Source organism: Paraburkholderia sp. SARCC-3016 (assembly GCF_031119615.1).
Lineage (GTDB): Bacteria > Pseudomonadota > Gammaproteobacteria > Burkholderiales > Burkholderiaceae > Paraburkholderia.
Genome location: NZ_JAVHZD010000023.1, coordinates 1 through 113006, shown reverse-complemented (window position 1 = coordinate 113006; position 113006 = coordinate 1). Strand labels below are relative to the sequence as shown.

General features: G+C 63.8%; 109 protein-coding genes, 1 tRNA gene, 1 pseudogene and 1 riboswitch (1 of these 112 running past the window's edge). Of the genes and pseudogenes, 67 read left to right on the top strand and 44 right to left on the bottom strand.

Annotated features, from left to right (window positions below; translation table 11 throughout):
* Positions 1–651, top strand: the 3' portion of a protein-coding gene (msrQ, locus tag QYH69_RS22895) for a protein-methionine-sulfoxide reductase heme-binding subunit MsrQ (protein WP_308834046.1). It extends 96 nt beyond the left edge of the window; 651 of the gene's 747 nt are visible here — the last part of the coding sequence; its start codon lies beyond the left edge, outside the window; it ends in the stop codon at positions 649–651.
* A 44-nt stretch (positions 652–695) separates the two neighbouring features.
* Here msrQ and lysA read toward each other — a convergent pair whose 3' ends face one another.
* Positions 696–1958: a diaminopimelate decarboxylase gene (lysA, locus tag QYH69_RS22890; protein WP_308834045.1), complete on the bottom strand. Its 1263-nt coding sequence runs from the start codon at positions 1956–1958 to the stop codon at positions 696–698.
* Between the two features lie 44 nt (positions 1959–2002).
* A complete protein-coding gene (locus tag QYH69_RS22885; protein WP_308834044.1) occupies positions 2003–2326 on the bottom strand; it encodes a lipoprotein in 324 nt (107 codons plus the stop codon).
* A gap of 36 nt (positions 2327–2362) precedes the next feature.
* Between QYH69_RS22885 and cyaY the strand changes: the two genes are divergently transcribed.
* Positions 2363–2680 (top strand): iron donor protein CyaY, encoded by a 318-nt coding sequence (cyaY, locus tag QYH69_RS22880; protein ID WP_308834043.1) that lies wholly within the window; start codon positions 2363–2365, stop codon positions 2678–2680.
* 184 nt (positions 2681–2864) lie between these two features.
* Here the strand turns inward: cyaY and QYH69_RS22875 are convergent, their stop codons facing one another.
* A complete protein-coding gene (locus QYH69_RS22875; protein WP_308834042.1) occupies positions 2865–5267 on the bottom strand; it encodes a penicillin-binding protein 1A in 2403 nt (800 codons plus the stop codon).
* Between the two features lie 258 nt (positions 5268–5525).
* Between QYH69_RS22875 and QYH69_RS22870 the strand changes: the two genes are divergently transcribed.
* The 7 genes from QYH69_RS22870 (at position 5526) to QYH69_RS22840 (ending at position 12943) form a co-directional block, all read left to right on the top strand.
* Positions 5526–6539 (top strand): pilus assembly protein PilM, encoded by a 1014-nt coding sequence (locus QYH69_RS22870; RefSeq protein ID WP_308834041.1) that lies wholly within the window; start codon positions 5526–5528, stop codon positions 6537–6539.
* On the top strand, positions 6536–7234 hold the full coding sequence (locus QYH69_RS22865; RefSeq protein WP_308834040.1) for a PilN domain-containing protein: 699 nt from the start codon (positions 6536–6538) through the stop codon (positions 7232–7234). The genes QYH69_RS22870 and QYH69_RS22865 overlap by 4 nt, the downstream gene beginning before the upstream one ends.
* A complete protein-coding gene (locus QYH69_RS22860; protein ID WP_308834039.1) occupies positions 7231–8190 on the top strand; it encodes a hypothetical protein in 960 nt (319 codons plus the stop codon). The genes QYH69_RS22865 and QYH69_RS22860 overlap by 4 nt, the downstream gene beginning before the upstream one ends.
* Positions 8187–9839, top strand: a complete 1653-nt coding sequence (locus tag QYH69_RS22855; protein WP_308834038.1) for a type IV pilus secretin PilQ — start codon at positions 8187–8189, stop codon at positions 9837–9839. The genes QYH69_RS22860 and QYH69_RS22855 overlap by 4 nt, the downstream gene beginning before the upstream one ends.
* 96 nt (positions 9840–9935) lie before the next feature.
* On the top strand, positions 9936–10487 hold the full coding sequence (locus QYH69_RS22850; protein ID WP_308834037.1) for a shikimate kinase: 552 nt from the start codon (positions 9936–9938) through the stop codon (positions 10485–10487).
* 20 nt (positions 10488–10507) lie between these two features.
* Positions 10508–11584 carry a 3-dehydroquinate synthase gene (gene aroB / locus QYH69_RS22845; protein WP_308834066.1) on the top strand — a complete coding sequence of 359 codons (1077 nt, stop codon included), beginning with the start codon at positions 10508–10510 and terminating at the stop codon, positions 11582–11584.
* Positions 11585–11761: 177 nt separating this feature from the next.
* On the top strand, positions 11762–12943 hold the full coding sequence (locus QYH69_RS22840; protein WP_308834065.1) for a deoxyguanosinetriphosphate triphosphohydrolase: 1182 nt from the start codon (positions 11762–11764) through the stop codon (positions 12941–12943).
* A 103-nt stretch (positions 12944–13046) separates the two neighbouring features.
* Here the strand turns inward: QYH69_RS22840 and QYH69_RS22835 are convergent, their stop codons facing one another.
* Positions 13047–13424, bottom strand: a complete 378-nt coding sequence (locus QYH69_RS22835; RefSeq protein ID WP_308834036.1) for a DUF883 family protein — start codon at positions 13422–13424, stop codon at positions 13047–13049.
* Between the two features lie 412 nt (positions 13425–13836).
* Positions 13837–14571, bottom strand: a complete 735-nt coding sequence (locus QYH69_RS22830; protein WP_308834035.1) for an OmpW family outer membrane protein — start codon at positions 14569–14571, stop codon at positions 13837–13839.
* Between the two features lie 185 nt (positions 14572–14756).
* Between QYH69_RS22830 and QYH69_RS22825 the strand changes: the two genes are divergently transcribed.
* From QYH69_RS22825 to thpR, 4 genes are all read left to right on the top strand, one after another.
* Positions 14757–15476 (top strand): transposase, encoded by a 720-nt coding sequence (locus tag QYH69_RS22825; protein WP_308834034.1) that lies wholly within the window; start codon positions 14757–14759, stop codon positions 15474–15476.
* Positions 15477–15863: 387 nt separating this feature from the next.
* Positions 15864–20582, top strand: a complete 4719-nt coding sequence (locus tag QYH69_RS22820; protein ID WP_308834033.1) for a glutamate synthase-related protein — start codon at positions 15864–15866, stop codon at positions 20580–20582.
* 126 nt (positions 20583–20708) lie between these two features.
* Positions 20709–22175, top strand: a complete 1467-nt coding sequence (locus tag QYH69_RS22815) for a glutamate synthase subunit beta (RefSeq protein WP_308834032.1) — start codon at positions 20709–20711, stop codon at positions 22173–22175.
* A gap of 285 nt (positions 22176–22460) precedes the next feature.
* Positions 22461–23078 carry an RNA 2',3'-cyclic phosphodiesterase gene (thpR, locus tag QYH69_RS22810; RefSeq protein WP_308834031.1) on the top strand — a complete coding sequence of 206 codons (618 nt, stop codon included), beginning with the start codon at positions 22461–22463 and terminating at the stop codon, positions 23076–23078.
* Between the two features lie 126 nt (positions 23079–23204).
* Here thpR and QYH69_RS22805 read toward each other — a convergent pair whose 3' ends face one another.
* Both QYH69_RS22805 and QYH69_RS22800 read right to left on the bottom strand, forming a co-directional pair.
* Positions 23205–24476 (bottom strand): D-amino acid dehydrogenase, encoded by a 1272-nt coding sequence (locus QYH69_RS22805; protein ID WP_308834030.1) that lies wholly within the window; start codon positions 24474–24476, stop codon positions 23205–23207.
* A gap of 81 nt (positions 24477–24557) precedes the next feature.
* Positions 24558–26291: an ABC transporter ATP-binding protein/permease gene (locus QYH69_RS22800; RefSeq protein WP_308834029.1), complete on the bottom strand. Its 1734-nt coding sequence runs from the start codon at positions 26289–26291 to the stop codon at positions 24558–24560.
* Between the two features lie 422 nt (positions 26292–26713).
* Positions 26714–26823: riboswitch (TPP riboswitch) on the top strand.
* 258 nt (positions 26824–27081) lie between these two features.
* Here QYH69_RS22800 and QYH69_RS22790 point away from each other — a divergent pair.
* The 29 genes from QYH69_RS22790 to tatC all read left to right on the top strand — a co-directional run bounded on the left by QYH69_RS22790 (position 27082) and on the right by tatC (position 49402).
* Positions 27082–28230: an FAD-dependent oxidoreductase gene (locus tag QYH69_RS22790; protein ID WP_374992473.1), complete on the top strand. Its 1149-nt coding sequence runs from the start codon at positions 27082–27084 to the stop codon at positions 28228–28230.
* 47 nt (positions 28231–28277) lie between these two features.
* Entirely contained in the window at positions 28278–28475 is a 198-nt protein-coding gene (gene thiS / locus QYH69_RS22785) for a sulfur carrier protein ThiS (protein ID WP_075158314.1), read from the top strand.
* Between the two features lie 231 nt (positions 28476–28706).
* Positions 28707–29531, top strand: coding sequence for a thiazole synthase (locus QYH69_RS22780; protein WP_308834026.1), 825 nt, complete (start codon positions 28707–28709; stop codon positions 29529–29531).
* Positions 29528–30649: a thiamine phosphate synthase gene (thiE, locus tag QYH69_RS22775; protein ID WP_308834025.1), complete on the top strand. Its 1122-nt coding sequence runs from the start codon at positions 29528–29530 to the stop codon at positions 30647–30649. Before QYH69_RS22780 ends, thiE begins: the two co-directional genes overlap by 4 nt.
* A gap of 79 nt (positions 30650–30728) precedes the next feature.
* Entirely contained in the window at positions 30729–31556 is an 828-nt protein-coding gene (locus QYH69_RS22770; RefSeq protein ID WP_308834024.1) for an ABC transporter ATP-binding protein, read from the top strand.
* A complete protein-coding gene (gene mlaE / locus QYH69_RS22765; protein WP_308834023.1) occupies positions 31553–32320 on the top strand; it encodes a lipid asymmetry maintenance ABC transporter permease subunit MlaE in 768 nt (255 codons plus the stop codon). The genes QYH69_RS22770 and mlaE overlap by 4 nt, the downstream gene beginning before the upstream one ends.
* 86 nt (positions 32321–32406) lie before the next feature.
* Positions 32407–32940 carry an outer membrane lipid asymmetry maintenance protein MlaD gene (mlaD, locus tag QYH69_RS22760; protein WP_308834022.1) on the top strand — a complete coding sequence of 178 codons (534 nt, stop codon included), beginning with the start codon at positions 32407–32409 and terminating at the stop codon, positions 32938–32940.
* A gap of 11 nt (positions 32941–32951) precedes the next feature.
* Positions 32952–33911, top strand: a complete 960-nt coding sequence (locus QYH69_RS22755; protein ID WP_308834021.1) for a VacJ family lipoprotein — start codon at positions 32952–32954, stop codon at positions 33909–33911.
* Positions 33912–34035: 124 nt separating this feature from the next.
* Entirely contained in the window at positions 34036–34665 is a 630-nt protein-coding gene (locus QYH69_RS22750; protein WP_308834020.1) for an ABC transporter substrate-binding protein, read from the top strand.
* A gap of 47 nt (positions 34666–34712) precedes the next feature.
* Entirely contained in the window at positions 34713–35018 is a 306-nt protein-coding gene (locus tag QYH69_RS22745) for an STAS domain-containing protein (protein WP_308834064.1), read from the top strand.
* 242 nt (positions 35019–35260) lie between these two features.
* Positions 35261–36187: an ABC transporter ATP-binding protein gene (locus QYH69_RS22740; RefSeq protein WP_308834019.1), complete on the top strand. Its 927-nt coding sequence runs from the start codon at positions 35261–35263 to the stop codon at positions 36185–36187.
* Positions 36184–36939: an ABC transporter permease gene (locus tag QYH69_RS22735; protein WP_308834018.1), complete on the top strand. Its 756-nt coding sequence runs from the start codon at positions 36184–36186 to the stop codon at positions 36937–36939. Before QYH69_RS22740 ends, QYH69_RS22735 begins: the two co-directional genes overlap by 4 nt.
* A 45-nt stretch (positions 36940–36984) precedes the next feature.
* On the top strand, positions 36985–37224 hold the full coding sequence (locus QYH69_RS22730) for a BolA family protein (protein WP_075158304.1): 240 nt from the start codon (positions 36985–36987) through the stop codon (positions 37222–37224).
* Positions 37225–37236: 12 nt separating this feature from the next.
* Complete coding sequence (gene murA, locus QYH69_RS22725) at positions 37237–38604, top strand: UDP-N-acetylglucosamine 1-carboxyvinyltransferase (protein WP_374992472.1); 1368 nt, start codon at positions 37237–37239, stop codon at positions 38602–38604.
* On the top strand, positions 38601–39317 hold the full coding sequence (gene hisG, locus QYH69_RS22720; RefSeq protein ID WP_308834016.1) for an ATP phosphoribosyltransferase: 717 nt from the start codon (positions 38601–38603) through the stop codon (positions 39315–39317). The genes murA and hisG overlap by 4 nt, the downstream gene beginning before the upstream one ends.
* A 96-nt stretch (positions 39318–39413) precedes the next feature.
* Positions 39414–40736, top strand: a complete 1323-nt coding sequence (hisD, locus tag QYH69_RS22715; protein ID WP_308834015.1) for a histidinol dehydrogenase — start codon at positions 39414–39416, stop codon at positions 40734–40736.
* A gap of 98 nt (positions 40737–40834) precedes the next feature.
* Positions 40835–41905, top strand: coding sequence for a histidinol-phosphate transaminase (gene hisC / locus QYH69_RS22710; protein WP_308834014.1), 1071 nt, complete (start codon positions 40835–40837; stop codon positions 41903–41905).
* A gap of 63 nt (positions 41906–41968) precedes the next feature.
* Entirely contained in the window at positions 41969–42556 is a 588-nt protein-coding gene (gene hisB / locus QYH69_RS22705) for an imidazoleglycerol-phosphate dehydratase HisB (RefSeq protein WP_075158300.1), read from the top strand.
* A 76-nt stretch (positions 42557–42632) separates the two neighbouring features.
* A complete protein-coding gene (locus tag QYH69_RS22700; RefSeq protein WP_075158299.1) occupies positions 42633–43253 on the top strand; it encodes a YchE family NAAT transporter in 621 nt (206 codons plus the stop codon).
* Between the two features lie 30 nt (positions 43254–43283).
* Positions 43284–43925, top strand: coding sequence for an imidazole glycerol phosphate synthase subunit HisH (gene hisH, locus QYH69_RS22695; protein WP_308834013.1), 642 nt, complete (start codon positions 43284–43286; stop codon positions 43923–43925).
* 230 nt (positions 43926–44155) lie between these two features.
* Positions 44156–44908 carry a 1-(5-phosphoribosyl)-5-[(5-phosphoribosylamino)methylideneamino]imidazole-4-carboxamide isomerase gene (hisA, locus tag QYH69_RS22690; RefSeq protein ID WP_075158297.1) on the top strand — a complete coding sequence of 251 codons (753 nt, stop codon included), beginning with the start codon at positions 44156–44158 and terminating at the stop codon, positions 44906–44908.
* Between the two features lie 163 nt (positions 44909–45071).
* Positions 45072–45845, top strand: coding sequence for an imidazole glycerol phosphate synthase subunit HisF (hisF, locus tag QYH69_RS22685; RefSeq protein WP_075158296.1), 774 nt, complete (start codon positions 45072–45074; stop codon positions 45843–45845).
* Position 45846: 1 nt separating this feature from the next.
* Positions 45847–46257: a phosphoribosyl-AMP cyclohydrolase gene (gene hisI / locus QYH69_RS22680; protein WP_198039160.1), complete on the top strand. Its 411-nt coding sequence runs from the start codon at positions 45847–45849 to the stop codon at positions 46255–46257.
* Positions 46254–46622, top strand: coding sequence for a phosphoribosyl-ATP diphosphatase (locus QYH69_RS22675; protein ID WP_308834012.1), 369 nt, complete (start codon positions 46254–46256; stop codon positions 46620–46622). The genes hisI and QYH69_RS22675 overlap by 4 nt, the downstream gene beginning before the upstream one ends.
* Positions 46623–46682: 60 nt before the next feature.
* The gene (locus QYH69_RS22670) at positions 46683–47078 is read left to right on the top strand and encodes a hypothetical protein (protein ID WP_075158294.1); all 396 of its coding nucleotides are present in this window, start codon (positions 46683–46685) and stop codon (positions 47076–47078) included.
* Between the two features lie 117 nt (positions 47079–47195).
* Positions 47196–47561 carry a histidine triad nucleotide-binding protein gene (locus tag QYH69_RS22665; RefSeq protein ID WP_075159003.1) on the top strand — a complete coding sequence of 122 codons (366 nt, stop codon included), beginning with the start codon at positions 47196–47198 and terminating at the stop codon, positions 47559–47561.
* 183 nt (positions 47562–47744) lie between these two features.
* Positions 47745–47987 (top strand): Sec-independent protein translocase subunit TatA, encoded by a 243-nt coding sequence (gene tatA / locus QYH69_RS22660; protein ID WP_075158293.1) that lies wholly within the window; start codon positions 47745–47747, stop codon positions 47985–47987.
* A 40-nt stretch (positions 47988–48027) separates the two neighbouring features.
* Entirely contained in the window at positions 48028–48579 is a 552-nt protein-coding gene (gene tatB, locus QYH69_RS22655) for a Sec-independent protein translocase protein TatB (protein WP_308834011.1), read from the top strand.
* 34 nt (positions 48580–48613) lie between these two features.
* Positions 48614–49402 (top strand): twin-arginine translocase subunit TatC, encoded by a 789-nt coding sequence (tatC, locus tag QYH69_RS22650; RefSeq protein ID WP_308834010.1) that lies wholly within the window; start codon positions 48614–48616, stop codon positions 49400–49402.
* 111 nt (positions 49403–49513) lie between these two features.
* Here the strand turns inward: tatC and QYH69_RS22645 are convergent, their stop codons facing one another.
* Positions 49514–50725 (bottom strand): Do family serine endopeptidase, encoded by a 1212-nt coding sequence (locus QYH69_RS22645; RefSeq protein WP_075158290.1) that lies wholly within the window; start codon positions 50723–50725, stop codon positions 49514–49516.
* 20 nt (positions 50726–50745) lie between these two features.
* Here QYH69_RS22645 and QYH69_RS22640 point away from each other — a divergent pair, with 20 nt between their 5' ends.
* The 8 genes from QYH69_RS22640 (at position 50746) to QYH69_RS22605 (ending at position 57262) form a co-directional block, all read left to right on the top strand.
* Positions 50746–51492 (top strand): Nif3-like dinuclear metal center hexameric protein, encoded by a 747-nt coding sequence (locus QYH69_RS22640; protein WP_308834009.1) that lies wholly within the window; start codon positions 50746–50748, stop codon positions 51490–51492.
* 241 nt (positions 51493–51733) lie between these two features.
* Complete coding sequence (gene petA / locus QYH69_RS22635; RefSeq protein WP_075158288.1) at positions 51734–52351, top strand: ubiquinol-cytochrome c reductase iron-sulfur subunit; 618 nt, start codon at positions 51734–51736, stop codon at positions 52349–52351.
* A complete protein-coding gene (locus tag QYH69_RS22630) occupies positions 52351–53736 on the top strand; it encodes a cytochrome bc complex cytochrome b subunit (RefSeq protein WP_075158287.1) in 1386 nt (461 codons plus the stop codon). The genes petA and QYH69_RS22630 overlap by 1 nt, the downstream gene beginning before the upstream one ends.
* A gap of 24 nt (positions 53737–53760) precedes the next feature.
* Positions 53761–54516: a cytochrome c1 gene (locus tag QYH69_RS22625; protein WP_308834008.1), complete on the top strand. Its 756-nt coding sequence runs from the start codon at positions 53761–53763 to the stop codon at positions 54514–54516.
* 108 nt (positions 54517–54624) lie between these two features.
* Complete coding sequence (locus QYH69_RS22620; RefSeq protein ID WP_006052302.1) at positions 54625–55236, top strand: glutathione S-transferase N-terminal domain-containing protein; 612 nt, start codon at positions 54625–54627, stop codon at positions 55234–55236.
* A gap of 96 nt (positions 55237–55332) precedes the next feature.
* Positions 55333–55854 carry a ClpXP protease specificity-enhancing factor gene (locus QYH69_RS22615; RefSeq protein ID WP_308834007.1) on the top strand — a complete coding sequence of 174 codons (522 nt, stop codon included), beginning with the start codon at positions 55333–55335 and terminating at the stop codon, positions 55852–55854.
* Between the two features lie 19 nt (positions 55855–55873).
* Positions 55874–55949, top strand: a tRNA-Thr gene (locus QYH69_RS22610).
* Between the two features lie 158 nt (positions 55950–56107).
* On the top strand, positions 56108–57262 hold the full coding sequence (locus QYH69_RS22605; protein WP_308834006.1) for a class I SAM-dependent methyltransferase: 1155 nt from the start codon (positions 56108–56110) through the stop codon (positions 57260–57262).
* A gap of 78 nt (positions 57263–57340) precedes the next feature.
* Here the strand turns inward: QYH69_RS22605 and QYH69_RS22600 are convergent, their stop codons facing one another.
* Positions 57341–58603, bottom strand: coding sequence for a TIGR03862 family flavoprotein (locus QYH69_RS22600; protein ID WP_308834005.1), 1263 nt, complete (start codon positions 58601–58603; stop codon positions 57341–57343).
* A 420-nt stretch (positions 58604–59023) separates the two neighbouring features.
* Here QYH69_RS22600 and QYH69_RS22595 point away from each other — a divergent pair, with 420 nt between their 5' ends.
* Positions 59024–59236 carry a DUF1059 domain-containing protein gene (locus tag QYH69_RS22595; protein ID WP_308834004.1) on the top strand — a complete coding sequence of 71 codons (213 nt, stop codon included), beginning with the start codon at positions 59024–59026 and terminating at the stop codon, positions 59234–59236.
* 20 nt (positions 59237–59256) lie between these two features.
* Here the strand turns inward: QYH69_RS22595 and QYH69_RS22590 are convergent, their stop codons facing one another.
* Together QYH69_RS22590 and QYH69_RS22585 are read right to left on the bottom strand one after the other, a co-directional pair.
* On the bottom strand, positions 59257–60813 hold the full coding sequence (locus tag QYH69_RS22590) for an altronate dehydratase family protein (RefSeq protein WP_308834003.1): 1557 nt from the start codon (positions 60811–60813) through the stop codon (positions 59257–59259).
* Between the two features lie 297 nt (positions 60814–61110).
* Entirely contained in the window at positions 61111–61431 is a 321-nt protein-coding gene (locus tag QYH69_RS22585; RefSeq protein WP_075158281.1) for a DNA-binding protein, read from the bottom strand.
* Positions 61432–61879: 448 nt separating this feature from the next.
* Here QYH69_RS22585 and QYH69_RS22580 point away from each other — a divergent pair, with 448 nt between their 5' ends.
* Positions 61880–62710 carry an SAM-dependent methyltransferase gene (locus QYH69_RS22580; RefSeq protein WP_308834063.1) on the top strand — a complete coding sequence of 277 codons (831 nt, stop codon included), beginning with the start codon at positions 61880–61882 and terminating at the stop codon, positions 62708–62710.
* Positions 62711–62738: 28 nt separating this feature from the next.
* On the opposite strand, the gene QYH69_RS22575 is transcribed toward QYH69_RS22580, so the two are convergent.
* A complete protein-coding gene (locus QYH69_RS22575; RefSeq protein ID WP_308834002.1) occupies positions 62739–63323 on the bottom strand; it encodes a DUF1415 domain-containing protein in 585 nt (194 codons plus the stop codon).
* Positions 63324–63357: 34 nt separating this feature from the next.
* On the bottom strand, positions 63358–64050 hold the full coding sequence (locus QYH69_RS22570) for a TetR/AcrR family transcriptional regulator (protein WP_308834001.1): 693 nt from the start codon (positions 64048–64050) through the stop codon (positions 63358–63360).
* A gap of 222 nt (positions 64051–64272) precedes the next feature.
* On the opposite strand from QYH69_RS22570, the gene QYH69_RS22565 reads away from it, so the two are divergent.
* Together QYH69_RS22565 and QYH69_RS22560 are read left to right on the top strand one after the other, a co-directional pair.
* Positions 64273–65556, top strand: coding sequence for an MFS transporter (locus tag QYH69_RS22565; RefSeq protein ID WP_308834000.1), 1284 nt, complete (start codon positions 64273–64275; stop codon positions 65554–65556).
* A 161-nt stretch (positions 65557–65717) separates the two neighbouring features.
* Entirely contained in the window at positions 65718–66311 is a 594-nt protein-coding gene (locus QYH69_RS22560) for a nitroreductase family protein (protein WP_308833999.1), read from the top strand.
* Positions 66312–66385: 74 nt separating this feature from the next.
* Here the strand turns inward: QYH69_RS22560 and QYH69_RS22555 are convergent, their stop codons facing one another.
* Positions 66386–67864 carry an MFS transporter gene (locus QYH69_RS22555; RefSeq protein ID WP_308833998.1) on the bottom strand — a complete coding sequence of 493 codons (1479 nt, stop codon included), beginning with the start codon at positions 67862–67864 and terminating at the stop codon, positions 66386–66388.
* A 345-nt stretch (positions 67865–68209) separates the two neighbouring features.
* Between QYH69_RS22555 and QYH69_RS22550 the strand changes: the two genes are divergently transcribed.
* Positions 68210–69460, top strand: coding sequence for an Hsp70 family protein (locus QYH69_RS22550; protein WP_308833997.1), 1251 nt, complete (start codon positions 68210–68212; stop codon positions 69458–69460).
* A gap of 160 nt (positions 69461–69620) precedes the next feature.
* Here QYH69_RS22550 and QYH69_RS22545 read toward each other — a convergent pair whose 3' ends face one another.
* The gene (locus QYH69_RS22545; RefSeq protein WP_075158275.1) at positions 69621–69824 is read right to left on the bottom strand and encodes a cold-shock protein; all 204 of its coding nucleotides are present in this window, start codon (positions 69822–69824) and stop codon (positions 69621–69623) included.
* 484 nt (positions 69825–70308) lie between these two features.
* On the opposite strand from QYH69_RS22545, the gene QYH69_RS22540 reads away from it, so the two are divergent.
* Positions 70309–71901, top strand: a complete 1593-nt coding sequence (locus tag QYH69_RS22540; protein WP_308833996.1) for an APC family permease — start codon at positions 70309–70311, stop codon at positions 71899–71901.
* Between the two features lie 70 nt (positions 71902–71971).
* Here the strand turns inward: QYH69_RS22540 and QYH69_RS22535 are convergent, their stop codons facing one another.
* The 7 genes from QYH69_RS22535 to QYH69_RS22505 form a co-directional block, all read right to left on the bottom strand.
* Positions 71972–72757: a class III extradiol ring-cleavage dioxygenase gene (locus QYH69_RS22535; RefSeq protein WP_308833995.1), complete on the bottom strand. Its 786-nt coding sequence runs from the start codon at positions 72755–72757 to the stop codon at positions 71972–71974.
* A gap of 168 nt (positions 72758–72925) precedes the next feature.
* A complete protein-coding gene (locus QYH69_RS22530; protein WP_308833994.1) occupies positions 72926–73522 on the bottom strand; it encodes a UbiX family flavin prenyltransferase in 597 nt (198 codons plus the stop codon).
* A 170-nt stretch (positions 73523–73692) separates the two neighbouring features.
* Entirely contained in the window at positions 73693–74004 is a 312-nt protein-coding gene (gene grxD, locus QYH69_RS22525; protein ID WP_308833993.1) for a Grx4 family monothiol glutaredoxin, read from the bottom strand.
* 36 nt (positions 74005–74040) lie between these two features.
* The gene (gene prmC / locus QYH69_RS22520) at positions 74041–75000 is read right to left on the bottom strand and encodes a peptide chain release factor N(5)-glutamine methyltransferase (protein WP_308833992.1); all 960 of its coding nucleotides are present in this window, start codon (positions 74998–75000) and stop codon (positions 74041–74043) included.
* A gap of 44 nt (positions 75001–75044) precedes the next feature.
* Positions 75045–76127: a peptide chain release factor 1 gene (gene prfA / locus QYH69_RS22515; RefSeq protein WP_308833991.1), complete on the bottom strand. Its 1083-nt coding sequence runs from the start codon at positions 76125–76127 to the stop codon at positions 75045–75047.
* 184 nt (positions 76128–76311) lie between these two features.
* On the bottom strand, positions 76312–77598 hold the full coding sequence (gene hemA / locus QYH69_RS22510) for a glutamyl-tRNA reductase (RefSeq protein WP_308833990.1): 1287 nt from the start codon (positions 77596–77598) through the stop codon (positions 76312–76314).
* A 44-nt stretch (positions 77599–77642) separates the two neighbouring features.
* Positions 77643–78389: a response regulator transcription factor gene (locus QYH69_RS22505; protein WP_308833989.1), complete on the bottom strand. Its 747-nt coding sequence runs from the start codon at positions 78387–78389 to the stop codon at positions 77643–77645.
* A gap of 275 nt (positions 78390–78664) precedes the next feature.
* On the opposite strand from QYH69_RS22505, the gene QYH69_RS22500 reads away from it, so the two are divergent.
* From QYH69_RS22500 to QYH69_RS22490, 3 genes are all read left to right on the top strand, one after another.
* The gene (locus tag QYH69_RS22500; RefSeq protein WP_308834062.1) at positions 78665–78922 is read left to right on the top strand and encodes a hypothetical protein; all 258 of its coding nucleotides are present in this window, start codon (positions 78665–78667) and stop codon (positions 78920–78922) included.
* Between the two features lie 30 nt (positions 78923–78952).
* Positions 78953–80767, top strand: coding sequence for an aminopeptidase P family protein (locus QYH69_RS22495; RefSeq protein ID WP_308833988.1), 1815 nt, complete (start codon positions 78953–78955; stop codon positions 80765–80767).
* 104 nt (positions 80768–80871) lie between these two features.
* Complete coding sequence (locus QYH69_RS22490) at positions 80872–81495, top strand: HAD family phosphatase (protein WP_308834061.1); 624 nt, start codon at positions 80872–80874, stop codon at positions 81493–81495.
* 119 nt (positions 81496–81614) lie between these two features.
* Here the strand turns inward: QYH69_RS22490 and QYH69_RS22485 are convergent, their stop codons facing one another.
* Both QYH69_RS22485 and ettA read right to left on the bottom strand, forming a co-directional pair.
* Positions 81615–82745, bottom strand: a complete 1131-nt coding sequence (locus tag QYH69_RS22485; protein ID WP_308833987.1) for a DUF748 domain-containing protein — start codon at positions 82743–82745, stop codon at positions 81615–81617.
* Positions 82746–82965: 220 nt separating this feature from the next.
* A complete protein-coding gene (ettA, locus tag QYH69_RS22480) occupies positions 82966–84633 on the bottom strand; it encodes an energy-dependent translational throttle protein EttA (RefSeq protein ID WP_308833986.1) in 1668 nt (555 codons plus the stop codon).
* A 414-nt stretch (positions 84634–85047) separates the two neighbouring features.
* Here ettA and QYH69_RS22475 point away from each other — a divergent pair, with 414 nt between their 5' ends.
* The gene (locus QYH69_RS22475; RefSeq protein WP_374992471.1) at positions 85048–86037 is read left to right on the top strand and encodes a glycerophosphodiester phosphodiesterase family protein; all 990 of its coding nucleotides are present in this window, start codon (positions 85048–85050) and stop codon (positions 86035–86037) included.
* Between the two features lie 4 nt (positions 86038–86041).
* On the opposite strand, the gene QYH69_RS22470 is transcribed toward QYH69_RS22475, so the two are convergent.
* The 6 genes from QYH69_RS22470 to ychF all read right to left on the bottom strand — a co-directional run bounded on the left by QYH69_RS22470 (position 86042) and on the right by ychF (position 92018).
* Positions 86042–87178, bottom strand: coding sequence for a sn-glycerol-3-phosphate import ATP-binding protein UgpC (locus QYH69_RS22470; RefSeq protein ID WP_308833985.1), 1137 nt, complete (start codon positions 87176–87178; stop codon positions 86042–86044).
* A 38-nt stretch (positions 87179–87216) separates the two neighbouring features.
* On the bottom strand, positions 87217–88062 hold the full coding sequence (ugpE, locus tag QYH69_RS22465; protein ID WP_308833984.1) for a sn-glycerol-3-phosphate ABC transporter permease UgpE: 846 nt from the start codon (positions 88060–88062) through the stop codon (positions 87217–87219).
* The gene (gene ugpA, locus QYH69_RS22460; protein WP_308833983.1) at positions 88059–88943 is read right to left on the bottom strand and encodes a sn-glycerol-3-phosphate ABC transporter permease UgpA; all 885 of its coding nucleotides are present in this window, start codon (positions 88941–88943) and stop codon (positions 88059–88061) included. The genes ugpE and ugpA overlap by 4 nt, the downstream gene beginning before the upstream one ends.
* 77 nt (positions 88944–89020) lie before the next feature.
* Positions 89021–90361, bottom strand: coding sequence for a sn-glycerol-3-phosphate ABC transporter substrate-binding protein UgpB (gene ugpB, locus QYH69_RS22455; protein WP_308833982.1), 1341 nt, complete (start codon positions 90359–90361; stop codon positions 89021–89023).
* A 175-nt stretch (positions 90362–90536) separates the two neighbouring features.
* The gene (locus QYH69_RS22450) at positions 90537–90887 is read right to left on the bottom strand and encodes a nucleotide pyrophosphohydrolase (protein WP_308833981.1); all 351 of its coding nucleotides are present in this window, start codon (positions 90885–90887) and stop codon (positions 90537–90539) included.
* Between the two features lie 36 nt (positions 90888–90923).
* A complete protein-coding gene (gene ychF / locus QYH69_RS22445) occupies positions 90924–92018 on the bottom strand; it encodes a redox-regulated ATPase YchF (protein ID WP_075158259.1) in 1095 nt (364 codons plus the stop codon).
* A gap of 343 nt (positions 92019–92361) precedes the next feature.
* On the opposite strand from ychF, the gene QYH69_RS22440 reads away from it, so the two are divergent.
* From QYH69_RS22440 to QYH69_RS22425, 4 genes and pseudogenes are all read left to right on the top strand, one after another.
* On the top strand, positions 92362–93534 hold the full coding sequence (locus QYH69_RS22440) for a UbiH/UbiF family hydroxylase (protein ID WP_308833980.1): 1173 nt from the start codon (positions 92362–92364) through the stop codon (positions 93532–93534).
* A gap of 231 nt (positions 93535–93765) precedes the next feature.
* Complete coding sequence (locus tag QYH69_RS22435) at positions 93766–94494, top strand: DsbC family protein (RefSeq protein ID WP_308834059.1); 729 nt, start codon at positions 93766–93768, stop codon at positions 94492–94494.
* Between the two features lie 3 nt (positions 94495–94497).
* Positions 94498–96234: pseudogene (locus QYH69_RS22430) on the top strand (M61 family metallopeptidase); the annotation flags it as partial.
* A gap of 308 nt (positions 96235–96542) precedes the next feature.
* Positions 96543–97142: an NAD(P)H-dependent oxidoreductase gene (locus tag QYH69_RS22425; RefSeq protein WP_308833979.1), complete on the top strand. Its 600-nt coding sequence runs from the start codon at positions 96543–96545 to the stop codon at positions 97140–97142.
* Positions 97143–97304: 162 nt separating this feature from the next.
* On the opposite strand, the gene QYH69_RS22420 is transcribed toward QYH69_RS22425, so the two are convergent.
* The 8 genes from QYH69_RS22420 to rpe all read right to left on the bottom strand — a co-directional run bounded on the left by QYH69_RS22420 (position 97305) and on the right by rpe (position 104913).
* Entirely contained in the window at positions 97305–98231 is a 927-nt protein-coding gene (locus tag QYH69_RS22420) for a uracil-DNA glycosylase (protein WP_308833978.1), read from the bottom strand.
* A 60-nt stretch (positions 98232–98291) separates the two neighbouring features.
* Positions 98292–98933 (bottom strand): CYTH domain-containing protein, encoded by a 642-nt coding sequence (locus QYH69_RS22415; protein WP_308833977.1) that lies wholly within the window; start codon positions 98931–98933, stop codon positions 98292–98294.
* A 91-nt stretch (positions 98934–99024) separates the two neighbouring features.
* Complete coding sequence (trpC, locus tag QYH69_RS22410) at positions 99025–99810, bottom strand: indole-3-glycerol phosphate synthase TrpC (protein ID WP_308833976.1); 786 nt, start codon at positions 99808–99810, stop codon at positions 99025–99027.
* A 44-nt stretch (positions 99811–99854) separates the two neighbouring features.
* Positions 99855–100883, bottom strand: coding sequence for an anthranilate phosphoribosyltransferase (gene trpD, locus QYH69_RS22405; RefSeq protein ID WP_308833975.1), 1029 nt, complete (start codon positions 100881–100883; stop codon positions 99855–99857).
* A gap of 25 nt (positions 100884–100908) precedes the next feature.
* A complete protein-coding gene (locus QYH69_RS22400; protein WP_308833974.1) occupies positions 100909–101505 on the bottom strand; it encodes an aminodeoxychorismate/anthranilate synthase component II in 597 nt (198 codons plus the stop codon).
* 13 nt (positions 101506–101518) lie between these two features.
* Positions 101519–103012 carry an anthranilate synthase component I gene (gene trpE, locus QYH69_RS22395; protein ID WP_308833973.1) on the bottom strand — a complete coding sequence of 498 codons (1494 nt, stop codon included), beginning with the start codon at positions 103010–103012 and terminating at the stop codon, positions 101519–101521.
* A 436-nt stretch (positions 103013–103448) separates the two neighbouring features.
* A complete protein-coding gene (locus tag QYH69_RS22390) occupies positions 103449–104198 on the bottom strand; it encodes a phosphoglycolate phosphatase (RefSeq protein WP_308833972.1) in 750 nt (249 codons plus the stop codon).
* Positions 104199–104229: 31 nt separating this feature from the next.
* On the bottom strand, positions 104230–104913 hold the full coding sequence (rpe, locus tag QYH69_RS22385; protein ID WP_075158251.1) for a ribulose-phosphate 3-epimerase: 684 nt from the start codon (positions 104911–104913) through the stop codon (positions 104230–104232).
* Positions 104914–105133: 220 nt separating this feature from the next.
* On the opposite strand from rpe, the gene apaG reads away from it, so the two are divergent.
* Complete coding sequence (gene apaG / locus QYH69_RS22380) at positions 105134–105508, top strand: Co2+/Mg2+ efflux protein ApaG (RefSeq protein WP_075158250.1); 375 nt, start codon at positions 105134–105136, stop codon at positions 105506–105508.
* A gap of 120 nt (positions 105509–105628) precedes the next feature.
* On the opposite strand, the gene QYH69_RS22375 is transcribed toward apaG, so the two are convergent.
* The gene (locus tag QYH69_RS22375; RefSeq protein WP_308833971.1) at positions 105629–105847 is read right to left on the bottom strand and encodes a hypothetical protein; all 219 of its coding nucleotides are present in this window, start codon (positions 105845–105847) and stop codon (positions 105629–105631) included.
* Here QYH69_RS22375 and QYH69_RS22370 point away from each other — a divergent pair.
* Entirely contained in the window at positions 105768–107000 is a 1233-nt protein-coding gene (locus QYH69_RS22370) for an MltA domain-containing protein (RefSeq protein WP_308833970.1), read from the top strand. The genes QYH69_RS22375 and QYH69_RS22370 overlap by 80 nt on opposite strands.
* A 152-nt stretch (positions 107001–107152) precedes the next feature.
* Here the strand turns inward: QYH69_RS22370 and paaK are convergent, their stop codons facing one another.
* From paaK to paaN, 4 genes are all read right to left on the bottom strand, one after another.
* A complete protein-coding gene (gene paaK / locus QYH69_RS22365; RefSeq protein ID WP_308833969.1) occupies positions 107153–108457 on the bottom strand; it encodes a phenylacetate--CoA ligase PaaK in 1305 nt (434 codons plus the stop codon).
* A 218-nt stretch (positions 108458–108675) separates the two neighbouring features.
* Positions 108676–109155 (bottom strand): hydroxyphenylacetyl-CoA thioesterase PaaI, encoded by a 480-nt coding sequence (paaI, locus tag QYH69_RS22360; protein ID WP_308833968.1) that lies wholly within the window; start codon positions 109153–109155, stop codon positions 108676–108678.
* 1 nt (position 109156) lies between these two features.
* Positions 109157–109948: a 2-(1,2-epoxy-1,2-dihydrophenyl)acetyl-CoA isomerase PaaG gene (gene paaG, locus QYH69_RS22355; protein WP_308833967.1), complete on the bottom strand. Its 792-nt coding sequence runs from the start codon at positions 109946–109948 to the stop codon at positions 109157–109159.
* 261 nt (positions 109949–110209) lie between these two features.
* Positions 110210–111901 carry a phenylacetic acid degradation protein PaaN gene (gene paaN, locus QYH69_RS22350; RefSeq protein ID WP_308834058.1) on the bottom strand — a complete coding sequence of 564 codons (1692 nt, stop codon included), beginning with the start codon at positions 111899–111901 and terminating at the stop codon, positions 110210–110212.
* Between the two features lie 138 nt (positions 111902–112039).
* On the opposite strand from paaN, the gene QYH69_RS22345 reads away from it, so the two are divergent.
* Positions 112040–112816: an enoyl-CoA hydratase gene (locus QYH69_RS22345; protein WP_308833966.1), complete on the top strand. Its 777-nt coding sequence runs from the start codon at positions 112040–112042 to the stop codon at positions 112814–112816.
* Here QYH69_RS22345 and QYH69_RS22340 read toward each other — a convergent pair.
* A partial coding sequence (locus QYH69_RS22340) for a hypothetical protein (RefSeq protein WP_308833965.1) occupies positions 112803–113006 on the bottom strand: 204 nt, incomplete at its 5' end. The two genes, QYH69_RS22345 and QYH69_RS22340, sit on opposite strands and share 14 nt — an antisense overlap.

The following is a 113006-nucleotide window of genomic DNA, read 5'->3' as shown; positions in this document are numbered from 1 at the left end:
AAGCGCGCCGCGGCGGGAAACGCGCGCTGGGTCGTACCGGCAAAGATCGCGGCATTTATCGCGTGTCTCTATCCGCTTGGACGGCTCGTGCTGTTCGGCTTTACCGGTCAGCTGGGCGCGAATCCGATCGAGTTCATCACGCGCTCGACCGGGCTCTGGACGCTCGTGTTTCTCTGCATCACGCTTGCTGTCACGCCGCTGCGCAAGCTGACCGGCATCAACCCGTTACTGCGGTTTCGCCGCATGCTTGGGCTCTACGCGTTCTTCTATGGCGCGCTGCACTTTACGACGTACTTCTGGTTCGATAAGTGGTTCGACGTCGCGGAGATTCTGAAGGACGTCGGCAAGCGTCCGTTCATCACGGTCGGATTTGCCGCGTTCGTGCTGCTGATTCCGCTTGCTGTCACATCGCCGAAAGCGATGGTGCGCAGGCTCGGCCGCCGCTGGCAGGTGCTGCATCGCGCGATCTACGTGATCGCTGCACTCGCGATCCTGCACTTCTGGTGGATGAAGGCCGGCAAGCACGATCTGATCTTGCCGAAGATCTACGGCGCGATCGTGATTGCGCTGCTTGGATGGCGGCTGATCGTGTGGGTGCGTGACCTTGTAGCGCGACGAAATGCTGCGCGGCGAGATGCGGTGCCGCGCTGATCGTCGCGTTGCCGCGGTCAGCGCCTTGTCGAGATTTTGCTACGTTAGTCCGGCAGCAGCGATTCGCCAGCAAACAACTGCCTGACGTCTTCGCGCGCGCGAACGACGTGCACCTTGTCGCCGTCCACCATCACTTCAGCGGCGCGCGGGCGCGTGTTGTAGTTCGAACTCATCACGAAGCCGTACGCGCCTGCCGAGCGGATCGCGAGCAGATCGCCGGGTGCCACGGCCAGCTCGCGTTCGCGGCCGAGCCAGTCGCCGCTTTCGCAGACCGGGCCCACGACGTCGTAAACGTGCTTGGGCGCATCACGCACGACGACCGGTTCGATTGCGTGATAAGCCTCGTACATCGCGGGGCGCGCGAGGTCGTTCATCGCGGCGTCGACGATGACAAAGTTCTTTTCGACACCGGGCTTCAGGAATTCGACCTGGGTCAACAGGATGCCGGCGTTGCCGACAAGCGAACGCCCCGGCTCGAAATACACCTCGCGTTGCCCGTGTCCGCGCGCGTCGATGCGGTCGAGCACGGTGCTGACGAACACGCCGATATCGGGCGGTGTTTCATCGTCGTAGGTGATGCCGAGGCCGCCGCCGACGTCGATATGGCGAATCGTCGCACCATCGGCTTCGATCTGTTCGACGAGTTCGAGCAGACGGTCGATCGCATCGAGATACGGCGCGACTTCTGTGATCTGCGAACCGATATGGCAATCGATGCCGACGACCTCGAGGTGCCGCATCGCCGCGGCTGCGCGATAGGTCTCGCGCGCGTCGTCGAACGCGACGCCGAACTTGTTCGCCTTCAGACCCGTCGATATGTACGGATGCGTTTTTGCGTCGACGTCGGGATTCACGCGCAGCGACACCGGCGCCCGTTTGCCCATCGCGCCCGTCACTTCGTTGAGGCGATCGAGTTCGGGAATCGACTCGACGTTGAAACACTTCACGCCTGCCGCGAGGGCCTCGCGCATTTCCGAAGCGGTCTTTCCAACGCCCGAAAACACGGTATTTTCGGCCTTGCCGCCGGCAGCCAGCACACGGGCGAGCTCGCCGCCGGACACGATGTCGAAGCCCGCGTTCATGCGAGCGAACACGTTGAGCACCGCGAGATTGCTGTTCGCTTTCACGGCGACATGCACGCTTGCCCGGCGGCCCGCGCATGCGCATGCATACGCTTGCCATGCGGCGGTCAGCGCCGCCCGCGAGTAGACGTAGAGCGGTGTGCTGAACCGCTCGGCAAGCGACACGGCCGACACGCCTTCGGCGTGCAGCACGCCGTCGACATAGGCGAAGGCTGATCGAGTCATGCGAAAGTCTTGGTGAGGTTTTGAAGTCTCGGCAAGCGAGGGTCTTATTGCGCCTGCGCAGCACCCGATGCGGGACGCTGCGGCTGCGGCTGCGGCGCCGCAGTGCCGCTCGCGGGCATCTGCATTGCTTCGTCAGGCGACAGCGACAACGGTTCGCCGGCGGTGTCCGGCATGTCTGCCGACGCCGTTTCCGGCGTCGGTTTCACCTCGTCTGGCGATGGCGGTTGCGTCTGTTCCTGCGGCTTTGGCGGCAACGGCGGTACGGTAGGCAGATAGAGCGCGCCGCGTTGCCCGCAGCCGGAAAGCGCGACGGCTGCGAGAATGGACAAAGCCGCTACAATCGCGCTCATCCGGAAAACGGCTCGCATGACTGTCCCTGTGTAACGAATCCGCTGGAGTTTAGCATGTCCGATAGTGATTACCTGGCTCGTGCAGAAGCTGTGCTGGCCGCCGTCGAGCGCGCACTCGACTACACCGACGCCGATATCGAGTTCGAGCGCAGCGGCAATGTTCTGACGCTCGAATTCGAGAACGGGACGAAGATCATCGTGAACCTGCAGCCGCCAATGCAGGAAATCTGGATCGCGGCGAAGTCGGGCGGTTACCACTTCCGCTTCGTCGACGGCGCATGGCGCGATACGCGCAACGGCACCGAATTCTTTACGGCGCTTTCCGACTACGCGACGCAGCAAGCGGGCGAGCCGGTGCAAATCACGCCTTGACCTGCCCTGCTTGACTTGCGTTGTGTGACCTGCCTCGGCCCAGGCGTTGCTTCGCAGGTGGAACGCGGTACGTGGACTTGCTCTCGCCGGGTTGTGTAAGGGCGCACTAAGGGTGCCCTCAGTGCGCCCTTAGTGCTCGCTTAGTGTGCCCTTAGTGTGCCCTTAGTGTGCCCTTAGTGTGCCGCTAGTGCCCGCGGAACAGGTTCATGATGTCCTGCTTCTCCTGCTCCCCGACCTGCTGCGGCGCGGCGCCCTCGGTCCCGCTTGCGACCTCGTCGGCGGGCGCTTGCGGGACGCCGACCGACGCGATAAAGCCATTGCCCGGCGTAAATCCGTCGAGATACAACTCGTCGCCGATCGTCGTGACGCCGCCGGGCATCGGCATCTTGTATTCGGGCACGCCTTTGAGCGCGCGCGCCATGTATTCGATCCATACCGGCAGCGCGAGCCCGCCGCCGGTCTCCTTGTCGCCGAGGCTGCGCGGGTTGTCGTAACCGATCCAGGCGATGGCGGTCAGCGTGTGCTGGTAGCCGGCGAACCACGCGTCGCGTGAATCGTTGGTCGTGCCGGTCTTGCCCCCGAGGTCGGTGCGCTTCAGCACGTTCGATTTCGCACCCGTGCCTCGCTGTGCGACGCTTTGCAGCAGGCTGTTCATCACATACGCGTTGCTCGGTTCGATCGCATGCGGCGCGCTTTGCCCGGCGACGAGCGGCTGCGCATGGGCAACCACGACGCCGCGCTGGTCGGTCACCTCCGCGATCAGATACGGATTGACGCGATAGCCGCCGTTTGCGAACACCGAGTAAGCGGCTGCCATCTGCAGCGGCGTGACGAGGCCCGCGCCGAGCGCCATCGGCAGATACGCCGGATGACGATCGGCGTCGAAGCCGAATTGCGTGATGTAGCGCTGCGCGTACTTCGTGCCGATCTGATTCAGAATGCGGATCGACACGAGGTTCTTCGACTTCTGCAGCGCGGTGCGCATCGTCATCGGACCGTCGAAGCCGCCGCCGTAGTTTTTTGGCTCCCACGCCTGACCGCCCGTTTCGGCGGCGCTGAAAAAGAGCGGCGCGTCGTTGATTACCGTGGCGGGCCCGAGGCCCTTTTCGAGCGACGCCGAATAGATGAACGGCTTGAAGCTCGAACCCGGTTGCCGCCACGCCTGGGTGACGTGGTTGAACTTGTTCTTGTTGAAATCGAAGCCGCCGATCAGCGCGCGGATCGCGCCGTACTGCGGCACGATCGAGATAAACGCGCCTTCGACCTGCGGCAACTGCGTGATCGACCAGTCGCCGTCGTCATTCTTGACGACGCGCACGATCGCGCCGGGCCGGATCCGCTGATTCGGCTGCGCACGCGCGCTGAGGGCGGAGGCCGCATAACGGAGCCCGCTCGCGGTGATCGTCACCGAGTTGCCGCCGATCAATGTGGCTTGCACCTGCTTAGGATTCGCCGCGGTGACGACCGCGGCGTAGATGTCGCCGTTGTCCGGATGTTCGAGCAGCGCGTCGTCGATGGCCTGTTCGCGGTCGTCGGCGTCGGCCGGCAGATCGATGAACGCTTCCGGGCCGCGATAGCCATGCCGGCGTTCGTAGTCCATCAAACCTTTGCGCAGCGCGCGATAGGCGACGTCCTGATCGGCCGAGTCGATCGTCGTGACCACATTGAGCCCACGCGTGTAGGCCTCCTCGCGGTACTGCGCGTACATCATCTGGCGGACCATTTCGGCCACGTACTCCGCGTGCACGCTGAATTCCTTGCCGGCGCCCTTCACGACCAAAGGCTGGCGCGCCGCGTCGTCGAACTGCTGCTGCGTGATGTAGTGCAACTCGAGCATGCGCTGCAGGATGTACTCCTGACGCACCTTCGCGCGTTTCGGATTGACGACCGGGTTATACGCGGAAGGCGCCTTCGGCAGCCCCGCCAGCATCGCGCATTCGGCAAGCGTGAGGTCCTTGAGGTCCTTGCCGAAATACACGCGCGCGGCGCTCGCAAAGCCGTACGCGCGCTGCCCGAGATAGATCTGATTCATGTACACCTCGAGAATCTGATCTTTCGAGAGCTTCGACTCGATCTTGTACGCGAGCAGCATCTCGTAAACCTTGCGCGTATAGGTCTTCTCGCTCGACAGAAAAAAGTTGCGCGCAACCTGCATCGTGATCGTGCTCGCCCCCTGTGTGGCGTGCCCATTTGTCAGCGCGACGAAGCCCGCGCGCGCGATGCCGGTCAGATCGACGCCGCCGTGATCGTAGAAGCGCGCGTCCTCGATGGCGAGCACCGCCTTCTTGAGGTTGTCCGGTACATCGCGGATGTGCACGATGTCGCGCCGCTCCTCGCCGAACTCGCCGATCAGCACATGGTCGGCCGTATAGATGCGCAGCGGCACTTTCGGTTGATAGTCGGTGAGTGCCTCGAGCGAAGGCAGATTCGGCGTGGCAACGACGAGCGCATAGCCGAGCACGAGCGCGACACACAGGATGCCGGCGAAGATAAGGCCTACGAAACCGAAGATGAGCGTGAGCCACAACGGACGCTTGCGTTTGCGAGGCGCCGGAGGCGGAGAAGACGGATTCGAAGTTTGTTGCATATGACCACCAGAAACCAGTCCCGCGATTATAGCCGCGCGCACCATCAGCTTTCGGTGAGCTTACGTTGCGGCGCTGGAACGGCGTTGCGAACGGCATCGCGGAATGACATCACTGTAGTCCCTCAGCGCACGAGCGGGCAGTCGTTGTGCGCGCGTTAGCCATTCGGCCGAATTTCACAGACGAAACAGTCTCGACACAATCCTCTCCGTTGTCCGCGTTCGAATGGGTTGTCCGCGGGTTGGTAAAAGGGAGGCAAGATGGCGTTGAAAACTTCGTTGGAAATGGCGGTGCGCCGGTTCGCGGCTGGCATCGACCTGGGTCCGCAAACGGTGCGGCTCGTCGTGCTGAGTCGGAGCATATGCGGCAATGGGCCGCTGCGTATCGATTGTGTCGCGTCGATGCCGGTGCGATCCGGTGCGATGGCGGGCGCCGAGATCGTCGATCGGCCGGCGGTCGCACAGGCGCTCTTCGATGTGTTCGACTGCATGCCGTCCGAACACATCCTGCTTTCGCTGCGATGTGCAATGGCGATTCCGGGATCGGCCACGCTGACGGCAAGCGTGCCGCTCGAGCAGCTTCAACAGCTTGCGCCGACCATGCGGCGCACGCGCTCGCGCAGGCCGGTCGCCGAATACGCGGAAGGCGACATGCTGAGCGCACTCGAGCCCGCTGTGCTGATCGAGATCGAACGCATCGCCGGCGTCGAGCGGCACGCGCTCGCAGTCGACTGGTATGTGGACCGGTCGGCGCTGCGAGGCGGCGAAGTAACGATTGCCGCCACCGCGAGGCAGCATCTCGAGGCGCGCATCGAATGCGCGGCGATTGCCGGCATCTCGCTGACCGCGATCGACGGCGAACCGCATGCGGCGCTGCGCGCGATGCGCTATTCGGCGAAGCAGGAACTGGAGCCAGGCGACGAATACGCAGCCCTCTGGGTCGCAGGCGACGGCGTCTATGGCTGGCGCCTTGCCGACGACACGGTCGTGACCTCGATGCACTATCCGTCGCCCGAGCACGGCTGTCTCGCCGATGCACTGCGCGACCTCGGCGAGGGCGCCCGGCTTTCGACGGTGTTCGTGGCAGGCGATGTCGATCTGCTCGACGGTGTCTCGATGTCGCTTGCCGATATCGGCGACGTACTCGGCTGCATGGTGTTTCCGTTCGAATGCACACTGCTGGGCCAGGTCGCCGTCCCGTTCGAAACCGATCTGCTGCACGATCCCGCATCCGCGGTGGCGTTCGGGCTCGCCGTGCGCGGCGTGTACGAATGAAGCGGCTCACGTTGCGTGCCGGCGTTGCGCCGTCGCAGCGTGTGCGGCCGGTGCGGACAGGCGGATTCAATCTGCTGCCGCATCGGCAACTCGCCGCGCGCCGCGAACGGCGGCGCCGTATCGTCGAAGTGTTCGCGGGGATCGCCGCGGGATGCGTGGCAGTGCTGATACTGGCGGCCTGGCAGACCGTCGAACGTGTGCGGCTCGATGCCGAGCGTGCATCGTTCGAGCGCTCGCTCGCGCAACTGTCGGCGCCGCTGGCCGAACACAAGCGTCTCGCGCGCGCCGCCGAGGAAGCGCGTATGCGCGCGGCGCACGCGGCGATGCACTCGAAACCGCTTGTGCATCTGCTATCGCTGCTTGACGCGTTAAGCAGCGAGTCCGATGACAAGGTGAGTTTGCAGCAGTTGCGCCAGCGTGAGCACGAGACGGATCTGCTTGCGAGTGCACGCGATCATGCGGCACCGGCGTCGTGGGTGAAACGTCTTGCCGCGATACGCGGGGTGAAGAACGCCGACGTCAAGGACCAGCGCCGCGCGACGGCACCGATGCACGGCGCCGGACAAAACGCGAGTGGCGCAGTCGAATTTTCGGCGCGCCTCGAATGGGAAGGTACGCGTGAACCGACGGTGCGCAGTGTTGCGCCTGCCGCAGCGCGTCCGGAACGAGGCGCTCACATGCGAGGTTTGAAATGAGTACGACGCTTACGGGCCGCCTCGGCCCGATCAAACGGGCAAAAACGCAACAGCATCGGGCAGACGGTTCTTTTGCGCTGATCGCATCGCTGCGAAGGTGGCGTGCGCGAAGTCCGTTGCTGTTCCGGTTTCTGCCCGCGAGTCTGATTGCAATCGCGACATTTGCGACTGGCGCGAACGCGTGGATGGCGGCGGACTTCACAGGCGTGCAAGCGATGCGTGCACTTGCTGACGAGACGCAACGGCGCCTTTACGGCGCACAGCGTGCTGTCAGCGAACTGCCAGCCCTGCGTGCATCCGCCGGCGCAGAAAGCCTTGCGAGTCCGACGCGGGCGTCGGAAAGCGGGGCTTCGACAGACGACGTGCGCATCGTGTCGCAACTGGCGGCGCGCGGCAGCATCACGTTGCTCGCGCTCGAACCCGGTGCGGTAACGGGGGCCGGCGTCGATGCGATGCGTCCGCTGCGCATGACGGCGCTTGCGAGTTTCTCGCAATTGCTGGCCTTCATGCGCGCGCTGCCGAGCTTACCGGTGCTGATCGTGCCCGGAGAGCTGCTCGTCAGGCAGACCGGCGATGCGGGGGGCGGCCTGTTGTCGGTCAGCACGACGCTCAACGTGTTCGATGCGCTTCGTCCGTCCGATCAGCCCGAAAATCTGAACGAAGACCTGACGAACGGTGACGATGAAGATATCGTTTTTTACGACCCTTTCGCGCGTCCTTTGCAGTCCGACGCGCGCATGCCCCATTCGGACACGGCCGGTTTGCGCCTTGTCGGCCTCCTTTACGATCTCGCGCGTGGGCTCGGGCTCGTCGAGACGCCCGATGGCGAAGTAACGCTCGAGGCCGGGCAGCGTGTCGGCGCTGACAGCGTCGCGCGCGTCGACGGGTTCGGCATTACGCTGGCCGCGCGCGATGGAAGCGAACACCGTTTGACGTTCGAGGAAGCGGTGCAATGAAAGCCGGATATTGCGTGAGGTCCATGCTCGTGTCGGTCGCGATGGCGAGTTCGATCGCGTATGCGTCGTTGCCGCCGTTGCCGTCGTTGCCGCCGTTGCCTGAGTCGCTGCCTGAGTCGCTGCCGCTTAACGAGGCGATTGCACCGGCCCGTGTACCGCCGCTGCCGCAACTTGCTTTCGACGATGTCCGTAATCCGTTTAACCGAAACTTTGCGAGCGATGAATCTGCACAAGCCGATTCATCTGGCGATGCATCGGCCGATGCGTACGAGGACGAGGCCGCAACGCGAAGCATCGCCGCAAACGGCGCGTCGACGCCACGCGTGGAACTGCCGCGCACCGCAGACTCGCAGACCGCGCTCGAGGGCCCGCCTGTGCCGCTCGTGCCGCTATCGCGCCTCACTGCTGCGTCGACCCGGTCCGTCGCCGACGGTCTGCCGCCCGACCGGCCGATCTCGCTGAATTTCCGGCAAGCGGAACTGGGCGCCGTGTTGAATGCTTTCGCCCAGTTCACGGGCCTGAACATCATCGCGAGCGGCAAGGCACGCGCTACCGTCACGCTGCACCTCGACAAAGTGCCGTGGCGCACCGCATTCGATACGCTGCTCGACGTCAACGGACTTGCGATGGAGCAGCGCGGCAACGTGATCTGGGTCGCGCCGCTTGCCGAACTGGCGGCCCGCGAGCGGCAGCGCTTCGAAGCGCACGCGCGCGGCGCGGATCTCGAACCGCTCGCGAGCCGCACGTTCGAACTGCACTATGCGCACGCGGACGAGGTTCGCAAGATGCTGACCGGCTCGGGCAACCAGCGCGTGCTGTCGAAGCGCGGCGCGGTGATTGCCGATCCGCGCACGAATCTGCTTTTCGTCACCGATCTGCAGGCGCGTCTCGACGACATCGCGGAACTGGTCGAGGCGATCGACCAGCCGACGCGGCAGGTGATGATTGAAGCGCGTATCGTCGAAGGCGAACTGGGCTTTTCGCGCAATCTGGGCGTCAAGCTATCGATGGCGGGCACGAGCGAGGACGGCTCGGCTGTCGGTATAACGGCCGGCAAGGAAGGGGCGATCCACGATCTGTCGGCACGGCCGATCTCCGGCTTCGATGCGGCAACGGCGGGCTTGACGCTGTTCGCCGCGCGCGCCACGCGCCTGCTCAACATCGAGCTCAGTGCGCTCGAAGCGGAAGGGCGTGGGCAGATCGTGTCCAGTCCGCGCGTCGTCACCGCGGACCGGATGAAGGCGATCGTCGAGCAGGGCACGGAATTGCCGTATCAGGCGAAGGTCGGTCAGGGCGTATCGGGCGTGCAGTTTCGCCGCGCGAGCCTGAAGCTCGAGGTCGAACCGCGAATCACGCCGGACGGCAGAGTCGTGCTGGACCTCGACGTCGCGAAAGATAGCGTCGGCGAGCAGACTGCCGCTGGCCCCGCGATCAACACGAAACACGTGCAAACGCGTGTGCAGGTCGAGGATGGCGGCACGGTGTCGATCGGCGGAATCTACGAGACCGACGATCGCGACGATGTGACTCGCGTGCCGGTCCTGGGCAAAATACCGGTTCTAGGCGCGCTTTTTCGCCATCGCGCGCATCGGGACGCGCGCAGCGAACTGGTGGTTTTCATCACACCGACCGTTGTACAGACGAATTGATGCGCCGCCGCGCGCGCCGGGCGGCAGGCTCGACAAGCCGGCCGCTTTGCCAGTAAGCTGCGCACGAACCCAACCGGATTGAATAAGAGGACACCGTTGCAAGAGCGGGACGCACACGCCAATGTATTCTTCGTCGGGCTCATGGGAGCGGGCAAGACGACCGTCGGCCGCGCCGTGGCGAGGCGGCTCGATCGTCCGTTCTTCGATTCCGACCACGAGATCGAGGAGCGCACAGGTGCCCGTATTCCGGTGATTTTCGAGCTCGAAGGCGAAGCCGGCTTTCGCGAACGCGAAGCGCAGGTGATCGAAGAGCTGACGGGCCGCGCGGGCATCGTGCTCGCGACCGGCGGCGGCGCGATCCTTCGGCCCGGGAATCGCGATGCGTTGCGCAATCGCGGGCTGGTCGTCTATTTGCGCGCGAATCCGCACGATTTGTGGCTGCGCACGCGGCGCGACAAGAATCGCCCGCTGCTGCAGACCGAAGACCCGAAAGCGAAGCTCGAAGCGCTCTTCGAGGTGCGCGACCCGCTTTACCGCGAATGTGCGCACTTCGTGATCGAGACCGGGCGGCCGTCGGTGAGCGGCCTCGTCAATATGGTGCTGATGCAGCTCGAGATGGCGGGCGTCGGCAAACCACCCGCAGCATAATTGTGACCATGAGCACTTCGATGATTACCGTCAATGTCGATCTGGGCGACCGCGCCTACCCGATTCATATCGGCGCCGATCTGATCGGCAAGACCGCGCTGTTTGCGCCACATATAGCGGGTACGTCGGTCACGATCGTCACCAACACGACTGTCGAGCCCTTGTATGGCGATGCGTTGCGTCGCGCGCTCGCGCCGCTCGGCAAGAACGTGTCGACGGTCGTGCTGCCCGATGGCGAAGCGCACAAGAACTGGGAAACGCTGAATCAGATCTTCGATGCGCTGCTCGGCGCGCGTGCCGATCGCAAAACCACGTTGATCGCGCTCGGCGGCGGCGTCATCGGCGATATGACCGGTTTTGCCGCCGCATGCTACATGCGCGGCGTGCCGTTTATTCAGGTGCCGACTACGTTGCTGTCGCAGGTCGATTCGTCGGTGGGCGGCAAGACCGGCATCAACCATCCGCTCGGCAAGAACATGATCGGCGCGTTCTACCAGCCGCAAGCGGTGATCGCCGATATCGGCGCGTTGCGCACGCTGCCGCCGCGCGAACTTGCCGCGGGCGTCGCCGAAGTGATCAAAACGGGCGCGATCGCGGATGCCGCGTTCTTCGACTGGATCGAAGCGAATGTCGACGCGCTGAATCGCTGCGATCCGCAGGCGCTGGCCGAAGCGGTCAAACGGTCGTGCGAGATCAAGGCATCGGTGGTCGCGGCCGACGAACGCGAAGGCGGTTTGCGTGCAATTCTGAATTTTGGCCATACGTTCGGCCATGCGATCGAAGCGGGCTTGGGCTACGGAGAATGGCTGCACGGAGAGGCGGTCGGTTGCGGCATGGTGATGGCGGCCGATCTGTCGGTAAGGCTCGGCCATCTCGACGATGCAGCGCGCGAACGCCTCGTTGCGCTCGTGAAGGCCGCACATTTGCCGACGCGCGCGCCGGCGCTTGGCGCCGCGCGCTATGTGGACCTGATGCGCGTCGACAAGAAAGCGGAAGCCGGCGAGATCAAGTTCATCCTGCTCAAGCGTTTCGGCGAGACGCTGATCACGCGCGCGCCCGACGATGCAGTGAACGCGACGCTCGCGGCGACCGTCTAAGCGCCGAACGCGCCGAACGCGCCGAACGCGCCGAACGCGCCGAACGCGCCGAACGCGCCGAACGCGCGAGCCCTTGTTCCGGAGAGGCAGGTGACCGAAAGACTCAGCGACAATCCGCTCGAAGCGTCCCAGGCGCCGCGCGCGACTGACGCGTCGAACGAGGCCAATGCCTCTGCCGTGCTCGACGCGCGAGGCACGCCGCCGCTCTCATCATCGCCGCCGTCAGTTGCCGCACTCGAGGCTCATCTCGCGCCGTACGCCGCGCATTCCGCACAGTCTCGCGGCCGTCGCCATCCGGAAGCAGCGCCGAGCGCCCGTACCGAGTTCCAGCGCGACCGCGACCGCATCGTGCACTCGACCGCATTCCGGCGTCTCGAATACAAAACGCAGGTGTTCGTCAATCACGAAGGCGACCTCTTTCGCACGCGGCTCACACACAGCCTTGAAGTCGCGCAGATCGCACGTTCGGTCGCGCGTAACCTGCGCGTGAACGAGGATCTCGTCGAAGCGATCTCGCTGGCGCACGACCTCGGTCATACGCCATTCGGCCATGCGGGACAGGATGCGTTGAACGGCTGCATGCGCGAACATGGCGGCTTCGAGCACAATCTGCAAAGCCTCGCAGTCGTCGACGAACTCGAAGAACACTACGGCGCGTTCAACGGGCTCAACCTGTGTTTCGAGACGCGCGAAGGCATTCTCAAGCACTGTTCGCGCGAAAACGCGCGCCGTCTGGGCGCGCTCGGCGAGCGTTTCCTGCAGGGACGCCAGCCGTCGATCGAAGCGCAGATCGCCAATCTCGCCGACGAAATCGCATACAACAACCACGACGTCGACGACGGCCTGCGCTCCGGCCTCATCACGATCGATCAGTTGGCCGAAGTCGAACTGTGGCGCACGCACTTCGATGCGGCGCGCCGCGACTTTCCGGAAATCGAAGGGCGCCGGCTCGTTCACGAGACGGTACGGCGCATTATCAATACGCTGATCGTCGACCTGATCGACACGACGATACGCAACCTGCACCGTTATGCGCCGCGATCGCTCGATGACGTGCGCGCGGCACCGCCGCTCGTTGCACACAGCGAAACGGTGTCCGCGCAAGCGACGGTGCTCAAGCGCTTCCTGTACAAGAATCTCTATCGCCACTATCGCGTGATGCGCATGGCGAACAAGGCGCGGCGCGTCGTCACCGGCCTTTTCGAAGCGTTCACTGACGACGCGCGGTTGCTGCCGCCGAACTACCAGTCAACGGATCCAGGCGCGCAGGCAAGGCTGATTGCGCATTACATCGCGGGCATGACCGACCGATACGCGCTGAAGGAGTATCGGCGGCTTTTCGTCGTCGACGACGACTGACGCAGGCGAACCCGCCTGAACGGACCCATCTCGAACGCTTCAGAACGAGCCCGCTGCCCGTCCTCCCGCTGCCTGTTCTTCGCCGCGCGTCCGCCGCAACAACCTAGCGTCCGCGCGACATCAAGGCGCCTGTCACAAGCGCAATCGCACCGACCATGGCGATCGTCCGCCACGGGTTTTCATGTACGTATTCGTCCGCGCCGTTGAATGCCACCTGAGCACGCTCGCGCATCACGCTGCGCGTGTCGTTCAGGCGCTCGCGCGCGTCGTCGAGACGCTTGCGCACCTGGCTGCGCAACGCGGCGGCGTCGGCATGCGTGCCGTCGCCGAGTGTGCCCTCGAGTTCCGAGATCAGCGTGCGCAGTTCGCTCGCAATGTCTTCCGCGGCGTGACGGCTGTGACGCGCAATCCGGCGCGCACGGCGCCCCGTCGTTGCCCAGGATTCGCCAATCGCATCTCGCGTATTCGGTAGTGCAGTCATGGTCGCTCCGTCGATGATGGTTTGATGAAAGTCCCCTCTGCCAGACCAGCAGAACGCCCGGAAAACGGCACCGCGAACGGGGCGTACCGGAAAAGCGTCGCACAACGCGCTGGTTCAGGCGGTAAAACCGTCAGGACGCAACTTCGATGCCTGGTCCGGAACTGACGGCGAGCGCGGCGCGGCGACGCACGCCGTGGCAGGGCGCGGTGGCGCAAACGCCCCGGAAACACCCGCCGTACGGTCCGTGCAGCAGAATTTTCAGCAGCGATGCCGCACAGCCGTCAAATTTACAACGCTTGCAGGAATGTCGTTACAAGCGTCTGACCGCGACGTGCGATTGCGTAAAAACGAAAGCGCCGCTACGTACCGCGCAACGGCGTTATCCAGGCGGGGAAAACTCGTCTAACCTAGGTTAAAACCGATAGCCGACGCTCACGAGCGTGACGATCGGGTTCAGTCGAATCTTGGTTTCCGACTGCACGTTGAGCGTACCGACCGGCGTTTGCGCGGCGGTGTTCAGCTTTGCCGTGGTGCTGATCGGCAGATACGAAATCGAGAAGCCCGCGAACCAGTGTTCGGTGAACGCGTATGTGAAGCCCGCATTAAACACAGGCACCCACGAACTATCCGTGGTCACCGTGGTCGGACCATGCAGTACACCCTGTTCGAATGCGCCGTTCGTGATTTTTTCGCCTGTGAACCAGACACGGCTTACACCGATACCGATATACGGACGAAACTTCGACTGGGGCGCAAGGAAGTAGTACTTGAGCAGCAGCGCAGGGCTCCACTGTTTCGCTTCACCGAGTTTGCCGAACTGTCCGAACCGTCCCGTGCCATCGATATCGAAGGTCGGTGGAACGCCGATGTCGAACTGGGTGGCGATATGGTCGGTGATGAAGTAGCCCGCAGTGAAGCCGACGGTATCGGCAGTGCTGATTTTGGCTCCCGTGTTCGGTATCGTGATGTTGACGGGTGTGCCCCCTACGTTTGTCTCCTTCAACGGATCACTACTGGACTGAGGCGCAAGATGGAACCAGCCTGTCGTGACGTAAAAGCTTCCGGCTGTTTGAGCGTGAGCTGTGGTCGCAAGGCACGCGAGTGCGCATGCTGCAGTGGCCCCCGAGATGGCCTGTTTTAGTTTCATATGTGCTCCTCCTGAAAGGCCCGCACATTATGAACACTACGTTTGAAACAAACCATACGCGCCGCCTAGAGCGTTCACTCTTGGCTGCGCACGGTTTCTGGCACAGGCCCGCCGCGCGGAACGCCGCGCCGGTGGCGCCTGTCGGACCTTCGGGTATGTACCAACGCGAATATGGATAATCCAGCATGGCACGGCTTGCACGTCTTTATGTTCCTGACCAGCCGCAACACGTGATCCTGCGCGGACTCGACCAGCAGCCCGCGTTTGTCGACGACCAGGACTACGAACTCTTTATCGATTGCCTGAGAGCGGCCTCACGCGATCATCACCTCGCGGTTCATGCGTACGCGCTGATGCCAGGCGCGGTGCAACTGCTCGTCACGCCCACCGACGAGTCGAGTCTGCCGAAAGCGATGCAGGCAGTCGGCCGGCGCTACGTCGCGCACTTCAACCGGCGTTACTCGCGGCGCGGCACGTTGTGGGAAGGTCGCTATCGCGCGACGGTGATCGAGGGCGAGCGCTACTTTCTGCTCGCGAGCCGCGTCGTCGAAATGTCGCCGGTGCGCACTCACCTCGTCGCCGCCGCCGAAGACTACCGCTGGTCGAGTTACCGCCATCACATCGGCCTCACGCTCGATAGCCTCATCACCGACCATCCGCTGTACTGGTCGCTCGGCAATACGCCGTTCGAACGGCAGCGCGCGTATCGCGAGCTGTGCGAGCAGCCGCTCGACGAACGCGAGGCGGGCCAGTTGCAGCAGGCGACGCTCAAAGGCTGGGTGCTCGGCAGCGATTCCTATCGCGAATGGGCGGCGCGTGCGGCCAACCGGCGAGTGTCGCCGTTGCCGCGCGGCCGGCCGCGCAAAGTCCGCGACGCCGCAGACCCGCCGGTGAAGTCGCAATAGCCGAACGCGCCAGGCGTTGGCAAGGCTGCAAAGGCCCAACGAAAAGGCATTCTTCATCAAGGGTTTGCAGCACAAACGGCATCTCCGTATGCCGTTTTCTTTTGCCCGGCATTGATATGGAACTATTAAAATGAACGAGCAATGCACCATTGTGATAATTGGGGTTCTATCATACGGTTTTGTTTGCTATTTCATTGATTTGTCGCGTATATTCCGAATTCCGGCGAGCCGGGGCGCAGCGCGTCCGAGGTTCCTATGGCGGCAGCGGCACTCCTCACCTGCGCTGCCGGCAACGCAACACGCGGCAGCGCAACGCAATACGCAGCAACAACACAAACGGCAACACACGATTTAACGGCCGCCCGGCCCCTACAGACGGTGTCCCCCATGAACGACGAACAGCAACCGATCAGCGCAGGCGCGCACGCCTCGGTTCCCGCGGCGCAAGGTCTGTACGACCCGAAAAACGAACACGACGCATGCGGCGTCGGTTTCGTCGCGCATATCAAGGGCAAGAAAAGCCACGAGATCATCGAGCAGGGCTTGAAGATTCTCGAGAATCTCGATCACCGGGGCGCGGTCGGCGCCGATCCGCTGATGGGCGACGGCGCGGGCATCCTGATCCAGATTCCGGACGGCTATTACCGCGAAGAGATGGCGAAGCAGGGCGTCACGCTGCCGCCTTCCGGCGAATACGGCGTCGGCATGATCTTCCTGCCGAAGGAACACGCGTCGCGTCTCGCCTGCGAGCAGGAGCTCGAGCGTACGGTGAAAGCCGAAGGCCAGGTCGTGCTCGGCTGGCGCGACGTGCCGGTCGACCACAACATGCCGATCTCGCCGACCGTGAAGGCGAGCGAGCCGCTGATCCGCCAGATCTTCATCGGTCGCGGCAAGGACATCATGGTGACCGACGCGCTCGAGCGGAAGCTATACGTGATCCGCAAGACCGCGAGCCACCGCATCCAGGCGCTGAAGCTCAAGCACGGCAAGGAATATTTCGTGCCGTCGATGTCGGCGCGCACGATCGTCTACAAGGGCTTGCTGCTCGCGGGCCAGGTCGGTGTTTATTATCGCGACCTGCAGGACGAGCGGGTCGTGTCGGCGCTTGCGCTCGTGCATCAGCGCTTCTCGACGAACACGTTCCCGGCATGGGAGCTTGCTCACCCGTACCGTCTCATCGCGCACAACGGCGAAATCAACACGGTGAAGGGCAACGTCAACTGGCTCAACGCGCGTACCGGCGCGATCGCGTCGCACGTGCTCGGCGACGACCTGCCGAAGCTGTGGCCGCTCATCTATCCGGGCCAGTCCGACACCGCGTCGTTCGATAACTGTCTCGAACTGCTGCTGATGGCCGGCTATCCGCTCGTCCACGCGATGATGATGATGATTCCGGAAGCGTGGGAACAGCACACGCTGATGGACGACAACCGCCGCGCGTTCTACGAATACCACGCCGCGATGATGGAGCCGTGGGACGGTCCCGCCGCGATCGCGTTCACCGACGGCCGCCAGATCGGCGCGACGCTCGACCGCAACGGTTTGCGTCCGGCGCGTTATCTCGTGACCGACGACGACCTCGTCATCATGGCGTCGGAAGCGGGCGTGCTGCCGATTCCCGAATCGAAGATCGTCAAGAAGTGGCGTCTGCAGCCGGGCAAGATGTTCCTGATCGACATGGAACACGGCCGCATCATCGACGACAAGGAACTGAAGGACAACCTCGCGAACGCGAAGCCTTACAAGAGCTGGATCGACGCCGTGCGCATCAAGCTCGACGAGATCGAAGCAAAGGCCGAGGACGTCGTCACGGAGCGCCGTGAGGCGGCGGCGCTGCTCGACCGCCAGCAGGCGTTCGGCTATACGCAGGAAGACCTCAAGTTCCTGATGGCGCCGATGGCGCAAGCGGGCGAGGAAGCGGTCGGCTCGATGGGCAACGACTCGCCGCTCGCCGTGATGTCGAACAAGAACAAAACGCTGTACCACTACTTCAAGCAGCTGTTCGCGCAGGTGACGAACCCGCCGATCGACCCGATCCGCGAAAACATGGTGATGTCGCTCGTGTCGTTCGTCGGCCCGAAGCCGAACCTGCTCGACACCAACAACATCAACCCGCCGATGCGTCTCGAAGTGTCGCAGCCGGTGCTCGACTTCAAGGACATCGCGAAGATCCGCGCGATCGATCAGTACACGGGCGGCAAATTCAGCTCGTACGAACTGAACATCTGCTATCCGGTCGCATGGGGCAAGGAAGGCATCGAAGCGCGCCTCGCGTCGCTGTGCGCGGAAGCGGCCGATGCCGTGAAGTCCGGCTACAACATGCTGATCGTGTCGGACCGCAAGACCGACCGCGACAACGTCGCGATTCCGGCGCTGCTCGCCACGTCGGCGATTCACACGCACCTCGTCACGCAAGGTCTGCGCACGAGCACGGGTCTCGTCGTCGAAACGGGCTCCGCGCGTGAAACGCACCACTTCGCGCTGCTCGCCGGTTACGGTGCCGAAGCCGTGCATCCGTACCTCGCGATGGAAACGCTCGCGCAGCTCGCGGCCGGCCTGAAGGGCGACCTGTCGGCGGAAAAGGCGATCTACAACTTCACGAAAGCAGTCGGCAAGGGCCTGCAGAAGGTCATGTCGAAGATGGGCATTTCGACGTACATGTCGTACACGGGCGCGCAGATTTTCGAAGCGGTCGGCCTCGCCGAAGACCTCGTGCTCAAGTACTTCAAGGGCACGTCGTCGAAGGTCGGCGGCATCGGTCTCTTCGAAGTGGCGGAAGAGGCGATTCGTCTGCATCGCGAAGCGTTCGGCGACAACCCCGTGCTCGCGACGATGCTCGACGCCGGCGGCGAATACGCGTACCGCGTGCGCGGCGAAGAGCACATGTGGACGCCCGACGCGATCGCGAAGTTGCAGCACTCCGCGCGCAGCAACTCGTACCAGACGTACAAGGAATACGCACATCTGATCAACGACCAGACGAAGCGCCACATGACGTTCCGCGGCCTCTTCGAGTTCAAGGTCGACCCGATGCGCGCGATTCCGCTCGACGAAGTCGAACCGGCGAAGGAGATCGTCAAGCGTTTTGCAACCGGCGCGATGTCGCTCGGCTCGATCTCCACCGAAGCGCACGCGACCCTCGCGGTCGCGATGAACCGCATCGGCGGCAAGTCGAACACGGGCGAAGGCGGCGAGGACGAAAAGCGCTATCGCAACGAACTGCGCGGCATCCCGATCAAGAACGGCGACACGATGAAATCGGTGATCGGCGACGAAGTGATCGTCGACATTGCGCTGAAGGACGGCGATTCGCTGCGCTCGAAGATCAAGCAGGTCGCATCGGGCCGCTTCGGCGTGACGGCCGAGTATCTCGCGTCGGCCGACCAGATCCAGATCAAGATGGCGCAGGGCGCGAAGCCGGGCGAAGGCGGTCAGTTGCCGGGTCACAAGGTGTCCGAGTACATCGGCAAACTGCGCTATTCGGTGCCGGGCGTCGGCCTTATTTCGCCGCCGCCGCACCACGACATCTATTCGATCGAAGACCTCGCACAGCTGATTCACGATCTGAAGAACGTGAATCCGTCGTCGAGCGTGTCGGTGAAGCTCGTGTCGGAAAGCGGCGTCGGCACCGTTGCGGCGGGCGTGGCGAAGGCGAAGGCCGATCACGTCGTGATCGCGGGCCATGACGGCGGCACCGGCGCATCGCCGCTGTCGTCGATCAAGCACGCGGGCACGCCGTGGGAACTCGGTCTTGCCGAAACCCAGCAAACACTCGTGCTGAACCGTCTGCGCGGCCGGATCCGCGTGCAGGCCGACGGCCAGATGAAGACAGGCCGCGACGTCGTGATCGGCGCGCTGCTCGGCGCGGACGAATTCGGCTTCGCGACGGCGCCGCTCGTCGTCGAAGGCTGCATCATGATGCGCAAGTGTCATCTGAACACGTGCCCGGTCGGCGTTGCGACGCAGGATCCGGTGCTGCGTGCGAAGTTCAAGGGCCAGCCCGAGCACGTCGTGAACTTCTTCTTCTTCGTCGCCGAAGAAGTGCGCGAAATCATGGCGCAACTGGGCTTGCGCAGGTTCGACGACCTGATCGGCCGCGCGGATCTGCTCGACATGAAAAAGGGCATCGAGCACTGGAAGGCGAGGGGCCTCGATTTTTCGCGCGTGTTCTATCAACCGGAAGTGCCGGCCGATGTCGCGCGTCTGCATGTCGAATCGCAGGACCACGGCCTCGAGCGCGCGCTCGATCACACGTTGATCGAAAAGGCCAAGGCCGCGATCGAGAAGGGCGAGCACGTGTCGTTCATCCAGCCGGTGCGCAACGTGAACCGTACGGTCGGCGCGATGCTGTCCGGCACGATCGCGAAGAAGTACGGCCACGACGGTCTGCCCGACGACACGGTGCACATACAGTTGAAGGGCACGGCGGGCCAGAGCTTCGGCGCGTTCCTTGCCAAGGGCGTGACGCTCGATCTCGTCGGCGACGGCAACGACTACGTCGGCAAGGGCCTGTCGGGCGGCCGCATCATCATCCGTCCGACCAACGACTTCCGCGGCAAGTCCGAGGAAAACATCATCTGCGGCAACACGGTGATGTACGGCGCGATCGAAGGCGAAGCGTTCTTCCGCGGCGTTGCGGGCGAGCGCTTCTGCGTGCGTAACTCGGGCGCGACGGCGGTCGTCGAAGGCACGGGCGACCACGGCTGCGAGTACATGACGGGCGGCACGGTCGTCGTGCTCGGCGAGACGGGCCGCAATTTCGCGGCCGGCATGTCGGGCGGCCTCGCGTATGTGTACGACCCCGACGGCACGTTCGCGGGCAAGTGCAACCGCTCGATGGTCGCGCTCGATCCGGTGCTGCAGCAGGTCGAGCAGGAGCGCACGGTCGACAAGGCGCTGTGGCACGCGGGCCAGACCGACGAAGCGCTGCTGAAGGGTCTCGTCGAGCGTCACTTCCAGTTCACCGGCTCGCCGCGTGCGAAAGCGCTGCTCGAGAACTGGGACGCGGCGCGCCGCCAGTTCGTGAAGGTCTTCCCGACCGAGTACAAGCGTGCGCTTGGCGAACTGGGCGCGAAGAAGGCCAGCAAGGAAGTGCTCGCAGCCTGATTCGACGCGACGCCGTAGGGCACGAGGCCTGTAGCAAAACAAACCAGACGCGCACCCGCCGCTCGCATCGTTTGAATGCGACGGCGGGTGCCGATCCCCACCGAATTGGATAGACAAGAGAACCACATGGGCAAGGCAACCGGTTTTCTCGAGTTCGAACGCCGCCACGAGGCGTACGAAGCTCCGCTCACGCGTGTGAAGCACTACAAGGAATTCGTCGCGGCACTGACCGACGAAGACGCAAAGATTCAAGGCGCGCGCTGCATGGACTGCGGTATTCCGTTCTGCAACAACGGCTGCCCGGTCAACAACATCATTCCGGATTTCAACGATCTGGTGTTCCGCCAGGACTGGAAGAACGCGATCGAAGTGCTGCACTCGACGAACAACTTCCCCGAGTTCACGGGCCGCATCTGCCCGGCGCCGTGCGAAGCGGCCTGCACGCTCGGCATCAACGACGACCCGGTCGGCATCAAGTCGATCGAGCACGCGATTATCGACAAGGCGTGGGCCGAGGGCTGGGTCGCGCCGCAGCCGCCGAAACACAAGACCGGCAAGAAAGTCGCGGTGATCGGCTCGGGCCCGGCGGGCCTCGCGGTTGCGCAACAGCTCGCGCGTGCGGGTCACGATGTGACGGTGTTCGAAAAGAACGATCGCATCGGCGGCCTGCTGCGCTACGGCATTCCCGACTTCAAGCTCGAGAAATGGCTCATCGATCGCCGCATGCGTCAGATGGAAGCGGAAGGCGTGACGTTCCGCGCGAATGTGTTCGTCGGCAAGGACGCGCTGCCCGCGCACATCGGCAATACCGCGAAGGAAACGGTGACGCCCGACGAACTGAAGGATCAGTTCGACGCAGTCGTGATCGCGGGCGGTTCGGAAACGCCGCGCGATCTGCCGGTGCCGGGGCGCGAGCTCGCCGGCATTCACTACGCGATGGAGTTTTTGCCGCAGCAGAACAAGGTCAACGCGGGCGATAAGGTCGCGGACCAGATTCTCGCGAAGGGCAAGCACGTCGTCGTGATCGGCGGCGGCGATACGGGCTCGGACTGCGTCGGCACGTCGAACCGACATGGCGCGAAGGACGTCGCGCAGTTCGAACTGTTGCCGCAGCCGCCCGAAGAAGAGAACAAGCCGCTCGTGTGGCCGTACTGGCCGGTCAAGCTGCGCACGTCGTCGTCGCACGAGGAAGGCTGCGAGCGCGATTGGGCGGTCGCGACGAAGCGCTTCGAAGGCAAGAACGGCAAGGTCGAGAAGCTGATTGCGGCGCGCGTCGAGTGGAAGGACGGCAAGATGCAGGAAGTGCCGGGCTCCGAATTCGAAATGAAGGCCGACCTCGTGCTGCTCGCGATGGGCTTCACGCAGCCGGTCTCGCCGGTGCTCGAAGCGTTCGGCGTCGACAAGGATGCGCGCGGCAACGTGCGTGCATCGACCGAAGGCGACAAAGCGTATTACACGTCGGTCGACAAGGTGTTTACGGCTGGCGATATGCGCCGCGGGCAGTCGCTCGTCGTGTGGGCGATTCGCGAAGGGCGGCAGTGCGCGCGTTCGGTCGACGCGTATCTGATGGGAAGTTCGGAGTTGCCGCGCTAACTGCGCGAGACAGCTGAACGTCTTCGTGGGCCGGCGCCGATTCGACGTGACGAAGCCTCGGCTACGATGCAGCGAATTTGCAGGAAGAGGTGGAGACGACAAGTGCGGGACAGGGCCATGACTCGAAGGCCATGAGACCTTCGAACCACGCTCCGGAGGCCGGGCGTCCGCAAGGGCGACCCGGCTTTCTTTTGGGGCGCGCGCAGTTGCCGGTTGTCCGATTTGTTCCGCCCTGGCCATAATGCGACGATGACTTCGCCGCGCCGCACGCGCAGAGCCCAAGCGATGCATCGACACAATCGATCGACCGGGAACGGCAGCGACGCCGCGCCGGAAAACCCGGCCGGCGACGCCGGGCGAAACGCGACGCAAGGCTGGCAGCGCTGCTTCATCGCGCTCGAACCCGACGCCGCCACGCGCGATGCGCTCGCCGCAGTGCCGATTGCGGCAGCCGCGCGTCGCGTGCCATACGATCAGTTGCATCTGACCGTCACGTTTATCGGCGCTCTGACGCACGAACTCGGCGCCGCGCTCATCGACGCTCTCGCGCCGCAGACCATTCCACTGAGGCCCACGCCTGTCAAGCGCATCGAGCACTGGCCGCGCGCGTCGCATCCGCGGCTCACGGTGGCGATGCTCGCGATGTCCGACGAATTCGTCGCGCTCGACTGGCGCATCCGTACCTTGATGATCGATCTCGGCCTGCCGGTCGACGCGCGCGCTTTCCGGCCGCATGTGACGCTCGGACGCTTCCGTCGCGATGCGCCGGCCGCGGGCCACGCGCCCGAGCTAAAAGACGATCTGCTCGCGCGTTTCGAATCGTTGACCCTTTATTCGAGCACGCTGGCGCGCACCGGCGCGCGTTATCGCGCGCTGGCAAGCGTGCCGGTGATCGACGCGTAGATGCGCGCGACGCACGGATGCATAGGACGCTCAGGACGCTCAGGACGCTCAGGACGCTCAGGACGCTCAGGACGCTCAGGACGCACGGGAGACCCCATGCGACGCCCGTCGACGGCCGGCCGTGCTTCACCCGCGATGACGATATCGCGCGATCGTCAGTCCCTCGAGATCGATCTCCGGCTGCTTCTGCGCTACCAGATCCGCCACGACGCGCGCCGAGCCGAGCGACATCGCCCAGCCCGTCGACCCATGCCCGATGTTGAGCCACAGACGATCGATGCCCGAGGCGCCCAGCAGCGGCGCGCCATCGGGCGTCATCGGCCGGCGCCCGACCCAGAACTGCGCGGACGACGGCACGCTTGCATGAGGAAACCAGTCGTCGAGCACTTTCATCAGCGTGCGCAGCGACTGTTCGCGCAGCGTCGCCTGCCGGTCGCCGAGCTCCGCGGTGCCGGCGATACGCAGATTGGGTCCGAGCCGCGTGATCGCGGTTTTCAGCGCTTCATCCATCAGCGCCGCGCGTGGCGCTTTCTGGTCGTCGATGATCTGCAGCGTCGCCGAATAGCCTTTGACCGGATAAAGCGGCGCCGGTACGCCAAGCGGCTCGAGCAGCGCGGCGCTGTCGACGCCGGCCGCGACGACCACCGCGTTTGCGGCAAGCGTCTCGCTGCCGTGCGCGCTCTCGATATGCACGCCGCGCACCGCGCCGCCTCGCGCGTCGAGTGCGGCCGCGCGCGTATCGAAACGGAAGCGCACGCCTTGGCGCTCGCAAATCGCGCGCAATTCACGTGTGAAGATGGCGCAGTCGCCGGCTTCGTCGTCGGGCAGGTAAAGGCCCGCGTGCGGCGGCTTGCGTGCCCAGCGCAACCCCGGCTCGACAGACGCGCATTGCGCGCCGCTCAGTTCGCGATACGCGACGCCTGAGTCGCGCAGCATCGCCAGCGCGGGCTGCGCGAGTTCGAGGTCGTAGCCGCTGCGAAACAGTTGCAGATAGCCGTGGCTACGCCGGTATTCAAACGGATGCGCAGCGCGAAATTCATGCAGACATGCGCGGCTGTAGTACGCGATGCGCTGCATCCGCTGTTTGTTCGCACGGAATCGTTCGAGCTGGCATTCGCGCAGCCACCGGCCGATCCACCGCCATTGCGCGGGGTCGAACGTCGGGCGGAAGACGAACGGCGACGCGCGGTTGAACAGATGCCTGAGGATTTTCGCCGGCATGCCGGGCGCGGCCCATGGCGTCACGTAGCCGGGCGCGATCACGCCCGCATTGCCGAAACTCGTCTCGAGCGCAACGTCGGTTTCGCGTTCGACGACAGTCACATCGCAGCCGCGCTCGCGCAGATAAAAAGCTGTGGCGACGCCGATCACGCCGGCGCCGAGAACGATCGTCTTCATGCACGCGAAAGTACCATCAGACGGCCGGAGCCGCTTGCGCGAGCGGCCTCGCTTTGAACGCTAACGCGACGTGCGCTTTGGCTACGCGGCCTCGCGCTCGACCGCGCGCTCGACATAGAGCGTCTGGTCGTGGAATGCCTCGAGCGTCTTGCGATGCGCGACGCTGACGATCGCCGCATCGGCAAGCCGTTCGGTCAGCGCCGTATAGATCGCGGCTTCGTTGTCAGGGTCGAGCGCGCTCGTCGCTTCGTCGAGGAACAGGAAGTCGGGCTTTTGCAGCAGCGCGCGCGCTGCGGCGACGCGCTGCTGTTCGCCCGGCGACAGCGTGCGTTCCCAGTGCGCGGACTCGGCCAGACGCGTCGCGAGATCGGGTAGCCGGCACACGGTCAGCACGTCGCGGCACGCTTCGTCGGTGAACGCGTCGTCGAGCGACGGGTAGCAGAGCGCGCCCTTTAACGTACCGATCGGCAGATAGCTGCGCTGCGGAATGAACAGCAGCTTCGCGCCGGCTGGCGCTTCGATCGTGCCTTCGCCGAACGGCCACAAGCCCGCGAGCGCACGCAGCAGCGTGCTCTTGCCCGCGCCTGACGGACCGCGCACGAGCCAGCGCGATTTCGGCGCGATCCTGAACGAGCCGATCGACGCGATCGGTTGCCCGTCCGGACGTTTGAGCACGAGCTCCTTCACGTCGAGCACCTGCGTGTCGGTCAGATGCGTATTGATGCCGCCGTGCGCCGTGCCGCCGACCACCGATTCATGCAGATGCTGGTCTTTCATCACGCGATGGAATTCCCGCAGACGGTTGACGGTAGCGCGCCACTCGGCGAGCGAATCGTAATTGTTGATGAACCACGAGAACGAATCGCTGACCGTGCCGAATGCGCTCGTCAATTGCTGATAAACGCCAAGCGTGATGCTCTTCGAAAAATACTTGGGCGCGGCCGCGATGTACGGGAACACGATCGCAAGCTGCGAATAGCTGATCACGACGATATTGAAGCGCCGCGTGAAACGCATGACGAGCCGCCAGTTATCGCGGATATGGCCGAACACCCCTTGCAGCGATTTCTCTTCGGCCGGCTCGCCCTTGTACAGCGCGATCTGGTCGGCGTTCTCGCGAATCCGGATCAGCGCGAAACGGAAGTCTGCTTCGACACGCTGCTGCTGATAGTTGATCGACACGAGCGGGTGGTTGACCTTGTGCGTGATCCACGAACCGATCGCCGCGTAGATCATCGCGACCCACACCATGTAACCGGGAATCGAGATCTCGGTGCCGAACACGTGGAACGCAAGCGCGCCCGACAGGTTCCACAGGATGACGATGAACGAGAACAGCGTGACCGTGGTCGAGAGCAGCCCGAGGGACAGGTTCAGTGTCGTGCTCGCGAGGCCTTGCAGGTCCGCCGAAACCCGCTGGTCGGGGTTGTCCGCGAGACGGTCGCGTTCGATGCGGTAGTAGGCGTCGTCGCCGAGCCATTCGTTCAGATACTTCGTGGTGAGCCATTGCCGCCAGCGGAATTCGAGCATCTGGCGAAAGTACGTGCGATAGGAACCGAGCAGAATCAGCGCGAGCGCGATGACCGTGAACTGCAGCAGCGAATGCTTGAAAACCGGGTAGTTGTATTGCTGGATTGCATCGAAAAAGATGCCTTGCCAGCGGTTGAACCAGACGTTGGCGGCCACCATCGTCATATTCATCGCGATGACGAGCACGAGCAGGCCCCATGCGCGCCATCGGTCCTCGGACACCCAGTAGGGCTTGATGAGACCCCACGCGGTGATGTCCGCGGAGCTGTTCGGGTTTTCGGCCATATCTGTCCTTTGAAGCGCTGTCTTTGAAGCGGCGTCGGGTAGAAGCAAGTCGTCGCGATGCGCAGGGGCAGCACGACGGGCGTAGAGCGACGCGTTCGCCGGTCGTTCATCGACGCGCGATTGTCGCGGCCACGGCTTAACCGGAGCTTAATCGCGTGCCCGATGCCGTGCATCGGCGATCCGACGCGGCTGTGGCCCGGACGGTTCCGGCCCGGGCGCCGCTCTCCATACCGACTGCGTGTCGCGCATTATGTCAGAGGCGCCAGGACGGCTCATATCGAATTCGCCAGGCCGCGTACAGTCTCGTACGTCCCCCGCGCATCGTCCCGCGTACGGTCTCCGTGCGGCGGCGCATGGGTGTCGCATACACGGGCTCGTCATCCCGCGGGTTTTCGCGACGAGCCTTTTATGGTCTAATGACCTCGACGAAACAGGGGTGCTTTGGCGCGGACACACGTCGCGGCGAGGCTGAGAGAGACCCTTCGCACCCGATCCGGGTAATACCGGCGCGGGAAGTTTCGAAGTCTTTCGTTTCCTGCCGCGCGGCCTTTCATCTGGAAGGCGGTTGCCGGCGGGTTCTCCTGCCTCTGCATCCGCAGCCGCCTCCGCGTGTTTCGTCCTTGGGTACGTGCGTTTCGTTGCCGTACGGAAAGGATCCGATGACCGCTCAATCTTCAGTTCTTTGTTTGTTCTGCACGCATGGCGCTCGACGCGGCACGCACGGTATTGCTGCGCTGCGCAAGGAGCAGTCGGCATGACGGCGCGCGAGACCCCCGCTTCGCAGGCCGGCGTGCGGCGTGGCGCCGTGCCCGATTTCGCCGTGATCGGCGGCGGCTTGTGCGGACGGCTCGTCGCGTGGCGGCTGGCCGGCGCGGGCCGCCGCGTCGCGCTGTATGAGCGCGGCGACGCGGCTGGCACGCAGTCGGCGGCGTGGGTCGCGGCCGCGATGCTTGCTCCGCTCGCCGAGGCGGCCAGCGCGGAGTTGCTGATCACGCGGCTCGGTGCCGCGTCGCTCGAGGCCTGGCCGCGCATCGTCGCCGAATTGCCGGAGCCGGTGTTCTTCCAGCGCAACGGCACGCTCGTCGTCTGGCATCACGGCGACCGCAGCGAGGCGCCGCTGTTCGAGCGGCGGCTGCGCGCGAATGCACCGGCCGAACTGCTCGAGGGCGGTTTGCTCGCGTTGTCCGGCGCGCAGATCAACGCGGCCGAGCCGGCGCTCGCAGGCCGCTTCACGCAAGGCTGGCTGCTGCCGCACGAAGGGCAGCTCGACAACCGGCAGGTGCTTGCCGCGCTCGCTGCAGGGCTCGCGGCGCGCGGCGTCGAGACGCATTGGAACACGGCGGTCGACGACCGCGAGTTGCCCGCCGCGCGCATCACGATCGATTGCCGCGGCCTCGGCGCGAAACCGGTGTTGCCGACGCTGCGCGGCATCCGCGGCGAAGTCGCGCGCGTGCACGCGCCGGGCATCGGACTTGCGCGCCCGGTACGGCTGCTGCATCCGCGTTACCCGCTGTATATCGCGCCGAAGCAGAACGACTTGTACGTGATCGGCGCGACTGAAGTGGAAGGCGAAGACATGTCGCCGGTCAGCGTGCGTTCGGCGCTCGAATTGTTGAGCGCCGCGTTTTCCGTGCATCCGGGCTTCGGCGAAGCGCGCATTCTGGAGTTGAACTCGCAGTGCCGGCCGACTTTGCCGGATCATCGCCCGGCCATCGTCTGGGACGGTGGGCAGACGTTGCGCGTGAACGGCCTGTACCGGCACGGTTACATGATCGCGCCGGAAGTGGCGAACGAAGCGGTGCGTGCCGCGCTCGCGCTTGCCGACGGCGCCTTCGCCGACATCGATGGATTCGCCGGCTGGCGCCGGCAGTCGCGCTGGAACGAGCTGTTCCACGTCGATCGTCCGACGCTGCGCGATGCGGCGCGCGAGTCTGCGTGAGCACGTTCGAGAGACGCGCGCCTCGACAAACATTGAGACACACGATTATGGACATTCAAATCAACCAGAAGCCGCTGTCGTTGCCGGAAGGCGCGACGGTTGCCGATGCGCTTGCCGCGTTTGGCGCGCAGCCGCCATTCGCGGTCGCCTTGAACGGCGATTTCGTTGCGCGCAAGCAGCATGCGGCGCGTGCACTGCACAGCGGCGACCGGCTCGACGTCGTGCATCCGGTGGCAGGCGGCTGAGTTTTGCCGCTGCAGCCGCCGCAGCGACGAGGGCAGCCGCGCATCCGCCGCATCGCGCGCGACATGCTTCACAGGCGTTGCAGGCACGACAGATCGCAAGCAACACACGAGATACAGGGCAACGACCCAAGGCAACGACCCAAGGCAACGACCCAAGGCAACGACCCAAGGCAACGACCCAAGGCAACGACCCAAGGCAACCAGGCAACTGCCACAGGCAAGGACTGACTGATGACTTCCACTCAAGCCGCGCCCGCCGACGCGCTCACGCTGTACGGCGAGACTTTCGCGAGCCGCGTGCTGCTCGGCACGTCGCGCTATCCGTCGCTGCAATCGCTTTCCGATTCGATCGAAGCGGCGCGGCCCGGCATGGTCACCGTCGCATTGCGCCGGCAGATGAACGAGGGCGGCGCGCAGGCGGGTTTCTTCGATCTGCTCAAGCGCCATGCCGTGCCGTTGCTGCCGAATACGGCCGGTTGTCAGACGGTCGGCGAAGTGATCACGACCGCGCAGATGGCGCGCGAAGTCTTCGAAACCGACTGGATCAAGCTCGAACTGATCGGCGACGACTACACGCTGCAGCCCGACCCGGTCGGCCTGATCGACGCCGCCGCGAAGCTCGTGAAGGATGGCTTCAAGGTGCTGCCGTACTGCACCGAAGATCTCGTGATCGGCCGGCGCCTGCTCGACGCGGGCTGCGAAGCGCTGATGCCGTGGGGCGCGCCGATCGGCACGGGCAAGGGCCTCGTCAATCCGTACGGCTTGCGCGTGCTGCGCGAGCGGCTGCCCGATGTTCCGCTGATCGTCGATGCGGGGCTCGGCGTGCCGTCGCATGCAAGCCAGGTGATGGAATGGGGCTTCGACGGCGTGCTGCTGAACACGGCCGTGTCGCAGGCCACGCATCCGGAGACGATGGCGCGCGCATTCGCGCTCGGCGTCGAAGCGGGCCGCACCGCGTATCTCGCGGGGCCGATGGCCGAGCGCGAGACCGCGCATGCGAGCACGCCTGTCGTCGGCATGCCGTTCTGGCACCAGGATGGGAGCGCCGCGGCATGACCGACACACTGAAGCTGACGGGCCGCGACCTCTTCTGGCCGCCCGCCGACGAACTGACGGAAGCCGCCGAACGGATTCGCGCGCGTCTCGGCGACTGGCCGCCGACGCACGCACCGTGGCGCATCTGCCTGACCGCGCCCGATGCGCCGAACGGCGACGATCTGATCGTCGTCGCCGACGAGCAGCATCAGCAATACGGCGAGCAGATCGCGCGCTGGCTCGTGCAAGGGGCGGGCGTGATCGAAGCGGGTAAAAACGGCGCGACGCTGCATCTCGGCGGCGAGCGCTACCGGCTCGAAGGGCAACTGGCTGAAGATTGGCTCGCCGCGCTTGCGGCGTTCCTCGATTGCGGCTTCGACCCGCACGACGCGCTCGTGCTCGCGCTCGCGTGGCGCGACGGCGACGAAAAGCGCGCCAACGACGCGTGGCCGACCGACATCGCCCATTTCCCGCGCGTCGCCGGCTTGCCGGCCGCGCCGTCGCAGCCGTTCGCGCCGTGTCCGCACGACCTCGGCCTGTACCCGGTGCTGCCGACCGCGGAATGGGTCGAGCGCGTCGCCGGCTTCGGCGTGAAGACAATCCAGCTGCGCCGCAAGTCGGCCGAGCCGGCCGCCGAACTCGCGAGCGAAATCGCGCGTGCGGTGGCGGCCGGGCGCAAGTACGACGCGCGCGTGTTCATCAACGACCACTGGCAGGCGGCGCTCGAAGCGGGCGCCTATGGCGTCCACCTCGGCCAGGAGGACGTGCATACGGCCGATCTGCACGCGATCGCGGCCGCGGGCCTGCGCCTCGGCCTGTCGACGCACGGCTACTATGAGATGCTGACGGCGCTGCATTTCCGGCCGAGCTACATCGCGCTCGGCGCCGTATTCGCGACGACGACCAAGGTCATGCCGACCGCGCCGCAAGGTCTCGCGCGCCTCGCGCGCTACGTGCACCTGCTCGATGGCGTCGTGCCGATCCTCGCGATCGGCGGCATCAGCGGCGACGTGCTGCCGGCGGTGCTCGCGACCGGCGTGCGAAGTGCAGCCGTCGTGCGCGCGGTCACCGAAGCGGCTGATCCCGCCGCAGCCGTTGCATCATTGCAGAATGCTTTCGGCAGCCGATCGTCAGATTAAGTAAAGGGACAGAATGCAACAAGGCAGGGTTTTCACGATGGCCCTATAATTCGGCTTCCGTGTAAAAGGACTGTCAGAGTTGCCTTCTTCTCCCGAGACCCTCCTCGAGCTACGCGACGTCGACTTCGGTTACAGCGACCGGCTCGTTCTGTCGAACCTGAATCTGCGCTTTGGGCGCGGTCAGGTCGTGGCGGTGATGGGCGGCTCCGGGTGCGGCAAGACCACGGTGCTGCGCCTCATCGGCGGCCTCGAGCGTGCCCGGCGCGGCCAGGTGCTGTTCCATGGCGAGGACATCGGCGCGCAGACGCGGGACGGCCTCTACGCGCTGCGCCGTCGCATGGGCATGCTGTTCCAGTTCGGCGCGCTCTTCACCGATATGTCGGTGTTCGAGAACGTTGCATTTGCGCTACGCGAGCACACCGATCTTCCCGAAGAACTGATTCGCGACCTCGTGCTGATGAAGCTCAACGCAGTCGGCCTGCGCGGCGCGCGCGACCTGGCGCCGTCGGAAATTTCGGGCGGCATGGCGCGGCGCGTGGCGCTCGCGCGCGCGATCGCGCTCGATCCCGAGCTGATCATGTACGACGAGCCGTTCGCCGGTCTCGACCCGATCTCGCTCGGCATCACCGCGAACCTGATCCGCACGCTGAACCGCGCGCTCGGTGCGACGTCGATTCTCGTCACGCACGATGTGCCCGAATCGTTCGCCATTGCCGACTACGTGTACTTTCTCGCGAACGGCGGCGTGCATGCGCAAGGCACGCCGGACGAACTGCGCGCGTCGCAGGACCCGGTCGTGCGGCAGTTCATCGACGGCGCGCCCGACGGTCCGTTCAAGTTTCACTATGCGGGCAGCACGCCGCTTGCGGTGGATTTCGGCCTTGACGGCAACGGAGGCCGCTCATGATTTCGACCATCGGACGCTCGGTCCTCGGCGGCCTGGGCACCGCGGGCTACGGGGCGCGCATGTTCGTGCGCCTCGTGCTCGAGTTTTTTCCGCTGTTGCGCCGGCCGCGGCTTGTCACGAAACAGATTCATTTCGTCGGTAACTATTCGCTTGTCATCATCGCGGTGTCGGGGCTGTTCGTCGGCTTCGTGCTCGGGCTGCAGGGTTACTACACGCTGAATCGCTACGGTTCCGAGCAGGCGTTGGGTCTGCTCGTCGCGTTGTCGCTCGTGCGCGAACTGGGGCCGGTCGTGACCGCGCTGCTGTTCGCCGGGCGCGCGGGCACTTCGCTCACAGCGGAAATCGGCCTGATGAAGGCGGGCGAACAGCTGACGGCAATGGAAATGATGGCCGTCGATCCGCTGAAGGTAGTCGTCGCGCCGCGGATGTGGGCGGGCATCATCGCGATGCCGGTCCTTGCCGCGATTTTCAGCGCGGTCGGCATCGTCGGCGGTTATGTGGTGGGGGTGCTGCTGATCGGCGTCGATGCCGGCGCGTTCTGGTCGCAGATGCAAGGTGGCGTCGACGTCTGGCGCGACGTCGGCAACGGCGTGATCAAGAGCGTAGTGTTCGGTTTTGCGGTGACGTTCATCGCGCTTTTCCAGGGCTACGAAGCGAAGCCGACACCCGAAGGCGTGTCGCGCGCAACGACGAAAACGGTCGTCTACGCATCGCTTGCCGTACTCGGCCTCGATTTCCTGCTGACCGCACTGATGTTCAGCTAGGTCCCGCGCGGGTGCGCCGGGAAGCGGCGCGTCGCGCGCGCCCTTCGGCTGTGCGCCGGCGCGTCAAGATTCACTTTGGGATGACGATGAAAAAGACTGCTCTCGACTTCTGGGTCGGCCTGTTCGTGGTGCTAGGCTTCATTGCGCTGCTGTTCCTCGCGCTGAAAGCCGGCAACATGAGCTCGCTATCGTTCCAGGCAACCTACCCGGTCAAGCTCAAGTTCGACAACATTGGCGGCCTGAAGCCGCGCGCGCCGGTGAAGAGCGCGGGCGTCACGGTCGGCCGCGTGGCGTCGATCGGCTTCGACAGCAATACTTACCAGGCGCTCGTCACGATCGATATCGACAGGCAGTACCAGTTTCCGAAGGACAGCTCCGCGAAAATTCTCACGTCAGGGCTCCTCGGCGAGCAATACATCGGGCTCGAGCCGGGCGGCGACACCGAAATGCTGAAGGCCGGCGACACGATTGCGATGACGCAGTCGGCCATCGTGCTCGAAAACCTGATTGGACAATTCCTGTATAGCAAGGCCGCCGATTCGGGCGCAGCGAAGCCGGCGGCGTCTCCCGCGCCGGCACCTGCCGCGCCGGCTCAACCCGCCTCGGGCGCGGCTCAATAAGGAGAACAAGATTGCAGATAAAACTCCAGCGCGCCGCAGCGATCGCGCTTGCCGTAGCGGCTCTCGCCGGCTGCTCGACGGTTCAGACGCCGAGCAAGGACGACCCGTGGGAAGGCCTTAACCGTACCGTATTCACGTTCAACGACAAGGTCGACAGGTACGCACTGAAGCCGGTCGCGCAGGGCTACGTGAAGATCACGCCGCAGCCGGTGCGCGACAGCGTGACGAACTTCTTCTCGAACATCGGCGACGTCTACGTCGCGGCGAACAACCTGCTGCAGTTGAAGATCGCCGATGGTGTCGGCGACATCATGCGGATCGTGATCAACACAGTGTTCGGCGTCGGCGGCCTGTTCGACGTCGCGACGCTCGCGAAGCTGCCGAAGCACGATACCGATCTCGGCATCACGCTTGGCCACTACGGCGTGCCGTCGGGCCCGTATCTGGTGCTGCCGCTGTTCGGGCCGAGCACGGTGCGCGACGCGGCCGGCTATGTCGGCAACTATTTTGCGAACCCGATCTCGTATATCGATTCGGATGCGATCAGCTGGAGCCTGTGGGGCGTGCAGCTCGTCAACACGCGCGCGAACCTGCTGAACGCGAGCGACGTGCTCGAAGGCGCCGCGCTCGACAAGTACTCGTTCGTGCGCAACGCGTATCTGCAGCGGCGCCAGTATCTGCTGACGGGCGGCACGAGCGGCGCGCTGCCGAACTATGGCGACGGCGCGCCGCTGCCGAATTACGATCAGGATGGCGCGGGGGCCGCAGGCGCGGCCGGCGCGGTGCCGGGCGGCGGGGCCGTTCCCGCGGCGCCCGCATCGTCGGCGGCGCCGTCGCAGGCGCCCGAGGGTACGTCGGGCACGCCGGCTGCTGAAGGTGCTTCTCCGGCTTCCGGTACGCCGGCAATCGACACGGTGCCCGGCGGTCAGGTCGTTCCGCCGGGGCGTTATCCGTCACTGCGGCTGCGCTAGGCCGAACCGTTGCGAGCGCTCGTAACACCGGGATACAACTCTCGCAAGTTTCGCGTGGTTTACGATAGAACTTGCGTGATATCGTGGGCTCGAAGTTAGCGTTCTTCTTTTTGCAGGGCTTGAAATGAAAAAATTCTTCTTTATCCCGTTTTTTGCAGCATTATTCGCGTTCGGTGGCGCGGCGTCGGCGCAGACCGTCGATACGAATTCGCCGGACGGCATGGTCAAGACCGTCACGCAGCAGGTCGTCGATACGATCCGCTCGGACAAGTCGATCCAGCAAGGCGACATCAACCGGATCACGCAGCTCGTCAACGAGAAGATCCTGCCGTACATCGATTTCCGCCGCACCACGCAACTGGCGATGGGCCGCAGCTGGCGCACCGCTACGCCGCAGCAGCAGGAGCAGGTGGTCGAACAGTTCAAGATGCTGCTGATCCGCACCTACGCGGGCGCGCTCGCGCAGGTCCGCAATCAGGAAATCCAGTACAAGCCGTTCCGCGCGAATCCCGACGACACGGACGTCGTGGTCCGCTCGACCGTGATGAACAACGGTCAGCCGATCGAGCTCGACTACCGTCTGTACAAGACGCCGCAAGGCTGGCGCGTGTATGACATCAACGTGCTCGGCGCGTGGCTGATCCAGGCGTACCAGCAGCAGTTCCAGGAGCAGATCCAGCAGCACGGCGTCGACGGGCTGATCCAGTTCCTCACGCAGCGCAACCAGCAGCTGGCGGCGGGCAAGCAGTCGTGAACGGCACGCCACAACGGGCCGGTGTGGCCGGCGCCGCCGCCGGCAACCTGCCCGATCAATTCGCGACTGGCTCGACGCTGACGCACGCGAGCGCTAAAGAAGCGCTCGCTTCCGGTCTCGCACGCATCGCGGGCGGTGCGCGCGGCGTCGATTGCGCGCCGCTCACGCAATTCGATTCATCCGCGCTCGCGGTGCTGCTGGCATGGCAGCGCGCCGCGCATGCGCGTGGCGCAGTGCTGGAAGTCGTCAATCTCCCCGCCGGTCTTGCAAGTCTTGCGCAGGCCTATGGCGTCGACACGCTGCTGTCGGCGCGACATTCGCGTTCCATCGAACCCGAGCGCTCGCCTTCGTGATGCGCAGCTGAAACCGGCGATCTGGATTTCAGCGCCGGGTCGAACGCAAGTTGCCCCGCCTCTGCGCACCAGGTTTTGCCTCTGCAATTTCAGCTGCGGATTGCCCGCGCACTTTGCCCTATAATCAAACGTTTTTTGGGGCAAGCAGCCGGCCCCAATTTCGTTTCGCCGCACATTTCGTTGCATCCTTTCTCGTGCGCACCGCGCACTTTTCAGTCGCCGCCATCCGTCGGCGCATAGTCATGCCAGCCATAGAATTCCGTAACGTCAAGAAGCGCTATAAGAGTCTGCAAGCGCTCAAGGGCGTGAGTCTGACGGTTGAAGAAGGCGAGTTCTTCGGGCTGCTCGGCCCGAACGGCGCGGGCAAAACGACGCTCATCAGCATCCTCGCAGGTCTCGCGCGCGCCGACGAAGGCAGCGTCGCGGTGCGCGGCCATGACGTCGTCGACGATTTCCGTGCCGCGCGCCGCGCGCTCGGTGTCGTGCCGCAAGAACTGGTGTTCGATCCGTTTTTCACCGTGCGCGAAACCCTGCGCATCCAGTCCGGCTATTTCGGTCTGCGTCACAACGATGCCTGGATCGACGAAGTGATGGCCAATCTCGATCTGACCGAAAAAGCCGATGCGAACATGCGCGCGCTGTCGGGCGGCATGAAGCGCCGCGTGCTCGTCGCGCAGGCGCTCGTGCACCGGCCGCCCGTGATCGTGCTCGATGAGCCCACCGCGGGCGTCGACGTCGAATTGCGCCAGACGCTGTGGAAGTTCATTTCGCGTTTGAACCGCGAAGGCCACACGATCGTGCTGACCACGCACTACCTCGAAGAAGCCGAATCGCTGTGCGACCGCATCGCGATGCTGCGGCGTGGCGAGGTCGTGGCGCTCGAACGCACGAGCGAGCTGTTGCAGCGCTTCGCGGGCCTGCAGCTGTTCGTGCGTTTCGCGCAAGGCGTGCTGCCGGCCGAACTGCGCGCGCTCGAAGTCGAGGCGGGCACGGTCAACGCAAACGAGCATTCGCTGCGCCTGTCGACCTACGACGACGTCGAGCGGATTCTCTCGCAGTGCCGCGCGGCGGGCTGTTCATTCGATGAGATCGAGGTGCGCAAGGCGGATCTCGAAGACGTGTTCGTCCAGGTGATGAACGCGCCCGAAGTGGTCGAGGGGCTTGCATGAGCGGGTTTCGCACACTGTTCTACAAGGAGCTTCTGCGGTTCTGGAAGGTGTCGTTCCAGACGGTGCTCGCGCCGATCGTCACCGCGCTGCTGTATCTGATGATCTTCGGCCATGCGCTGCGCGACCATGTGCAGGTGTATAGCGGAGTCGGCTACACGAGCTTCCTGATTCCCGGCCTCGTGATGATGAGCGTGTTGCAGAATGCGTTTGCGAACAGCTCGTCGTCGCTGATCCAGTCGAAGATCACGGGCAATCTCGTGTTCGTGCTGCTGCCGCCGCTGTCGCACTGGGAAATGTACGGCGCCTACGTGCTTGCTTCGGTCGCGCGCGGTCTCGCGGTCGGCTTCGGCGTATTTATCGTGACCATCTGGTTCATTCCGGTCAGCTTCACTGCGCCGCTCTTCATCATCCTGTTTGCGGTGCTCGGGTCCGCGATTCTCGGCACGCTTGGCGTGGTGGCCGGCATCTGGGCCGAGAAGTTCGATCAGCTCGCGGCGTTCCAGAATTTCATCATCGTGCCGCTCACGTTCCTGTCGGGCGTGTTCTATTCGACGCACACGCTGCCGCCAGGCTGGCGCGAGGTGTCGCGGCTCAATCCGTTTTTCTACATGATCGACGGCTTTCGCTATGGCTTTTTCGGCCAGTCGGATATCAATCCGCTCGCGAGCCTCGCGATCGTCGCCGCTTTTTTCGTGGTGCTGGCCGTGCTCGCGATGCGTCTGCTCGCAAGCGGCTACAAGCTGCGCCATTAGCGGGCGTGAGCCCGCCCAGCAGCCCGGACAACCCAGGAGCGTCCCATGTTACCGACTCCCGAACAGATCAAGACATACATCTCGGCAGGCCTGCCGTGCGAGCATCTCGAAGTCGAGGGCGACGGCCAGCATTTCTTCGCGACCATCGTGTCGACGAGCTTCGAAGGCAAGCGGCTGATCCAGCGGCATCAGCTCGTCTACGCGGCGCTCGGCGATCGCATGCGCGAAGAAATCCACGCTCTCAGCATGAAAACACTGACGCCTGCCGAGTGGCAGAGCGCGTAATCTGGAACACTAGTGCGTATTACACAAGATAGTCAGGGCGCCGCAAGCGGCGCCGCCCACCTTTCCGCTCAGACGCAAAACAGCGCGCGCAACGAACAGGAACCGACAGGCATGGACAAACTCGTCATCGAAGGCGGTCGGCAGTTGGCAGGGGAGATTACCGTTTCGGGGGCCAAGAACGCGGCGCTGCCGATTTTTTGCGCAAGCCTGTTGAGCGCGGACCCGGTCCAGCTCGCGAACGTGCCGAATCTGCAGGACGTGCGCACGACGTTGAAGCTGTTGCGACAGATGGGCGTGCAGGCCGAGATGGCCGAGGACACCGGCAAGGTGATGCTCGATGCGTCGAAGGTGAACAACCTCGTCGCGCCGTACGAACTCGTGAAGACCATGCGTGCGTCGATTCTCGTGCTCGGTCCGCTCGTGGCGCGTTTCGGCGAAGCGAAAGTATCGCTGCCGGGCGGCTGTGCGATCGGTGCGCGGCCGGTCGACCAGCATATCAAGGGCCTGCAGGCGATGGGCGCCGAGATCACGATCGAGCATGGCTTTATCGAGGCGCGCGCGAAGCGGCTCAAGGGCGCGCGCATCATCACCGACATGATTACCGTGACGGGCACCGAGAACCTGCTGATGGCGGCCGTGCTCGCCCAAGGCGAGACGGTGCTCGAAAATGCGGCGCGCGAGCCGGAAGTGGCCGATCTCGCGCAACTGCTCGTCGCGATGGGCGCGAAGATCGACGGCGTCGGCACGGACCGGCTCGTGATCCAGGGCGTCGACAGGCTGCACGGCGCCGAACATGCGGTCGTGCCGGACCGCATCGAGGCGGGCACGTTCCTCTGCGCGGTCGCGGCTGCCGGCGGCGACGTGACGCTGCGCCACACGCGCCCGCAGACGCTCGAAGCCGTGATCGACAAGCTGCGCGAAGCAGGCGTCACGATCGACGAAGGCCCGGACTGGATGCGCGTGCGGATGAACCAGCGCGCGAAGGCCGTGTCGTTCCGCACCTCCGAATATCCGGCGTTCCCGACCGACATGCAGGCGCAATTCATGGCGCTCAACGCGATTGCCGATGGTCCGTCGCGGGTGGTCGAGACAATCTTCGAGAACCGCTTCATGCATGTGCAGGAGCTCAATCGTCTCGGCGCGAACGTCACGATCGACGGCAATACGGCGCTCGTGAACGGCGTCGACAAACTCTCGGGTGCGAAGGTGATGGCAACCGATCTGCGCGCGTCGGCAAGTCTCGTGATCGCGGGTCTGTGCGCCGAAGGCGAAACGCTGATCGACCGTATCTATCACCTCGACCGCGGCTACGACCGGATGGAAGTGAAGCTCACCGCGGTCGGCGCCAATGTGCGGCGCATTTCGGGCAAGCAGGCATGAGCGCCGCGCCGTCGAAGGATACTGCGTCGTCGTCCCGGCAAACGTCTTCTGCGCAGGGCGTTGTCGCGCCATTGACGCTTGCGTTGTCGAAAGGGCGTATTTTCGAGGAAACGGTGCCGCTGCTTGCGGCTGCGGGCGTAGAGGTAGCAGAAGATCCGGAGTCGTCGCGCAAGCTGATTTTGCCGACCACCGATCCGAACCTGCGCGTGATCATCGTGCGCGCGACCGACGTGCCGACCTACGTCGAATACGGCGCTGCCGATTTCGGTGTGGCCGGCAAGGACGTGTTGATCGAACACGGCGGCAGCGGACTGTACCAGCCCGTCGACCTCGATATCGCGCGTTGCCGCATGTCGGTTGCGGTGAAGGCCGGTTTCGACTATGCGAACGCGGTGCGGCAGGGCGCGCGGTTGCGCGTCGCGACCAAGTACGTGGAAACCGCGCGCGAACATTTCGCGGCGAAGGGCGTGCACGTCGACCTGATCAAGCTGTACGGCTCGATGGAACTCGCGCCGCTCGTGGGCCTCGCCGACGCGATCGTCGACCTCGTCAGCTCGGGCGGTACGTTGCGTGCGAACAATCTGGTCGAGGTCGAGGAGATCATGCAGATCTCGTCGCGCCTCGTCGTGAATCAGGCCGCGCTGAAGCTGAAGCGCGCCGCGCTGCGGCCATTCCTCGATGCGTTCGAACACGCATCGAAACGCGCGGCGTGACGACGCCCGGGCGGCGTCGTCACGCGAAGCAAAGCGCATTGCAACGTGCAGAGCCGAGCAACCCCGCCCGTGCGTACTACCGAAACGGATACCAGCATGTCTATCAAGATTCGCAAACTCGATTCCAGCGCTGAAGGATTCCGGAAGGCGCTGCACGCGGTGCTCGCGTTCGAGGCGAGCGAAGACGAGGCGATCGAGCGTGCGGTCGCGCAGATTCTCGCCGACGTGAAAGCACGTGGCGACGCGGCGGTGCTCGAGTACACGAACCGCTTCGACCGGCTCGACGCGCAGCACGTGGCCGCGCTCGAACTGCCGATGGCGGAACTCGAAGCGGCGCTCGAAAGCCTCGAGCCCAAGCGCCGCGCGGCGCTCGAAGCCGCGGCCGCGCGCGTGCGCGGTTACCACGAGAAGCAGAAGATCGAGTGCGGCAGCCATAGCTGGCAATACGAGGAAACGGACGGCACGGTGCTGGGCCAGAAGGTTACGCCGCTCGACCGCGCCGGCATCTATGTGCCGGGCGGCAAGGCCGCGTATCCGTCCTCGGTGCTGATGAACGCGATTCCGGCGCGTGTGGCCGGCGTGCGCGAAATCGTCATGGTCGTGCCGACGCCCGATGGCGTGAAGAACCCGCTCGTGCTCGCTGCGGCGCTGATCGGCGGCGTCGATCGCGTGTTCACGATCGGCGGTGCGCAGGCCGTCGGCGCGCTCGCCTACGGCACGGAAACGGTGCCGGCGGTCGACAAGATCTGCGGGCCGGGCAATGCGTATGTCGCGTCCGCGAAGCGGCGCGTATTCGGCACGGTCGGCATCGATATGATTGCCGGGCCGTCGGAAATTCTCGTGCTCTGCGACGGCACGACCGATCCGCGCTGGGTGGCGATGGACCTGTTCTCGCAGGCCGAACACGACGAACTCGCGCAGTCCATCCTGCTGTGTCCCGACGATGCGTTCATCGCGCGCGTCGAAGATGCGATCAACGAACTGTTGGCGTCGATGCCGCGCCGCGACGTGATCGCCGCGTCGCTGACGGGCCGCGGGGCGCTCGTCAAGGTGCGCGATATGACGGAAGCGTGCGCGATCGCGAACGAGATCGCGCCGGAGCACCTCGAGATCTCGGCGCTCGAACCGCAGCAATGGGCGCAGCAGATTCGTCATGCGGGCGCGATCTTCCTTGGCCGCTACACGAGCGAGAGCCTTGGCGACTATTGCGCGGGCCCGAACCACGTGCTGCCGACGTCGCGTACCGCGCGGTTTTCGTCGCCGCTCGGCGTGTACGACTTTTTCAAGCGATCGAGTGTGATCGAAGTCAGTGCGGAAGGCGCGCAAACGCTCGGCGAGATCGCAGCGGAACTCGCGTACGGCGAAGGACTGCCCGCACATGCACGCAGTGCGGAATACCGGATGAAACAGAACGGTTAGAAGAAACAGCTAGAAGAAAGCGGCTAGAAGAAAGCGGCTGGCCGAAAACGGCGGGACCAGAACGAGCGGCTTTACCGACGCGGCGCAGGCCGCACGCTATGACCACACCACAAGACATCATCCGCCGCGACGTGCTCGCGATGACGAGCTACCCGGTGCCGGACGCGACCGGCTACATCAAACTCGACGCGATGGAAAATCCGTTCGAGTTGCCGCCACCGCTTGCTGCCCAACTCGGCGAACGTCTGTCGGGCGTCGCGCTGAACCGCTATCCGGCGCCGCGTCCGGGCGCGCTCATCGACAAGCTCAAGCGCGTGATGCGGATACCGGCGAATTGCGACGTGCTGCTCGGCAACGGTTCCGACGAAATCATCAGCATGATTGCCGTGGCGTGCGCGCAGCCCGGCGCGAAGGTGCTCGCGCCCGTGCCCGGTTTCGTCATGTATCAGGTATCGGCGCAGCTCGCGAACCTCGAGTTTGTCGGCGTGCCGCTGAACGCCGATTTCACGCTCGATACGGGCGCGATGATCGCGGCCATCGAGGCGCACCGTCCGGCCGTCGTCTATCTGGCCTATCCGAACAACCCGACCGGCAATCTGTTCGACGAAAACGACATCGAGCGGATCATCGAAGCCGCGAACCGAAGCCTCGTGGTGATCGACGAGGCGTACCAGCCTTTCGCCGGGCACAGCTGGATGCCGCGCGCGGGCGATTTCGACAACGTAGTCGTGATGCGCACCGTATCGAAGCTCGGACTTGCCGGCATCCGCCTCGGCTATCTAGCGGGCCGCCCGGCATGGCTTGGCGAATTCGACAAGGTACGCCCGCCGTACAACGTCAACGTGCTGACCCAGGCAACCGCCGATTTCCTGCTCGATCATGTAGACCTGCTCGATGCGCAAGCCGCGCAACTGCGTTCGGAGCGCGCGAAACTGGCGCAGGCGGTAGCGGGCCTGCCCGGCGCCCACGTTTTTCCGAGCGCGGGCAATTTTCTGCTCGTACGCGTGCCCGATGCGTCCGCGACGTTCGAAACCCTGCTAAACGCGCGGGTTTTGATCAAAAACGTGAGTAAAATGCATCCATTGCTGGCGAATTGCGTACGTCTGACGGTCGGGTCTCCGGAACAGAACACGCAATTGCTTGCCGCGTTGAGGCTCGCGCTGCATTGAGCGAGCGCCGACGCGGCGGCTAATCTCCCACCTTACCTTTCAAGCAAGCTTCGAGGAATTGTCATGCGCCTTGCGGAAGTCGTTCGCAACACCAGCGAAACGCAGATCCGTGTGAAGATCGATCTGGACGGCACCGGTCAGCAGAAACTGGCCACCGGCGTGCCGTTCCTCGATCACATGCTCGACCAGATCGCGCGGCACGGACTCGTCGATCTGGATATCGAGGCGCATGGCGACACCCATATCGACGACCACCATACGGTCGAGGACGTTGGCATCACGCTCGGCCAGGCCGTTGCAAAGGCGGTCGGCGACAGGAAGGGCATCCGCCGCTACGGCCACGCCTACGTGCCGCTCGATGAAGCACTGTCGCGCGTCGTGATCGATTTCTCCGGGCGTCCGGGGCTCGAATTCCATGTGCCGTTCACGCGCGCGCGAATCGGCACGTTCGACGTCGATCTGTCGATCGAATTCTTCCGCGGATTCGTAAACCACGCGGGCGTCACGCTGCATATCGACAATCTGCGCGGCCTCAATGCCCATCATCAGATGGAAACGGTGTTCAAGGCGTTCGGCCGCGCACTGCGCATGGCGGTCGAACTGGACGAACGCGCGGCGGGGCAGATTCCGTCGACCAAGGGCAGCCTCTGATACGAATTTCGGGCACATTCTCGCGGCTCGAGCGTGCCCAACCGGACCGGTGCCGTGTCGACGCGCCCCGCTTGCAATGGATATCCTGAAGTCGTTTATTTCGCTGCTCGCGCTGATCAACCCGGTCGGTGTAGTGCCGTTTTTCCTGAGCCTGACCGCGCAGCAGTCGGAAGCGGAGCAACGGCGTACGATTCGCATCGCATCGATTTCAGTGTTCTGCGTAATTGCGGTGACGTCGCTGTGCGGACAGCAGATCATCAGTTTTTTCGGCATTTCGATCGGCTCGCTCGAAGTCGGCGGCGGCATCATCATGCTATTGATGGCGATCAGCATGCTCAACGCGCAGATCGGCAACGCGCGGGCGACGCCCGAAGAGCGCTACGAAGCCGAATCGAAGGACAACATCGCGGTCGTGCCGCTTGCGATTCCGCTTTTGACAGGACCCGGCTCGATCAGTACGGTCATCGTCTATTCGGCCAGCTTTCGCCATTGGTACGACCGCGTTAGTCTGATCGCTATCGGAGCGGTGCTCGCGGCCATCTGTTTCGTGTCGCTGCGTCTGGCCGAACCGATTGCGCGTTGGGTCGGTCGCACCGGTATCAATATCGGCACGCGGCTCATGGGTCTGATGCTGTCGGCGCTCGCGGTGGAATTTATCGTCGATGGCTTGAAGGCGCTGTTGCCTGCCCTGAAGTGAAATCTGTTGAAGTGACAACCCTGGTTTGAAATGAAGACTTCGATTGCGATTGTGGACTACGGAATGGGCAACCTGCGCTCGGTTGCGCAGGCGCTGAAAAAGGCTGCGCCCGAAGCGGAGGTGGCGATCGTCGATCGCCCCGAGGCGATCCGCGCGGCCGACCGCGTCGTGCTGCCGGGCCAGGGCGCGATGCCGGACTGCATGCGCTCGCTCGCTGAATCCGGCCTGCAGGATGCGGTGCTCGAAGCATCGCGCAACAAGCCGCTCATGGGCGTCTGCGTCGGCGAGCAGATGCTCTTCGACTGGAGCGCCGAGGGCGATACGCGCGGGCTCGGCCTGCTGTCGGGCAAGGTCGTGCGCTTCGAGCTCGAGGGGCAATTGCAGGACGACGGCTCGCGCTTCAAAGTGCCGCAGATGGGCTGGAACCGTGTCCGTCAGGCGCAGCCGCACCCGTTGTGGGACGGCGTGCCGGATCAGAGCTTCTTCTATTTCGTGCACAGCTACTACGTGGTGCCCGACAATGCCGCGCAAACCGCCGGCGAAACGATTTACGGCGCGCCGTTCACGTCGGCGGTCGCGCGCGACAATATCTTCGCTACCCAATTCCACCCGGAAAAAAGTGCGGATGCGGGCTTGCGCGTGTACCGTAATTTCGTGCACTGGAAACCATGAATTTCGCCGTCTTGCGCGACCCGTGCAGCTTCGGGCGCTTATGCACCCGCTCATGTGGCTGCTCATGTACCTGCTCACGTGGCTGGATGGACGCTCTACCAGACCTTCAGTGGGCCGTTGACGGGACACCCCCCACATTAGCAAGGCGGCCGAAAGAGTTGTACTAAACTAGCGGAACGGCTTCGCGCCGGCCGGACCTCAACCTTCTTCCCAGACATCACCCGATTGCTATGCTGCTGATCCCCGCCATCGACCTGAAAGACGGTCAATGTGTTCGCCTCAAACAGGGCGATATGGACCAGGCGACGATATTCTCCGAGGAGCCGGCGGCGATGGCCCGCCATTGGCTCGAACGCGGCGCGCGGCGCCTGCATCTCGTCGATCTGAATGGCGCATTCGCCGGCAAACCGCGCAATGAAGAGGCGATTCGCGCGATCATCGAAGAGGTCGGCGGCGAGATTCCGGTGCAGCTGGGCGGCGGCATCCGCGATCTGAACACGATCGAGCGCTATCTCGACGATGGCCTCGAGTACGTGATCATCGGCACCGCGGCGGTGAAGAACCCCGGATTTCTGCTCGAGGCCTGCACGGCGTTTGGCGGTCACATCATCGTCGGCCTCGACGCGAAAGACGGCAAGGTCGCCACCGACGGCTGGAGCAAGCTGACCGGCCACGAAGTGGCGGATCTCGCGCGCAAGTTCGAAGACTACGGGTGCGAATCGATCATTTACACGGACATCGGCCGCGATGGCATGATGCAGGGCATCAATATCGAGGCGACCGTGCGTCTTGCGCGCGCGGTGAAGATTCCGGTCATCGCGAGCGGCGGACTGTCCAACCTCGCGGATATCGAGGCGCTGTGCGAAGTCGAAGATGAAGGCATCGAAGGCGTGATTTGCGGCCGGGCGATCTACTCGGGCGACCTCGACTTCGCCGCTGCGCAAACGCATGCGGACCGTTTGCGCGAATCGGACGACGCGTGAGCGGCGGCGTTGTCGAGCCGCATGGCCTGTCGATAGCTTCGTCGTCGATAAACTTCGTCGTCGATTGTTACGTCGTCGTCGTGCACGTCGCCATCGCGCACTGCAGCGCGCCGTCCATCATGTAGTAGCACAGCACACCGCTCACGTAAGCATCCGCACCATCATGGCCTTAGCTAAACGCATCATCCCGTGTCTTGACGTGACTGCCGGGCGCGTCGTCAAGGGTGTCAACTTCGTCGAGCTGCGCGACGCGGGCGATCCCGTCGAAATCGCGCGCCGCTATGACGAGCAGGGCGCCGACGAACTCACGTTTCTCGACATTACCGCGACGTCCGATCAGCGCGATCTGATCCTGCCGATCATCGAGGCGGTCGCGTCGCAGGTGTTCATTCCGCTGACGGTCGGCGGTGGCGTGCGCGCGGTCGAAGACGTGCGGCGGTTGCTCAATGCCGGCGCGGACAAGATCAGCATCAATTCGTCGGCGATCGCGAATCCACAGCTCGTGCGCGATGCGACGGACAAATACGGTTCGCAGTGCATCGTCGTCGCGATCGATGCGAAGCGCGTGTCGGCCGACGGCGAACCGTCGCGCTGGGAAGTGTTCACGCACGGCGGGCGTAAGGCGACCGGTCTCGACGCGATCGAATGGGCGCGCAAGATGGCCGGGTTCGGCGCCGGCGAAATCCTGCTCACCAGCATGGATCGCGACGGCACGAAAAGCGGCTTCGATCTCGCGTTGACGCGTGCGGTGTCGGATGCAGTGCCGGTGCCGGTCATTGCATCAGGGGGGGTCGGTACGCTCGCGCATCTTGCAGACGGCATCCGGGACGGCCGTGCGGACGCGGTGCTGGCCGCGAGCATCTTCCACTATGGCGAACATACGGTCGGCGAAGCCAAGCGCTTCATGGCCGATCAGGGCATTTCGGTGAGGTTGTGACGTGGTGAACGCTTCGGGTGTCGACTGGCTCGACAAGGTCAAATGGGACGCGAACGGCCTTGTGCCGGTCATCGCGCAGGAAGCCGCGACGAACGACGTGCTGATGTTCGCGTGGATGAACCGGGAGGCGCTCGCCAGGACGGTCGAGACGGGCCGTGCGGTGTATTTTTCGCGTTCGCGCCAGCGGCTGTGGTTCAAGGGCGAAGAGTCCGGACACGTGCAGCACGTGCACGAAGTGCGGCTCGATTGCGACGAAGATGTCGTCCTGCTCAAGGTCGAACAGGTGTCGGGCATTGCGTGCCACACGGGCCGCCACTCGTGCTTCTTCCAGAAATTCGAAGGCTCGGTCGACGACGGCGAGTGGGTCGCCGTCGATCCGGTACTGAAAGACCCCGAACACATCTACAAATGACGCAAGCACACACGCATGACACGCTGCTGCGCCTCGCGGCGATTATCGACAGCCGCAAGGGCGGCGATCCCGAGACTTCGTACGTGTCGCGCCTGTTTCATAAGGGCGACGACGCGGTGCTGAAAAAGATCGGCGAGGAGGCGACCGAAGTCGCGCTCGCCGCCAAGGATGTGCGCCACGGCCGCGAGGCCAAAGCGCTGGTCTATGAGATGGCCGATCTGTGGTTTCATTGTCTGGTGGCGCTGTCGCATTTCGATTTGAACCCGGCCGATGTGCTGGCCGAACTCGAGCGGCGCGAGGGACTTTCGGGAATCGAGGAAAAGGCCTTGCGCAAGAGCCGCGACCGCGAGCAGAACGGCGACTGAGGTCTTGCGTCGAACGGCATCGGATAGGCGCTTTTGATCGCACCTGAAGGAGGACGCAACATGGAGCAGTCGCATGGCGGATATCCGCCGCCGACATATCAGAGCGCGGTCGAAATCGACCGCCAGCGCGGCCTGCGCACGCTGACGCACGTGCTGTATGCGCTCTACGCCGTGTACTGGCTGACGGGCGGCATATCCGTGCTGGTCGCGATCATCATCAACTATCTGAAGCGCGCGGAGACGGTCGGCACGCCGTACGAGGCGCACTTCGAGTGGCAGATCCGCACGTTCTGGATGGGCCTCATCGGCCATCTGATCGGCGTGGCGCTTTTCATCGTGCTGATCGGCGTGCCGATTCTATGGGCTGTCGCGATCTGGACGTTGTACCGTATTATCAAAGGCTGGCTGTATCTGTACGACAACAAGCCGCTGCAGAACCCGCGTGCGTGGTTCTGAGCGGTGAGCGATCCGCCGGCGCTGCTGCGTCGGCTGGCGCAAGCGAAATCGGGGAACCTCGCGGAGAACTGCGCGGGGAAACCGCGTAGCGAACCACGCGCAAGCATCGGGAAGACCATGAGCCACGATCCGAACTGCCTTTTCTGCAAGATCGCCGCAGGCGAAATTCCGTCGACTAAAGTTCATGAAGACGACGAGTTCGTCGCGTTCCGCGATATCCGGCCGGCCGCCGATACCCACGTCCTCGTGATTCCACGCAAACATATCGCCACGCTGACCGATTGCCACGAAAGCGACGCCCCTCTGCTTGGTAGAATGCTCGTACTGGTGGCACGTCTTGCGGACAAGCTCGGCGTCGCCTATACGGGTGGTGAAACGGGCTTCCGGACGGTAATCAATACCGGTCCGGGTGGCGGTCAGGAGGTATATCACCTGCACGCGCATCTGCTGGCCGGTCCGCGGCCATGGTTGCGCATGGGGTGACATATGTTCATCACCGAACGGCGGCGATACTGTCGGTCTTCCGAAAGTTTCGCAGGTCGGAGGTGATGCCGGTACCGGTTCGATAAGCAGAAAAAGGACGGAGCGCTTTCGCTCCAATTCGGGCTGCAAGGCCCAAGGGTTTTTCTTCACGTCGGTGGGCGACGGGAGACAAGGAGAGTTTTCATGGGTTCGTTGAGTATCTGGCATTGGCTGATCGTTCTGCTGATCGTTGCTCTGGTGTTCGGCACGAAGAAGCTGCGCAACATCGGCAGCGATCTGGGCGGCGCCGTAAAGGGCTTTAAAGAAGGCATGAAGGACGCGGACGCGCCGGCCGACGCGCAGGCGCAGCAACGTGAACTGCCGCGCGCGGGCACGATCGACGTCGACGCGAAAGAAAAGGCCACGCATTCGGGCGACTCGCGCTAAGCCGGCGGTTCGCGCGGCACACTGACGGGAAGCTCATTCGATGCTGGACCTCGGTCTCACCAAAATGGCGTTGATCGGCGTGGTCGCGCTGGTCGTGCTCGGCCCTGAGCGGTTGCCGCGCGTCGCCCGTACCGCGGGTGCGTTATTCGGCCGCGCGCAGCGCTATATCAACGACGTGAAGGCCGAAGTCACGCGTGAAATCGAACTCGACGAGCTGCGGCGGATGAAAACCGAATTCGAATCGGCCGCGCAGAACGTCGAGACGACGATTCACGACAACCTGCGCAAGCACGAAACCGAGCTGAACGAGGCGTGGAAGGCGGGCACGTCGGTGTCGCCGAGCATCGCGGGAGGCGGCGGCGAAGATAGCGCTAGTTCGGCGTCGAACGGTGCGTCGACATCGCCGTGGAACGGTTTCGGCACCGCTACGCCGATGAACGCGCCGAAGCGCAAGAACTGGCGTATCAAACAGACGGCCACACCGTCGTGGTACAAACGTGCGACCGCGCGCCGTACGCACGTGCAGTCGGGCGCGGCCCGCGTGGCGCGCCACAAGCCGGCCAGCATGCGGCGCACGACGCGCTTCTTCTGATAACTCGTGAATCCATCTCCTACCGAGGGCCGGTGTGAGCGACCCCCAGCACAAGCAGAACGAAGGTCCTGAAGAGACCTTCATCTCCCATCTCGTCGAACTGCGCAATCGCATCATTCGCGCCGGCCTTGCTGTCGTTGTCGTGTTCGTGGGGCTCGTCTACTGGGCTCCGGACATCTTCAGGCTGCTCGCGCGGCCGCTGATGATGAACCTGCCCAAAGACGGCAAGATGATCGTCACCGATGTGACCGGCTCGTTCTTCGTTCCGATGAAAGTGACGATGCTCGTCGCGTTCGTCATTGCCCTGCCGATCGTGCTGTACCAGATCTGGGCATTCGTCGCGCCGGGGCTTTATCAGCACGAGAAGAAGCTCGTGATGCCGCTCGTCAGCAGCAGCTATGTGCTGTTTCTGTGCGGGATGGCGTTCGCGTACTTCGTCGTGTTTCCGACGATCTTCCGCGTGATGGCGCACTACAACGCGCCGCTCGGCGCGGAAATGACCACCGACATCGACAACTACCTGAGCTTCGTGCTGACGATGTTCCTTGCGTTCGGCGTGACGTTCGAAGTGCCGATCGTCGTCGTGCTGCTCGTGCGCATGGGCGTGCTGACGGTGCAGAAGCTCAAGCAGATTCGCCCGTACGTGGTGGTCGGTGCGTTTGTCGTGTCGGCGGTCGTGACGCCGCCCGACGTGTTCTCGCAGCTGATATTGGCTATTCCGCTGATCGTTCTGTACGAAGCGGGCATTATCGCGGCGCGGCTTTTCGTCAGTAAGCCGGCGATCGAGGTAGAGAAAGAGAGCGAGGGCAACGCGGCGCAGTAGCAACGCGGCTCGTGGGGCGGCAGAGGGGCGGGCAGGGCGTTTAAACGCTGTCGCCGCCCACCCGCGGTCACCGGGCCGGTCGGCGACGAGTCGGATCGCAGTTCAGCGACCTCAGCCGCCGTCATCCCCCTGGTCTTCATCGTCCGATGACGACTGCTTCGGCGGCGGCGGACGCTTGCCGATCATCACGGTCAGATCCATTTCCTTGTTCTTGCGCACCAGATGCACCTTTGCGTCGGTGCCCGGCTTGATCTGCGCGATGACGTTCAGAAGACGCGTGGTATCGGTGATGTCCTGCCCATTCACGCCGACCAGAATGTCGCCGGGCTTGATGCCCGCCTTGTCGGCCGGTCCGCCTTTCAGCACGCCGGCAACGATGGCGCCGGTCTTCTGCTCGAGCCCGAACGATTCCGCGATTTCAGGCGTTACATCCTGCGGCTCGACGCCGATCCAGCCGCGCGTCACCGTGCCGGTGGTAATGATGCTTTCGAGCACGCTGCGCGCGGTCGACACGGGAATGGCAAAGCCGATGCCGAGCGAGCCGCCCGAGCGCGAATAGATGGCGGTATTGATGCCGAGCAGATTGCCGTGAATATCGACGAGCGCGCCGCCCGAGTTACCGGGGTTGATCGGCGCGTCGGTCTGAATGAAGTTCTCGAAAGTATTGATGCCGAGGTGGTTGCGCCCGAGCGCGCTGACAATGCCCATCGTCACCGTCTGGCCGACGCCGAACGGGTTGCCGATCGCCAGTACCACGTCGCCGACGCGCGTCTGGTCCATGCGGCCGAGTGTAATGGTCGGCAGGTTGCTCATGTTGACCTTCAGCACGGCGAGATCGGTTTCGGGGTCGACGCCAATCACCTTCGCTTCGCTCGTGCGGCCGTCGGCGAGTGCGATTTCGATCTGATCCGCGCCGTCCACGACATGCTGGTTCGTTAGAATGTAGCCTTCCGAACTCACAATCACACCCGAGCCCAGATTTGCTGCCGGCTGCTCCTGCTGGCGGCGGTTACGGTCGCCGAAGAAGTAGCGGAAGAGCGGGTCTTTCGCGCGCGGGTCCGGCGGCAGCGATCCGTCCTTGCTGGAGAACACGTTGACGACCGCCGGCATCGCTTTTTGCGCCGCGTCGGCATAGGAGCTTTCCAGGGGGCCGCCGCCGAGCCCCGGCGCCACTTCGCGCAGGGCGACGATCGGTTCGGCCAGTTGCTTGCCGAATTGCCCTTGTCGCTGCAGCCATTGGGGCTTGAGCGTCGCGATGATGAACATCAGCGCGAGCAGCACCGTCACCGCCTGGGCGAACAACAGCCAAAAGCGTCTGAGCATCTGAAAAATTAGAGGTTTATATGGATCGGATCGAACTGGAATTGTACTTGAACAACGTCCTCGAAGCCTCACGGTTCAAGGACTATTGCCCGAACGGACTGCAGGTCGAGGGACGTCGCAAGGTCGAGAAAATCGCAACCGGCGTGACCGCTTCGCTCGCGTTTCTCGAGGCCGCGCTCGAGTGGGGCGCGGACGCGCTCATCGTTCACCACGGCTACTTCTGGCGCAACGAGCCGCCGCAGATCACCGGTCGTAAATACCAGCGCCTGAAGCTGCTGCTCGCCAACGACATCAATCTGTTCGCGTACCACCTCCCGCTCGACGACCATCCGGTCTACGGCAATAACGCCCAGCTCGGCGCGAGGCTCGGCCTGATCGGCGACGCGCGCTTCGGCGGCGACGACATCGGCTGGATGTCGACGCTGCCGATGCCAATCACGCTCGCGCACTTCTCGGCGCAGGTCGAGCACACGCTTTCCCGCCCACCGCTCGTGCTCGGCGACCCGGACCAGGAACTGCGGCGCGTCGCATGGTGCACAGGCGCCGCGCAAGGCTATTTCGACGCGGCGATCGAGGCGGGCGCCGATGTCTACCTGACCGGCGAGATCTCCGAGCAGAACACGCATATGGCGGCCGAAAGCGGCGTCGCATTCGTGGCGGCGGGGCACCACGCGACCGAGCGTTTCGGCGTCCAGGCGCTCGGTTCGCATCTCTCGGAAGCATTCGATCTCGAGCATCTGTTTATCGATATTCATAATCCGGTCTAGTTGCGACAAAAACGGTCCGAAGCGGTCAAAAGCATGCGAACCGAATCAATTAGAAAACACAGGAGATACTTAAATCCGCATAAGAGAAATGTTTGCGAACCGTGCGGGAATACCCTGATTTATCAATAACTTCGCATGGTTTTTGGTTGTCAGCCCTTGTAAATGGCGACTCCATTCGAGCAAACTAGCGGCGGTAGAAAGCGACGGAAGGAAAAAATCCAACCTAGAAGTGGGGCGTGTGATGCGAGACAAGGAAGATGGACGCGTCGACGGCGGCCGCCGTACCTGGCTGATCGCGACGACCGTAACAGGTGGCATCGGAGGAGTCGCCACCGTAATACCCTTTGTTGGTTCATTTGCACCATCGGAAAAGGCCAAGGCGGCGGGCGCGCCGGTCCAGGTCGATATCAGCGGCTTGAAGCCGGGCGACATGATGACGGTCGCGTGGCGCGGCAAGCCGGTGTGGATTCTGAACCGCACCGACAAAATGCTCGCCGATGTTCAGAAAGCCGATAACGAAGTCGCAGACCCGCAATCCAAAAACCCGTTTTCGATGCCGATGCCGGACTACTGCAAGAACGAGTTCCGCTCGCGGCCCGATCACAAAAATGTTCTCGTTGCCGTTGCGGTGTGCACCCACCTGGGCTGCACGCCGACACCGCGCTTCCAGGAGGGCGCGCAGCCCAATCTTCCGGACGACTGGCCAGGCGGTTTCCTGTGCCCGTGCCACGGCTCGACGTACGATCTTGCCGGGCGCGTCTTCAAGAACAAACCTGCGCCGCAGAACCTCGACATCCCGCCTTACATGTTCGTGGGCAATACGCTCGTGATCGGCAAGGACGAGAAAGGAGAAGCGTAATGGCGACGACCGAAAAAGATGTGGAGACAACGGCCGGGCTCGTAGGGTGGATCGATCGGCGCTTTCCGATGACGTCCACCTGGAAGGCCCACCTTTCCGAGTACTACGCACCGAAGAACTTCAACTTCTGGTATTTCTTCGGCTCGCTCGCGCTGCTTGTGCTGGTCAATCAGATCGTCACCGGCATTTTCCTCACGATGAACTACAAGCCCGACTCGACGCTCGCGTTCGCATCGGTCGAGTACATCATGCGCGAGGTGCCGTGGGGCTGGCTGATCCGATACATGCACTCGACCGGCGCGTCGATGTTCTTCGTGGTCGTGTATCTGCACATGTTCCGCGGGCTGCTGTACGGCTCGTACCGCAAGCCGCGCGAGCTCGTGTGGATCTTCGGCTGTGCGATATTCCTCTGCCTGATGGCCGAAGCGTTCTTCGGCTATCTGCTGCCGTGGGGGCAGATGTCGTACTGGGGCGCGCAGGTGATCGTGAACCTGTTCTCGGCGATCCCGTTTATCGGCCCCGACCTGTCGCTGTGGATTCGCGGCGACTACGTCGTGTCCGACGTCACGCTGAACCGCTTCTTCGCGTTTCACGTGATTGCGATTCCGCTCGTGCTGATCGGCCTCGTGATCGCACACATCGTGGCGCTGCATGAAGTCGGGTCGAACAACCCCGACGGCATCGAGATCAAGGCGAAAAAGGACGCGAACGGCATTCCGCTCGACGGCATTCCGTTTCACCCGTACTACTCGGTGCACGACTTCATGGGCGTCTGCGTGTTCCTGATGGTGTTCGCGGCGATCATTTTCTTCGCACCGGAAATGGGCGGCTACTTCCTCGAAGCGAACAACTTCGTGCCGGCCAATCCGCTGCAGACGCCGCCGGAAATCGCGCCGGTCTGGTACTTCACCGCGTTCTACGCGATGCTGCGCGCCACCACGGACCCGTTCAAGATCGTGCTGATGATCATCGTCCTGCTGCTCGGTCTGTTCGCGCTCGTGCGCGCGCGCGGCAAATGGCGCGTCGGCCTGCCGGTGCTCGCGGTGCTCGTCGTGCTCGCGATGTATTTCACCGAGTCGAAGTTCTGGGGCGTGGTCGTGATGGGCAGCGCGGTCGTGTCGCTGTTCTTTCTGCCGTGGCTCGACCGCTCGCCGGTCAAGTCGATCCGCTACCGGCCGTTCTTCCACAAGGTGTTCTACGCGATCTTCGTGTTCGCGTTCCTGACGCTCGCGTTTCTCGGCACCAAGCCGCCTTCGCCGGCGGCGACGGTCATCGCGCAGATCTGCGCGCTCGTGTACTTCGCGTTCTTCCTCGGCATGCCGTTCTGGACGCCGCTTGGCCGTTTCAGGCAGCCGCCCGAACGAGTGCGGTTCAAACCCCACTGAATGCCACGCGAGGAGAACCCGAACATGAAGAAACTGCTTTCGATGCTCGCGCTGTTAGGCGCGATGCTGTGCACGCTGACGGCTGCCCCGGTTTTTGCGCAGGAGAATGTAACGCTGGACCGGGCGCCCGATAACACGGACAATTTTGCTTCGCTGCAACATGGCGCCCAATTGTTTGTAAACTATTGCCTGAATTGCCACAGCGCGAACCTGATGCGGTACAGCCGGTTGCAGGATCTCGGCATCTCGCAGAAGGAGATCGAGCAAAACCTGATGTTCACGTCGGACAAGATCGGCAACACGATGACGATCGCGATGCATCCGGACGACGCGAAGTCGTGGTTCGGGGCGGCGCCGCCCGATCTGTCGGTCGAGGCGCGCGCGCGCAGCACGGCATGGCTGTACACGTATCTGCGCAGCTTCTACCGCGACGATACGCGGCCCACGGGCTGGAACAACCTCGTGTTCGAGAACGTGAGCATGCCGAATGTACTGTGGCAGTTGCAGGGGCAACGCAGCGCAAAGTTCGAAGAAGAAACCGACGAGCGGACCGGCGAAAAGCTGCGCAAGTTCGCGGGCTTCCAGCAGGTGACCCCGGGGACGGTGTCGCCGGTAGATTATGATTCGGCTGTGGCCGATCTGGTCGCGTACCTGTCGTGGATGGCCGAGCCGACGCAGAAGATCCGCCAGCAGCTTGGCGTGTGGGTTCTGCTGTTCCTCGGTCTCTTGAGCTTTTTCGCCTGGCGACTGAACGCCGCGTACTGGAAAGATATCAAATAAACACACCGTAGCGGGTGTGGGGCCGGTGCAAGGAAAGACCGCACAGGAAAACCTGTGAGGCCGGTTTTTCCGCGTGCTGGCCCTTCAGCTTTTTGAGGAAACGCAAAAATGATGGTTCTGTATTCCGGCACTACGTGCCCGTTCTCCCAGCGTTGCCGGCTGGTGTTGTTCGAGAAGGGCATGGATTTCGAGATCCGCGACGTCGATCTGTTCAACAAGCCGGAAGATATCGCGGTGATGAATCCGTACGGTCAGGTGCCGATTCTCGTCGAGCGCGACCTCATTCTGTACGAATCGAACATCATCAACGAGTACATCGACGAGCGCTTCCCGCACCCGCAACTGATGCCGGCCGATCCGGTGCAGCGCGCCCGGGCGCGCCTGTTCCTGCTGAACTTCGAAAAGGAACTGTTCGTGCACGTCGGCACGCTCGAGAACGAGAAGGGCAAGGCGGCCGAGAAGAATCACGAAAAGGCGCGCCTCGCGATCCGCGACCGCCTTACGCAACTCGCGCCGATTTTCCTGAAGAACAAGTACATGCTCGGCGAAGAATTTTCGATGCTCGACGTCGCGATCGCGCCGTTGCTGTGGCGCCTCGACCACTACGGCATCGAACTGTCGAAGAACGCCGCGCCGCTGATGAAGTACGCCGAGCGTATCTTCAGCCGCCCGGCGTATATCGAAGCGCTGACGCCGTCGGAAAAGGTGATGCGTCGCTGAGTCTGGCGAGTGTGTTGAACCTGGCGAGCGGCGTCGCACGCCGCCGCCATGGCCCCGTTGGCCGCCGTGGCTGCCTGCCCGGCACGAGGACTGTTGATGCAAGAAATTTCGACGAAGCCGTACCTGCTGCGCGCGCTGTACGAGTGGTGTACCGATAACGGCTACACGCCGCATATTGCGGTGCGGGTCGACAATCAGACACGTGTGCCGCGCCAGTTCGTGCGCGACAACGAAATCGTGCTGAATATCAGCTTCGAGGCGACGAGCCAGTTGCAGATGGGCAACGAGTGGATCGAGTTCAGCGCGCGGTTCTCCGGCAAGTCGCACAAGATCGAAGTGCCGGTGGCGAACGTGCTGGCGATCTACGCACGAGAAAACGGGCAGGGCATGGCGTTCCCCGTCGATTCGACGGGCGGCGAGGCGACCGACTCGGAAGCCGAAGGCGACGAGGCGTCCGCCGAAGAAGCCGGCTCGAGCGCGCAGGCCGCGCCGGCACTCGATGCTGCCGGCACCGGCGATGAGCAGGGCGCACAAGACGGTGCCCAGAGCGACGACGGTCCGCGTCCGGACGACGATGGCGGCAAAGGCGGAAGAGGTCACCTCAAGGTCGTGAAATGAAGTAGAATCGCGGTCTTACGCCGGCTTAGCTCATCTGGTAGAGCAGTTGATTTGTAATCATCAGGTGGCGGGTTCGAGTCCTGCAGCCGGCACCAGTATCGAGAAGCGGACGCGAGCGGACCCCACCGGGGTCCGCTTTTTTGTTTCGCCGCCATTCCCATTCGTCCATTCGTTTTCTCGCGGCGGCACTTTCGCGCCCCGGCGGGCGACGAAGACACTGCTGCATAATGTCTTTCGCCGCTCTCGTCCGATCATGACAACATCCGCCGATTCTTCCGCTGTTCCCAACGCTTCCGCCACGATCAGCTGGCCCGAAGCCGACGGTCCGCAGTCTGCCCGCTGGCGCTCCGAAGCGGGCGTGCCGCCGCCGAAACGCGTCGTACTCGCCGACGACCGCACGACGGCCGATTCCGCCTATCGACTCGCATGCGAGGGCACCGCGTTGCTTTGGCGCGGCGACTTCCAGAACGCGCGCCAACTGCTGCAGGCAATGACACGCCGTCTCGAACGCAAGCCGCCGAAGCGCGCGTCCTCGACGCTCGACGCGTTCAACCTGCACCGGCAAGCGCAATCGCAGCGCGCACGCACGCTTGGCATGCTGCTGATTCCGCTCGACGCCGATTACACGATTCCGTTGCGTCGCGCGCCGAATGTGCAGAGCGCGTGCGCCGAAGCGTACGGTGCGCCGGGCAGCGAGGACTCCGTGGTGTCGTTACGCGAACTGCTCGGTCTGATCGGCGCGCGCGAATGGCGCAAGAAGGGCGTCGAGATTTCCGCGCTCGGTGAACGCATTCACCCGCACTACGGCGTGTTTTCGCCGGTGCGCGGCGAATATGTCGATCTCGTCGCGCGCCTGCCGTTGCCGTCGCTGAAGATGGCGTTCGATATCGGCACCGGGACCGGCGTGCTGTCCGCAGTGCTTGCGAAGCGCGGCGTCGGGAAGATCGTCGCAACCGATCAGGACCCGCGCGCGCTCGCGTGTGCACGCGAAAACATCGAGCGGCTCGGCTACGCGGACCGCGTGGAAGTCGTCGAAGCGGATCTGTTTCCGTCAGGCCGTGCGCCGCTTGTCGTGTGCAATCCGCCGTGGTTGCCGGCGCGGCCGGCGTCGCCGATCGAACACGCGATCTACGATCACGAGAGCCGGATGCTGCTCGGCTTTCTCAACGGCCTCGCGGAACACCTCGAGCCGGGCGGCGAAGGGTGGCTGATCCTGTCCGACTTCGCGGAGCACCTCGGCTTGCGCACGCGCGACGATCTGCTCTCGGCGATCGATCGTGCGGGGCTCGCAGTCGCGGGACGCGAGGACATCCGGCCGCGTCATCCGAAGGCAACCGATTCGTCCGACCCGCTGCATGCGTCGCGCGCGGCCGAGGTGACCTCGCTTTGGCGTTTGAAGGCACGGTAGCGTCAACGTGGCCGACGTGCCCCACGCGCCCAACGCAGCGCAACGCGACGGTCAACGCGAGACGAACAACCAACAACCTTATCGCCCCGCACTCGCCAGGTAACTCAACGCGCCCATCCCCGCCGCCAGACCGCTTGCAAAACACGCAGTCAACAGATAGCCGCCGGTGGGCGCCTCCCAATCGAGCATCTCACCCGCGCAGAACACGCCGGGCAGCTCGCGAATCATCAGATGCGAATCGAGCGCTTCGAACGGCACGCCACCCGCGCTGCTGATCGCCTCTTCGATCGGCCGCGCGCGCTCGAGCCGCAGCGGCAGCGCCTTGATCGCGCGCGCCACGCGTTCGATATCGAAGTAGTCCTGTTTCGACAAACACTCGTGCAGCAAGCCGAGTTTCACACCCGCAATGCCGATACGGCTTTGCAGATGACTCGACATCGAACGCGAGCCGCGCGGCCGCACGACTTCGTCGATCACCCGCTCTCGCGAGAGCCCCGGTGCGAGATCGAGCTGAATGACCGCCTCGCCGTCCGCCTGCATGCGTTCGCGAATCGCGCCTGACAGCGCATAGACGAGACTGCCTTCGACCCCCGTCGTCGTGATGACGAACTCGCCTTGCCGGTGCTGCACCTCGTTGTCGATGTCGGTCACCGAGATCGCCACCGCCTTCACCGGCTGACCCGCAAAGCGTTCGCGAAACGGTTGGCTCCAGTCCCTGTCGAAGCCGCAGTTCGAAGGCGCGAGCGGCGCGACCGGCACATTGCGCGCTTCGAGCAGCGGCACCCACGATGCGTCGGAGCCCAGACGCGGCCAGCTGCCGCCGCCAAGCGCGAGGATCACCGCATCGGTGTGCAGGACCTCCTCGCCGGCCGGCGTCGCAAGGCGCAGTGCGTGCCGCGCGCGGCCGCCCGGCGCGTCCCAGCCCACCCATTTGTGCCGCATGTGAAAACGCACGCCCGACGTGCGCAGCCGGTGCAGCCAGGCGCGCAGCAGCGGTGCGGCTTTCATGTCGGTCGGAAACACGCGCCCGGAGCTGCCGACGAAGGTGTCGACGCCGAGCTCGCTCGTCCAGGCGCGCAATGCATCGGGACCGAAGCGGTCGAAGAGCCGTCCGATCTGCGCGTGGCGTTTGCCATATCGCGCGATGAAGCGGTCGAGCGGTTCCGAATGCGTAATGTTCATCCCGCCCTTGCCGGCCATCAGAAATTTGCGCCCGACCGACGGCATCGCATCGTAGACGTCGACCTGTACGCCGTGCTGGACGAGCGCTTCGGCCGCCATCAGTCCGGCGGGGCCGCCGCCGATGACGGCGACGCTATGGCGGTCATGCAAAATCGACATGCGTGGCAAAGAAGAGAGAGTGTGTGGTGTCGGAAAGGCGCGCCCGACACCGGTTACGTATGAAGCGCGCCGTCAGGCGGCGCCCGCATTTTCCCATACGCGTGCAGGGCGGCCCAATGGCCCAATGGCCCCCCATGCCCCATTGCCCGGTTCGCGATCAGGACCGTCGTATTGTGCAACGATCGCCTTTCGAAGCGCTTCGAGGTCTGACAAAGGACAGCCGTCTGGCAGCGCCCTTATTTTTGTCGCATCTCGACCTATACTTTTTGACAACCCTCCATTGGACGCGCTTCGCGTCATTCCCCCGCGCACACGCTCCCTGTCATCTGATCGAACGAAGCGAACCTGCGTTGCGGTTCGATCGCACAGACCGGCAGGCGTCACACCGCGTGCGCATTCATTGATGTGAGGAGTACTGCCATGAGCCGCGTATTTATCGATTGTCGCGAATATCCGAGCGACATTGCATGTTCGGTCGCGTTATGCGCCGACTCGGAAAGCGAGTTGCTCGAAGCCGCCGTGCAGCACGCAGTCGCGGTGCACAACCACACGGACTCGCCCGAACTGCGCTCGCAACTGAAGACGATGTTCCACAACGGCACACCGCCCGTCGAAACGGCACGCGGAACGTGAGCGGGAAACCGGCGCGCGTTTCAGGTCACCACGCCTACTTGCCACGGCACGAACTCGTTCTGCCCATACCCGTGCAGCTCGCTTTTCGACCGAACGCCCGATGCGCAATCGAGCATCATCCGGAAAATCGCTGCGCCGAGTTCGTCGATCGACGCGGTGCCGTCGATCACGCCGCCGCAGTTGATGTCCATGTCGTCCTGCTGCCGCTCCCACAGCGCCGTGTTGGTGGCGAGCTTCAGCGACGGTGACGGCGCGCAGCCGTATGCGGAACCGCGGCCAGTCGTGAAGCAGATCAGATTCGCGCCCGACGCGACCTGACCGGTTGCCGACATCGGGTCGTAGCCGGGCGAATCCATGAACACGAAGCCCTTCGCGGTGATCGGCTGCGCGTATTCGTAGACGTCGACGAGATTCGTCGTGCCGCCTTTTGCGACCGCGCCGAGCGATTTTTCGAGGATCGTCGTGAGGCCGCCCACCTTGTTGCCGGCCGACGGGTTGTTGTCGAGCGCGGCGTCGTTGCGCGCACAGTAGTCTTGCCACCACGCGATGCGCGCGAGCAGCTTTTCGCCGACTTCGCGGCTCACCGCGCGCCGCGTCAGCAGATGCTCGGCACCGTAGACTTCGGGCGTCTCGGAGAGAATCGCGGTGCCGCCGTGCCGCACGAGGCGATCGACCGCGGCGCCGAGCGCGGGGTTGGCCGAAATGCCCGAATAGCCGTCGGACCCGCCGCATTGCAGCCCGACGTTCAGATACGACGCCGGCACCGGTTCGCGCGTGACGCGGTTCGCATCGTCGAGCATCTCGCGCACCATGGCGATGCCGCGCTCGATCGTCTTGCGCGTGCCGCCGCTGTCCTGAATCGTGAAGCTGCGCAGCTTCGGCTGATCGTCCTTGAGCCCGCCTGACTCGAGCACGCCGCCGATCTGATTCGCTTCGCAGCCCAGGCCGACGAACAGCACCGAGGCGAAGTTCGGATGCACGGCATAGCCGGCCAGCGTGCGGCGCAGAATCTTCATGCCTTCGCCGAGCGTGTCGATGCCGCAGCCTAGGCCGTGCGTCAGCGCGATCACGCCGTCGACGTTCGGGTAGTCGGCGAGCGCCTGCGGATGCACGTCGCGCCGAAAGTAGTCGGCAATGGCGCGCGCAACGGTTGCCGAACAGTTGACGCTCGTCAGCACGCCGATGAAATTGCGTGTCGCCACGCGGCCGTCCGCGCGGCGAATGCCCATGAAATGCGCGGGTTCGGCGGCGTAATCCGTTGCATGCACATCGATGCCGAACTCGTGTTCGCGCGCAAACTCCGCCATGCCGAGGTTGTGCACGTGCACATGCTGCCCGCGCGCGATCGCATCGCGCGCAACGCCGATGATCTGGTTGTAGCGCTTGACCGGCTCGCCCTTGGCAATCGCGCGTGCCGCAACCTTGTGGCCGGGCGGAACCAGCCCGGTGACGACGAGGTCCTCCGCGTCGATGCGCGTGCCCGGCACGAGTTGCCGGGTCGCGATGATCACATCGTCGTTCGGATGAAGGCGGATGGTGGAGTGAATGGATTGCGCGGCAACTGATTCAGTTGGCATGGGCTGGCCTCGGAACGGGGACGTTGGGCAGAGCGGTTGTCTTCGGGCTATCGCGCGGCGCCTCGAGCGAGGGCCGCATGCACGCTTTTCTTGTGCGAACGACCAAAGAATAGCCGATTGCCCACGCCCTATGCGAGCGCGGCGAGAAGGCGCGACAGCCTTGTAAGCCGCGTCAAGCGTGCGTGCCTTCAGTGCGCGTCAATGCGACGGCGCGCCTGATCCGGCGTCATCGCAGTACGGGTAGTCGCAGCCGGTGCGAGTCCGCGCTTCCGTTTGCCGCGATCCGTTCGCGGCCATTCAGCCAGGGTACGCCTCGTCGACCTTCAACCCCGCAAGCTTGAAGATCACCCGCAGCGTTTGCGGTTTGATGTCGCGCCGGGACGCGAGCGTCGTCATCACGAAGTCGAGCACCTTGGCGTACTTGAGCATGATCAGGACCGTCTCCAGATCGACGCTGCCGTCTCGCATGACTTCAGCGAGGCGCAGCATCTCGACCGAGATATCGCGCGCCATTTCGAGCTCGAGCTGCTGTTTCTCGGTCCATTCCGGAGTCGTTGTTAGTTTCGCGAGCAGTTCCTGAAATTTCTGCTCCGCGTTTCCGTTGGGTGTCGTATCCATTGCCGCCTCTTCTGATCTGAGCGCGCTTACTGTGGGCAGTCGCGGCACGCTTCAGGTTAGGTTACGTTCGTCCCCGTCCTGTTACGCATGGATCCATGCAGGTTACGCTGACAGGTACGACTTCCCCCGAAGTCGCCGGTTCACCGCATCGTCCGGTGCGGCCGGCAGCTTTGGTCGTTATTTCGCGCGCCAGCTCAGCGGGGCTCGTGGTCCCGATGGCTTTACGCGCGTTGTGGCGCGCGGGCGTCACATTCGCATTGCTCCGCCGATGTAGCGCCCTCGATGGGGTCCAGCGCTGCATGAAGCGTTCCTACGTCCCTGTTCGTGCACCGTTTTTAAACGCCGCGAACGGCGAAGCCCGCGGCGCTTTTCGGTAAACTGACAGGAACTTCCTCTTTCTTCCGTCGCCTGACGCACGTTTTTCATGCAATCGGTGGCACGCCAGTCGATGTCCGGTAAAAATTACGAGATCCGACCCGATCAATCCGTCGAGCTTCTAAAGGAGCTGCATATCCTGACACGCGACGGCAAGATGAATCAGGACAGCCGTCGCAAGCTCAAGCAGATCTATCACCTGTTTCAGTTCATCGAGCCGCTGCTGCAGGACGTGAAGGGAACGAACGGCTCGGTGTCGCTCGTCGATCACGGCGCGGGCAAGTCGTACCTCGGTTTTATCCTGTATGACCTTTTCTTCAAGGATCTGCGCGACAACTCGCACATCTTCGGCATCGAGACGCGCGAAGAACTCGTAGCGAAGTCGGAGGAACTGGCACGGCGCCTCGGATTCAGCGGAATGTCGTTTCTGAATCTGTCGGTGGCCGAGTCGATCGAGTCCGACCGGTTGCCGCCGACCGTCGATATCGTGACCGCGCTGCACGCATGCAACACCGCCACCGACGATGCGATCCGCTTCTCGCTCGAAAAGCGCGCGAAGTATGTCGTCGTGGTGCCGTGCTGCCAGGCGGAGGTCGCGGGCGTGTTAAAGCGCAACAAGAGCAAGTCGCTTGGCAGCGCACTGACCGAAATCTGGCGCCACCCGCTGCATACGCGTGAATTCGGCAGCCAGATCACCAATGTGCTGCGCTGTCTGCAGCTCGAGGCGCATGGTTATCAGGTGAACGTCACTGAACTCGTCGGCTGGGAACACTCGATGAAAAACGAGCTGATCATCGCGCACTACAAAGACTTGCCGCGACGCAAGCCCACCGAGCGGCTGCACGAAGTGATGGATACGTTCGGGCTTAACGAATTGCGCGAGCGGTTTTTCGTCGACGCGTGAGCATGCGAGCGCGGCCGTGCCTTGCGAATCAGCCGGTATCGGTTTGCGCCGCCATCCATTGCTGCCAGCCTTGCTGGCCCAGCCGACGCAAGGTTTCCTGATTGCGCTCGTAGATGTCGGCAGCATCGGGAAACGCATCGACCGCGCGTTCGATGCTCGCTTCGCGCAGCAGATGCAGGATCGGATAGGGCGAGCGATTCGTATAGTTTTCGATGTCGTCCGGCTCGCTGCCTTCGAACTGATAGCGCGGGTGGAAACTCGCGATCTGCAGCGTGCCTTCGAGACGCAGCGCCTTCAGCATCCGGTCCGCGAAATACAGGCAATCGTTGTATTCGAGGAAATCGGCGAGCGCATGCGGAACAATCAGCAGCGTCGTATCGACGGCGGCAGCAGATGCGTCCGCCAGATTGCGTAGCTCGCTTTCGAGGTCGGCCAGCACGCCTTCGATGTCCGCTGCATCGCTGACCGCATAGCGGATCTGGTCTTTCGCATGCACCGCTTTGGCAAACGGACACAGATTGAGGCCGATTACCGCGCGCGTGAGCCAGTGCCGCGTCTCGGCAATGATCGCATCGTGTGAATCGGAATCGGCGGGCGGCGAGGACGTCGGCATAGCGGGCACTGCGAGGGACAGGACGGCGAAGCCGCTATTTTACCGGCGCGTCGGCGCACGCGGCCGCGATCAGTTGCGCGGCAACGGCCGGCGCCGCCGCGATCGGCCCGCAGCCCGGACCGTAGGTCTGACTTGCCGCATAGATGCCTTCGATCAGCAATGCGAGCGCGTCCGCGAGCGCCGCGGGCTCGCGCGCGCCCGCTTCTGCAGCCAGTTCGTTGAGCCTCGCGACAAGCTTTGCCTTATTGCGGTTCACACATAGCCGGGCCGGGTGCGACGCGTCGGGGAACTCCACCGATACATTGACGAACGGACAGCCCCGGTAATCGGGTGAAGACGCGCGCTGCGCGAGGTCCGAAAAATAGTAGTTCAGCTGTTTGGCCGCATCGCCCGAATGCTTTGCAATGCGGCGCTCGAGGCGCTCGAAAAACTCGCGGTCGGCCTGTTCGAGCCATGCCACGACCAGGTCGTCCTTCGACGAAAACCGCCGATAGAGACTCATCTTGTTCACGCCCGCGCGCTCGACGACCGTATCGACGCCGACCGCGCGCACGCCTTCGCGGTAGAACAGTTCGGTCGCGGCGCGCAGCAACTGTTCTTGCGCTTCGCTCCCCGCGGTTTGCGAACGACGCGGCGTCGCGCGTGCGCCGGTTTGCGACGGCGGCTGTTTTTCGGCGCCAGCCGTCGACGCGTTCCGTGGTTTCTCAGCGTGTGATGAATCGTTCATGACAGTGTGCAAATACCGAATGAGTCGCCTTGACATGTTACTGACCGGTCACTATCATCGCAAGTCTGTTGTGACAGACCAGTCACAAGTGCTTCAAGTCTAAGAAATTCAAAAGGTTCGGACGCGCGGCACGGACCACTACGGATCACGACGGACCCCGACCGTCGCGGCGGCGCGTGCGTCCCTTTGCGCGGCGGCGTCCATCGAAACGGAGAGCAACGGATGAACTGGGCTTCAAGACTCATCGGAGGGCGTTTTCACTACGGCTGGCTGGCGGTCGCCGTCGTGTTTCTCGTGCTGCTGGCGGCAGCCGGCACGCGTGCGACGCCGAGCGTGATGATGGTGCCGCTCGAGCACGAATTCGGCTGGAGCCGCGCGACGATCTCGCTCGCCATTTCGGTGAATATCGCACTGTACGGGCTGACGGGCCCGTTCGCGGCGGCCGCGATGCAGCGCTTCGGTGTACGTCCCACGCTGCTCGCCGCGCTTGCCCTGATGGGAGCCGGCGTCGCGCTGTCGTCGATGATGACGGCGCCGTGGCAGATGGTGCTTGTGTGGGGCGTGATGGTGGGCGGGTCGACTGGTGTCGCGGCGCTGACGTTGTCGGCGACCGTCGTCAACCGCTGGTTTACGAAGCGCCGCGGGCTTGTGATGGGCATCCTCACGGCGAGCTCGGCGACCGGGCAGCTCGTGTTCCTGCCGATGCTGGCCGCCATCGCCGAGCACCATGGCTGGCGGCCGGTCGTGTGGGTCGTCGCGCTCGCAGCCGGTGTCGTGCTGCCGCTCGTTGCGTTGCTGCTGCCCGAGCGTCCCGCCGATCTGACCTTGCGTCCGTACGGCGAGCCCGCCGATGCGCCGTTGAAAGCCGACCAGTCGAAACAGAACCCGCTCGCGATCGCGTTCGGCACGCTTGCATCCGCGAGCAAAACGCGCGACTTCTGGCTGCTGTTCTTCAGCTTCTTTATTTGCGGCGCGAGCACGAACGGCTACATCGGCACGCATCTGATCGCGATGTGCGGCGACTACGGTCTCTCCGAAGTGCAGGGCGCTTCGCTGCTCGCCGCGATGGGTATCTTCGATCTCTTCGGTACGACGCTGTCGGGCTGGCTGTCCGATCGCTTCAACTCGCGCGTGCTGCTGTTCTGGTACTACGGCCTGCGCGGGTTGTCGCTCATCTACCTGCCGCATGCGTTTGGCATCGACTTCTTCGGCCTGCCGCTTTTCGCCGTGTTCTACGGCCTCGACTGGATCGCGACGGTGCCGCCTACCGTGCGTCTTGCGACCGATGTCTACGGCAAGGAGTCGGCGCCGGTCGTATTCGGCTGGGTCGTGGCCGGACACCAGCTCGGTGCGGCATTTGCCGCGCTCGGCGCCGGGATGCTGCGCTCGAGTCTCGGCACCTACACGGTTGCCTCGATGATCTCGGGTGGCTTGTGCCTGATTGCCGCGGTGATCGTGCTGCGCATCAATCGTCGTCCGCGAGGTGCAGCGGTTCAGGCCGTCTGACAGATGTCGCGGCATCATGCAGTCCCGCTGTCTCGCAGTCGCCGCTGCTTGCGCGTGTGCATGAGCAGATCGATCGCCGGTTTGGCGCTGGCGTTCCGGGTTATCCTATCCGGCCACTGCGCAATGATCGATCGTTCATGCACAACGACCGCGAGATGCACATGACCAAGAAAGTCGCTGCGACCGAAGTCCCCATTGAAGAATTGTTGGCGAGCCGCTGGAGCCCGCGCGCATTTTCGAACCAGCCGGTGAGCCGCGAGCATCTTCAGACTGTGCTCGAAGCGGCGCGCTGGGCGCCATCGGCATTCAACGGGCAGCCGTGGCGCTTTATCGTGTTCGATCGCGGTGTCGATGAAGTCGCGTTCAAGAAAGCATTCTCGACACTCGTGCCCTTCAATCAGGGATGGAACGGCGCGGTGCCCGTGCTGATCGCCGTCACGGCACATACGTTGACAAACAAGGGCAGCGTCAACCGTTGCGCGTCATATGACGCAGGCGCGGCTGCCATGGCGCTCGTCCTGCAGGCACACGCGCTTGGCCTCGCCGCCCATCAGATGAGCGGCTTCGACGTCGGGGCGTTCCGTCGCACATTCGATATTCCCGACGACGTCGAAGTAATTTCGATGATCGCGCTCGGACACTTCGGCGAAGTCGACAAACTCGACCCGGTGCTGCGCGAACGCGAGAAATCGGTACGCACGCGCTTGCCGCTTACGGAGATTGCGTTCGCGGGAGCGTGGAAAAAGACGTTCTAGGCGCGCAATGCGATAGCCGCAGATCGCGCCACGCAGATCGCGTCGCACACTCGCCTGACGTAGTCCGGGCCGCGTCAGTCATCTTCAACCGCGGACAACGGCGCCGCGACGCTTTCTAGCGAACGCCGCTCCGCGTCGACTCCCCATATCGCCGCAATCAGCGCCGCGGCCAGCATGAGCGCCGCACCGACGAGGTACCCGGAAAACACCTCGCCGCGTTGATGAGTATCGATCAGGCGTCCAAAGAACGCCGGTCCGACGATGCCGCCTAGCGCGGTGCCGAACGCATAGAACACCGCGATTGCCAGCGCGCGGATTTCAAGCGGAAACGACTCGCTGACGGTCAGATACGCGGAGCTCGCCGCAGCCGAAGCGAAAAAGAAAATCACCATCCACGAGATCGTCTGCGTCGTGACCGTCAGCCAGTGCTGCTCGAACATGTAGCCGCTCACGGTCAGCAGCACGGCGGAAAGGGCATAGGTTGTCGTGATCATCTTGCGCCGGCCGATCACGTCGAAGAGCCGCCCGAGCAGAAGCGGTCCGAGAAAGTTGCCGAGTGCGAAAGGCAGCAGGTACCAGCCGATATGATCGCCGGGCACGCCGTAAAAGTCGGTCAGCACGAGCGCATAGGTGAAGAAGATCGCGTTGTAGCAGAACGCCTGCGCCGTCATCAGCGACAGGCCGACGAGCGCGCGCTGCCGATGTCGCACGAATAGCGTGTCGAACACTTCGCGCAGTGTCGTGTGTTCACGCGCGCGCAAGCGCAGACGCTTCAACGTTTCGGTGCCTTTCAGCGGATGCCCTTCGTGGCGAAAGCGCGCTTCGATTTCTTCGACCACCGCACGTGCTTCATGCGCTTCGCCGTGAGTGAGGAGCCAGCGCGGACTCTCGGGAATCCACCTGCGCATCGGCAGGATCGCGAGCGCGAGCACCGCGCCGATCAGGAAGCACGCGCGCCACCCCCAGTCGGGCGGCATGAGTCCAGGGTCGAGCAGTACGAGCGAGCCTGCGGCGCCGAGTCCCGCGCCAACCCAGAACGTGCCGTTGATCGCAAGATCGGTCCAGCCGCGCACGCGTGCGGGCGTGAACTCCTGGATCGTCGAATTGATGGCCGTGTACTCGCCGCCGATGCCCGCGCCGGTCAGGAAGCGGAACAGCAGGAAAGTCGCAAGATTCCACGAGAACGCGGTCGCCGCCGTCGCGGCGAGATACAGCCCGAGCGTGATAAAGAACAGCTTGCGCCGCCCGAGACGATCGGTCAGCCAGCCGAAGCCGAGGGCGCCGAGCACGGCGCCGGCAATATACGCGCTGCCCGCGAGGCCGATTTCCGCATTGTTGAAATGCAACGACGAGCTCGATTTCAATGCACTCGCCACCGCGCCGGCCAGTGTCACCTCGAGTCCGTCGAGCAGCCACGTGACGCCGAGCGCGAAGACGACCATCGTGTGAAAGCGGCCCCACGGCAGGCGGTCGAGCCGCGAGGGCAGGTCCGTCTCGACGATCGAAGATGATGCCGACTCTGCGCGTGCCGTTGCGGCGGGCGGTTCGGACATGGCGGCGGGTCTCCATTTTCGTTGGCGGGCGGAGGCTGTCGGCGTACGCCCGTTGGCAAATAGTCTGGCAAGAAGACTGCGCGCAGCGCAAGCGAAGCTTTCGGCATCCGGCGAACCGGGTTTCCGCAACTTTCGTTCCGCGGCGCGCGGTTGCTTGCGACGGCTTGCCGTGACCCGGCCGTTCGCTGCCGCAGCCTGCCTCGACACACGCCGGGTTCGCGCGGCGGGCACGCGAATCCGCATCACGGGTTGCCGCAGGTCTCCCTTTCGTGCTAAAAAGCCCGTCCCTTCTCTCGTTCGCGCGGGTGCGGGCGGCGCAGCGCGCCGTCAGCCAGCGATGTCCTCATGACCTTTTGCGCGATTGACTTCGGTACGTCGAATTCGGCGGTCGCGGTGCCCGACAACGGCGCGCTGCGGCTCGCGCCGGTCGAAGGCGCGTACACGACGCTGCCGACCGCGGTGTTCTTCAATACCGACGAAAACACCCGCGAATACGGGCGCGCCGCGCTCGAAGCGTACATCGATGGCTTCGACGGCCGCCTGATGCGCTCGATGAAGAGTATTCTCGGCTCGGCGCTCGCCGACAGCACGACCGAGCTCGGTGATGGCAGCGCGATCCGATACACGGACGTGATCGCGATCTTTCTCACGCATCTGAAGCGGCATGCGGAAGCGGGCGCCGGCGTCACGCTCGAGCGCGCGGTGCTCGGCCGCCCGGTGTTCTTCGTCGACGACGATCCGCGCGCCGACCGTCTCGCGCAGCAACAGCTCGAAGCCGCCGCACGCACGGTCGGATTTCGCGACATCCAGTTCCAGTATGAGCCGATCGCGGCCGCGTTCGACTACGAATCGCATCTGACGGAAGAGCAGCTCGTGCTGGTGGCCGATATCGGCGGCGGCACATCGGACTTTTCGCTCGTGCGCGTCGGGCCGCAGCGGATGGCGCGCATCGAGCGCAAGGACGACGTGCTCGCCCATCACGGCGTCCATGTCGCAGGCACCGATTTCGACCGGCGCGTCGAGCTGACGACGATCCTGACGGAGCTCGGCTACCGGGCCCTCGATCCCGAGGGCCGCGAGGTGCCGAACCGCATCTACTTCGATCTCGCGACGTGGCATCTGATCAATACCGTTTACGCGCCGAAGCGTGTCGGCGAACTTGCGCTGATCAGGCACCTGTACACGGACACGTGTCGTCACGACCGGCTGATGAGAGTCGTCGAGCGGCGTCTCGGGCATGCGCTGGCCGCTTGCGCGGAAGAGGCGAAAATCGGTGTCGCGGCGGGCGGCGAGACGCTGATCGATCTGGAGATGGTCGAAGACGACCTGCGCGTGGCATTCGACGAAGCGCAACTGATCGAAGCGGGCAAGGAAGAAACGCGACGCATCGTTCAGGCGGCGCGCGATACGGTGCAGGCCGCAGGCGTTGCCGACCGCGACGTCGGTGCGCTGTATTTCACCGGCGGTTCGACGGGGCTCGCGTTTCTTTCCGGCGCGCTTTCCGCGGCGTTTCCCGAGGCGCGGCCGGTGTTCGGCGACCGGCTTGCCAGCGTGGCCACGGGCCTCGGCATCCACGCGCAACGCGTGTTCAGCTAAGCGGAAGTCGCGCGCGCCGGGCTTTGTCTGTACACGCAGCCGCGTAACGCGATACTCCTCCCGCGCCAAACGACAGACAATAGCTGCCGACAAATGCAAAAAACCCCGCTTATGCGGGGTTTTTCCTGGTATTCCTGGGGTCTCCCCCAGGACATACAGCTTAGGCCGGCTTGATGTTAGCGGCCTGCTTGCCCTTCGGGCCCGTCTTCACTTCAAACGTGACCTTCTGGTTTTCCTGGAGCGTCTTGAAGCCTTCGATGCGGATTTCCGAGAAATGCGCGAACAGATCTTCGCCGCCGCCGTCCGGGGTGATAAAGCCAAAGCCCTTAGCGTCATTGAACCACTTGACGGTACCGGTTTCCATATTACTTTTTCCTAAAAGAGGTAAATAAGGCCGAAGCCTGTAGGGGTGCACGAAAATCAAGGAAGGGGTAATAGGACCAGCCGGAGTACCGCTGATGGGCGAACCAACCAAAAGACCAATTCACTCGCCACTTGAAATCCTGCCCGATCTTTATACGGTCATTTCGAGAGAAGGTCAATAGTGTCCCCGTCTTCTTCACAGGCATTAACGCTTTATGCCAGAAACTGTGTTTACAAAGCTTGCAAATCGCGCGAGTTTTTTGTAGGAACGAATCGATTTTTCGTATTCAACGGCAGGTGCAACCGTTACACTACGCGCCTCGTTGACGGTTGCACCCATCGCATCGCGTCATTGACAGTTGTGTGCGCAGTTGTCCTTGACGTTGTCCCGGGTGGCCCGAAGCGTGCGTAACGTGGGCGGCGGCCGGTGCTCAATCTGTAGTCGGCGCGGTCCTTCGAGACGGTCTCAGAGATCAGGAGAAGACGTGACAAGTTCTATTCAACGGAAAATCGGGCCGATCGCGCTGCTGTTGACCGGCCTCGGTTCGATCATCGGGTCCGGGTGGCTGTTCGGCGCCTGGAAGGCGGCAAAAATTGCGGGACCGGCAGCCATTTGTGCATGGGTGATCGGCGCGGTGGTGATACTCGCGATCGCGCTCACCTATGCGGAACTCGGCGCGATGCTGCCCGAGTCGGGCGGTATGGTGCGCTACGCGCGCTATTCGCACGGCGCACTCGTCGGATTCATCAGCGCGTGGGCGAACTGGATCGCGATTGTGTCGGTGATCCCGATCGAGGCCGAGGCATCGATCCAGTACATGAGCACGTGGCCTTACCCTTGGGCGCATGCGCTCTTCGTCAACGGATCGCTGACGGCAAACGGGTTATTGCTGTCCGCCGCGCTCGTGATCGTCTATTTCCTGTTGAACTACTGGGGCGTGAAACTGTTCGCGCACGCGAACTCCGCGATTACCGTCTTCAAGTTCATCATCCCCGGTGCGACGATTCTTGGTCTCCTGCTGACCGGTTTTCATCGTGAGAACTTCGGCGAGGCGAGCACGTTTGCGCCGTACGGCTGGTCGGCGGTGCTCACCGCGGTGGCGACGAGCGGCATCGTCTTCGCGTTCAACGGATTTCAGAGCCCGGTCAACCTCGCGGGTGAAGCGCGCAATCCCGCGAAGAGCGTGCCGTTTGCGGTGATCGGTTCGATCCTGCTTGCGCTTGTGATCTACGTGCTGCTGCAGATCGCCTACATCGGCGCGGTCAATCCGGCCGATGTGATGAAGGGCTGGAGCCACTTCACGTTTGCGTCGCCGTTCGCGGAACTGGCGATCGCGCTGAACCTGAACTGGCTCGCAATTCTTCTCTACGTCGACGCGTTCGTGAGCCCGAGCGGCACCGGCACGACGTATATGGCCACCACCACGCGAATGATCTACGCAATGGAGCGCAATAACACGCTGCCGAAGATGTTCGGCGTCGTGCATCCGCTCTACGGCGTGCCGCGTATGGCCATGTGGTTCAACCTGCTCGTGTCGTTTATCTTCCTGTTCTTCTTCCGCGGCTGGAGTTCGCTCGCGGCGGTGATTTCGGTCGCGACGGTCATCTCGTATCTGACGGGCCCGATCAGTCTGATGGCGCTGCGCCGTACTGCAACCGACCTCGAGCGCCCGCTGCAGATCGCCGGCATGAAGGTGATCGCACCGTTCGCATTTGTCTGCGCGTCGCTGATCCTGTACTGGGCGAAATGGCCGCTGACCGGCGAAATCATCCTGCTGATGATCGTCGCGCTGCCCGTGTACTTCTACTATCAGGCGAAGGCCGGCTTTGCAGGCTGGGGCCGCGATCTGAAGGCTGCGTGGTGGCTCGTGGCCTACCTGCCGACGATGGCGGTGCTGTCGCTGATCGGCAGCAAACAGTTCGGCGGTCTCGACGTGCTGCCATATGGGTGGGACATGATCGTCGTGATCGTCTGTGCGCTGGTGTTTAATTACTGGGGTGTGCATACCGGTTACCGCACCGAATATCTGGCCGAGCGCGAATCGCATGACGAGATTCTCGAGGGGGTCGGCGCATAGGGTGGGGTTGGTTTCACGGCGAGAGCGGCACCGGGCGACTTCGGCACACCTCGGAAACCGTCAGCAAACCTCAGGCATCGGTGAACACGTAGTTCGTCATCGCGAGCACGCGCTGATAGGTGCCGAGCGGCTGGATCTGCATCTGATAATCGTCGGCGGCGGCGCCTAGCGCGGCGAATACCGGCAGCAGGTGTTCGTCGGTCGGGTGCATCGATACCGCGTGCGGCGCGTGGCGTCGATAGTCGAGCAGCGCGTCGACATCGCGTGCGGCGAGACGCGCTTCGAACCAGTCGGTGAACTCCGTTACGCGCGGGTCGGCGTCTTCCGGGCGAGCCGAAAAGTCCGCTTCGCGCAGGTTGTGGGTGATCTGTCCGGAGCCGATCACCATCACGCCATCGTCGCGCAGCGCGCGCAATGCGCGCCCGACGCGGAAGTGGTGGCCGGGATCGAGGCGGGGTTGGATCGACAACTGTGCGACCGGGATGTCGGCGGACGGGAACATCAGCAGCATCGGCACCCACGCGCCATGGTCGAGCCCGTGCGGTTCGCTCGACGTGGCAATACCGGCGGCGTCGAGCAGTTCCGCCGCGTGCCGCGCGACATCGGGTGCGCCGGGCGCCGGGTACCGGATGTCGTAGAGCTGGCGCGGGAAGCCGTGGAAGTCGTGGATCGTCTCCGGCTTGCTCGCGGTGCTCGCGACCGGCTTCGCAGTCATCCAGTGCGCGGACAGCATCAGAATCGCTTTCGGGCGCGGCAATGTGGCCGACAGCGAGGCAAATTCGGCGGACGGCAGCGACGGGTCGATCGGCAGCGTCGGCGCGCCGTGGGAAAGGAATAGCGTCGGCAGGCGGGTCATGGCGGCATCGGTCGCGGGTTGGCGCGACGCGAGTGTGTTTCGATGCAGCGACTATATAGACGCACCGGCATTTGATAAACGGGCCAAGGCGGAATTAATTGCGTCGCGGGCGTTGTGAATTCCGGTCCGGTGAAGTTCGTTCGGTTGTCGGTTCAAGGGCGCCGCAGTCTATTCGTTTGCGCCCAACCCTTCCCACGCCGGTGCGAGCGACGGTCCGAGCGAAAGCAGATCGACGACGCGCGCCACCGTGTAGTCGACCATCTCATCAAGCGTAGCGGGCTTGCTGTAAAACGCCGGCACGGACGGAAACACGATGCCGCCCATCTCGGTGACGGCCGTCATATTGCGCAGATGCACGAGGTTCAGCGGCGTTTCGCGCACCATCAGCACGAGCCGGCGGCGTTCTTTCAATGTGACGTCGGCGGCGCGGCAAATGAGGTTGTCGGAGAGGCCGTGCGCGATGCTCGCGAGTGTCTTCATCGAGCAGGGTGCGACGATCATGCCGTGCGTCGTCAACGAACCCGACGCGACGCTCGCGCCGATATCGCGCACCGAATGGACGACATCCGCGAGCGGGTGCACGTCTTCTTTCGTCAATTGAAGCTCGTGATGAATATTGAGCCATCCGGCGCTCGACACGAGCAGATGACTTTCGACACCGCCGATCCGACGCAGCGCGTGCAGCAGCCGGATGCCGTAAATCGCGCCCGATGCGCCGGTGATCGCGACGATCACGCGGCGGGGTACGGCAATGCGTGTGTCCATGAAGTGCCTCGCAACCGGCAGGCTATCGGGCAGCTATCCGGCGAACCATACGGCGGCCATGGGCACGGCGATATGGGGTGGCATTGCTGGCGGCCATAAGTGGCGGCCGTAAGTGGCGGCCCCCCAGGCGGCCCGCAGGCGTCGCGAGCCCTTTGCGCTGATGCGTTTCGTTAAGCCGCGGCAAACAACTGCTGGAGTTCGCCCGATTGGTACATCTCCATCATGATGTCCGAGCCGCCGACGAATTCGCCCTTTACGTAGAGCTGCGGGATGGTCGGCCAGTTCGAGAATGCCTTGATGCCCTGGCGGACCTCGTCGTCTTCGAGCACGTTGACGGTCTTGAACTCGTCGACGCCGCATGCCTTCAGGATCTGCACCGCGCGGCCCGAGAAGCCGCACATCGGAAACTGCGCGTTGCCCTTCATGAAGAGCACGACGGCGTTTTCGTCGACGATCTGCTTGATGCGTTGTTGCGTATCCATGACTGACCTTGCGATTCGGGAAATGAGTAGGGTTGACTACAAATGATAGCGGATTTCGTCAGGGCGAGCCGACGGTGTCGAAGGCGGCAGCTCGCCGCCGCTGATGCGCTCGATCCCGGCCAGATCGCATTCGGAGCGCACGTCGCGGAACCCATGCGCCGCAAGCAGCGCGCGCACGGCCGCCGCCTGATCGTAGCCATGCTCGATCCATAGTGCGCCGCGCGCGGCGAGCCATGCGGGCGCCTCCGTCACGATCGAACGTATCGCGGATAAGCCATCGGCTTCGTCCGTCAGCGCGCCGCGCGGCTCGAAGCGCAGATCGCCTTGCGCGAGATGCGGGTCGTCGCCGGCGATATACGGCGGATTGCTGACGATCGCATCGAAGCGCAGCGGCGGGGCGTCAGGCGAGCCGCCGGGTGGCCCTTCGCGCAGGGTGTCGAGCGGCGCGTACCAGTCGCCATGCAGCAAGGTCAGCGCGCCGCCGGGGCGTTGCGCATCGAGCAGACGTGCCGCATTGCGCGCGGCGACCTGCAACGCATCAATCGACCGGTCGACCGCCCACACCTGCGCATCGGGCCGCGCTGACGCGATCGCGACCGCAATCGCGCCGGTTCCCGTGCCGAGATCGAGCACACGCGGGCGTGTGCGGTTGGCGATGACGTGGAGCGCGGTTTCGACCAGCAGTTCGGTCTCCGGCCGCGGAATCAGCACATGCGGCGTGACTTCGAATTCGAGTCCGTAGAACTCGCGCGCGCCGACCAGTTGGGCGACCGGCTCGCCCGCGACGCGCCGCGCTTCGAGCCGATGCCAGAGCGCGACCTGCACAGCATCGAGCGGTTCTTCGGCGCGCGTGATCAGTTCGGTCCGCCGCCAGCCCAGCGCATGCCCGAGCAGAATGCGCGCCTCGAGCGCCAGCAGCGGCGACGCGCGAAGCAGCGCGGCAACCGTGGCCGGTTCCGATTCGCCGGATATTCTGCCGGACCTTTCGCCGCTCATTTTTGTGCTCGTCTCGCCGCTTGTTCCACCGCTTGTTCCATCGCTTATTCCGCGTCCCCGAGCGACGCGAGCAGCTCGGCCTGATGCTCGCTGACGAGCGCGGCGATCAGCTCGTCGAGATCGCCCTCCATGATCGCTTCGAGCCGATACAGCGTCAGGTTGATGCGGTGATCGGTGAGTCGCCCTTGCGGGAAGTTGTAGGTGCGGATGCGCTCCGAGCGGTCGCCCGAACCGATCAGGCTCTTGCGCGTGGCCGCCTCCTTCGCGTGCTGCTCATGGTATTGCTTGTCCTTGATGCGCGCCGCGAGCACTTTGAGCGCGCGGTCCTTGTTCTTGTGCTGCGAGCGATCGTCCTGGCACTCGACGACGATACCCGTCGGCAAGTGCGTAACGCGCACGGCCGAGTCCGTTTTGTTGATGTGCTGGCCGCCGGCACCCGACGCGCGGAACGTATCGATGCGCAGATCGGACGGATTGATCTCGACTTCCCCGATCTCATCGGCTTCCGGCATGACCGCGACCGTGCACGCGGACGTATGGATGCGGCCTTGCGTTTCGGTGGCCGGCACGCGCTGCACGCGATGTCCGCCCGATTCGAACTTGAGCTTCGAGTAAGCCGCCTCGCCCGCAATGCGCACGATCACTTCCTTGTAGCCGCCGAGGTCCGATTCGCTTGCCGACATCATTTCGACCTGCCAGCGATTACGTTCCGCGTAGCGCAGATACATGCGCAGCAAATCGCCCGCGAACAGCGCCGACTCGTCGCCGCCCGTGCCCGCACGGATTTCGAGGAAGATATTGCGCTCGTCGTTCGGGTCTTTCGGCAGCAGCATGCGCTGCAATTCGGCCTCGAGTTGCTCCATCCGCTCGCGCGCCGCGCGGTTTTCTTCTTCGGCGAATTCCTTCATCGACGGATCCGACATCAGTTCCTGCGCGGTCGCCGCATCGTTGACGGCCTGGCGCCACAGCGCGTAATGCTCGACGACGGGTCCCAGCTCCGCATGCTCGCGCGTGAGTTTGCGGTATTGATCGAGATTCGCGGTGACGTCCGCGCGGCTCAACAGGTCATTCAGTTCGGCCAGCCGTGTGGTGAGCTGGTCGAGCTTGCTTTGCATGCTCGTTTTCATGGGATTTTCGTTGCGCTCCGGAGCGGGCTCCGGAAGTGATAGCCAGAATTGGGGAAGCGGGTGGCCTGTACCACGGAACTGCAAACAGGCACTCAGGCCGCGGGCCGGGGCGCCGCGCACGTTCCGGAAAGCGCCAGTTGCTGGTGGCTGCCGGAGCGCCGACGCCCGATATGCGTTAGCGCAGCTAACGCTCGGGCGTGTGATTGTGTTTGTAGAAGCCGCTCATCAGTTCGATGAGGGTGGCGCGGTTGTCGCTGTTCGCACGGTTCAGCGCATGCGTCGGACCGTGGATCAGCTTGTTCGTGATGGATTGCGACAGCGCTTCGAGCACGACGGCAGGATCGTCGCCGCGCGCGAGCATCTTGAGCGCTTTATCGACTTCGGCGCGGCGCAGCGCGTCCGCCTGCGTATGCATATGGCGAATGACCGGCACGATGCTGCGCGCGTCGAGCCACTGCATGAAGTTCTGCACGCGCGTTTCGATGATCGCCTCGGCCTGCGCGACGGCCGCCTGACGCGACGCATTGCCTTCGCGGACGATCGCGCCGAGATCGTCCACGGTGTACAGGAACACGTCTTCGAGCAAGCCGACTTCCGGCTCGATGTCGCGCGGCACGGCGAGATCGACCATGAAAATCGGGCGGTGACGGCGCGCCTTGACGGCGCGCTCGACTGCGCCGAGGCCGATGATAGGCAGCGTCGACGCCGTGCACGACACGATGATGTCGAATTCGTGCATGCGCGTCGGCAGTTCGGCAAGCTGAATCGCGCGGCCGTTGAAACGTTCGGCGAGGCGCTCGCCGCGCTCGGCGGTACGGTTCGCGATCACGAGTTCACGCGGCTGTTGCGCGGCGAAGTGCGTCGCGCACAGCTCGATCATTTCGCCGGCGCCGATAAAAAGCACGCGCTGGTTCGATACCTTGTCGAAAATGCGCTGCGCGAGCCGCACGGCCGCAGCGGCCATCGATACGGACTGCGCGCCGATTTCGGTCGTGCTGCGCACTTCCTTCGCCACGGCGAACGTGCGCTGGAACAGCTGGTTCAGATACGTGCCGAGCGCGCCGGCCTCGGATGCCGTGCGCACCGCGTCCTTCATCTGACCGACGATCTGGGTTTCACCGAGCACCATCGAATCGAGCCCCGATGCGACGCGAAACGCGTGGCGCACGGCTTCCGACTGCGGCAGCGCGTAGACATGCGGTGCGAGTTCGTCGACCGGGAGATTGTGGTACATCGACAGCCACCGGATCGCGGCTTCACGGGCCGCGCGGTCGTCGGTGGCGCAGTAGAGTTCGGTGCGGTTGCAGGTGGACAGGATCGCGGCTTCAGGCGCGTTGGGCGCCGCGCGGCCGAGCCACAGCTCCTTGAACGCGTCGAGCGCGGGCTTGATCTGTTCGAGCGGAAACGCCACGCGTTCGCGCAGGGCGACTGGCGCAGTGTGGTGATTGATTCCGATCGTTAAAAGCTGCATAAATGGGGACAGCCCGGCGACTGGGGCTATGGTTTAGCCCCATATTATAGCGTTTCCACGATTGTTTCAGTCCGGGGCGGCTCGTCCCCGTCGCCGTTGCCGTCTGCGGCGGAGACAGGGTCGAGCCGGTAGCCGTAGCCGTACAACGGCGTCAACGCGTAGCCGCGCTCGGGCCGCAATTCGAGCTTCGCGCGGATGCGCGAGGCATGCGTGTCGAGCGTGCGCGACTTGATGTCGCGGCGGCCCCAGACGGTTTCAAGTATCTGGGCGCGCGAAACGGGCCGCGACATATTGGAAAACAGCAGGAGCGCGAAGCGCAGTTCCTTCGGCGTCATCGGAATGACCTGACCCCGACAGACGACGAGCGAGCGTCCGCCGTCGAACGCATATTCGCCAAACGTCTCGCGCGCGCGGTTGCGCGGCCGGCGAAAGCCCGCGCGGCGAATCAGCGCATCGACGCGGGCAAGCATTTCGGGGCCGCGCACCGGCTTCGCGACGCAGTCGTCGGCGCCCGCGTGCAGCGCAGCCACGAGTTCGCTTTCGCGCGGCGCTTTCATTGTGACGATGATGGGCAGGCCCGGCAGCACCTTGCGCGCGAGCGCGATGACGTCCTCGGCGCAGCGGTCGCCGGCCCAGACTTCGGTGACGAGAAGATCGAAGAAAAGCTGCCGGGCGCTACAGAGGAATGGCTCGCTCGCGCTGAAGTGCTGGCACGCGTGGCCTGCGGCGAGCAGCAGGCGGGTGACGAGTGCCGCGTGGCGAAGGTCCGGCTCGATGAGGGCGATTCGCATGGGGACGCGTTGCAGACCGGCGCCTTAAGCTTGCGAGCGAGGAGGCGAGCGCGTAGGCGTGGTGGCTTGCCTAACGGTATTCCCGCCCCTAAACTCAACCGCTACCCATCGCCCGCGCGACTGCTGGCGAACCGCCGATGAACAGCGGCGCAGATAAGCGCCGTGCTGACCTTCTGGTTAATGAGAGAAAAAATGCTAACTATCGTCGGCGTGCCGGCAAATGGGACAAATCCGAAACTTCGGACAATTCCGTCGCGGCCCGAGGGGCGTCGCTGATGGGGTGGTCCGGCGTCGTCGTCGTCGGCATCGCGGTCGGGCTGGCGGGCTGGTGGCTGCATCCGCTGCGGCGCAGAAGCGGCGCGCGGCTATGGGTGGCGGTGCTCGCGGGCGTGCTCGGCGCGGCCCTGGCGCGCATGGCCGGCCATGTCACGACGCTTTTTCGCGATGGCGATACGCTCGAATGGCCGGTCTGCACGGCGGTCGCGCTCGTCGCGGTCGCCGCCGCGGTCGGCCTGCTGTCACGGCGGCGCTGAAATGCCGCTCAATATTTTCTGGTGAACACGATGAACGTCCGACTCCCTGAAACTGCATCGATTCCCGAACGAATCGCGCAACTGCGTGGCGCCATGACGCACGCCGGCCTTGCCGCTTATCTGGTGCCATCGGCCGATCCGCACCTGTCCGAGTATTTGCCGGGCCGCTGGAAAGGGCGCGAGTGGCTATCGGGCTTCACCGGTTCGGTCGGCACGCTCGTGGTGACGCCGGACTTCGCGGGCCTGTGGGTCGACAGCCGTTATTGGGTGCAGGCCGAAGCGCAACTGGCCGGCACCGGCATTGCGCTCATGAAAATGATGGGCGGCCAGCTGACGCAGCCGCATATCGAATGGCTCGCGCAGAACGTGGCGTCGGGCGGCACGGTCGGCGTCGACGGCGCGGTGCTCGGGGTCGCGGCTGCGCGTGCGCTCGGCGACGCGCTCGCGGCACGCGGCGTCAAGCTGCGCACCGACGTCGATCTGCTCGATGCGATCTGGCCGCAACGCCCGCCGCTGCCGGCCGATGCGGTCTACGAACATGCACCGCCGCAAGCGAGCGTCGCGCGCGCGGACAAGCTCGCGCGGGTGCGCCGCGCCATGCAGGAGCAAGGCGCGCAGTGGCATTTCATCTCGACGCTCGACGACCTCGCGTGGCTCCTGAACCTGCGCGGCGCCGACGTGAACTACAACCCGGTGTTCGTCGCGCATGCGCTGATCGGGCTCGAACGCGCGACGCTGTTCGTGGTCGAGGGCAAGGTGCCGGCGCCGCTTGCCGACGCGCTTGCGCGCGATGGCGTTCGCGTCGAGCCGTATGCGCAGGCGGCCGGCGCGCTCGCGGCGCTGCCTGCTGGCGCGACGCTGCTGGTGGACCCGCGGCGCGTGACGTTCGGCATGCTGCAGCCGGTGCCGTCGCACGTGAAGGTGGTCGAGGCGATCAATCCGACCACCCTGTTCAAGTCGCGCAAGACCGAGGCCGAGGCCGCGCAGGTGCGCGCGACGATGGAACCGGACGGCGCGGCGCTCGCCGAATTCTTCGCATGGTTCGAAGGCGCGCTCGGCCGCGAGACGATCACCGAACTGACCGTCGACGAACGTCTGACGGCGGCTCGCGCGCGCCGTCCCGGCTTCGTCACGTTGAGCTTTTCGACGATCGCCGCATTCAACGCGAACGGCGCGATGCCGCACTACCGCGCGTTGCCGGAGTCGCATGCGACGATCGAAGGCAACGGGCTGCTGCTGATCGATTCGGGCGGCCAGTACCTGAGCGGCACCACCGACATCACGCGCGTCGTGCCGATCGGTACGATCGACGACGCGCACCGACGCGACTTCACGACGGTGCTCAAAGGCACGATCGCGCTGTCGCGCGCGCGCTTTCCGCGCGGCATCCGCTCGCCGATGCTCGACGCGATCGCGCGCGCACCGATCTGGGAAGCCGGCGCCGACTACGGTCATGGCACCGGCCATGGCGTCGGCTATTTCCTGAATGTGCACGAAGGGCCGCAGGTCATCTCGCATTACGCGCCGGCCGAAGCGTGGACCGCGATGGAAGAGGGGATGATCACGTCGATCGAGCCGGGCATCTATCGGCCCGGCAAATGGGGCATCCGCATCGAAAACCTTGTGCTGAACCGCGCGGCCGGCAGGACCGAGTTCGGCGATTTCCTCGAGTTCGAAACGCTGACGCTGTGCCCGATCGACACGCGTTGCATCGCGCTGCCGCTGTTGCGCGACGACGAGCGCGCGTGGCTCAACGCGTATCACGAGACGGTGCGCGCGCGAATCGCGCCGCATGTGTCGGGCGATGCGAAGGCGTGGCTCGAGACGCGGACGAAGGCGATCTGATCGGTCTCATCGATCTGACCGATCTGACCGATCGGATCGTCGCGAACCGCGAACCGTACGCCGCCGGGCGCTCCCTCAATTCTGCGACCAACAACGGAGTTTGCATGACCATCAAGGCAGTCGTGTTCGATTTCGGCGGCGTGCTGATCGACTGGAGCCCGCAGTACCTGTACCGCACGTTGATTCCGGACGAAACCGAGCGTCAGTGGTTTCTCGCGAACGTGTGCACGATGGAGTGGGTCATTCGGCAGGACGGCGGCCAGCCGATTGCCGAGGGCACGGCCGAACTGATCGAGCAGTTTCCCGATCATGAGCCGCTGATCCGCGCGTTTTACGAGCGCTGGCACGAGATGGTGGCCGGCGTGCTGCACGACGGCGTCGCAACGGTCGATAAGCTCGATGCAGCCGGTGTGCCGATCTTCGGCTTGACGAACTGGTCGGCCGAGACGTTCCCGTACGCGTGGGAGAACTATCCGGTGCTGCGGCGCTTTCGCGACATCATCGTGTCGGGGCGAGTGAAGCTCGTGAAGCCGGACCCAGCGATCTTCGGCATGATGCGCGAGCGCATCGAAGCGCATGTGCCGGGCGTGGCGCCGCACGAACTCGTCTTTATCGACGACAACCTCAAGAATGCCGAAGCGGCGAGTGCGCTCGGCTGGCATGGCGTGCACCATACGAGCGCGGCACAGACCGAAGCGAAGCTGCGCGAACTCGGTTTGCCGGTTTAAACAGCATTCGGCGTGCAGCGGCTGGCACGCCGCGCGATCAGCGATCGCATGCGCCGCCGGCGCGCGCCGCGCTTTGCTCGTGCGCTTTGCTCGTGCGCATTGCTCATCCAGCCGCGCGCTTACTGCCCAAGCAGATTCTTCAACGCGTTGCCAAGTCCCTTCACCGTTTCACCGGCGCCCTTCGCGACACCCTCCGCGCTCACGCCGAGCGCCTTCGCGAAGTTCGCGCGCAGCTCGGTCATCAGGCTTTCGTTGAGCTTGAACTTTGGGTCGCGCAGATTGCCGTCGAGCACGAAATGCAGCGTGATCTCGTCGCCATGGCTCTTCAGTGCGGCGACGGCCGCGCGCGTCGGAATCGACATAAACGTGTCGAGCGGGTTGTCCGATTCCTGAAGCCGCAGATGGTGCAACGTCAGCATGCCGGGCGCGTGGATGCGATAGTCGCGCACCGTCGATTCGACGCTCAGGTCGAGCGTACCGCCGGTCACGCGTGCTTTGGCGCCGGCCTTCTTGAGCATATACGGGTCGAGCATCACGATATCGACGCCGCGCAGCGTCGTCGTCAGCTGCGAGTCCTTGTTAGCGATTCTGATCCAGCCGTTGAGTCCGACCTTGCCGGTATGTTCGGGGCCTTTGATCGAGCCCGTGACCGCCACCGACGTCGGTTCGTCGAGTTCCGGCAGATGAATGTGATCGACGGTTGCATTCGCGTCGGTCACGCTGACCTTGTATGGCGGCTGGCTGACCATTTGATCGTAGAAATCGAATGTGCCGCGCTCGAAGCGGACCTGATCGATCAGTTTTTCCGCAGGCGGTGCCTGGCGCGCGCCGGGTGTGCTGGCCGCTGGCTGCGTGCTGCTAATGGATTGCCGCAGATTTGGCAGCAACTCGACCGTACCGCCCGGCTTGCGAATTGCCGCGAGCGTGAAATCGCTGACCACCACTTCGCGGATGTGCAAGGGCCGCCGCATCAACGCGTCACGCAGATCCGGTTCCAGCGTGATCTGCGCGGCACGCAAGGTATTGGGCGTCGGCCAGTCTTTTGGCGCGATCAGGCGCACGTTGGTAAGCCTGATCGACGTGAAGCCGACGTCGATACGCTCGGCGCTGCCGAGCGGCCCGAGCGCCTCGGTGACGCGCGCTTTGACTTCGCGCTGCACATAGTACAAACCGCCAAGCGCCAGGACCGCGAGCACGATGATGACGGCGACCACGCCGACGATTACGCGCTTGCCCACCGACATCGTCATTCTGCCTCCTTGTCGTCATCCACCGTGTGGCAGTCGTTTCCGGCCGGCCCTGGCCGCGGCTGCTGCAAAGCGTCGGGCAGCAAACGCCATGCCGAAATATACGAGCGAGGCTGCGCATCGTCGTAGGCCCTTCCTGGTGGACCAGGCGGACGCGACCGACCCGACGGACAACCGGGCGGCCAGACCCAGCCACCCTGTGTTTAACCGCCAACCAACGCGCTTACCGCGTAATCGGCTTATACCGCAGACGTTTCGGCTGCGCCGCTTCTTCGCCGAGACGGGCGCGCTTGTCGGCCTCGTATTCCTGATAGTTGCCGTCGAAGAACGTCGCTTGCGAATCGCCTTCGAACGCGAGGATATGCGTCGCGATGCGGTCGAGGAACCAGCGATCGTGCGAGATCACCAACACCGAGCCGGCGAACTCGAGCAGTGCATCTTCGAGCGCGCGCAGCGTTTCGACGTCGAGGTCGTTCGACGGTTCGTCGAGCAGCAGCACGTTGCCGCCCGCGATCAGCGTCTTGGCCAGATGCAGCCGTCCCCGCTCGCCGCCCGACAGCGTGCCGACGTTCTTCTGCTGGTCCCCGCCCTTGAAGTTGAAACGGCCGATATACGCGCGCGACGGCGTTTCGTACTTGCCGACCGTCAGCACGTCGGCGCCGCCCGAGATTTCCTCGAACACGGTCTTCGAACCGTCGAGCGCGTCGCGGCTCTGGTCGACGTACGCGACTTTCACCGTCGGTCCGCGCACGATCTCGCCCGAATCGGGCTGCTCGCGGCCCGTCAGCATGCGGAACAGCGTCGACTTGCCCGCGCCGTTCGGTCCGATGATGCCGACAATCGCGCCCGCCGGAATCTTGAAGCTCAGGTTATCGATCAGCAAACGATCGCCGTACGACTTGCTGACGTTCCTGAATTCGATCACTTCATTGCCGAGCCGCTCGCCGGCCGGAATGAAGATTTCCTGCGTTTCGTTACGCTTCTGGTATTCCTGACTGTTGAGCTCCTCGAAGCGCGCGATACGTGCCTTCGACTTCGCCTGACGGCCCTTCGGATTCTGGCGCACCCATTCGAGCTCTTTCCTGATCGCTTTCTGACGCGCCGATTCCGACGACTCTTCCTGCTTCAGGCGATTTTCCTTCTGATCGAGCCAGCTGCTGTAGTTGCCCTTCCATGGAATGCCGTGGCCGCGGTCGAGTTCGAGAATCCACTCGGCTGCGTTGTCGAGGAAGTAGCGATCGTGCGTGACGGCCACCACGGTGCCCGGGAAGCGCGTGAGGAACTGCTCGAGCCATTCGACCGATTCGGCGTCGAGGTGGTTGGTCGGCTCGTCGAGCAGCAGCATGTCGGGCTTTTCGAGCAGCAGCTTGCACAGCGCGACGCGGCGCTTCTCGCCGCCCGACAGATGCTCGATCTTCGCGTCCCACGGCGGCAGGCGCAGTGCGTCGGCCGCGACTTCGAGCTGCTGCTCGGGGCTGCCGCCATCGGAAGTGGCGAGGATCGCCTCGTACTTCGCCTGTTCGGCGGCGAGCTTGTCGAAGTCGGCATCGGGCTCCGCGTACGCTGCATAAATTTCGTCGAGCTTTTTCTGCGCGCTGAACACGTCGCCGAGACCTTCCTCGACCGCTTCGCGCACGGTCTTTTGCGGGTCGAGCTGCGGTTCCTGCGGCAGGTAGCCGATGTTCAGGTTCGGCATCGGCGTCGCTTCGCCTTCGATATCCTTGTCGACGCCGGCCATGATCTTGATCAGTGTCGATTTGCCCGAGCCGTTCAGGCCGAGCACGCCGATCTTCGCACCGGGGAAGAACGACAGCGAGATGTCCTTCAGAATTTGACGCTTGGGCGGCACGATCTTGCCGACCCGGTTCATGGTGAAGACGTATTGGGCCATTTGCTTGCAATTGGGCGTTGACGCCGCCGGCCTGCATCGAGCCGGGCGGGCGGCGAGGGGTGGATGGCACAGCGTTCACGCGTGCACGACAACATGTCCGACGATCCGGCAACGTGCATTGACCGGCTGTGACCGGCTCCCGCGCGCGGTGCGGCTGGTACGCGATGCTGCGGTTCGTACGATGGTGAAGCCGCGAGCGCAGCGGGAGGAGGTGCCATTGTACTTCGCGGCCGATGGCGCGGGCGTGGCGAACGGCAATGCCACGGCATGGCAGGGGTACGGTCGCAAGCGACGAAGCGATGTTGCGGGTGCTGTTCCCGTCAGGGACGGCGCCCGTAATGATATATAACGACCCGTCGCGATTCGCGCCACATAAACTCGTTTGCTCTTTCACCATTCGAAGCAGGTAATAACGTGTTCAGAACGCTCTGCGCGGCTTCCGCGCTGTCGGCAGTCCTGCTTGTGTCGGCTTGCGGCGCCGGGTCCGCGGCGCAACCGGCCGTGGACGCTGCGGCATCGACCTTGCCGCGCATCGTCGCGCACCGCGGCGGCACCGCCGACGCGCCGGAAAACACACTCGAAGCGATCAGGCTCGCGATAGCGAACCACGCCGATGCGATCTGGCTCACCGTTCAGCTAAGCATGGACGGCGTGCCCGTGCTCTATCGGCCCGCGGATCTGTCGGCATTGACCGACGCAAAGGGACCGGTCGCGTCGCATAGCGCGGCGCAGTTGGCGCATATCAACGCGGGCTGGACCTTCAAGGGCGCCGATAGCGGCAATCCCTATCCGTATCGCGCTCATCCCGCCTCTATTCCGACGCTCAGCGAGGCGTTGCGTGCGATCCCCGCGCATATCCCGGTCATGCTCGATATGAAGGCGACGCCGGCCGAACCGCAGGCGCACGCCGTCGCGCGCGTGTTGACCGAACAAGACGCATGGTCGCGCGTGACGATCTATTCGACCGACGCCGCGTACCAACGCAGCTTTGCCGCGTACCCGCAGGCGCGTGTGTTCGAGTCGCGCGATGCGACGCGGCAGCGTCTCGTGCGCGCGCTGCTCGCGGGCCAATGCGACGATGCGCCTGCCGCGCACACATGGACGGCATTCGAACTGCACCGTGTTTTGAAGGTGACGGAGGAATTCACCCTCGGCGAGGGCGGCTCCGAGGTGAACGCGACGTTGTGGACGCCGGCCACCGTCGCCTGCTTCCGTCAGCAGCCCGATGTGCGGATCGTCGCGATCGCGGTCAATAACGCCGACGACTATCGCGCGATGGCGTGTCTTGGCGTCGACGCGGTGCTGTCCGACTCGCCGAGGCAGATGTCGGCGATTCGCGCGTCGCTGGCGGCGGCGTCGAGCGGCGGTCAACGCAAGGCGATCGGTTGTGGCGACGCGCCGTGACGAACTAGGATCGGCCGGCGGGCTGATCCTGGTTCGCGCGCTGCCCGCTCGCCGGATCGAAGAAATGCAGATGCTGTGCCGGCAGTGAGAGTTCGAGTGCATCGCCGGCCGCGGGCCGATGCGCGTGCGGCAAACGCGCGGTCACGTCGTGCTTGCCCCACCGTCCATGCGCGAGATTGTCCGCGCCGAGCAACTCGCACGAATCGACCGTCAGCGTCACGCCTGCGGCGCCCGGCTGCCCCGGCGTCAGATGCTCGGGCCGGATGCCGAGCACCCATTCGCGGCCGGCCGCCACCTCGCGCCCGACGCATGGCACGCCTGCCAGCGGCAAGCTCGGGCCGCGCCCGCCGCCATTGCCTGCGACATCGCCGGCCACCTCGAAGCTCGTGCCGTCGTCGGAAATGCGGCCTTCGAGCAGATTCATGCCCGGCGAGCCGATAAAGCCCGCAACGAACATCGTCGCCGGCCGTTCGTAGACTTCGGTCGGCGCGCCGATCTGTTCGGCCTTGCCGCGGTTCATGACGATCACGCGTTGCGCGAGCGTCATCGCTTCGATCTGATCGTGCGTGACGTAAAGGCTCGTCGTGGCGAGGCGCGCATGCAGGCGCTGGATTTCGAGGCGCATCTGTACGCGCAGCCGCGCATCGAGGTTCGACAACGGTTCGTCGAACAGAAACACGGACGGCTCGCGCACGATCGCGCGGCCCATCGCGACACGCTGCCGCTGACCGCCCGACAACTCGCGCGGTTTGCGCGACAGCAGCGGCTCGAGTTCGAGAATCTGCGCTGCAGCCTGCACGCGCCGCCCGATCGTCGCGCGGTCGACGCCTGCGATCTTCAGCGCGTAGCCCATATTTTCCGCGACGGTCATATGCGGATACAGCGCATAGTTCTGAAACACCATCGCGATGTTGCGGTCCTTCGGCTCGAGGTTATTGACAACCGTGCCGTCGATCGCGATCGTGCCTTCGCTGATTCGCTCGAGGCCCGCCACCATGCGCAGCAATGTCGACTTGCCGCAGCCCGACGGACCGACCATCACGACGAACTCGCCGTCGGCCACGGCCGCATCGATGCCGTGCAGCACGAACTGCTTGCCGTCGTAGGTTTTCTTTACGCCTTTGAGTGTCAGTGCGGCCATGCGTTATGCCCTTGAATTTTGCCCATGACGGTTGCGCGTCATTTTTCGGCATCGACGAGACCGCGCACGAACCAGCGCTGCATCGCGAGCACGACGACGAGCGGCGGCAGCATGGCGAGCAGCGTCGCGGCCATCACGAGATGCCATTCGGTGGCGGTATCGCCCGATGCGATCATGCTTTTGATGCCGATCACCGCCGTCATCAACGACGCGTCGTTCGTGATCAGAATCGGCCACAAGTACTGGTTCCAGCCGTAGATAAACGTGATGACGAAGAGCGCCGCGATATTCGTCTTCGACAGCGGCAGGACGATGTCCCAAAAGAAACGCAGCGCGCCCGCGCCGTCGATGCGCGCGGCTTCGATCAGTTCATCGGGCAGCGTCATGAAGAACTGGCGGAACAGGAAGGTTGCCGTGGCCGATGCGATCAGCGGCAGCGTGAGGCCCGCATACGTGTTGGCCAGATGCAGCGACGACACGACCTGCACGGTCGGAAAGATCCGCACCTCGACCGGCAGCATCAGCGTGATGAAGATGAGCCAGAACGCGAGATTCCTGAACGGAAAGCGGAAAAACACGATCGCGAACGCGGAGATGATCGACACCGCGATCTTGCCGATCGAAATGACGAGCGCCATCACGAGGCTGTTCAGCAGCATCGTGCCGAACGGGCTCGCCGCGTTGCCGCTGCCGTGGCGCCAGACGGTCGCCATGTTTTCGAAGAGATGCGTGCTCGGCACGAGCGACAGCGGTACGTTGAATACTTCGTGCTCGTTCATCGTTGCCGCGCAAAACGCGACGTAGACCGGAAACACGACGAGCAGCACGCCGACGATCAGCACCGCGTGGCAGAAGAGGTCGAAACCGCGGCGATTTTCGATCATGCGTATTGGACCTTGCGCTCGATGAAACGGAACTGCACGACGGTCAGGCCGACGACGATCAGCATCAGCACGACCGATTGCGCGCCGGAGCTGCCGATGTCGAGCCCCTGGAAGCCTTCGGCGAAGATCTTGTAGATCAGCGTTCTGGTCGACTGCGCTGGGCCGCCGGCGGTCGCGGCGTCGATGATCGGGAAGGTGTCGAAGAACGCGTAGACAATGTTCACGACGAGCAGGAAGAAGCTGGTCGGCGACAGCAGCGGCAGCGCGATGCCGAAGAAGCGGCGCACCGGACCCGCGCCGTCGATCGCGGCCGCTTCGATCAGCGAACGCGGAATGGCCTGCAAGCCCGCGTAGAAGAACAGGAAGTTGTAGCTGACCTGCTTCCAGACCGAGGCGAGCACGACAAGAAACATGGCCTGGCCCGGATTCAACGCGTGATTCCAGACGATGCCGTATTTCGCGAGCGCGTAGGTGACGAGCCCGATGCTCGGGTTGAACAGAAAGGCCCACAGCACGGCGGCGATCGCGGGCGCGACGGCGTATGGCCAGATCAGCAGCGTCTGGTACGCTTTCGCGCCGCGCGTCACGCGGTCCGCGCAGGCGGCGAGCAGCAGCGAGATCGCGAGGCCGCTGACGGTCACGAGCGCGCTGAAAATCAGCGTCGTATTGAACGACGACAGATACAGCGGGTCGCCGAATAGCTGGCGGAAGTTCGCGAAGCCGACGAATTCGCTCGAGGTGCCGAACGCGTCCTGCGTTTGCGTCGATTGCCAGAGCGCGACGCCGGCGGGCCATACGAAAAACACGAGCGTAATGGCGAGCTGCGGCGCGACGAGCAGATAAGGGAGCAGGCCCGTGCTGAAAGTCGAACGTTTTTGCATCGAAGATCGCCTCGAAGGGACCGTGAAGGCGAACGGGACACGCGCCCGTTCGCGGCCGGCTATCGTTGCCCCCGGTTCTAGCTACCGGCCTTTTCGAAGCGGCGCAGCAGCTCGTTGCCGCGTGACACCGACGAATCGAGTGCATCCTTCGGCGACTTCTTCTGCGCCCACACCTGTTCGAGCTCTTCGTCGATGACCGTGCGGATCTGCGGCATGTTGCCGAGGCGCAGGCCCTTCGTGTACGGCAGCGGCGGCTTGTTCAACATCTGTTTGATGGCGGTGTCGCTGCCGGGGTTCTTTTCGTAGAAGCCCTGTTGCTGCGTGAGCTGGTACGCGGCCGTCGTGACCGGCAGATAACCGGTGTCCTGATGCCACTTTGCGGCGACCGGCGGCGAAGTCAGATATTCAAGAAACTTCGCGACGCCCTTATAGACGGCCGGATCCTTGCCCGACAGCACCCATAGGCTCGCGCCGCCGATCATCGCGTTCTGCGGCGCGCCTTTCACGCCTGGGTCGTACGGCATCATGCCGGTGCCGAAATCGAACTTCGCGTACTTGCGGATTGTCGCGAGCGAGCCCGACGAGTTCGTGATGATCGCGCAATCGCCGCTATAGAACTTCGAGACGGGCTCGTCCTTGCGCCCTGCATAGGTGAACGTGCCTTCCTTCGCCATGTTCTGCAGGAACTGGATATGCGCGATCTGCAGCGGCTTGTTGAATTCGAGTTGCGCGTCGAGGCCGTCGAAGCCGTTGTTCCTGGTGGCGAACGGCGCAGCGTGCCATGCGCTGTAGTTTTCGAGCTGAATCCAGCTTTGCCAGCCCGACGAGTAGCCGCACGACATGCCCGATGCTTTCAGCTTGCGCGCATCCTGTTCGACTTCGGGCCATGTTTTCGGCGGCTGGTTCGGGTCGAGGCCGGCCTTTTTGAACGCATCCTTGTTGTAGTAGAGCACCGGCGTCGAGCTGTTGAACGGCATCGAGATCAGGTGGCCGGTTTTCGAGTCGCTGTAATAGCTCGCGATGGTCGGCACGAACGCTTTTTCGTCGAGCGGGATGCCGGCCTGCCTGAACACATCGGAGACGGGGATCACCGCTTTCTTCGCCTGCATCATCGTCGCGGTGCCGACTTCGTAGACCTGCAGGATCGCCGGCGCGTTGCCGCTGCGGTACGCGGCGATGCCGGCGGCGAGCGTCTGGTCGTAGGTGCCCTTGAAGACGGGGACGATCTTGTAGTCGCTTTGCGACTTGTTGAAGTCGTTGGCGATGTCGTTCAGGCGTTCGCCGAGCGCGGCTTCCATGGCGTGCCAGAACTGGATCTCGGTGGCGGCGCGAGCGCTGGGGCTGATGCCGACGCCTGCTGCGGCGAACGCGACGGTGATTGCGACGGAAAAAGAACGGATGAGCGGCTTGCGATGCATCGATTTGTCTCCTTTTGCTAGGGCACGCGACGGAGGTTGGGGTCGCGCGATTCTAGTTGTGGTCGATGACAGGCGGGCGAAAGAGACGTTTCAGTATGTAAAGATGCCGATGATAGCGGAACAAAACGCGCAATTAATGTTGCGGTCGTCATCGGAAAACGGTGAAGGCGTGCGGCTAAAGCGCCGAATATTTGGTGGACTTTCCCTTGGCCTTTTCCACGGGGTAACGCGTTTCGTTGAGTTTCAGCTTGTCGGCGGCCGCTTCGACGAGGTCGAAGCCGGCTTTTTCGGCGATCAGCATCAGATACATGAGCACGTCCGCGCATTCGTGCTCGAGATGTTTGCGCTGCACCGGATCGGCGACCAGCTCGTCGATCCCGGCGTCGGTTTTCCATTGCACGGTTTCGAGCAGTTCGCCCGCCTCGATGCTCGCCGAGACGATCAGGTTGCGCAGCGTATGGAATTGCTGCCAGTCGCGCGCGTCGCGGAAGGCAAGTAATTGCTTCTGCAGGTCGTCGATGGTCATGGTGGCGTCGCGCATGAGGGCGGGAGAGGTGCGTCGCTAGACATTGAACAGGAAGTTCATCACATCGCCATCGTGCACGACGTATTCCTTGCCTTCAGCGCGCATCTTGCCCGCTTCCTTCGCGCCCTGTTCGCCCTTGTACGTGATGAAGTCGTCGAAGCCGATCGTCTGCGCGCGGATGAAACCGCGTTCGAAGTCGGTATGGATCGCCCCCGCGGCTTGCGGCGCCGTATCGCCGATATGAATCGTCCACGCACGCACTTCCTTGACGCCCGCCGTGAAGTACGTCTGCAGACCGAGCAGCTTGAAGCCCGCGCGAATCACGCGGTTCAGGCCCGGCTCGTCCATGCCCATATCGGCGAGGAACACTTCCTTGTCTTCGTCGGCGAGGTCGGCGATTTCCGCCTCGATGGCCGCGCATACGGCGACGACCGGCGACTTCTCGCTTTCAGCGTACTTGCGCACCGCATCGAGATGCGGATTGTTTTCGAAGCCGTCTTCCTTCACGTTCGCGACATACATGGCCGGCTTCGCCGTGATCAGGCAGAACGGCTTGATCAGCGCCTGTTCGTCTTCGTTCAGATCGAGGCCGCGTACGGCCTTCGCCTGATCCAGTTGCGCACGCACCTTTTCGAGCACGGCGGCGAGCTTGACGGCTTCCTTGTCGTTGCCCGACTTCGCGGCCTTCGCGTAGCGCGTGAGCGCCTTTTCGACGGTCGCGAGGTCGGCGAGCGCGAGCTCGGTGTTGATCACCTCGATATCCGACAGCGGGTCGACTTTGCCAGCGACGTGAATCACGTTTTCGTCTTCGAAGCAGCGTACGACGTGCGTGATCGCGTCGGTTTCGCGAATGTTGGCGAGGAACTGGTTGCCGAGGCCCTCACCCTTGCTCGCGCCGGCGACGAGGCCCGCGATGTCGACGAATTCGACGACAGCCGGCACGATGCGCTCGGGCTTCACGATTTCGGCGAGCGCCGTAAGCCGCTTGTCCGGCACCTCGACGACGCCGACGTTCGGCTCGATCGTGCAGAACGGATAGTTCTCGGCGGCGATGCCCGCCTTCGTCAGCGCGTTGAACAGGGTGGACTTGCCGACGTTAGGCAAGCCGACGATGCCGCATTTGAGGCTCATGGAGTTTCTCTAAAAGACAGATGACGATGTGCTGCGCCGCGCAGGCAAACCCGCCGCTCGCGCGGCGTGCGCTCCACACGATGCGCAAGAGGCGAACCGGGCGGACTGAGCCGTCCTGCCGAAGACGCCGACGCGCGCGGCTTCGAAACGAACCGCCTTGCGGACTGGGGCGGGCACGGGAAACCGCAATTGTAACCCTGTCGAGGTGCCCGTTCCCGGCTTGCGGCATGACGATCCGCTTGCTCCCGCTTGATCCCCGCTTGACTGACCACGCGCGCCCCACCGCCGCCCTGCGCGCGCCCGCCGCCCCGATCCGGCAACCCCGCGCGGCTATAATGCGCGCATGAATGCACACCACCAGACTTTCGACGCCGCGGTGATCGGCGGCGGGCTAGTCGGCAAGACGGCGGCGCTCGCGCTGACGCAGACGGGCCTGCGCGTCGCACTGCTCGCACAGCACTGTGCGCCGCTTGCGCCGGACGCCGTATTCGACTCGCGCATCTATGCGCTGTCGTCGAGTTCGCAGGCGTTGCTCGAGCGGTTGCGGGTCTGGCAGGCGCTCGACATCGCACGTCTTTCGCCCGTCTACGACATGCGCGTCTACGGCGACGCGCATGCCGAACTGCATTTCTCAGCGTTCCAGGCGGCCGTGCCGCAACTGGCGTGGATCGCCGAATCGTCGCTGATCGAGCACGCACTCGATTCCGCACTGCGTTTCCAGCCGAATGTCACGTGGTTCGACTCGCGCGCGCAAGGGCTCGACGTTCAGACAACCGGCGCGACAATCGGTCTCGCGAACGGCAATGTGCTCGAGGCCGATCTCGTGGTCGGCGCGGACGGCGCGCATTCGTGGGTGCGTGCGCAGATCGGCTCGAAAGTCGACCGGCGCGATTACCGGCAAACCGGCGTGGTCGCCAACTTCAAGGCCGCGCGGCCGCACGGCGAGACCGCATACCAGTGGTTCCGCGACGGCGAAATCATCGCGTTGCTGCCGCTGCCCGACGGGCATGTATCGCTCGTGTGGTCCGCGCACACCGAACATGCCGAACAGCTGATGTCGCTCGCGCCGGCGCGTCTCGCCGCCGAAGTCGAGCGCGTCACGACGAGCGCGCTCGGCGCGCTCGAATGCGTGACGCCGGCCAAAGGCTTTCCGCTCGCGCTGCAAACGGTCGACCGGCTCGTCGCGCCGCGCGTCGCGCTGGTTGGCGACGCCGCGCATCTGATCCATCCGCTCGCCGGACAAGGTATGAATCTGGGGCTGCGCGACGTCGCGTCGCTCGCCGATGTGATCGCGAAGAAAGAGGCATTCCGCGATCTCGGCGACATGGTGCTGCTGCGGCGCTACGAGCGTTCGCGCAGCGAAGACATCCGCGCGCTGATGATCGCCACCGATGGTTTGCAAAAGCTGTTCGCCGTGCCGGGCTTCGTGGCGCGCGCGGTGCGCAATGTCGGCATGTCGTTCGTCGGCGCGCAGCCGCTCATCAAACGCTGGCTCGTATCGTCGGCGCTCGGCTGAGGCCGCCCCCCGCAGCACGGCGCCGGGCGAAAAGGAAACACGGGATGAACGGCGCGCGCCCGCGCCGGTCTTTACAGGACGACAGCGAGGCCAAAGCCGGGCTGACAGCGTGCCGAACAGCGGCCAGAAGGCATCGGTAAGAACACTTCGGCAAGAACAGCGTGCGCGATCGCGCGTGCAAGCGTTGCACATTTCGTGTGCAATGGCGACATCGGACAAGGGAGTTCAATGATGAAGAAACGTATTCGCATAGCGGCGCTCGTACTGACGGTTGCCGCCGTCGCGCTCGGCTGCTCCGCGCAGGCCGATCAGACCACCGACAAGCTCAAGTCGACGCTGCAGTCGCGCCTCGGCAACGACGTCGAGATCAAGGGCGTGTCGAAGTCGCCGATCGCCGGTCTCTACGAGGTCAATCTCGGCACGCAAATTCTCTACAGCGATGCCACCGGCGACTATCTCGTGCTCGGCGATCTCGTCGACGCGAAGACGCGCAAGAACATCACCGAAGCGCGTCTTTCCGATCTGAACCGCATCGACTTCGCGAGCCTGCCGTTTGCTAACGCGGTGAAAGTCGTGAAAGGCGACGGTAGCCGCAAGATCGCGGTGTTTTCGGATCCGAATTGCCCGTATTGCCGGCAACTCGAGAACACGTTGAAGTCGGTCGATAACATCACGGTGTACACGTTCCTCTATCCGGTGCTGTCGCCCGATTCGACGGCGAAAGCCAAGTCGATCTGGTGTTCGACCGATCGCGCGAAGGCATGGGAATCGTGGATGACGGAGCGCCACGCACCGAGCGCCGCCGGCACCTGCGACACGGCAGCGATCGACAAGAATCTGTCGCTCGGCCAGTCGATGAACGTCAGCGGCACGCCGACGGTGTTTCTTGCCGATGGCCGCCGTTTGCCGGGCGCCGTGCCCGCCGATCAGCTGGACAAGGCGCTGGCCAGCGTGCACTGAACGATGAAGCCGATCCACTACGCCATCGTCCCGAAGCAACCGGCCGCACATCTGTTCGAAGTTTCCGTCACCGTCGCGGACCCCGATCCCGACGGCCAGCGCTTCATGTTGCCCGTGTGGATTCCGGGCAGTTACATGGTGCGCGAGTTCGAACGCAATATCGTCACGCTGCGCGCGTTCAACGACGCGGGCCGCAAGGTGCGCATCGACAAGACCGACAAGCACACGTGGCAGGCGGCGCCTGTGAAGGGCGCACTGACGCTGCGTTATGAGGTCTATGCGTGGGATATGTCGGTGCGGGCCGCGCATCTCGACGACACGATCGGCTTCTTCAACGGCACGAGCGTGTTTCTCGCGGCGCTCGGGCACGAGAATGCGGCATGCGTGGTCGATATCCGCAAGCCCGACGGCGCGGCGTATCGCGACTGGCGCGTCGCGACCGCGTTGCCGGAAGCGCGCGGCACGAAGCGCTACGGATTCGGCGCATATCAGGCGCAGAATTACGACGAGCTTATCGACCATCCGGTGACGCTCGGCGAATTCGAACTCGCCACGTTCAAGGCGCATGGCGTGCCGCACGACATCGTGATCGCGGGCCGCGTGATCGGGCTCGACATGCCGCGGCTCGCGGCCGATCTGAAACGCGTCTGCGAAGCGCAGATTGCACTGTTCGAACCGCGCACGAAGAAGGCGCCTGTCGACCGTTATGTGTTCATGACGCAAGTGGTCAGCGACGGATACGGCGGTCTCGAACATCGCGCCTCGACCGCGCTGATCTGCAATCGCACCGATCTGCCGGTGACGGGCCGCGAGGACATGACCGACGGCTATCGCACCTATCTCGGCCTTTGCAGCCACGAATACTTTCATACGTGGAACGTGAAGCGCATCAAGCCGGCCGCGTTCGCGCCGTACGATCTGACACGCGAGAACTACACGACGCTGCTGTGGCTCTTCGAAGGCTTCACGTCGTATTACGACGATCTGATGCTCGTACGCAGCGGCGTGATCGGCGAAGACGACTATCTGACGATGGTCGGCAAGACGATCGGCAGCGTGCTGCGCGGCAGCGGGCGCCTGAAGCAGAGCGTGGCGGAAAGCTCGTACGACACGTGGGTCAAGTACTACCGGCAGGACGAGAACGCGTCGAATGCGATCGTCAGCTATTACACGAAAGGCTCGCTTGTCGCGCTCGCGTTCGATCTGACGATTCGCGCGCAGACGGGGCACCGCCGCTCGCTCGACGATGTAATGCGCCTGCTGTGGCAGCGCTATGGTCGCGATTTTTATCGCGGCAAGCCGCTCGGCATCGAAGAAGGCGACGTCGAGGCGCTGTTTGCCGAAGCAACGGGCGCCGATCTCGCGGACATCTTTGCAAATGGCGTGTACGGCACGCGTGACTTGCCGCTCGCGGAATTGCTCGCGCCGGCCGGCATCGAGCTCGCGCCCGATGCGGGGAAGAACGGCAAGCCGTCGCTCGGCGCGCGCGTGCGCGGCGGCGCGGAATGCACACTGGCCGCCGTGTTCGACGGCGGCGCGGCGCAGAAGGCCGGACTCTCGGCTGGCGATGTGCTCGTCGCACTCGATGGCTTGCGTGTGACCGGCTCGAATCTCGATGCGCTGCTCGCGCGTTATGTGCCGGGTACGAAGGTGGAACTACACGCGTTCCGCCGCGACGAGCTGCGGGTCGCGCAACTGAAGCTCGACGAGCCCGAAGTGCCGCGCTACAAGCTGACCGTGAAGGGCGAGGCGAAGGGCGGCGGGGCAGGGGCCAAATCCGGGAAAGCGCGCAAGGTCGGCAAGGCGGAAGAATCCGCAAAGTCTGCCCGGAAATCGGGCGACGGTCGCGGCGCGTCCGCCGCTGCGCGTGGCTGGCGCGCGCGCTGGCTGAGGAGTTGAGCGTAGCCCGTCGTTTCCTGTGCGGCACGATTGTTCCACCATTGCAACAATCCGTCGCTGTGGCGCTACTTTTTCAAGGATCGCTGAGAATTCAGAATGGCTCCCAATCGCGCAACGCATAGCGCGTCCCTTACTGGATGGAGTCAAAGATGACCACGATTCTTCAGATCAACTCGGCCGCCCGCTCGCAAGGCGCTCAATCGACGCTGCTATCCAACGAACTTACCGAAAAGTTGCAACAGTCGAACCCCGGCGCGCGCGTCGTCGTCCGCGATCTGTATAGCGATGCGCTGCCGCACCTCGACGACAACGTCCTCGGCGCGTTCTTCACGCCGGCCGACCAGCGCACGGCCGAGCAGCAGGCAATCGCCACGCGCAGCGACGCGCTGATCGCCGAACTGCAGGCCGCCGACATCATCGTGATCGGCGCTCCGCTGTACAACTTCGGCATCTCGACGCAGCTAAAGACGTATTTCGATTTCATCGCACGCGCCGGCATCACGTTCAAGTACGGCCCGACCGGTCCTGAAGGCCTCGTGAAGGGCAAGAAGGTGTTTGTCGTATCGGCACGCGGCGGCAAGTATCTGGGCACGCCGGGCGATTCGCAAACGCCGTATCTGCAGACTTTCCTCGGTTTCCTCGGCATGACCGACGTCTCGTTCATCTACGCAGAAGGCCTCAATATGGGGCAGGACGTGGCGGCGGCGGCGCTTGCCAGTGCGCGTGAAGCGATTGCGGCTGCTGCATAAGAGAAACAGCAAGAAAACAGCGAGAAAGCAGCGAGAAAGCAGTCGTCGCACGAGGTTCAGGGCGCGGGCAACATCATCTGCCTTGCGTCGGGACGCAAACGCCGCGGAACACGATTCCGCGGCGTTTTTTCTCTCCGGTTTTCCGATGGCGTGTTTCGCGGGTCAGGCCAGTACCTGCGCTTCGTCGGGCAGCCGCCAGTCGATTGGCTTGCGGCCGTGCGCTTCGAGATATTCGTTGGCCAGCGCGAAATGCCGGCAGCCGAGAAATCCGCGGTGCGCGGAGAGCGGCGACGGATGCGGCGCCTCGAGAATGCAATGCGGGATGCAGTGCGGCATGAGGTGCGGCATGAGGAGCGGTAGGCGAGAAGGCTCGCCATGCGCGCGATCGGTCTTGCCGTCGAGCAGCGCGCGTTTCGCCTGCGCGTGCGAGCCCCACAGCATGAACACAAGTCCTTCGTGGCGCGTCGCCAGTTCGTGGATCAGCGTGTCCGTGCACTTTTCCCAGCCGCGCTTCGCGTGACTTGCGGCCTGATTGCGCTCCACCGTCAGTACCGTGTTCAAGAGCAGCACCCCCTGTTTTGCCCACGCATCGAGACAGCCGTGCGCGGGCGATGCGTAGCCGAGGCTCGCGGCAATCTCCTTGAAGATATTGCGCAGCGAAGGCGGCGGCCGCACCTGGGGCGGCACTGAAAACGCGAGGCCATGCGCCTGAGGCGTGCCGCGGTCTTCGCCGTGATACGGATCCTGGCCGAGGATCACGACTTTCACGTCGTCGGGGCTCGTCAGGCGCAGCGCGCGGAATACGTCGGCCGGGTAGACGGTCTTGCCGGCCGCCCGTTCGCCATCGACGAAACGGCACAGCGGCGCGTACGCGTCGCTATCTATAAACGGCTTCAGATGCGCGCGCCATGCGGGCGGAAGCGCATCGAATTGCGCTTCGAGGGTCGGCGGGGCGGAAGACACAGACGGAGACGGATTCGGCGCCGAAGTGGTCGGGCCGGTTTTCGACGCGGACGTTTCTGCGCCGTCTTCGCCGAATAGCGAGCGCTGCGACGAAGAAGCGGAGCGGGAGCGGGTGGCGGAGGTCATGGCCGAAGAGTGTCGCAGCTAATGCGGTGCGGCTCAAGTAGCCCACGCATCGCGGTCCGCCTACGCCGTACCGCTGCCGAGCTCGCGCAACCGGTATCCGCGCTGCGCCTTGCTGACGTCTTCGGGCGCAAGGCCCGGCACGCCCGCCATCAGCTCGGCGGCAAACGCGTGCAACGCCGCTTCGTCGCCGCTTTTCAGTTCGAGTTCGATTTCGCAGATGGGCGCGCGGCGCGTCGAGCCTTCGACATCCGCGACGATCTCGCCGCGGTCGATCGCCGCTTCGATATGCGTGCCGCGATGGTCGACGAGCCACAGCGTACGCGTGAAATTCGTGCGAAACAGTTCGATGAGCTGCGGCGCCGCGTTGCGCAAAGCCGCCGCGGCGTACGCGTCGTCGCAGGCGTGCAGCAGGGCGTCGATGTCGAGCGCCGGCCCCGCGACCGGCATTTCCCATTCGTGACGGCTATGCATGCCGGACTGCGCGGTGCCGACCGTCTTGAATGTCTGTAGCCAGCTGTCGGGCGTGCGGCGTAGCCGCAGCGCGCTTTTCGACCGGGCGAGCGTCAGCGACGGCGTGTCGAAATACAGATTGTCGAGCGCGAGCGGCTGGCCGGCCTCGCCCGTGCGCGCGGTCAGCCATTGCGTCGCCGCGTCAGCCTGGTCGGCCGGCAGCGCAAGCTTGATTTCGCGTTCGATGCCCATCGATTACTCCGTCGAGTGCTTCAACTGCCGGCCTGCATGTGCCGTGCCGCAGGTTGCGGTTCGCAGACCAGCGTTCCGCGCTTGCCGCACGTCAGAAAAACATCCGCGCGAGTTCGACGCCCGGTTCTTCGGCGCGCATAAACGCCTCGCCGACGAGGAACGTATTGACGTCGAGCGCGCGCAGCCGCTCGACGTCGACGCGCGACAGAATGCCCGATTCGGTTACGACGATGCGTTCTTCGGGAATCATCTCGAGCATACCGATCGTCGTCTCGAGCGACGTTTCGAACGTGCGCAGATTGCGATTGTTGATGCCGATCAGCGGTGTCTTCAAGGTGAGCGCTTCGACAAGCTCGTTCTTGTCGTGCACTTCGACGAGCACCGCGAGCCCCAGCGAATGCGCGAACGCTTCGAGTTCCTGCATCTGCGACGTTTCGAGCGCGGCCGCGATCAGCAGGATCGCATCGGCGCCCATCGCGCGCGCTTCGACGACCTGATACGGGTCGATGATGAAGTCCTTGCGCAGCACCGGCAAGTCGCAAGCGGCGCGCGCCTCTTCCAGATACGCGGCGCTGCCTTTGAAAAACTGCACGTCGGTGAGCACCGACAGGCAGGCCGCACCATGCTGCGCATACGAGCGCGCAATCTCGGCCGGCACGAAATGCTCGCGGATCACGCCCTTCGACGGGCTTGCTTTTTTCACCTCGGCGATCACGGCCGGTTGGCCTGCCGCATGTTTCGCGCGCAATGCGCCGACGAAATCGCGATGATCGCGCGCCGACGCTTCGAGCCGTAGCTCTTCGAGCGGCGCGCTTTGCTCGGCGGCGCGTACTTCCGCGCGCTTGACGTCGATGATGCGTTCGAGAATATCGCTCATGGCCGCTCCAATACGAATACCGATCCAAAAGTCATTGCTTGCATTCAACGCTTGAATTGCTGGGTAAAGCGCACGAGTTCGTCGACCTTCGCCCGCGCGCGGCCGCTCGCGATGGTTTCGCGCGCAAGCTCGATGCCGGCTGCGATCGACGACGACACATTCGCCGCATACAGTGCAGTGCCCGCATTGAGCATGACGATCTCGCGTGCAACGCCCGGCGTGTCGTCGAGCGCTTCGAGCAGCATCACCTTCGAGGCAGCTGCATCGGCCACCTTCAGCGTGCGGTTCGACACCATCTGCATGCCGAAGTCCTCGGGATGGATCTCGTATTCGTACACGTCACCGTCGCGCAACTCGCCAACGAGCGTTGCGGCGCCGAGCGACACTTCATCCATGCCGTCCTTGCCGTACACGACGAGCACGTGCTTCGCCCCGAGCCGCTGCATCACGCGCACCTGGATGCCGACGAGGTCCGGATGAAATACGCCTTGCAGCTGGTTCGGCGCTCCGGCCGGATTGGTCAGCGGGCCGAGAATATTGAAGATGGTTCGCACGCCGAGTTCGCGGCGCACGGCCTGCACGTTCTTCATCGCCGGATGGTGGTTCGGCGCGTACATGAAGCCCATGCCGGTTTCGGCGATCGACGCCGCGACCTGCTCCGGCTGCAAATCGATATTGACACCGAGCGCCTCGAGTACGTCCGCGCTGCCCGACTTGCTCGATACGCTGCGGTTGCCGTGCTTGGCGACCTTGGCGCCGGCGCCGGCGGCAACGAACATCGTCGCCGTCGAGATGTTGAACGTATGCGCGCCGTCGCCGCCGGTGCCGACGATATCGACGAAGTTCGAACTGTCTTCGACTTCGACGTGATGCGCGAACTCGCGCATCACCGTGGCCGCCGCGGCGATTTCGCCGATCGTTTCCTTCTTGACGCGCAGGCCGGTGAGAATCGCCGCGGTCTGCGCTGTCGAAAGCTCGCCGCGCATGATGAGCCGCATCAGGTGCAGCATTTCGTCGTGAAAGATCTCGCGGTGCTCGATCGTGCGCTGGAGCGCTTCCTGTGGCGTAATCATGGCGCCTCCCTTGACCTTGTTGTTTTTAGCTCGACGTGGCTGCGGCGCCCGCACGTTTCGATTGCTTGATGAAGTTTTCGAGCAGCGCGTGACCGTGTTCGGACAGGATCGATTCCGGGTGGAACTGCACGCCTTCGACCGCGAGCGTCTTGTGCCGCACGCCCATGATTTCGCCGTCGGGCGTCCATGCCGACACTTCGAGACAATCGGGCAGCGATTCGCGTTCGATTGCCAGCGAGTGATAGCGCGTGACCGTGAAGTGCTTCGGCAGATCGGAGAATACGCCCTTGCAGTCGGTTTCGATCTGGCTCACCTTGCCGTGCATGATGGTCTGCGCGCGCACGACGCGGCCGCCGAACGCCTCGCCGATCGCCTGATGGCCGAGGCACACGCCGAAAATCGGAATCTTGCCGGAGAACTCGCGCAGCACGTCGAGCGTGATGCCCGCGTGCTGCGGGTTGCTCGGTCCCGGCGACAGACAGATGCGCTCGGGGTTCAGCCTGGCGATTTCGTCGGGTGTGATTTCGTCGTTGCGATAGGTCCGCACGTCTTCGCCGAGTTCGCCGAAGTACTGGACCAGGTTATAGGTGAACGAGTCGTAGTTGTCGATCATCAGCAGCATGGTCTTTCTCCGGTCAGAAGTCGCTATCGAGGCCGTCTTGCACCTGCTCGGCGGCACGCATCACCGCGCGTGCCTTGTTCTCGGTCTCCTGCCATTCGGACTCGGGCACCGAGTCGGCGACCACGCCCGCCGCCGCCTGCACATACAGATTGCCGTTGCAGATGACGCCGGTGCGAATCGCGATTGCGAGGTCCATGTCGCCCGTGAACGACAGGTAGCCGACCGCGCCACCGTACAAGCCGCGCTTGACCGGCTCGAGCTCGTCGATCAGTTCGAGCGCGCGTACCTTCGGCGCGCCGGACAGCGTGCCGGCCGGGAACGTCGCGCGCAGCACGTCGAAGTTCGTGATGCCCGGCTTCAGCTTGCCTTCGACCGAACTCACGATGTGCTGCACGTGCGAGTACTTTTCGATTGCCATCTTGTCGGTGACGACGACCGAGCCGATTTGCGCGATGCGGCCCACGTCGTTGCGCGCGAGGTCGATCAGCATTACGTGTTCGGCGATTTCCTTCGGATCGTTCAGCAATTCGTGGGCGAGTTCGGCGTCGCGCTCGGGCGTGTTGCCGCGCGCACGCGTGCCTGCGAGCGGACGGATCGTGACCATCCGGTCTTCGCCGCGCTTTTCCTGACGTACGAGAATTTCCGGCGATGAACCGACGACGTGGAAATCGCCGAAGTTGTAGTAATACATATACGGCGACGGGTTCAGCGAACGCAGCGCGCGGTATAGCGAAAGCGGATTGTCGCGATACGGCTTGGTCAGCCGCTGGCCGACCTGCACCTGCATCAGCTCGCCGGCGGCGATGTATTCCTTCGCCTTGCGCACGGCCGCGAGGTAATCGTCTTTCTTGAACTCGCGATAGATGTCGGTGCGCACGCTTGCCGATGTGACGGGCGGCTGCACCGACACGCGCAACCGCTGGCGCAGTTCGCGCAGCCGATGTTTGGCGCGCGTGTACGCCTCCGGTGCGGCCGGATCGACATAGACGACGAGATAGAGCTTGCCCGCGAGGTTGTCGATGACCGCGACTTCTTCGGTCAGCAGCAACTGGATGTCGGGCAGGTTCAGATCGTCCGGCGGCGCGCTGTGTGCGAGCTTCTTCTCCATATAGCGCACCGCGTCGTAGCCGAAGTAGCCGGCAAGACCGCCCGCGAAGCGCGGCAGACCCGGACGCTGCGCAACCTTGAAGCGTTTCTGGAACTGCTGGATGAACTCGAGCGGATCGCCCTCGTGCGTCTCGACGACCTTGCCGTCCTTGACGACTTCGGACACGCCGTTGCGCGTGCGCACGAGCGTGCGTGCCGGCAGGCCGATGAACGAGTAGCGGCCGAACCGCTCACCGCCCACCACCGATTCGAGCAGAAACGAGTTCGCACCGTTGCGCTCGGATTGCGCGAGTTTCAGATAGAGCGACAGCGGCGTTTCGAGGTCCGCGAGCGCCTCGGCGATCAGCGGAATGCGGTTGTAGCCCTCGTTCGCGAGAGACTGGAATTCGAGTTCGGTCATGTTCCGATCCTGTTCGTACGTCCGGCCGCAGCGGGCGTCGGACAAAGCGGGGCGTTGCGCTGCCGGTCGGGCTCGCGATTCGAAACGATGCATTCGACCGGCGCGCGCTTTCCTGACAATGCGTATCTGCCTTCCGTGGACCGCGAATGTACACCACGTCCGCGACAGATCGCGTAAACGGTGCGATTACACGGTGCAATGAGACGGCGCAACGAGGCCACGCAGTTGCAGAAAACTTGAAACAGGAAAGCGCACGGTGCGCAGCGAACTAAAAACGTGGCTGAAGACAAGCTTCAGCGAACCTCGGTGAGAGGTTAGCGCGACCAGCGACGCCAGGGCCATGCTCCCCGGTCGATGCTGCTCAGACTCCGTTTTCTGTTCAGAAACATGAAGAAGGACTGTTGGGTCAGTGAGGGTTTCAGGCAACCGATGATGCTTAGGATGTTGCTTCGGCGTTCGCCTCGGGTCTTGCCTGATTATGTGCGGCGATGGCTTTTGCAGCCTCGAGCAGAGAGGCCACTATACCATCCGATTTGATTGTTTGTACAGCTTGCCCATGGTTGTAGCCGTACGGCAGCGTGAGCGTTGCCATGCCGGCTGCGCGGCCCGCGAGCGCGTCGTTCTCCGAATCGCCGATCGCGACCGTCGCCTGCGGCGGCACCTGCATCGCGTCGCAGGCGGCGAGCATCGGCAGCGGATCGGGCTTTTTCTTCGCCAGACTGTCGCCGCCGATCACGACGCTGAAGAGCGGAAAGAGCTTGTACTGCTTCAACAGTTCGACCGCGAACCGGTGCGGCTTGTTGGTCACGCATGCAAGCTTGAGACCCGCGTCGCGCAGCGCGGCGAGGCCTGCTTCGACGTCCGGGTAGAGCCGCGTATGCAGCCCGTTGATCTTCGCGTATTCGGCCTGATAGATGGCGAGCGCCTCGTCGAAGCGGTCCTGTGCATGATCGGCCGGGAAGCGCGGCGCGAGCACGCTGCGGATCAGGTGCTCCGAACCCTTGCCGACGTAGTCGATCACTTCTTCGCGCGACGTTTCTTCCGCGTCGAGCTGCGCGAGCATGCCGTTCAGGCCGGCGGTGAAATCGTCGGCCGTATCGACCATCGTACCGTCGAGGTCGATGATCGCCGCGACGAGGCGCGGTGCGGACAACACGGGGGCGGCGTAGCGAGCGGGCGTCGTCATGTTCGTGTCGGTGTTGGTGTTGGTATTGGTGTCAATGCTCGATGTGGGCGATGGCGGAGCGCATCTGGCTAATGATCGTCTTGTAGTCGGGGTGGCCGAAAATGGCCGACCCCGCGACGAACGTGTCCGCGCCCGCGGCCGCGATTTCCGCGATGTTGTCGATTTTCACGCCGCCATCCACTTCGAGATGTATTTCGCGGCCGGTCTTCTCGCGGTACGCGTTGATGCGCGCGCGCGCTTCGCGCAGCTTGTTCAGCGCTTCGGGAATGAACGATTGCCCGCCAAAACCCGGATTCACCGACATGATCAGCACGAGATCGATGCGGTCCATCACATGGTCGAGATAGTTGAGGGAAGTGGCGGGATTGAACACGAGGCCGGCCTTGCAGCCGTGATCGCGAATTAGCGTGAGCGTGCGGTCGATATGATCGGATGCTTCGGGATGGAAGCTGATCACGTTCGCGCCGGCTTTCGCGAAGTCGGGCACGATGCGGTCGACCGGCTTCACCATCAGATGCACGTCGATCGGCACCTGCACGTGCGGACGGATTGCTTCGCAGACGAGCGGGCCGATTGTCAGGTTCGGGACGTAATGGTTGTCCATCACGTCGAAGTGGATCCAGTCGGCGCCGGCGGCGACGACGTTGCGGACTTCTTCACCGAGCCGCGAGAAGTCAGCGGACAGAATGCTGGGGGCGATGTGGAATTTCGTCATGACGATACGGCCCGGACAGTTGCGCGAGAAGCGTTATTTTAACGTCACATGCGCGTGACGGCCTGGTCTGCGCTTTGCACCGCTGCAGCGGGGGATGACGGGCGGTCAACGGGTGACCAGCGTGTAACCAGCGCGGTTGCGGGCGTGCGTTTCATCAAGCAGAATGCCATGTCATCACGAACCGCGCCTGTCGCACCACTTTGGAATCAGGCAAAACAGGATGAGCCAGTACCAATTCAGCGTGTCGTCGCAGGTGCGTTACCTGCCGGACGAGTCGGATCCGGAACGCCGGCAATATGCGTTCGCCTACACGCTGACGATCCGCAATACCGGCCAGGCGCCCGCGCAACTGATCGCCCGCCATTGGGTGATTACGGATAGTGAAAACCACGTTCAGGAAGTGAAAGGATTGGGCGTGGTCGGGCATCAGCCGCTTCTCAAACCCGGCGAGCAATTCGAATACACGAGCTGGGCTGTCATCGCGACCCCGGTCGGCACGATGCGCGGCGAGTATTTCTGCGTGGCGGAAGACGGCGAGCGTTTCGAAGCCCCGGTGCCCGAATTCGTCTTGCGCATGCCGCGCACGCTGCATTGAAGCGGCGCGGTTTCATTTCCCGTTTTTTCCGGCCGGCTGATGGTGCGGCTGGCGGCGCAAGTGGCGGCTCGATCTGTGGCGCGCTTGGGGACGTGATTCGTAGCGCGATTCGTGGCGTGACTAGCTGCGCGGCGGCTGTTGCGCGGGCGCTGGTGCCTGCGCGGTTTGTTGCTGCGTGTTTTGCGCCTGCTGCGCCTGTTCCCTCTGTTGCTGTTCCTTTCGTGCCAGTTTCTTTTTACCCGACGTGGTCCACACCACGATGAAGACGAGCAGAAACAGCGCCAGAAATGCTTCCAGCGCAAAAATGAGCATCGGATATTCGTCGAGCAGATCAGACATGGCGGTTTCCATCAAGAACGAACATTGTATGCGGTTTGTCCGCGGCGCCGCGACGTGGGCGGCGACGGTTTCGATGGCGGCGATCCTCGCCGCGTGCGGCGGACGCCAGGCCGTTCGGCCGTTAGCGAATGCGCCGACCGGCGCGGCGCTCATACCGGGGCAAATCGCCGCAGCGCGGCTCACGCCGGTCGCCTGGCAACAGGTGCCGGGCTGGCAGGACGATTCGCTGATCGGCGCGACAGCCGCCTTGCGGCAGAACTGCGCGAGGCTCGCGCGTCAGGCGAACTGGCAGCGTGCGTGCGTGGCGGCCGAACAGATCGACGATCTCGACGTCGCCGGTGCGCGGAGCTTCTTCGAAAAGTACTTCACGCCTTTTCAGTTCGCGAACACCGACGGCACGCTCGACGGCCTCGTGACCGGTTATTACGAGCCGCTGCTGCACGGCTCGCGCACGCGTCACGGCATCTATCAGACGGCGCTTTATCACTGGCCATCCGGTTATCGCGTGGGCGCGGCGCTGCCGCCGCGCGCGCAACTCGAGCGGTCGGGCGTGCTCGACGGTAACGAGCTTGTCTGGGTCGACGATCCGATCGAGGCGTTCTTCCTGCAGGTGCAGGGGTCCGGACGCGTCGTGATGGAAGACGGCAGCGTGATGCGGGTCGGCTTCGGCGGGACCAACAACCAGCCGTACCGGTCGATCGGCCGCTGGCTACTCGACCAGCGCGAAATCACGCCTGCGCAGGCGACGATGCAGGGCATCAAGGCATGGGCGCGCGCAAATCCGTCGCGCGTCGATGCCTTGCTCGATACGAACCCGCGGTTTGTGTTCTTCCGCGAAATGGCGTCGGGGGAAGCGGCGCCGGCCGGTGGCGCCGATGGTCCGATCGGCGCGCTTGGCGTGCCGTTGACGCCCGAGCGTTCGATTGCGGTGGATCCGTCGTCCATCCCGCTCGGCACGCCGGTGTTCCTGCAGACGACGCGGCCCTTGACCAATGCGCCGATGAATCGCCTCGTCTTTGCGCAGGACACGGGAACGGCGATCAAAGGCGGCGTGCGTGCCGATTATTTCTGGGGACTCGGCGATGAAGCGGGTGACCTTGCCGGCAAGATGAAGCAGACCGGGCGCATGTGGTTGTTGTTGCCGAATTCTTGAGCGTTGGGATTATCGGTCTGGATTTTCGGTTGGGCCGGGTGGGGCGGGCGGTGGGGACCAAAAAGAGAGGGCGTGCGAGTTCGCTGCGGCCCGGTCAAGCGGCGGTCCTGTGGGGTTATGCAGCGGTCGTCTACGGTCATGCGGACGACCATTTACGCGCGCGCCTTGCGCTTGTCGATTACGCGGCGTGCCTTGCCGACCGAGCGCTCGATGCCGTTCACCGCTAGCACGTTGACGACGGTCGTTATGCCGATCAGCGCCTTGATGTCGTAGACGAGTGCCTGTTGTGCCGCGCGCAGCACCGCGATGTCCGCCACCATCGCGGGATGCGGTTCGACATTGACCGTCATGACGTCGAGCGGCCCGTCTTTCGTTAAGACGATCTGATAGTGCGGCGCGAGCGCATGCTGTTTGAGCAGCAGTTCTTCGATCTGCGTCGGAAACACGTTAACACCGCGCACGATCATCATGTCGTCGCAGCGCCCCGTGACTTTTTCCATGCGCCGCATGGTGCGCGCGCTACCGGGCAACAGACGTGTCAGATCCCGCGTCCGGTAGCGGATGATCGGCAGCGCTTCTTTCGTCAACGACGTGAACACGAGTTCGCCGAACTCGCCGTCGGGCAATGCTTCTCCGGTCTCCGGGTCGACGATTTCGGGGTAGAAGTGATCTTCCCAGACCGTCGGGCCATCCTTTGTTTCGACGCATTCCGATGCGACACCGGGCCCCATCACTTCGGACAGGCCATAGATGTCCACCGCGTCGATACCCACGCGTGCTTCGATTGCGCGGCGCATGTCGTTGGTCCACGGCTCGGCGCCGAAGATGCCGATTCGCAATGAACACCGCGCCGGATCGATGCCCTGTCGCTCGAGTTCGTCGGCAATCGACAGCATGTAGCTCGGTGTCGCCATGATGATGTCGGGCTCGAAGTCCTGTATCAGCTGCACCTGCTTTTCGGTCTGGCCGCCGCCGAACGGAATGACCGTCAGACCCGCGCGTTCTGCACCGTAGTGCGCGCCGAGTCCGCCTGTGAAGAGACCGTAGCCGTAACTGACGTGAACCTTGTCGCCGGGTTGCGCACCTGCTGCGCGGATCGAGCGCGCGACAAGCATGGCCCATGTGTCGATGTCGCGCGCGGTGTAGCCGACGACGGTCGGCTTGCCTGTGGTACCAGACGACGCGTGAATCCGTGCAACCCGGTCCTGCGGCACGGCAAAAAGACCGAATGGGTAGTTGTCGCGCAGGTCCTGCTTCGATGTGAACGGGAAGCGGGACAGGTGCGCGAGCGTTTTCAGATCGGACGGGTGGACGCCGGCTTCATTGAACTTGCGTCGATAGACGGGCGAGTTTTCGTATGCATGGTTGAGCGACCATTTGAGTCGATCGAGCTGTAGCGACGCAAGCTCGTCGCGGCTCGCTATTTCGATAGGATCAAGTGGAAGCGAGGGTTTCATTGGATGGCTCTCCTTGTCGAGTGCGGGCGCGTCAGTGTGCTAGCTGCATTGCCGCGCCAATCAGGGGCGCATGCATGGTGGTCCAAATGCGAGGCGCGGCGGCGGCATGGCGTGGCGAGGCCTGACGTCACTCGTCGCGTTGCGTCGTGGCGGTGCGATGTCACGGCGTATCGAAGCCCGCGAAGCCTCTCGGCACCCAAAGTGGACGCGCTCCTCCGTTACCCGTCCGTGGGAATCACCGTTCCTTTGATCTGTGACGATTTACCGCGGAACATCGCGACGGTTTCGTTCGCGCGGTTGGTGACGCGAATGTCATAGATGCCCGTGCGCCCGGTCAGCGATTGTTCGACTGCTTCCGCAGTCAACGTGTCGCCGCTGTGCACGGGCCGCAAAAACTCGATCGAGCAGCCGGATGCGACAGTGTTGACGTTGTGCGAATTGCAGGCAAACGCGAATGCGGAATCGGCGAGCGTGAAAATGAGCCCGCCGTGACAGATACGGTGGCCATTCAGAAAGTCCGCGCGCACGCGCATTTGCATCCGCGCGTAGCCTTCACGCACTTCGAGCAGCTCGATACCGAGCGCGCGACCGCATGCGTCGGCTTCGAACATCGCGGCGGCCGTGGCGCGCGCGAGTTCGTCGGCCGACATCGACGCGCTATGTTGCGGTTGTCGCGGGTGGGTCGGTTGTGTCGACATGTCAGATGCCCTCGAATCGAGGCGCGCGTTTTTCGATAAATGCGCTCACACCTTCCGCATAGTCGTGCGACGTGCCCAGCGCGCGTTGCAGATCGCGTTCGATATCGAGTTGCTGATCGAGCGTTTGAGTCATGCCGCTATGCATGGCAAGCCGGGTCGCGACAATCGCCTGCGTGGGCTGCTGCGCGAGATGCGCGGCAAGTTCCGATGCGGTCGACGCCAATTCGCCATCGTCGACGGCTTGCCAGATGAGCCCCCAGCTTTCCGCCTTTTCCGCGGAGAGCTTGTCGCCGGTGATTGCAAGGCCGAGTGCGCGAGCGAGACCGACGCGGCGCGGCAGGAACCATGTGCCGCCCGAATCGGGCACGAGGCCGATCTTGACGAACGCCTGAATGAAGCTTGCGGAGCGCGCTGCAAGCACGATGTCGCACGCGAACGCTACATTCGCGCCGGCACCTGCGGCGGTGCCGTTGACGGCGGCGATGACCGGCATCGGCATCGCCTGAAGCCGGCGGATGAGCGGGTTGAATTGCTGACCGATGACGTCGCCGAGGTCGGTCATCGAGCCGGGTGTGAAGTCGAGGTCGGCTAGATCCTGACCCGCGCAAAAGCCGCGGCCGGCGCCGGTGATGACTAGCGCGCGTGCGCCTGAAGCTTGCGCGTCGGCGAGCGCCGCGGCGAACTCTTCGTGCATCGCGCGCGTAAAGCTGTTGAGCCTGTCGGGACGGTTTAGCGTGATTGTCACGACGTGGCTTGTCGAGTCGTTGACTACGCGGATTGCTTCATATGCCATCGGTCGTCTCCTTGCACGGCGGATGTGAAATTGCGTCGCTGCGGACGAGCGGAGTGCACGGTTCGATCGCTATCGCATTTCCGAATCGAGCTTTCTTCCGTACGCAGCTCCCGGGCGCGCTGATTCATCCGAACCTGGTTCGGATTCCTGTGGTTACTCTTGCAGCGCTTCAGGGCCCGCGGGAGCGCGACCCTTGGAACATGTTAGAGCGCGGCGCCGTTCCGCAACAGTCGGCCAAATGGCATATGCCGTTCGGCCGACTTACGCGACAGTCGGTTTTGGTTCAACATGAGCGCGGCTTTGAACGATGCGGAATCGATTGGCAACGAACGCGGCGTCGCTCAACGTCGCATTGGCCGCAGGATTCGCGCCCGTGCCATGGAAATCGGAGAACGCAGCGGACTGATTGACGAAAACACCGCCCGTCAGATTGATCGACAGTGCAACGCCGCCGCGCAGCGACGCTTCATGCGCCGCCTCGATCACGCTGTCGTCGGTGCTGTAGACCGAGAACGTCAACGCGCCGTGTTCGGCGGCCGTGCGCGCGGCAAGCTCGAGTGATTGACGGGTGGAATCGGTCGCGACGACGAATGAGATCGGCCCGAACCATTCTTTGGTCAGTTGGGCCGAATCGCCGGCGGCGTCCAGCTGCAGAATCAGCGGCGTCCGCACGCGCGCATTGGCGAAAGCAGGATGCGTGAGCACGCGGCTATCGAGTAGCACGCGGCCGAGCTTGCGTGCTTCGTCGATTCGCTGGACGACGCCTTCGTTTTGCACGGCGCCGAGCAGCTCGACTGCTTTCGCCGGGTCGGCGAGCATCCTGTCGACGGCGGCGGCTATGGTTTGCGCGACGGCATCGAAGGGCATTGTGCCTTCGGCGGTTTTGACGCCGGCGCGCGGTATATAGATGTTCTGCGGAGCGGTGCACATCTGGCCCGAATACAACGCCAGCGAAAATGCGATGTTGCGTGCGGCAGCCTTAATATCGTCGACCGAGTCGATCACGATCTGGTTCACGCCGGCCTTTTCGGTGAACACATGCGCCTGATGCGCGTTGCGTTCGAGCCAGGTGCCGTTGTGCGTGCTGCCGGTGAAGTCGATCAGCTTGATCTGCGGACGCAACGCGAGATCCTGAACCAGTTCGCCGTCATTCGGCTCGGTCGCGAGCAGGGTCACGACGTTTGGGTCGAAGCCCGCTTCGCGCAGCACCTCGCGCGCAATGCGTACCGTAATGGCGAGCGGCAGGATCGCGCCGGGATGCGGCTTGACGATCACTGTGTTACCGGTCGCAAGATCGGCGAACAGGCCCGGGTAACTGTTCCATGTCGGAAACGTGCAGCAACCGAGCACGAGCCCGGTGCCGCGCGGAACAACGGTGAAGCGCTTATGCATCGCGAGAGGTGGGTTTTTGCCTTGCGGTTTTTCCCAGTGCGCGTCGGACGGGACGCGGCGCAACTGATCCCACGCATAAGCGATCGCCTCGAGCGCGCGGTCCTGTGCATGCGGGCCGCCAGCCTGAAAGGCCATCATGAACGCCTGGCCGGTCGTGTGCATGATCGCGTAGCCGATCTCGAAGCTTGCCCCATTCAGCCGGGCAAGTATTTCGAGGCTCGTGCCGATCCACGCGGTCGGACCGGCGTCTCGCCAGCCACGCTGAGCGGCCGTTGCCGCGTTGATCAGCGCGTCTGCATCGGCAGCCGGATATCGGATGCCCAACGGAAAACCGAATGGTGACGACTCGGAGCCGACCGTGTTGCCGCTCGTCGGCTGGTCAATCTCGAACGTGCTGTTCAGATAAGCACGGAACGCGGCTTCGCCATCGGCGTTAGCCGTTTCCCCGTACACTTTGGGACTTGGCATTTCGACAAATGGGCTCCAGTAGCCGCGCGTTTCAATCGCGGCGAGCGCCTTTTGCAGCGTATCTTCGTGCTTGCTGAATAACGGATGAGTCATCGCGGAAGCCGTGCAGAACAAGATAGAAAGGTCGATTCCGTCAAATAATTGACCGACCGGTTGGTTGGCAAATGTTAGCATTGTTGGTGTCGCGCGCGAACACATTTCGCGTGCTTTCGGTACAACCTCGGAGGTTGCATGGCATACGAAAACATTCTGGTCGAAACGAGAGGTCGGGTCGGTCTCATCACGCTGAATCGACCGAAGGCGCTCAATGCGCTAAGCGACGCGCTAATCGATGAGCTGGGCGAAGCCCTGCACGCGTTCGACGCGGACGACGGCATCGGGGCGATGATCATCACCGGCAGCGAGAAGGCATTCGCTGCAGGGGCCGACATCGCGATGATGTCGAAGTACTCCTATATGGATGTGTACAAAAGCGACTACATCACGCGTAACTGGGAGGCGGTGCGGCGGATCCGCAAGCCGATCATTGCTGCGGTGGCGGGTTTCGCGTTGGGCGGCGGCTGCGAACTGGCGATGCTGTGCGACATCATCATCGCGGCGGATACCGCGAAGTTCGGTCAACCTGAAATCAAGCTCGGCATCATGCCTGGCGCGGGGGGCACGCAACGATTGCCGCGTGCCGTTTCCAAGGCGAAGGCAATGGACATGTGTCTGACCGCCCGCTTCATGGATGCGGACGAGGCCGAGCGTGCCGGATTGGTGTCGCGGGTCGTACCGGCGGCGTCGTTGCTCGACGAGGCGATGGCAGCGGCCGCGACGATTGCGGAATTTCCTTTGCCGGCGGTGATGATGGTGAAGGAATCGGTCAACAGCGCATACGAAACGACGCTTGCCGAAGGCGTGCGATTCGAGCGTCGTCTGTTCCACTCGCTGTTCGCAACTGACGACCAGAAGGAGGGAATGGCGGCGTTCCTCGAGAAGCGCAAACCGGTATTCAAGCATCGATAGATGGGCGTTCTTCAAATAACCACTTGCGCGTGCTGTGGCGAGTAGCTAGAATCGCCGTCTTTCGCGCTTCGGACAGCGTCTTTGTGAGGCGCAGTTGAAGAAAGTGCGGAAAGAGGAAGTGAGCGGGATCGCCAGCAATGGCGGGGCTTTCGCGGCGTCGGGCAGGTGGAGTGAAGTTAAAAACCTGTTG

Coding starts and splice junctions, on each gene's coding strand:
- lysA (WP_308834045.1), bottom strand. CDS start 1,958: ATGACTCGATCAGCCTTCGCCTATGTCGACGGCGTGCTGCACGCCGAA.
- QYH69_RS22885 (WP_308834044.1), bottom strand. CDS start 2,326: ATGCGAGCCGTTTTCCGGATGAGCGCGATTGTAGCGGCTTTGTCCATT.
- cyaY (WP_308834043.1), top strand. CDS start 2,363: ATGTCCGATAGTGATTACCTGGCTCGTGCAGAAGCTGTGCTGGCCGCC.
- QYH69_RS22875 (WP_308834042.1), bottom strand. CDS start 5,267: ATGCAACAAACTTCGAATCCGTCTTCTCCGCCTCCGGCGCCTCGCAAA.
- QYH69_RS22870 (WP_308834041.1), top strand. CDS start 5,526: ATGGCGTTGAAAACTTCGTTGGAAATGGCGGTGCGCCGGTTCGCGGCT.
- QYH69_RS22865 (WP_308834040.1), top strand. CDS start 6,536: ATGAAGCGGCTCACGTTGCGTGCCGGCGTTGCGCCGTCGCAGCGTGTG.
- QYH69_RS22860 (WP_308834039.1), top strand. CDS start 7,231: ATGAGTACGACGCTTACGGGCCGCCTCGGCCCGATCAAACGGGCAAAA.
- QYH69_RS22855 (WP_308834038.1), top strand. CDS start 8,187: ATGAAAGCCGGATATTGCGTGAGGTCCATGCTCGTGTCGGTCGCGATG.
- aroB (WP_308834066.1), top strand. CDS start 10,508: ATGATTACCGTCAATGTCGATCTGGGCGACCGCGCCTACCCGATTCAT.
- QYH69_RS22835 (WP_308834036.1), bottom strand. CDS start 13,424: ATGACTGCACTACCGAATACGCGAGATGCGATTGGCGAATCCTGGGCA.
- QYH69_RS22830 (WP_308834035.1), bottom strand. CDS start 14,571: ATGAAACTAAAACAGGCCATCTCGGGGGCCACTGCAGCATGCGCACTC.
- QYH69_RS22825 (WP_308834034.1), top strand. CDS start 14,757: ATGGCACGGCTTGCACGTCTTTATGTTCCTGACCAGCCGCAACACGTG.
- QYH69_RS22820 (WP_308834033.1), top strand. CDS start 15,864: ATGAACGACGAACAGCAACCGATCAGCGCAGGCGCGCACGCCTCGGTT.
- QYH69_RS22815 (WP_308834032.1), top strand. CDS start 20,709: ATGGGCAAGGCAACCGGTTTTCTCGAGTTCGAACGCCGCCACGAGGCG.
- thpR (WP_308834031.1), top strand. CDS start 22,461: ATGCATCGACACAATCGATCGACCGGGAACGGCAGCGACGCCGCGCCG.
- QYH69_RS22805 (WP_308834030.1), bottom strand. CDS start 24,476: ATGAAGACGATCGTTCTCGGCGCCGGCGTGATCGGCGTCGCCACAGCT.
- QYH69_RS22800 (WP_308834029.1), bottom strand. CDS start 26,291: ATGGCCGAAAACCCGAACAGCTCCGCGGACATCACCGCGTGGGGTCTC.
- thiS (WP_075158314.1), top strand. CDS start 28,278: ATGGACATTCAAATCAACCAGAAGCCGCTGTCGTTGCCGGAAGGCGCG.
- QYH69_RS22780 (WP_308834026.1), top strand. CDS start 28,707: ATGACTTCCACTCAAGCCGCGCCCGCCGACGCGCTCACGCTGTACGGC.
- thiE (WP_308834025.1), top strand. CDS start 29,528: ATGACCGACACACTGAAGCTGACGGGCCGCGACCTCTTCTGGCCGCCC.
- mlaE (WP_308834023.1), top strand. CDS start 31,553: ATGATTTCGACCATCGGACGCTCGGTCCTCGGCGGCCTGGGCACCGCG.
- mlaD (WP_308834022.1), top strand. CDS start 32,407: ATGAAAAAGACTGCTCTCGACTTCTGGGTCGGCCTGTTCGTGGTGCTA.
- QYH69_RS22750 (WP_308834020.1), top strand. CDS start 34,036: ATGAAAAAATTCTTCTTTATCCCGTTTTTTGCAGCATTATTCGCGTTC.
- QYH69_RS22740 (WP_308834019.1), top strand. CDS start 35,261: ATGCCAGCCATAGAATTCCGTAACGTCAAGAAGCGCTATAAGAGTCTG.
- QYH69_RS22735 (WP_308834018.1), top strand. CDS start 36,184: ATGAGCGGGTTTCGCACACTGTTCTACAAGGAGCTTCTGCGGTTCTGG.
- QYH69_RS22730 (WP_075158304.1), top strand. CDS start 36,985: ATGTTACCGACTCCCGAACAGATCAAGACATACATCTCGGCAGGCCTG.
- hisG (WP_308834016.1), top strand. CDS start 38,601: ATGAGCGCCGCGCCGTCGAAGGATACTGCGTCGTCGTCCCGGCAAACG.
- hisD (WP_308834015.1), top strand. CDS start 39,414: ATGTCTATCAAGATTCGCAAACTCGATTCCAGCGCTGAAGGATTCCGG.
- hisC (WP_308834014.1), top strand. CDS start 40,835: ATGACCACACCACAAGACATCATCCGCCGCGACGTGCTCGCGATGACG.
- hisB (WP_075158300.1), top strand. CDS start 41,969: ATGCGCCTTGCGGAAGTCGTTCGCAACACCAGCGAAACGCAGATCCGT.
- QYH69_RS22700 (WP_075158299.1), top strand. CDS start 42,633: ATGGATATCCTGAAGTCGTTTATTTCGCTGCTCGCGCTGATCAACCCG.
- hisH (WP_308834013.1), top strand. CDS start 43,284: ATGAAGACTTCGATTGCGATTGTGGACTACGGAATGGGCAACCTGCGC.
- hisA (WP_075158297.1), top strand. CDS start 44,156: ATGCTGCTGATCCCCGCCATCGACCTGAAAGACGGTCAATGTGTTCGC.
- hisF (WP_075158296.1), top strand. CDS start 45,072: ATGGCCTTAGCTAAACGCATCATCCCGTGTCTTGACGTGACTGCCGGG.
- QYH69_RS22675 (WP_308834012.1), top strand. CDS start 46,254: ATGACGCAAGCACACACGCATGACACGCTGCTGCGCCTCGCGGCGATT.
- QYH69_RS22670 (WP_075158294.1), top strand. CDS start 46,683: ATGGAGCAGTCGCATGGCGGATATCCGCCGCCGACATATCAGAGCGCG.
- QYH69_RS22665 (WP_075159003.1), top strand. CDS start 47,196: ATGAGCCACGATCCGAACTGCCTTTTCTGCAAGATCGCCGCAGGCGAA.
- tatA (WP_075158293.1), top strand. CDS start 47,745: ATGGGTTCGTTGAGTATCTGGCATTGGCTGATCGTTCTGCTGATCGTT.
- tatB (WP_308834011.1), top strand. CDS start 48,028: ATGCTGGACCTCGGTCTCACCAAAATGGCGTTGATCGGCGTGGTCGCG.
- QYH69_RS22645 (WP_075158290.1), bottom strand. CDS start 50,725: ATGCTCAGACGCTTTTGGCTGTTGTTCGCCCAGGCGGTGACGGTGCTG.
- QYH69_RS22640 (WP_308834009.1), top strand. CDS start 50,746: ATGGATCGGATCGAACTGGAATTGTACTTGAACAACGTCCTCGAAGCC.
- petA (WP_075158288.1), top strand. CDS start 51,734: ATGCGAGACAAGGAAGATGGACGCGTCGACGGCGGCCGCCGTACCTGG.
- QYH69_RS22630 (WP_075158287.1), top strand. CDS start 52,351: ATGGCGACGACCGAAAAAGATGTGGAGACAACGGCCGGGCTCGTAGGG.
- QYH69_RS22625 (WP_308834008.1), top strand. CDS start 53,761: ATGAAGAAACTGCTTTCGATGCTCGCGCTGTTAGGCGCGATGCTGTGC.
- QYH69_RS22620 (WP_006052302.1), top strand. CDS start 54,625: ATGATGGTTCTGTATTCCGGCACTACGTGCCCGTTCTCCCAGCGTTGC.
- QYH69_RS22615 (WP_308834007.1), top strand. CDS start 55,333: ATGCAAGAAATTTCGACGAAGCCGTACCTGCTGCGCGCGCTGTACGAG.
- QYH69_RS22605 (WP_308834006.1), top strand. CDS start 56,108: ATGACAACATCCGCCGATTCTTCCGCTGTTCCCAACGCTTCCGCCACG.
- QYH69_RS22600 (WP_308834005.1), bottom strand. CDS start 58,603: ATGTCGATTTTGCATGACCGCCATAGCGTCGCCGTCATCGGCGGCGGC.
- QYH69_RS22595 (WP_308834004.1), top strand. CDS start 59,024: ATGAGCCGCGTATTTATCGATTGTCGCGAATATCCGAGCGACATTGCA.
- QYH69_RS22590 (WP_308834003.1), bottom strand. CDS start 60,813: ATGCCAACTGAATCAGTTGCCGCGCAATCCATTCACTCCACCATCCGC.
- QYH69_RS22585 (WP_075158281.1), bottom strand. CDS start 61,431: ATGGATACGACACCCAACGGAAACGCGGAGCAGAAATTTCAGGAACTG.
- QYH69_RS22580 (WP_308834063.1), top strand. CDS start 61,880: ATGTCCGGTAAAAATTACGAGATCCGACCCGATCAATCCGTCGAGCTT.
- QYH69_RS22575 (WP_308834002.1), bottom strand. CDS start 63,323: ATGCCGACGTCCTCGCCGCCCGCCGATTCCGATTCACACGATGCGATC.
- QYH69_RS22570 (WP_308834001.1), bottom strand. CDS start 64,050: ATGAACGATTCATCACACGCTGAGAAACCACGGAACGCGTCGACGGCT.
- QYH69_RS22565 (WP_308834000.1), top strand. CDS start 64,273: ATGAACTGGGCTTCAAGACTCATCGGAGGGCGTTTTCACTACGGCTGG.
- QYH69_RS22560 (WP_308833999.1), top strand. CDS start 65,718: ATGACCAAGAAAGTCGCTGCGACCGAAGTCCCCATTGAAGAATTGTTG.
- QYH69_RS22555 (WP_308833998.1), bottom strand. CDS start 67,864: ATGTCCGAACCGCCCGCCGCAACGGCACGCGCAGAGTCGGCATCATCT.
- QYH69_RS22550 (WP_308833997.1), top strand. CDS start 68,210: ATGACCTTTTGCGCGATTGACTTCGGTACGTCGAATTCGGCGGTCGCG.
- QYH69_RS22545 (WP_075158275.1), bottom strand. CDS start 69,824: ATGGAAACCGGTACCGTCAAGTGGTTCAATGACGCTAAGGGCTTTGGC.
- QYH69_RS22535 (WP_308833995.1), bottom strand. CDS start 72,757: ATGACCCGCCTGCCGACGCTATTCCTTTCCCACGGCGCGCCGACGCTG.
- QYH69_RS22530 (WP_308833994.1), bottom strand. CDS start 73,522: ATGGACACACGCATTGCCGTACCCCGCCGCGTGATCGTCGCGATCACC.
- grxD (WP_308833993.1), bottom strand. CDS start 74,004: ATGGATACGCAACAACGCATCAAGCAGATCGTCGACGAAAACGCCGTC.
- prmC (WP_308833992.1), bottom strand. CDS start 75,000: ATGAGCGGCGAAAGGTCCGGCAGAATATCCGGCGAATCGGAACCGGCC.
- prfA (WP_308833991.1), bottom strand. CDS start 76,127: ATGAAAACGAGCATGCAAAGCAAGCTCGACCAGCTCACCACACGGCTG.
- hemA (WP_308833990.1), bottom strand. CDS start 77,598: ATGCAGCTTTTAACGATCGGAATCAATCACCACACTGCGCCAGTCGCC.
- QYH69_RS22505 (WP_308833989.1), bottom strand. CDS start 78,389: ATGCGAATCGCCCTCATCGAGCCGGACCTTCGCCACGCGGCACTCGTC.
- QYH69_RS22500 (WP_308834062.1), top strand. CDS start 78,665: ATGGGGTGGTCCGGCGTCGTCGTCGTCGGCATCGCGGTCGGGCTGGCG.
- QYH69_RS22495 (WP_308833988.1), top strand. CDS start 78,953: ATGAACGTCCGACTCCCTGAAACTGCATCGATTCCCGAACGAATCGCG.
- QYH69_RS22490 (WP_308834061.1), top strand. CDS start 80,872: ATGACCATCAAGGCAGTCGTGTTCGATTTCGGCGGCGTGCTGATCGAC.
- QYH69_RS22485 (WP_308833987.1), bottom strand. CDS start 82,745: ATGACGATGTCGGTGGGCAAGCGCGTAATCGTCGGCGTGGTCGCCGTC.
- ettA (WP_308833986.1), bottom strand. CDS start 84,633: ATGGCCCAATACGTCTTCACCATGAACCGGGTCGGCAAGATCGTGCCG.
- QYH69_RS22470 (WP_308833985.1), bottom strand. CDS start 87,178: ATGGCCGCACTGACACTCAAAGGCGTAAAGAAAACCTACGACGGCAAG.
- ugpE (WP_308833984.1), bottom strand. CDS start 88,062: ATGATCGAAAATCGCCGCGGTTTCGACCTCTTCTGCCACGCGGTGCTG.
- ugpA (WP_308833983.1), bottom strand. CDS start 88,943: ATGCAAAAACGTTCGACTTTCAGCACGGGCCTGCTCCCTTATCTGCTC.
- ugpB (WP_308833982.1), bottom strand. CDS start 90,361: ATGCATCGCAAGCCGCTCATCCGTTCTTTTTCCGTCGCAATCACCGTC.
- QYH69_RS22450 (WP_308833981.1), bottom strand. CDS start 90,887: ATGACCATCGACGACCTGCAGAAGCAATTACTTGCCTTCCGCGACGCG.
- ychF (WP_075158259.1), bottom strand. CDS start 92,018: ATGAGCCTCAAATGCGGCATCGTCGGCTTGCCTAACGTCGGCAAGTCC.
- QYH69_RS22440 (WP_308833980.1), top strand. CDS start 92,362: ATGAATGCACACCACCAGACTTTCGACGCCGCGGTGATCGGCGGCGGG.
- QYH69_RS22435 (WP_308834059.1), top strand. CDS start 93,766: ATGAAGAAACGTATTCGCATAGCGGCGCTCGTACTGACGGTTGCCGCC.
- QYH69_RS22425 (WP_308833979.1), top strand. CDS start 96,543: ATGACCACGATTCTTCAGATCAACTCGGCCGCCCGCTCGCAAGGCGCT.
- QYH69_RS22420 (WP_308833978.1), bottom strand. CDS start 98,231: ATGACCTCCGCCACCCGCTCCCGCTCCGCTTCTTCGTCGCAGCGCTCG.
- QYH69_RS22415 (WP_308833977.1), bottom strand. CDS start 98,933: ATGGGCATCGAACGCGAAATCAAGCTTGCGCTGCCGGCCGACCAGGCT.
- trpC (WP_308833976.1), bottom strand. CDS start 99,810: ATGAGCGATATTCTCGAACGCATCATCGACGTCAAGCGCGCGGAAGTA.
- trpD (WP_308833975.1), bottom strand. CDS start 100,883: ATGATTACGCCACAGGAAGCGCTCCAGCGCACGATCGAGCACCGCGAG.
- QYH69_RS22400 (WP_308833974.1), bottom strand. CDS start 101,505: ATGCTGCTGATGATCGACAACTACGACTCGTTCACCTATAACCTGGTC.
- trpE (WP_308833973.1), bottom strand. CDS start 103,012: ATGACCGAACTCGAATTCCAGTCTCTCGCGAACGAGGGCTACAACCGC.
- QYH69_RS22390 (WP_308833972.1), bottom strand. CDS start 104,198: ATGACGACGCCCGCTCGCTACGCCGCCCCCGTGTTGTCCGCACCGCGC.
- rpe (WP_075158251.1), bottom strand. CDS start 104,913: ATGACGAAATTCCACATCGCCCCCAGCATTCTGTCCGCTGACTTCTCG.
- apaG (WP_075158250.1), top strand. CDS start 105,134: ATGAGCCAGTACCAATTCAGCGTGTCGTCGCAGGTGCGTTACCTGCCG.
- QYH69_RS22370 (WP_308833970.1), top strand. CDS start 105,768: ATGAAGACGAGCAGAAACAGCGCCAGAAATGCTTCCAGCGCAAAAATG.
- QYH69_RS22375 (WP_308833971.1), bottom strand. CDS start 105,847: ATGTCTGATCTGCTCGACGAATATCCGATGCTCATTTTTGCGCTGGAA.
- paaK (WP_308833969.1), bottom strand. CDS start 108,457: ATGAAACCCTCGCTTCCACTTGATCCTATCGAAATAGCGAGCCGCGAC.
- paaI (WP_308833968.1), bottom strand. CDS start 109,155: ATGTCGACACAACCGACCCACCCGCGACAACCGCAACATAGCGCGTCG.
- paaG (WP_308833967.1), bottom strand. CDS start 109,948: ATGGCATATGAAGCAATCCGCGTAGTCAACGACTCGACAAGCCACGTC.
- paaN (WP_308834058.1), bottom strand. CDS start 111,901: ATGACTCATCCGTTATTCAGCAAGCACGAAGATACGCTGCAAAAGGCG.
- QYH69_RS22345 (WP_308833966.1), top strand. CDS start 112,040: ATGGCATACGAAAACATTCTGGTCGAAACGAGAGGTCGGGTCGGTCTC.